Consider the following 106,740-nt stretch of genomic DNA (forward strand, 5'->3'; position numbering starts at 1 on the left):
TCAAGATCCCCGTCCGAGGGTTCGGACACCCTCAGTATAGCACCTTACTGGAAGCATGTACTTGGTCAAAATCTGTGCCCAAAAAGCCCTTCGCCAAATCGCTTCGCTTTTGTATAGCGGAAAAAGTGCCCATTCCGTCGGTCAAGGCACAAGTTTGGAAGTAGCTATCAGACCTTGAAGTAAAGGTTGCGCGCTTGTTCCCCCCAAGGGCTTCAGAGGCCATGAATAAGAACTTTCTCATGGAGGCCGATATAATCCCCCCATGCGCAGAAGGTCATATCCAAAACTTCTGGAGCAATTTCTGGAAAGCGAGGCCAAGGGCGGGTTTATCCTCTTTTTTGCCGCCCTCTTGGCCTTCTTCCTGGCCAACTCTCCCTTGGCGGAGGCCTACTTTGGCCTGCGGGAGGTTCCCGTGGGCCTGAGGGTGGGGGGGGTTGCCCTGGAGAAGCCCCTTCTCCTTTGGGTGAACGACCTCCTCATGGCCCTCTTCTTCCTCCTGGTGGGGCTGGAGCTCAAGCGGGAGGTGCTTTCCGGCGAACTCAAGGAGCCCCGCCGTGCCGGGCTGGCCGTGGCCGCGGCCCTGGGGGGTATGGCCTTTCCCGCCCTCATCTACCTGATGCTGAACCCCTCACCCCCTGAGTCCCGGGGCTGGGGGGTGCCCATGGCCACGGACATCGCCTTCGCCCTGGGGGTATTGGCCCTGGTACCCGGGGTGCCCCTGGGCCTCAGGCTTTTCCTCACAGCCTTGGCCATCGTGGACGACCTGGGGGCGGTTCTGGTCATTGCCCTCTTCTACACGGGGGGCCTCGAGGGCCTTCCCCTGGCCCTGGCGGCCCTTACTCTGGGGGCGGCCTTCCTCCTCAACCGCTTGGGCGTTCGCCGCCTGGCCCCTTACCTCCTCCTGGGGCTTCCCCTCTGGTACTTCGTGCTGAAGTCGGGGCTTCACGCCACCCTGGCGGGGGTTCTCCTGGCCCTGGCCATCCCTTTGCGCCGGGCCCGGCCCTTCCGGGGGGCCACGGAAGCGGAGGAGCCCGAGGCCCTGGAGGGGGAGCTGGAGGCCTTGGAGGAGGAGGTGGAGGAGGCCCAAAGCCCCCTGCACCGCCTGGAGCACGCCCTGCACCCCTGGGTGGCCTATGGGGTGTTGCCGGTGTTCGCCTTCTTCAACGCCGGGGTGGCCCTGGGGGGCCTCGAGGTGGGCGCGGTGAGCCTGGGCATCGCCCTGGGCCTCCTGCTGGGCAAGCCCCTGGGGGTCTTGGCCTTTTCCTGGCTGGCCCTGCGCCTGGGCCTCGGGGTTTTGCCCGAAGGGGTGGGGCTTGGGGCCATCCTGGGGGTCGGCTTCCTGGCGGGCATTGGCTTCACCATGGCCCTTTTCATCGCCGGACTGGCCTTTTCGGGGGCTATGCTGGACCAGGCCAAGGTAGGGGTCCTGGGGGCCTCCTTGGTGGCCGGGGCCCTAGGCTTCCTCTTGGTCCGCACCGCCCTTGACAGGCGGGGGGCCTAGGCGGAGGATGAGGGGCGTGGTCGGCGTCCTGGCCTTGCAAGGGGATTTTCGTGAGCACAAGGAAGCCCTAAAACGGCTTGGGGTGGAGGCCAAGGAGGTGCGCAAGCCCGAGCACCTGGAGGGCCTGAAGGCCCTCATCGTGCCCGGGGGCGAGTCCACCACCATCGGCAAGCTGGCGCGGGAGTATGGCCTCGAGGAGGCCGTGCGGCAACGGGTGGCCGAGGGAAGCCTGGCGGTCTTCGGCACCTGCGCCGGGGCCATCTGGCTTTCCCGCGAGATCCTCGGCTATCCCGAGCAACCCCGCCTGGGGGTCCTGGACGCCACCGTGGAGCGCAACGCCTTTGGCCGCCAGGTGGAGAGCTTTGAGGAGGACCTGATGGTGAAGGGCCTGGGCCCCTTCCACGGGGTCTTCATCCGGGCTCCGGTCTTCCGCCGCCTGGGGGAGGGGGTGGAGGTCCTGGCCGAGCTCTCGGGCCTGCCCGTGCTGGTGCGCCAGGGCAAGGTGCTGGCCAGCAGCTTCCACCCCGAGCTCACCCAGGACCCCCGCCTCCACCGCTACTTCCTGGAGATGGCGGGGCTTTAGCGCCTCATTTTCCGTACACCAGGCTGGGGAGCCAGGTGGCCAGGCCCGGGAAGAGCATGACCAGAATCAGCCCCGTGAGCTGAAGGAGCAGGAAGGGGATGGCCGCCCGGTAGATGGTGCCCATGGGGATCTGGGGCGCCACCCCCCGCACGTAGAAGAGGGCATACCCAAAGGGCGGGGAGAGGAAGGACATCTGCATGTTGACCAGGTAGAGGACCCCAAACCACAGGGGGTCAAAGCCCAGGTCGCGGATGATGGGCACAAAGACCGGGACCGCCAGAAGGAGGATGCCCACCCAGTCCAGGAACATCCCCAGGATGATGAGGATGACCTGCATCAGGATGAGGATGCCCCACGGGGAGAGCCCCGTGCTCAGCAGGAGCTCGCTGATGTACCGGTCCCCTCCCTGGGCCACGTAAAAGGCCACGAAGGCGTTGGCCCCGAAGATGATCCACAGGACCATGGCCGTGGCCTTGGCGGTCTGCTCCAGGGCCAGGCGCAGGTTCTGCAGGGTGAGCTTCCGGTGCAGGGCCGCTACCAGCATGGCCCCGAAGGCCCCCACCGCCGCCGCCTCCGTAGGGGCGGCCAGGCCCAGGAAGATGGTCCCCAGGACCAGGAAGATGAGGAGCAAAGGGGCCCAGATGGCCCTCAGGGAGCGCCAGCGCTCCGCCCAGCTGGGCGCTTCCTCCAGGGGAATCCGGGGGGCGCTCTTGGGGTTCAGCAGGGCGTAGACCACGGAGAAGAGCATGTAAAGCCCCGAGAGCAACAGGCCGGGGAGCACCGAGCCCAGGTAAAGCTCCCCCACGGACTGGTTGGCCACCAGCCCGTAGATGATGGCCAGGACGCTGGGGGGGATGAGGATGCCCAGGGTCCCCCCGGCCATCACCGTGCCCGCCGCCAGCACCGGGCTGTAGCCGCGGCGGAGCATGGCGGGGAGGGCCACCAAGGCCATGGTGACCACCGCCGCCCCAATCACCCCCACCATGGCCGCCAAGACCGTGGAGGCCGCCACCGTGGCCACGGCCAGCCCCCCCGGCACCCGCCCCAGCCACTTGTAGGCCACGTCAAAGATCTCCTCAATGAGCCCAGACTTCTCCAGCATGGAGGCCATGAAGATGAAAAGGGGGATGGCCGCCAGGAGGTACTGGGTCATGTTGTTCCACATGCGCTGGGGCACCAGGGCCAGGGCGTCCGGGCTCCAGAGCCAGGCGATGAAGCCCACGGCCACCCCCCCCACCAGGAAGGCCAGGGGGTAGCCGGTGAGGAGAAGGAGGAAGAGGCTGCCGAACATCAGCCAGGTGAGGGTCTCAATGGGCACGGTCTTCCTCCTTTCCCAAGAGCACCAAAATCTCCCGCACCACGTTGGCCAGCCCCTGGAGCAAGAGGAGAAGGGCCCCTAGGGGGATAGCCAGCTTGAAGGGGTAGATGGGGATGGCCTGGTTGGCCAGGGAGAACTCCCGGTTCTGCCAGGAGGCCAGGAAGAACTTCCAGCCGTAGACCAAGAGGGTGCCGGCAAAGAGGGCCAGAAAGAGGAAGCCCACCAGGTTCACCACCGCCTGGCCCTTGCGGGGGAGGCGGGCGTAAAAGACGTCCACCCCCACGTGGGCCCGTTCCTTCAGGGCATAGGCCCCGGTGAGGACGTAGAGGAGGCCGAAGAGCAGGGTGGAGACCTCGTGGGCCCACTGGGTGGGGGCATTGAAGAAGTAGCGCCGCACCACCTCCACCGTGAGGATGAGCACTGCCGCCAGGGTGAGCCAGGCGGCCAGCCGGCCGGACCAGAGGCTGAGGGCTTCCACGAAGCCCATGAGGCGGAGGAGGGCTTTGGCCACGGCGTTCCTTTAGAGGCTCTGCCCACGGAGGTCGGCGTCGGTCACATAGCCCAGGGCCTTCATGTACTCCAGCTGGCTGGCGAAGGCCTCACGGGCGTACTTGTCCTGCTTGGCCCACTTGAACCAGATGGGAATGGCCACCCGCCGGAACTTGCGCACGTCCACCGTGGTGAGGCGGATGATCTGCACCCCGGCCGCCTTGTACTTGGGCCAGGTCTCCAGGTTGGCCTTCTGGATGCCGGCGTAGTGGAGCCAGCTCCAGTCGTGCACCGCCGCCTCAAACCGCTCCTGCAGGTTTTTGGGCAGGGCCCGCCAGCGGGAGAGGTTGAGGGTGATGTCCGCCAGGTCCACGGGCTGGTGGATGCAGGGGGTCTCCGGGGGCCCCAGGATGATGTACTTGGTCACCTGGTGGAAGCCCAGGTTGTAGTTCACCGCCGGGCCCACGAAGTCGGCGGCGTCAATCACCCCGCGTTCCAGGGCGGGGTAGACCTCTCCCCCAGGGAGGAGGACGGTGGCCGCTCCGGCGGCGGCGAAGATCTCCGCGATCATCCCCCCGGGCACCCGGAGCTTCACCCCCTTGAAGTCCTCAAAGCTCTTGATGGGCTTCTTGGAGTGGATGAGGTTGTAGTCGTGCTGAACCGGGCCCACGTAGAAAAGCCCCTGCTCCTCAAAGGCCTTGCGGGCGATGTCCAGCCCCCCCAGGGCGTAGTACCAGGTCTCCCACTGGTCGGGCCGGTCCAGGCCCAGGGGGTAGGAGGAGAGGAAGGCGGTGACGGGCATCCGCCCTGCCCAGTAGAGGGTGAAGGGATGCATCCCGTCCAGGACCCCGGTCTTCACCGCGTCAAACATGTCAAAGGTGCCCACCACCGCCCCGGCGGGGAAGGTCTGGATCTCAATCTGCCCGTCGGTGAGCTCCTTGACCCGCTCGGCAAACTTCTGGAAGAGGCTGTAGCCCACGGTGCCGGCGTCCCAGGCGGACTGGATGCGCCAGCGGAACCGGGGGGCCTGGGCGATGGCCAGGGGGCTGAAGGCGGCGCTGGCGGCCACACCTGCCGCGGCCTTGCGGATAAAGCTTCTCCGGGTCTCCTTCATGTCTACCTCCTGTGGGCAAGGGGCAGGGGGACAACCCAGGGCGTGCAAGGTGAGGTTTTCCTGACGGGCCTATGAGAACACGGGAGGCCTCCTCTTGTCAAGACCTCCCCGCGGCGTTCCGGCATGGCGAACGCAAGAGGACCCCCGCCGGGCGGGGGCCCTAGGGGCAAAGGGGGTTTAGGGGCGCATCCGGGTGTACATGCGTGGGAAGGGGATGGCCTCCCGCACGTGGCTTAGGCCGCATATCCAGGCCACGGTGCGCTCCAGGCCCAGGCCGAAGCCCGCGTGGGGGACGCTGCCGAAGCGGCGCAGGTCCAGGTACCAGCCGTAGACCTCCTCGGGGAGGCCGAACTCCCGGATCTTGCGCCTCAGAAGCTCCAGGTCGTGGATGCGCTGGCTACCCCCGATGATCTCCCCGTAGCCCTCGGGGGCCAGAAGATCGTCGTTGAGGACGAGCTCGGGGTCCGAGGGGTCGGGCTCCATGTAGAAGGCCTTGATGCGGGCGGGGTAGCGCTCCACGAAGACCGGGCGGTCAAACTGCCGGCTTAGGGCCGCCTCGTGGGGGGCGCCGAAGTCCTCCCCGTAGGGGAGGGGGGGCACTTCGGGGTCCTCCTGGCTCAAGCGGTTGACCAGGGCCACGGCCTCCTTGTAGGTGAGGCGAGGGTAGTTCCCCTGGGCCGCGGGCTCCAGGGCCCTGGGGTCCCGCTCCAGCATTTCCAGCTCCTTGGCGCGCCTTTCCAGCACCCGGCCCACCAGGTAGCGCACCAGCTCCTCCTGGAGGGCCATGTTCTCCTCGTGGGTCATGAAGGCCACCTCGGGCTCCACCATCCAGAACTCCAGGAGGTGGCGCCGGGTCTTGCTCCTTTCTGCGCGGAAGGTGGGGCCAAAGGTGTAGACCTTGCCGTAGGCCAGGGCTCCGGCCTCGGCGTAGAGCTGGCCCGACTGGGAGAGGTAGGCCTTTTCCCCGTCAAAGAGGTCCACCTCAAAGAGGTCGGTGGTGCCCTCCACCGCGCTGGGGGTCAGGATGGGGGCGTCAAAGCGGAGGAAGCCCCGTTCGGCGAAGAAGTCGTGGATGCCCCGCTCAATCTCGTCCCGGATGCGCATGACCGCGAAGGGGCGGCGGTGGCGGAGCCACAGGTGGCGGTGGTCCATGAGGAAGTCAATGCCGTGCTCCTTGGGGCCGATGGGGTACTCCCCCTGGGGGAGGCTCACCACCTCGAGGCCCCGCACCAGAAGCTCATAGCCCCCTGGGGCCCGCGCATCCTGGCGCACCAGCCCCCACACCCTGAGGGCGGTTTCCTGGGGCAGGTGATCCGCCTGCTGGAAGGTTTCCTCGGGGACCTCCCCTTTGAGGACCGTGGCCTGGAGGAAGCCCGTGCCGTCCCGCAGGATGAGGAAGTGGATCTTCCCCTTGGATCGGCGCTGGAAAAGCCAGCCCCGGATCTCCACCTCCTGCTGGGCATACCGGGAGATTTCGTCGATGAAGGCCCGCATACCCTATGGAGTCTACCCCAGGAGGCTCAGGGCCTCGGCCAGGCCGCAGGCGTCCACCGGGGCCACCACCCGGTGGGCGGCCCGCCGCACCGCCAGGGGGGCGTTCCCCATGGCGATGCCCAGGCCCACGGCCCGGAGGACCTCGAGGTCATTCTCCCCATCCCCCACCATGGCGCATTCTTGGAGGTCAAGACCATACTGCGTGGCCACGAAGCGGGCGGCGCTCAGCTTGCTCACCCCCTTGCGGGTGAGGGAGACGAAGCGCACCCCGGGCATCCGGGGGCTTTCCGCCACGTGGGCGCTGAGGCCGGGGGGGAGGGCGTCCAGGAAGGCCCCTAAAGGGGCCTCCGCGCCCGCCAGCACCTGCAGGCGCACCAGGGGGCTTGGAAGCCTAAGGAGGTCGGCCCCTTCGGCCTCCACCCCAAGGAGTACCTGGTGGGCCTTTAGGAGGGGGCTATCCCCCTCCACATAGAACCCACCCTCGGCGGTATAGCCCTCCAGAGGAAGCCCAAGCCGCCGGGCCAGGCGGATGGCCGCTTGGGCCTCCTCCTGGGGGAGGGCCTCCACCCGGAGGGGGGTGGCTGGGGGGGAGTGGGGGTCCTGGCTCAGGGCCAGGACCACGGCCCCCGACTCAAACACGTGCAGGCCTCCTGGGGCAAGCCGCCGGGCGTAGCCCAGGGCCTCGCCCCGCCCCGGTCGTCCGGTGATGAGGCTGAACCGTATCCCCTTGGCCTGGAGGGCCTCTACTGCTGGCCAGACGCAGGGGGGCACCCCTTCCTTCCCCACCAGGGTGCCGTCCACGTCCACGAAGACCAGGCCTACCCTCATAGCTCGCCCGAGTGGACGATGGCCGCTTCCCCCCCCACCTGCACCAGGTAGGGCTCCCCCGTGGGGCTGTACTCCACCCCCACCTCCACTACCCCGGGGTTGCCCAGGCGATGGCCTTGGTAGATGGTGAGCTGCACCCTGCCCTCCCGCTTGGGCACCACCCCCGCCCGGGCCAGGAGGGCCCCCAGGGCGGCGTTGGCCGAGCCCGTCACCGGGTCCTCGGGGATGCCCAGGAGGGGGGCGAAGTCCCGGGCGTAGAAGCTCCGGGGGCCCATGGGGGCATAGGCGTGCACCGTGGCCACCTCCAGCCGGCGGGAAAGCTCCGCCAGCAGGGCCATGTCCGGCTCCAAGGCGTCCACCACCCCTGGGGCGATGAGGGGCACGAAGAGGCTCCAGAGCCCGGTGTAGGCGATGCCGTAGGGAAGGCCGCGGTGGAGGTAGCGCTCGTCGGCCCCCAGGGCCTCGAGGACCTCCTTGAGGGCGTGGTAGGGGGGCAGGTCGCGGAAGCGGGGGGCCGGTCCCCGCACCCAGGCCTTCTTGGGCACCCCCTCCTCGTAGAGGATTTCCACGGGCAGGGCCTCGGTGGGGGTGTGCAGGATGATCCGCTTCGTCCCCTCGGGGGCCAGGCCCAGCCGGACCAGGGCCAGGCCCAGGGCCACGGCGGCGTGGCCGGAGAACTCCACCTCGCCCCCCGGGGTGAAGAAGCGCACGGCGAAGACGTGGCCCTGACGTTCGGTGACGAAGGCGGTCTCGGGTTCCGCCAGCCTGCGGGCCAGGCCCTGCATCTCCTCCCGCCCCATCCCCCGGGCGTCCAGGACCAGGGCCACCCGGTTGCCTGCCCCGGGGGTGGGGGCAAAGGCATCCACAATCACGTAGGGGATCCTAGCCATGGGGAATCACCATGAGGCCCAGCTCCCGAAGCTGTTCTTCAGAGACCGGGCTGGGGGCCCCGGTGAGGGGGTCCTTGCCCTCCTTGTTCTTGGGGAAGGCGATGACCTCGCGGATGGAGGCACTTCCGGTCATGAGGGCCAGGAGCCGGTCCAACCCCCAGGCGATGCCCCCGTGGGGCGGGGCTCCGTACTGCAGGGCCTCCAGGAAGAACCCGAACTTTTCCCGCTGCTCCTCTTCCCCGATGCCCAGGAGGTGGAACATCCTGGCCTGGAGGGCGGGGTCGTGGATGCGTATGGAACCGCCCCCCACCTCTACGCCGTTCAGCACCAGGTCGTAGGCCAGGGCCCGCACCCGCCCGGGGTCGCTGTCCAGGAGGGGAAGGTCCTCGGGGTGGGGGCTGGTGAAGGGGTGGTGCATGTAGGTCCAGCCTCCCCGCTCCGCGTCCCACTCCAAGAGGGGGAAGTCCACCACCCAAAGGAAGTGGAAGCCCTGGCGGGGAAGGGAGAGCTCCTCGGCCAGGCGCAGGCGCACCTCTCCCAAGGCCTCGGCCACCACCCGGAAGGGGCCGGCGGCGAAGAGGAGGGTGTCCCCGGGCCGGGCCCCCGTGGCCTCCAGCAGGGCCTGTCGCACGGGCTCCAGGAACCTGGCTACCCCGCCGGAGAACCCCTCGGCCTCCACCCGGGCGAAGGCCAGTCCCCCCGCCCCGCGGCGCTTGGCCACCTCCTCCAGCTCGGCGATCTCCTTTCGGGAAAGGGCCTTGGGCACGGCCAGGGCCTTCACCCGCTCCGCGGTGCGGAAGATGGCGAACTCGCTTTCTCGGAAGAGGAAGCCCACCTCCTTGAGCTCCAGGCCGAAGCGGAGGTCAGGCTTGTCGGAGCCAAAGCGCTCCATGGCCTCCTGGTAGCTGAGCCGGGGAAAGGGGAGGGTGAGCTCCAGGCCCAGGGCCTCCCGGAAGACGTGGGCCATGAGGCGCTCGTTGAGGGCCAGGATGTCCTCCACCTCCACGAAGCTCATCTCCAGGTCCAGCTGGGTGAAGTCGGGCTGGCGGTCGGCCCGGAGGTCCTCATCGCGGAAGCAGCGGGCGATCTGGAAGTAGCGGTCAAACCCCGCCACCATGAGCATCTGCTTGAAGAGCTGGGGGGACTGGGGCAGGGCGTAGAAGAGGCCGGGTTGCTGGCGGTAGGGCACCAGGAAGTCCCGGGCCCCTTCCGGGGTGCTCTTGGTCAGGAAGGGGGTCTCCACCTGGATGAACCCCTCCCGGTCCAGGTAGTCCCAGATGGCCTTGATCACCCGGTGGCGCAGGCGCAGGTTCTCCTGCATCCTCCGGCGGCGCAGGTCCAGGTAGCGGTACTTAAGCCGCAGGTCCTCGGCCGCCTCCCGCTCCTCCTCCCCCCGCCAGCCCGCGTCCAGGGGAAAGGGGGGTGTCTTGGCCTCGGCCAGGACCTCCAGGGCCTTGAGCTCCACCTCCACCCTGCCCGTGGCCAGCCTGGGGTTGGGCTCGGGGCGAAGGCGCACGGTACCCCGCGCCCGCACCACCCATTCCGAGCGCACCCGTTCCGCCTCCTTGTAGGCGGGGCTTTCGGGGTGGACCACCAGCTGGACCAGCCCTTCCCGGTCGCGCAGGTCCAGGAAGATAAGGCCCCCTAGGTCCCGGCGGCGGTTCACCCAGCCCTCGAGGACCACCTCCTCTCCCACATGGGCTTCCCTAAGGCTTCCGGCGTAGTGGGTGCGGCGCATAATCCCTTAAAGCTTACCGGATTCTCACGCCAAGGCAGAAAGGAGGAAGCCCAGGGCCTCGGCCTGGGGCAGGCGCACCTGCTCCCCGGTGGCCAGGCGCTTGAGGGTGACCTCTTCCGTTCTGAGCTCGTCCTCTCCCAAGAAGCCCGCGAAGGCGGCTCCCCGCTTCAAGGCCTCCTCCACCCCCTTCCCCGGCTTCTTGGGGGTGAGGGCGTATTCCACCCGCAGGCGGGGCCGAAGGCGTTCGGCCAGGTAAAAGGCCGCCTCCACCGCTTCCTCCGCCAGGGGGATGAGGTAGAGGTCAGGACCCCTTTCCTCGGAAAGACCGTACCCTTCCGCCTCCAGGGCCAGGGCCACCCGCTCCACCCCGAAGGCGAAGCCCACCCCCGGCACCCGGGGCCCCCCCAGGAGCTCGGAAAGCCCGTCGTACCGGCCACCGCCCCCCAGGGCAGACTGGGCCCCAATCTCCGCGTGGTGCACCTCAAAGGCGGTGCGCACGTAGTAGTCCAGGCCCCGCACCAGGGCAGGCTCCAGCTCGTAGGGGATGGAAAGCCGCCCCAGGTGCCGCTCCACCGCCTTGAGGTGGGCCCGCGCCTCCTCCCCCAGGAAGTCCAGCATGGGCCGCACCCCAAGCTCCTGCAAAAGGGCCTGGTCCTTCTCGCTTTTGGAGTCCAGGATGCGCATGGGGTTCAGCTCTAGCCGCTCCTTGGAATCCTCGGACAGGGCCTCCCGGTGGGGGGAGAGGAGTTCGCGCAGGTAGGCGTTGTAGCGGGCCCGGTCCTCGGGGTCGCCCACGGAGGAAAGCTTGACCACCAGCCGCCTCAGGCCCAGCTCCTTCAGGCTTTCGTAGAGGAGGGCGATGGCCTCGGCATCCAGGATGGGGCTTTCCGAACCCAGGGCCTCGTAGTTCACCTGGTGGAACTGCCGGTACCTTCCCTTTTGCGGCCTCTCCGCCCGGAACATGGGCCCCGCCATCCAGAGCCGGACCGGCTGGGGCCAGACCTTCATCCCGTGCTCCAGGTAGGCCCGCACCATGGCGGCGGTGCCCTCGGGGCGCAGGGTGAGGGAGCGCCCCCCACGGTCCTGGAAGGTGAACATCTCCTTGCGCACGATGTCGGTGGCGGCCCCCACCCCCTTCTCAAACACCTGGGTCTCCTCAAAGATCGGGGTGATGAGTTCCAGGGCCCCCGCTGCCTCCAGGACGCGGCGGGCGGTGGCCACGATGTGTTGGTGAAGCCTGAGCTCCTTGCCGAAGAGGTCCTTGGTGCCCCGGACGGCCATACCCCCTTACTTTACGGGCAAGAGGGTCCAGGCGGGAGGTGTATACTTGGGCCATGACCGGGAAGGGGAGAGGACGCGCCCTGCTCTACCTCCTCTATGTTCTCCTCACCCTTTCCGCCTCCACCGGGGTGGCCCTGCAACTCTACTTGATGCAGGTGCAAAACCCCGGCCTCCGCGCCGACCTGTGCCAGGCCCCGGGGGGGGAGCGGGAGGTGGACCACTCTCCCCTCTGTGGGTTGCAGGTGGCTCCGGGCCTGCCCCCGGTGGTCCCGCCCAGCCCTCCCCTTCTGCGGGAGGTCCTGGCCCTCCGGCCCCTGGCCCAGCCGGGCCACGGCCCCACCCTTCCCGAGCCCCTCGCCCTGCGGGGCCCTCCTCCTGTCCGGGCTTAAGGCGGTTTTGCGGCCTTAGGTCTTTTGGCGGCAGGAGGTGGTCCTTGCGCGCGGTGGTTTTTACCGAGGATGTGCACCTTTACGCCCTGGTGTACGGGGCGTTGCGGGAAGACGGTTGGCAGGTGGGTTGGAAGGAGGGGCCAGGCCTGGTCCTGGCCGATCTGGAGCATCTGGAGCGGGGGGAGGTGGTCCTCTGGCGCACCCCTTTGGGCCTCAGGGCCTACCACCCCTCCCGCGGGGCTTTCCTGACCCGGGGGGACCGGCCCCGTTCCCTTGCCCAGGGGCTCAGGGGCCGGCCGGGCCTCAGGTTGCGCCCGGGGGAGCAGGAGGTGCTCCTGGCCCTGGGCCGGGGCGTCTTTCCCAGGCCCTCGGCCCTGGGAGAGGTCCTGGGATGGGACCCCGCCAGGGTGCGCTTTTTCCTCAGGGGCCTCCTCAACAAGTTTGGTCTGCCCCTCGAGGCCCTCACCCGGCTAGCCCGGCATCAGGTGCAGGTAGCGGGGCTTCAGGACCACGCGAAGCCCCTGCCCGGCCCGCAGGTGCAGCCTTTCCTGTATGTGCCGGGGCAGGAGGATCTGGAGTTCCAAGGGCCCCCGGAACACCCCGCGGTAGGCCAGGCCCTCGGGGTGTAGGCTTTCCAGGACCCCTTCCAGCACATTCTCCGGGGGCGGGGGGCGTTCGGGGCGGACCACGATGACCTCGGCCGCCCGTACCCCCAGCCACACCCGCTCCCCGGGCCGGGCCCAGGGGGGGAGGGCCAGGCGGAGGCGAACCCCCGCTACCTCCACCCCCTCCGCCAGGGCCTGGGCGGGGAAGAGGTTCTCGTAGCCCAGGAGGCGGGCCACCTCCACCCTGGCGGGGCTGGAGAGCACCTCCGCGGGGAGGCCCTCCTGGAGGATGACCCCCTGGCCCATGACCACCAGCCAGTCGGCCATGCCCGCCAGGAGGGGGTCGTGGCTTACCGCCAGGGCGGGGAGGCCCTCCCGTCGGATCAGGCCCACCAGCTCCCCCAGCACCTGCCCCTTGGTGAGGGGGTCCAGGGCGCTGGTGGGCTCGTCCAGGAGGAGGAGCTCCGGCTCCCGGGCTAGGGCCCGGGCCAGGGCCACCCGTTGCCTCTGCCCGCCCGAAAGCTGGCTGGGACGCTTGTGGGCGTGGGCCTCGAGGCCCACCCGGGCCAGGAGGGCTAAGGCCTTGGCCCGGCGCCCGGGGCCCTTTAGGGGGAAGGCCACGTTTTCCCAGGCCGTCATGTGGGGGAAAAGGGCCAGGTCCTGGGGGAGATAGCCCACGGGCCGCCTCTCCGGGGGGAGGCCGCCATAGGGCCTGCCCTCCCCAGGCACCAGGCCGGCCAGGGCCCGGAGAAGGGTGGTCTTGCCCACCCCGCTTTTTCCCAGGAGCACGGTGAAGCCCCGCACCTGGAAGCCCACCTCCAGGCGCACCGGCCACCTTACCCGGTAGTGGACCTCCACGCCCGCCACCTCCTTTCCAGAAGGCGCACCGCCACCAGGATGGCCAGGCTCACCAGCAGGAGGACGAAGGCCGCCCGGGCCGCCTCCGCAAACCGCAGGGCCTGGACCAGGTCGTAGAGGTAGATGCTCACCATCTGGGTCTTGCCGGGGATGGAGCCCCCCACCATGAGGACCACCCCGAACTCCCCCAGGGTGTGGGCGAAGGCCAGGAGCGTGCCAGAAAGGAGCCCCGGCCAGACCAGGGGCAGGATCACGTGCCGCCACACCCTCCACCGGGGAACCCCCAGGGTGCGGGCCACCTCCAAGAGGTTGGGGTCCAGGGCCAAGAAGGCTTCCCGGTAGGCGGTGAGGGTGAAGGGCAGGCTGAAGAGCACGCTGGCCAGGACCAGCCCCTCAAAGCGGAAGGCCCAGGTGAGCCCGGTGATCCTCTGCCAGGGGCCCTCCGGCCCCAGGAAGAGGAGGAGGTAAAACCCCAGGACCGTGGGGGGGAGCACCAGGGGCAGGAGGAGGACGGCCTCCACCAGGGGCTTTCCCGGAAAGCGGTGGAAGGCCAGGCTCCAGGCCAAGGGTATGCCCAGCAAGAGGAGGAAGGAGGAGGCCAGGGAGGCCACCTCCAGGGAAAGCCTTAGGGCGGTCCAGAACTGGGGCTCCGGCATCTACTCCCCGGGTAGGGCGAAGCCATACCGCCGCAGGAGGGTCCGGCCTTCCGGGCTTTCCACCCACCTTTGGAAGGCCAGCACCTCGGGCCGGGCCCGGCCCCGCAGGATCACGTAGGTCTGCTCCAGGGGGAGGTGGCTCCCCGGGGGGGCCAGCCAGTGGTGGCCGGCCTCCGCCAGGCTTCCCTGGAGCACCAGGGGCAGGGCCAGGAGGCCGGCCCCGGTGGCGTTCAGGGCCATCTGGGCGGCGTGGGCGATGTTTTCCCCGTACACGAAGCCGAACTGGGGCTTGCCCCGGCGCAGGGGCTCGGTGTCCCAGTAGGCCTCCACCCCCTGGGTGAGGCGCTCCCAGGGGATCTCCTCCCAGGAGAGGCTGGGGAAGGAGCGGCCTAGAGGCCCGTCGGGCCGGCGCCGCAGGAGGCCGTACCGCTCCAAGAGGGTAATGGCCGCCCGGCCATAGGGGGCGTGGACGGGGTTGGCGATGGCCAGGCGGGTGATGCGGGGGTCTTTGAGGGCCTCGAGGCCCGGCTTCAGGCCCAGCCTCCGGTCCAGCCAGAGGACCACCCGGCCCTGGGCATAGGCCCTGCGGGTACCCGGCTCAGCCAGTCCCCGGGCCTCCAGGAGCCTGGGGTAGAGGCCGTCCGCCGAGAAGAAGAGGTCGGCCTCGAGGCCCTGGGTGAGCTGGGCGTAGAGCCTGCCCGAGGAACCGTAGACCACCACCACCTTCACCCCGGGGTTCTTGGCCTCAAAGGCCCGCACCATCTCCCCCAGGGCGTACTGGAGGTCGCTGGCCGCCGCCACCCGCACCTCGGCCCCGGCCCAGGCCAGGCCGAGGATGGCGGCCCAGAAGGCGATCCAGCCGGGAAGCCTCATGCCTACTCCCTCTGCCCTCAGGGGGGCAACAGCCCTAGGGCAGGGGCATTCTATCACCCCCCGGATGGGGTCCAACCCCTTGCATAAGTTTGCAGCCTTGGGCTATCCTATAAGCCTCATGGCGGGAGACACCCTCACCCGGCCCAAGGACCTGCTGGACTTCTCGGCCTACGGCCGCAAGGAGTTGGAGGCCCTGCTACACCTGGCAGAGCGGCTCAAAGAGGAGCGCTACCGGGGGGAGGACCTTCGGGGCAAGGTCCTGGCCCTCCTCTTTGAGAAGCCCTCCTTACGCACCCGCACCACCCTGGAGGTGGCCATGGTCCACCTGGGAGGCCATGCGGTCTACCTGGACCAGAAGCAGGTGGGCATCGGGGAGCGCGAGCCGGTGCGGGATGTGGCCAAGAACCTGGAGCGCTTCGTGGACGGCATCGCCGCCCGGGTTTTCCGGCACGAGACCGTGGAGGCCCTGGCCCAGCACGCCCGCATCCCCGTGGTCAACGCCCTTTCCGACCGCGCCCACCCCCTGCAAACCCTGGCCGACCTCCTTACCCTGAAGGAGGTCTTCGGGGGACTGGAGGGCCTCGAGGTGGCCTGGGTGGGGGACGGAAACAATGTCCTGGCCTCCTTGCTGGAGGCGGCCCCCCTGGTGGGCCTGAAGGTGCGGGTGGCCACCCCCAAGGGCTACGAGCCGGACCCCGCCTTGGTCAAGCGGGCCGGAGCCTTCCTCACCCACGACCCCAAAGAGGCCGCCTTCCGTGCCCATGCCCTTTACACCGATGTCTGGACCAGCATGGGCCAGGAGGCGGAAAGGGAAAAGCGCCTCAAGGACTTCCGGGGCTTCCAGGTGAACGGGGAGCTCCTGGCCCTCCTCCACCCCCAGGGGATCTTCCTCCACTGCCTCCCCGCCCACTACGGGGAGGAGACTACGGAGGAAGCGGTCCACGGTTCCCAGAGCCGGGTCTTTGACCAGGCAGAAAACCGCCTCCACACCGCCAAAGCCGTCCTCCTCACCCTGCTAAAGTAGGGGTATGGTCCGGCCCTACCGCTTTAGCCTGGAGGAGTTCCTGAGGCTTCCCCTGCCCGAGAGAAGGGTGGAGCTCCTCGAGGGGGAGGTCTACCAGATGGCGCCCATAGGCTCTAGGCACGCCCACCTCTTGGATCTCTGGACACGGGCTTTCGTAAAGGCGCTTTATGGAAAGGCAGGGGTAAGGGTCCAGGGCCCCTTTGTGTTTCCTCCCGACACTTACCTGGAACCCGATTTGCTCCTTTACCGCCTTGGGGACTTCCGCCACCGTTACCCGGGGCCTCAAGATGCCCTTTTGGTCCTGGAGGTGGCCGAAAGCAGTTTGGAATACGACTTCACCAAGAAGGTCCCCCTTTACGCCAAGGCCGGGGTGCCGGAGGTCTGGGTGCAGGACCTCCTGGGGGGGCGGCTTCTCCTTTTCCGCACCCCGGAGGGCGACCACTACCGGGAGCAGATCTGGGTGAAGCCTGGGGAAAGGGTCTCCCCCTTGGCCTTTCCCGAGGTAGAGCTGGAGGTCCCGTGGTAAGGGTGGGCATCCTAGGGGCCTCGGGGTACGGGGGGGCGGAGCTTTTGCGCCTCTTCAAGGGCCACCCCCAGGTGGAACTGGTGGGCTTTTCCAGCCGCAAGCACGAGGGGAAGCCCCTGGCCTCCGCCTGGCCCCAGCTTTGGGACGGGCGCCTTTTCGCCGCCCAGGAGGAGGTGCTGGAAAAGGCCGAGGTCCTTTTTCTGGCCCTCCCCAACGGCCTGGCCATGGGGATTGCCCCCGAAGCTCTAAAGGCGGGCAAGCGGGTCATAGACCTTTCGGGGGATTTCCGCCTGCCCCCTGAGGTCTACGAGGCCTGGTACGGCATCCCCCACCAGAGCCCGGGCCTCTACCAGGAGGCGGTCTACGGCCTTCCTGAACTCCACCGGGAGGAGCTCAAGGGGGCCAAGCTGGTGGCCAACCCCGGCTGCTACGTGACCGCGGCCACCTTGGCCCTGGCCCCCCTGGCGGCGGAAGGAGCCCTTAAGGGGGCCTTCGTGGTGGGCCTGAGCGGGGTCTCGGGAGCGGGCAGAGAAGGGGAGGGCACCTTCTTCGCCGAAGTAAACGAGAATCTCAGGCCCTACAAGGCGGGGGGAACCCACCGGCACATTCCCGAGATGGAGCAGAACCTTGGCCGGCTTCTGGCCCAGGGGCGGGCCCCGCGCACCCACGGGGAGGTAGGGGAGGTACGCCTTTCCTTCACCCCCCATCTGGTCCCCATGACCCGGGGCATCCTGGTCACCGCCGAGGCGGAGGTGGCGGGGGACTGGGACCAGGGGGCCCTAGAGGCCCTCTACCGGGATTTCTACGCCAGCGAGCCCTTCGTGCGGGTACTGGACACCCTTCCGGAGACCAAGGGTACCTACGCCTCCAACCGGGTGGACCTAAGGCCCCTTTACGAGGCCCGCACGGGCCGGGTCCTGGTCTTTGCCGCCCTGGACAACCTGGTGAAGGGCATGGCCGGGCAGGCGGTGCAGAACTTCAACCTAATGATGGGCTTTCCTGAAGACCTTGCTTTACCCAGGGAGGGCATATGGCCGTGAAGTTGCCGAGGGGCTTCCGTGCAGGGGCGGTGCGGGCGGGCATCAAGCCCTCGGGCAAGCCCGACCTGGCCCTCTTGGTCTCGGGCACGCCGGCGGCCTGGGCCTACGCCGCCACGCAGAACCGGGCGGCCGCCCCTTCCATCCACCGGGGGCGCACCCTCTACGCCGCGGGCGGGGCCCTGAGGGCGGTGGTGGTGAACGCGGGCAACGCCAACTGCGCCACCGGCGAGAGGGGGTTCCAGGACGACCTGCGCATGGCCCAGGCCGCGGCCCTGCGCCTGGGGGTCCCCGCTGCCGAGGTCCTCACCGCCTCCACCGGGGTCATCGGGGTGCCCCTGCCCGTGGAGAAGGTGGAGTCCGGCCTGCCCCAGATTGAGCTCACCCCCTATGCCGATGCCTTTGCCGAGGCCATCCTTACCACGGACCTGGTGCCCAAGGTGGCTGAGGCGGAGGTGGAGGGGGCCAGGGTGGTGGGCGTGGCCAAGGGGAGCGGGATGATCCACCCCAACATGGCCACCATGCTGGCCTTCCTGGTCACGGATGCCCAGGTGCCCCAGGAGGCCTTGCGCCAAGCCTGGCGGGGCATCGTGGACCGCACCTTCAACCAGGTCACCGTGGACGGGGACACCTCCACCAACGACCTGGCCCTCCTCATGGCCAACGGGGCCTTTGGGGAAGTCCCCCTGGAGCCCTTCTTCCAGGCGGTGGAGGCGGTGGCCCGGGAGCTGGCCCGCAAGATAGCCCGCGATGGGGAGGGGGCCACCAAGCTCCTCACCGTGCGGGTGGTGGGGGCGGCCACGGAGGAGGAGGCCAGGCGGGCGGCCAGGGCCGTGGCGGGAAGCGCCCTCTGGAAGAGCGCCCTTTACGGCAACGACCCTAACTGGGGGCGCATCTTGGCCGCCCTGGGCAACTCGGGGGCCCGGTTTGACCCGGGACGGGTGCGCATCTTCCTCCAGGGCATCCCCCTTTATGCCGGCGGGGCCCTGCCCTTTGACCGGGAGGCGGCCAGCCAGGCCATGCGGGCCGAGGAGGTGGAGGTCCTGGCTGACCTCCAGGAAGGCCAGGCCGAGGCGGTGGCCTTTGGGTGCGACCTCACCGAGGGGTACGTGCGCATCAACGCCCTTTACACCACCTAGCTGGGAGGGACTGGGCTTGGGGCCGGGTGGAGCCCGGGTATTTACTTCTGGGGCTTAGGGGTATATCCTGAGGGGGGAAGGGGGTTCAAGTGAAAATTCGGGTAGTAGTATTTCTAACCATGGCCTTACTTGCCGTTTCCTTTGCCCAATCTCCAGGTTACGGGCTCTATTCGGGCTGGCCTACCTATATCGGGCTTCAGTTGCAAACGGCTAATTTGCGCCTTGGGGTAGGGCTTAGCGGCTACGGTATTGGGGGAGACGCCGGCTTGATCCTGGACGAAATGCCTCTTCCGGTAGCCCAAGGGGTGTCCCTGAGTGGGTACTACGGTTTCGGGATTGGCGGGGGTTTCTGGACCGTCTTAGGGTATACAGGCCTTTACCTGTTCCCTCATGCCCTGGCAGGAGTGGAGTACCAGCTTCCGGGGATGCCTTTTAGCGCTTATGCCGAGCTCAACCTCGGGGTCGGCATAGGCCTGGGCGACTTGGCGGGCTGGCGGGGGGTTGCCCCAGATTTCGCCGGCCGGGTGGGCGTGATCTTCCGCTAATCTCCCCTAAGATGGAGGGGATGCGTAGGTATCCCCTCCTTTTTCTCCTGCTTCTCGCCGCCTGTGCCCGGCCGGACACGGCGCCTCCCGAGCTCGGTCTGCTGGAGCCCCAGGGGGGGAGTGTGGCCCCGGGGCGCACCCTGAGCGTGGAGGGCTATGCCTTTGACGCCTCGGGAGTGGTAAGCGTGCAGGCGAACGGGCAGGAGGTCCTACCTCCCGAGGAAAAGGGCATGCGGTTGGTGCGCTTCCGCTTCCGCCTCCAGGCCCCTGCCTCGGGCCAGGTGGAGCTGAGCCTAAAGGCGCAAGACGCTCAAGGCAACGTGGGGGAGAAGCGGATACCTTTGGTGCTGGACGCCTCCCCGCCCCGCATCCTGGTGGACGGGGTGGCGCGGGAAGGGAGCCTCTACCGGGTCTATGGCCGGGTGGAGGACAACGTGGCCGTGGACCGGGTAGTGGTGGGCGTGGGGGGGCGCTTCACCCCCCTTTCCCTACCTAAGGAAAAGGCGGTGGCCTTCTCGGCGGAGGTGCCTAGGGGGGCGGTGCTGGTGGCGGTGGACGCCGCCGGCAACCGGACTACCCGGCGTCTCCCCTAGTTGTGATACACTCTGCGCCATGCGGGGCTTGGGGGAGAACCTGGTGGACTTGGCGCGCGCCTTGCGGGAGACGCCCCTCGAGGCCTCCCAGGTCCGCAGGCTCCGGGAGATCGCCAGGCTCCTCCACCGCCTCCCTCCGGGCCGGGAGCGGGACGGGCTTCTGGCCGTGGCCTACCTGCGGCTTTTCCAACTGGAAGGCAAAGAGGAGGACTACCTTAGGGGGTATAGCTACGCCCGCACGGCCCGCCTGGAGCCTGTGCGGCTTTTGAGCGAGCGTTTAGGGGAGAAGGCATGAAAGACGTTCTGGGGCTTCTGGCGGTCTGGAGCATCGTGCTTTCTGGTCTAACCCTGGTGGGTGGGGTGGTCCTCATCAAGCGGGGAGAGCGGGTTTGGCACCACCGGGCCATGCTCACGGCCACCTCCTTGGCCGCCCTCTTCCTGGTTTTCTACTTGGCCAAATGGGCCCTTTACGGCACCACGGCCTACGGGGGCCCCGAGGCCTGGCGCCTGGCCTACTACGCCCTCCTCTTCACCCACACCCTCCTAGCGGCCCTCAACGGCCCCCTGGCCCTCTACGTCATCTGGCGGGCCCTGCGGGGGGAGTTCGCCTTCCACAAGCGCTGGGCCAAGGTGCTGGTGCCCATCTGGCTCTACGTGGCCGTAAGCGGCTGGATCATCTATCTGGTCCTCAAGCGCTACGGGGTGGAGTCCGGGACTATCGCCTTCTAGCCCAGGGTTCCACCACGATCCGCCCTTCCTGGACCCGTGCCAGCTCGGGGCCCTGGCCCTCCTCCCCTTCGGGGGCCTGGGCCAGGTGGGGGCCGATGCGCACCTGCTTGGCGGCGAACCCCAGGGCGAAGACGAAGCGCTCCTCGTCCCCGCCCGCCCCAGCGTGGGCCAGGCCGCGGAGCTTGCCCACCACGATCACATCTCCCCCCGCCACCACCTCGGCCCCAGGGTTCACGTCCCCCAGGACCACCACCGTGCCGGGGTGTTCCACCCGCTCCCCGGCCCGCAGGGTTTTGCTGAGGACCAGGGTGCCCACGGGGGCCCGCCCCCTGGGGGGTATCAGGGTAAAGGGGCGGCCCAGGGCGAGGAGGGCCTCCAGGAATTGGGAGGAAACGGGGCCCGCCACCTCTACCTCCAGGGGGAGGCCTTCCGGCAGGGTAAGCCCCCGGAGTTCCTCCGGGGTCTCCCCTCCGTCCAGGCGGAGGGCCAGGGCCTTGTGGGTGGCGCGGAGGCGCATGGCGCCATTTTACCTGGCCGCGGCCTCCTCCTTGCTCAGGCCCCAGTAAGCCTCCATCACCTTGCGCACCGCGGGCAGGGCCACCCGGCTGCCCTCCCCGCCGTTTTCAAAGAAGGCCACCACCACCAGGGGAGGGTGGGGGGTGCCGGGTTCGGTGGGCCCGTAGCCCATGTACCAGGCGTGCTCGAGGCCCGCCCGCTTGCCCGGGGTTTCCGCGGTACCCGTCTTGCCCCCGGTGGGGACGGGGAAGTTTCCCAAGACATGGCGGGCAGTTCCTTCGGTAACGGTCTTGCGCAAACCCTCCTGTAAAACCTTCCAGAAGCGCCCGGGGACCGGGTCCAGGCGCGGCCGCACCTCCAGATTCCCTAGGCGCTTCACCAGGTGGAGCCTGGGCTTGAGGCCCCCGTTGGCCAGGGTGGCCAGCATGCGGGCTACCTGGGCAGGGGTGGCCAGGACGGGGCCCTGGCCGATGGCCAGGGAGAGGGTCTCCCCAGGGTACCAGGGTTCTTTGAAGGCCTCCCGCTTCCAGGAACGGGTGGGGAGGAGGCCGGTGCGCTCGGCCACCTCCAGGCCGGTGGCCTCCCCCAGACCCAGGAGGCGGGCCCGCGCCGCCAGGCGGTCCACCACCCCCAGGGGGTCCTGGGCCACCCCCTGGTAGTACCAGGTGTTGCAACTCCAGGCGATGGCCTCCTTTACCGTCATGGGGCCCATGTCCCGCCCCGCCCAGTTGCGGCGCACCTGGCCGCCGTAGACGATGTAGGGACTACAGCGGTAGGAGGTGGTGGGGCCCACGTAGCCTTCTTCCAGAAGAGCGTAGCTAGTGGCCAGCTTAAAGGTGGAGCCCGGGGTGTAGGGCTGCACCGCCCGGTTGAGGAGGGGGAGGTCCGGGTCCTTCAGAAGGGCCTGGACCTCCTTGGGCACCGGGCGGCGGGCAAACAGGTTGGGGTCAAAGGAGGGGGCGCTGGCCATGGCCAGCACCTCCCCCGTGCGGGGGTCCAGGGCCACGATGGCTCCCTTGACCCGGGCGGCCGGGGGGAGGCCATTCCGCTTACGGCCGGCGTTGATGTCGGTCAGGGCCTCCTCCAGGGCCCGCTCCGCCGCCCGTTGCAGGTCCAGGTCCAGGGTGAGGACCACGTCCTGCCCGGGAGTAGGCTCCTCCAGGATGGTCTCCCTGAGGCGCTCCCCCCGCACGTTCACCTCCACTGCCCGCACTCCCCGCTTGCCCCGCAGGTAGGGTTCTAAGGCGGCCTCGAGGCCCGCCTGGCCCACCTGCTCCTCGGGGCTATAGCCCCTTTTCACCTGCTCGGCGTTGGCCTGGAGCACATAGCCCAGCACCGGGCCGGAGATGGGGTTGGGATAGGCCCGTTCAATGCGTTCCACCAGTTTGAGGTTGGGCTGCCCGGCGGTGAGCTCGGCCAGGGTGGGGAGGAGGTGCTCGGAGATGCCCGCCTTGAGCACCGTGGGCCCTTGGGCCTTGGGGAGCTCCTTAAGCCCCAGAAGGGGCAGAAGCCTTTCCCGGAAGGCCACCTCCCCCCCCTCGTACACCAGGTCCACCACCAGCCGGTCCTGGGCGATCACCCGGCCCTTACGGTCCAGAATCCGCCCCCGGGGGGCGGGGATGCCCTCGGTTTTCAGGTAGTTCCCCTGGCTCCTTAGGGCATACTTCTCGTGCTCCAGCACCTGGAGCTGCCAGGCCCTGAGGCCCAACAGGCCAAAGGCTATTAGGAAGAGGAGCATGAGGGCATAAAGCCTACCCGTCATGGCTGCTTACCGGAAAACCGCAGGGCCATGAGGAAAAAGGGCAGGGTGAAGAGGCCTTCCAGGAAGAGGTCCAGGGGAGCCAGGGGGGGGAGGTCCAGGCGGAGCCAGTAGACCACCAGGAAGTACCCCGCCCACTTGGCCAAAAAGGCCCAGAGGAAGGCGAAAGGGGCGCCCAGACCCGCTCCTTCGGTGAGGCGGCGGCTGGCCCCGTAGTGGGCGTAGGCGGCGCTTAGGAGCCCCACCGCGTGCAGACCTAAAAGACCATAGCCCAAAAGGTCCTGGAGCAAACCCAGCAAAAAGGCCCCGGGAAGGCCCAGGTAGTAGGGCTGGGACCGGGCGTACCAGAGGGCCAGGACCAGGAAGAGGTCCGGGGCCATGGCCCCTTGGGGCCAGAGGGTCCCCAGGAGGCCGGCCAGAAAAAGGGTGGCGAGGAGGGCCAAAAACACCTTCATAGCGGCCTCAGCACGATGACCTCTTCCAGAAGGGAAAGCTCCACCAAAGGCCTTACCCAGACTCGTTGCTTGAGCCCGCCTTGCACCCGTTCCACCCGCTCCACCCGGCCCACGGGGATGCCATCGGGGAAAAGGCCCAGGGGGCTGCCCGTGAGGAGCAGGTCCCCGGGGGCCACGGGCACCGTAGGGGGAAACTCCGCCACCAGTCCGTCCGGGGGAGCGCCACGGGCGATGCCCCGCCCCGGGGCCTTTTCTGGCCGTACCCCTACCTGGCTTTCCGGGTCCAAGAGGGTGCGCACCAAAGCGGTGCGCTCTCCCACCTCCACGATGAGGCCCACCAGGCCTTCCGGGGTGGTGACGGGCATGCCCACTCGGAGGCCATCCCGTTCCCCCAGGCCCAGGACCAGGCGGCGGTAGAGGCCGGAAAGGTCCTCCCCCACCACCGGGGCCACCGCCACCACCCCGGGAGCCTGGGACCGGCGTACCTCCAGGGCCCGGGAAAGCCTCTCCACCTCCAGGGAAAGCCGGCGGTTTTCCGCCTCCAGGGCGGCCACCCGCTTCTTAAGCTCCAGGTTTTCCCCGTAGAGGTCCTGACGGTTCCAAAGGGCGGCGAACCCGGCCCGCAGGTTCTGCCCCAGGCGGTGGCCCAGGGCGGGCAGGGGGGCGGTGAGGGGGGAGAGGGTGAGGGAGAAGCGGGGGGCCAGGGGCCGGGTGAGGGTGGCCAGGCCCAGGCCCAAGAGGAGCAGGAGGAGGAAGAGGCTACGCCTTAGGGCCACCTCGCTCATGGCCGGAACCCCCGTTCCCAAAGAAGGGCAAAGACCCGGGCCACGGGCAGGCCCACCACCGTGTAGAAATCCCCCTCCACGCCTTCCAGAAGGGCCATGCCCAGGCCCTGGGCCCCGTAACCTCCCGCCTTGTCCAGCCCTTCCCCCCGCGCCACGTACCAGGCGATTTCCTCTTCGGAGAGGGAGCGGAAGCGCACCCGGGCAGTGTGCACCTCGGCCACCACCCCCGTGGGGGTGCGCAGGTAGAGGCCGGTGTGCACCAGGTGGCTTCGCCCCGAGAGGCGGCGCAGGAAGGCACGGTTTTCCTCAGGGTCCTTGGGCTTCCCCAGGGCCTGGCCGTCCAGGTCCACCACGGTGTCCGCGGCCAGGACCCACTCCCCGGGGACGCTTTCTCCCTTGCGCCGGGCCAGGGCCAGGGCCAGCTCCCGGGGGGGGAGGTCCAGGTCCTCGGCCACCCCGGGGGGCACGACCCTGAGGGGGTAGCCCAGGGCCTCCAGGAGGGCCTTCCGCCTGGGGCTGGCCGAGGCCAGGGTGAGGACTAGAGGGGTCTCCCTTCCGCCCATAGCCTGAGGATTTCCTCCCGATAGCGCTCCGCCAGGGCCGGACCTTTGAGGACCAGGAGGTTTTCGTTGTTCACCTGGAAGGCCCGGAGGGAGAAGTTGTAGCTTCCCGTGACCACCCAGGTGCGGTCCAGGACCATGACCTTGTGGTGCAGGGTGTAGGGGTTGCCGTCCTGGCGTACCGGGATACCCGCCGCCAAGAGGGCCTCCTCCCGGCTATCCCCCAGGTTCCGCCTTTCCAGGAGCACCTGCACCCTGGCCCCCCGCTCCTTGGCCCGGAGGAGCTCCTCGAGGACCGCCTGGTCCGTGAGGACGAAGGCTGCCACCAAGACCTCCTCCTGCGCCTCCCTGAGCCTTTGTAAGAGGGCTTCGCGCCCCCTTTCCCCCCCCTTGGGGCTGAAGTAGGCTGTGCCCTCCACCCCCTCGAGGCGGAAGGGGACCGGCTCCCCAAGGCCTTCCTTGGCCCCCTGGAAGAGGGTAGCGAACTCCCGACCGTACCCCTGGGCCAGGGTGGGGGAGGGGAGGAGGAGGCTGTTTTCGTTGTTGCGGGCGAAGGCGTTCCAGGTCATGTTGGTGCTTCCCGTCCAGACCACCCTCTCGTCCACCACCAGGAACTTGTGGTGCATGAAGCCCTCCCGCTCGTCGTAGCAGATGCTTAGCCCCGTAATGGCCTCGCACCCTGGACCCGTGGGGCGCACCCACTCCTGCACCACCCGCTGGGGCACCCGGGGAGGTTCCGCGCTCTGGCCCAGGGCGGCGGCCACCAAGTAGCGGCGGAAGTCCTCCCGGTAGTCGCTTTCCCCGTAAAGCCGCACCTGCACCCCCCGCTTCGCCGCCCGGAGGAGGGCTTGGGCGATCTCCAGGTCACGGAACTCGTAGAAGGCCCCCTCTATGGAGGCCTGGGCCCCGTCCATGAGGCCCACCAGGCGGGCTTTGGCCTGGGTGCCCTCCTGGGGCATGAAGTAGGCCTCCACCGCCCCGGTCTCCAGGGGGGCGCTGGGGCCAGGGCGTAGCTCCTGGTAGGCCCAAAGCAGGAGGAGGACCAGGAGGACCAGGTAGCTGGGCAACCCGGCCAGGGTCTTGCGCCGCCTAGTACCCATGGGCGCTTTCCCCACGCACCAGGGCCACCCCAGCGGAGGTGCCAAGCCGGGTGGCTCCCGCCTGAAGGAGCCTGATGGCCGTCTCCCGGTCGCGGATTCCCCCGGCCGCCTTCACCTGGGCCCGACCCCGGGCCACCCGCACCAGGAGCTCCACGTCCTCCAGGGTGGCCCCCCGGGGGCCGAAGCCGGTGGAGGTCTTGAGGAAGTCGGCCCCGCCCCTCAAGGCGGCCTCCGCCACCTTCTCCAGGGCCTCGGGGGAGAAGTGGCCCGTCTCCAGGATGACCTTTAAGACGGCCCGGGGGACCGCCTGACGCACCTGGTCCACCTCCTTTTCCAGGTAGGCCAGGTTCCCCGCCAGGGCCTGGCCTAGGTGGATCACCATGTCCACCTCGTCCGCCCCTTGGGCCACGGCTAGGGCGGCCTCGAGGGCCTTCACCTCCGGTGCCTGGTACCCCAGGGGAAAGCCCACCACCGTCACCAGGCGGAAGGGCGCGTGAGGAAAGGCCTGCCGCACCAGGGGCACGTAAGAGGGGGGGATGCAAAGCCCAAAAAAGCCATGTTCCAATGCTTCTTCCGCTACCTTTAGGACCTCCTCCGGGGTGGCGGTGGGTTTTAAGAGGGTATGGTCAATGTGGGCGGCCAGGTCCATACCCTGCCATCATACGCAACGGGCGTGATAGGATGGAAAGAGGCCCCGCACAGGGGCTTTTTTTGAGGTCAAGATGCTAGCCGTAGGAATCGTCGGTCTACCCAACGTAGGCAAGTCCACCCTCTTCAACGCCCTTACCCGGGCAGGGGCCTTGGCCGCCAACTACCCCTTCGCCACCATAGACAAAAACGTGGGGGTGGTGGCCCTGGAGGACGAGCGGCTTTACGCCCTGCAACGGGTCTTCGCCAAGGGGGAAAGGGTGCCCCCCGTGGTGCCCACCCACGTGGAGTTCGTGGACATCGCTGGCCTGGTCAAGGGGGCCCACAAGGGGGAGGGGCTTGGCAACCAGTTCCTGGCCCACATCCGCGAGGTGGCGGCCATCGCCCACGTGCTCCGCTGCTTTCCCGACCCCAATGTGGTCCACGTGATGGGCCGGGTGGACCCCCTGGAGGACGCGGAGGTGGTGGAGACCGAGCTCCTCCTGGCGGACCTGGCCACCCTAGAGCGGAGGCTAGAGCGCCTGCGTAAAGAGGCCCGGGCCAACCGGGAGATGGCCCCCATTTTGGAGGCGGCCGAGGGGCTCTACGCCCACCTGCAGGCGGGGAAGCCTGCCCGCACCTGTCCTCCCTCGGAGGAGGCCAGGCGCTTCCTGCGGGAGACCCCTCTCCTCACCGCCAAGCCGGTGATCTACGTGGCCAACGTCTCCGAGGAGGACCTGCCTGAGGGAAAGGATAACCCCCACGTGCAGGCGGTGCGGGCCAAGGCCCAGGCCGAGGGGGCTGAGGTGGTGGTGGTCTCCGCCCGGCTGGAGGCCGAGCTGGCTGAGCTTCCCCCGGAGGAGGCCAGGGAACTCCTGGCCGCCTACGGCCTTACGGAAAGCGGCCTGCAACGCCTGGCCCGGGCAGGCTACCAGGCCCTTTCCCTCTTCACCTTCTTCACCGCCGGGGAGAAGGAGGTGCGGGCCTGGACCGTGTGCCGGGGGGCCAAGGCTCCGGAAGCGGCGGGGGAGATCCACTCCGACATGGAGCGGGGCTTCATCCGGGCCGAGGTCATCCCCTGGGACCGGCTGGTGGAGGCCGGGGGGTGGGCCCGGGCCAAGGAGCGGGGATGGGTGCGCCTCGAGGGCAAGGACTACGAGGTGCAGGACGGGGACGTCCTCTACATCCTCTTCAACGTCTAGGGTGGGGGGTTTGACGAAGGCGTCCTCATGGCCTACAATCCCCCTTGGACGCTGGGGCGTCGTCTAATGGCAGGACAGCGGACTTTGGATCCGCCGGTCGTGGTTCGAGTCCACGCGCCCCAGCCATATTTTTTTCACGCCCTTTTCGCACCCCCTCGGTAGACTGGCCGCGTGGCGGCGGACTATCCGGGCCTGCTCCTATTAAGCCGTAGCGAGGCCCTCAGGGCCTACGTGGATCTGGTGCTTTCCGAGCACGGCATCCCCGTCCGCCACTTTGACTTGGCCCGGGAGGGGCTTTTTTGGCTCCTGGAGCACACCCCCCGCTACATCCTCCTGGATGAGGACCTGGACGTGGACCCCTTCGCCGCCGCCACCCGCATCCGCCACGTGAAGCGCCTGAAGGAGGTGCCCCTGGCGGTTCTGATCGGCCCCTCGGAGAAGCTCCGCACCACCGCCGAGGTGGTGCGGGTGGTGCCCCTGGAAAAGCCCCTGACCCGGGAGAAGCTCCTTAGGTTCCTGGGCCTAAGCCCCTGAGGCCTCCCTTGGGTAAACTGGTGGGCGTGCGGGTCTTCCGCCTCCTCTTCCTCCTTCTGGCCGGGCTTCTGGCCGGCATTGGCTTGGCCCTGGGCTATCTGGCCTACGCCTACACCCGCCAGCTTCCCGACCTGGACCAGTTTGACCGCCTGCGCCTCACCGCCACCTCCACCCTCTATGCCCGGGACGGCACCCCCCTGGCCCAGATCGCCAGCGTGGAGGAAGGGCGGGCCATCCACCGGAGCCTGGTCAGGCTTTCCCAGGTCTCGCCGGCGGCCCTGGCCGCTTTGGTCTTCTCCGAGGACCGCCGCTTCTTCCAGCACTACGGGGTGGACCCCGTGCGCCTTTTGGGGGCCCTTTACGCCGTCCTGCGGGGGGACCTCCAGGGGGGGAGCACCATCACCACCCAGGTCATCAAGAACACCCTCCTGAAGGAGCTGGCCCAGGCCCGCTCCCTGGAGCGCAAGTTCAAGGAGTGGATCCTGGCCTTGGAGCTGGAGCGGCGCTACACCAAGGCGGAGATCCTGGAGATGTACCTGAACGTGGTCCCCTGGGGAGGGAATGCCGTGGGGATCAAGGGGGCGGCGGAGGCCTACTTCGGCAAGGACCCCGCGGCCCTCACCCTGGCCGAGGGGCTCTACCTGGCCTCCTTGGTGCCCGCTCCCAACGCCCGCTACGCCGACTTCAGAGGAGTGCGGGAGCGGATGCGCCTTCTTTTGGACCAGATGGTGGCCGAGGGGTGGGTGAGCCGGGAGGTGGCCGAGGCCGCCTGGCGCGAGCCCCTGGTGCCCCGGGGCTGGCGGGTGCGCTACGGGGAAGGGGGGGAGGTCCTGGAGGCCACCCTGGAGGACCCCGAGGCCCGCATCCTCCGCCAGTTGGACTACCGCATGGCCCCCCACTTCGTCCTGGAGGTGCGGCGTTTCCTCGAGGCCCGCTTCGGCCGGGAAAAGGTCTATGGGGAAGGGGGGCTTAGGGTCTACACCACCCTGGACCCCGCCATGCAGCGGGCGGCGGAGGCCGCGGCCAAGGGGGCCCGCCTCCCCGAGGGCGCCGAGCTTGCCATCGTGGGCCTGGACCCGGACACGGGGGAGGTCCTGGCCCTGGTGGGCGGGGTGCGGCGGGAGGGGGATGAGTACAACCGGGCCACCCGGGCCCTGAGGAACCCGGGGAGTGCGGTCAAGCCCTTCGTGTACGCCACCGCCTTTGAGGCGGGCTGGACCCAGGCCACCTTGGTCCCTGACCGCCCCCTGGAGTTCCCCGACCCCAGCCAGCCTGGAGGCGTCTGGCGGCCCAAGAACTTCTCCGGCACCTTCCTCAACCGGGAGATTAGCGTGCGCTACGCCCTGGACCTCTCCCTGAACCTCCCCGCCATCTACACCGCGGAGGCCATCGGGGTGGAAAAGGTGGCCAGGAAGCTGGCCGAGGCGGGTTTTGCCGTGAAGTACCCTACCCTGGCCATCGCCATCGGCGGGGCCTCCATCACCCCCGTGGACCTGGCAGCCGCCTACGCCGCCTTCGTCAACGGGGGCTACCGGGTGGCGCCCCTGTACGTGAAGCGGGTGGAGGATGCCCAGGGCCAGGTCCTCTACCAGGCCCTCCCCGAGCGGCGCCGCCTCTTTGACCCCCTGGTGGCCTACCAGGGCTGGGACCTCCTGAAGGGCTACGTCTACGACCTGGGGGAGGGGGGCCTGGCCAAGCGGGCCCGCATCCCGGGCCGGGTGGTGGGGGGCAAGACCGGCACCACCAACGAGGCCCGCGACCTTTGGTTCGCCGGGGTCACGCGGGGGCTTTCCGCGGTGGTCTGGGTGGGGCGGGACGACAACCAGCCCCTGCGCATGGGGGGCAGGGAGCCCTCCAGCTCGGTGGTCAACCCCCCCATCTGGCGGGACTTCGTGGCCGAGGCCCTGCGGGGCCGGCCCGGGGGCGACTTCCCCCCGCCCCAGGGGTTGGAGAAGGCCCGGTTTGACCTGGCCTCGGGCCTGGCCTCCCCCCAGGGGGTAGAGGCCTGGTTCCCCCAGGGCAAAGGCCCTCAGCTCCCGGTGGCCAAGCCCCCCGTGGAGGCCCCTCCCTCGGGGGAGACGGCGCCTTTGCCTGCCCCTGTGCCTCCTTCTTCCCCCACGGAGACCCCTGCCCCCGCGACGCCTTCCCAGGAGACGCCGCCACACGAGGAGACGCCATGAGCCAAACCCCTACCCTAGAGCGGGTGCGCGTGGTCTTGGTGGAGCCCCAGGAACCCATGAACGTGGGGGCCGTGGCCCGGGCCATGCGCAACTTTGGGCTTTCCGAGCTTTACGTGGTGAACCCCGGTCCCCGGGTGGGCCCCCCTTGGGCCCGGGAGGCCTACTGGGTGGCGGTGCACGCGGAGAGCATCCTGGACAGGGCCGTACCCGTGGGAAGCCTCCGGGAGGCCCTGGAGGGGGTGAGCCTGGTGGTGGCCACCACGGGCAGGCCCCGCGAGCTCTACCCGGCCCCCGTGGTCCCCGCCTGGGAGGTGCCGGGGCACGTGCTCTCCGTGGAGGGGAAGGTGGCCTTGGTCTTTGGCCGGGAGACCTTTGGCCTCACCAACGAGGAGCTGGACCTGGCCCACCTGATCGGCACCATCCCCACCGCTCCTGAGCAGCCCTCCTTGAACCTGGCCCAGGCGGTGGTGGTCTTCGCCTACGAGCTCCACAAGGCCCTGGTCCAGGGCCATCTCCCCGAGAACAAGGAGACGCTGGCGGAGGTGGCGGCCCTCGAGGCCCTCTTTGAGGACCTGGGGCGGTACGTGCTGGAGATCGGCTTCACCGACCCCCACCGGTACCCCTACGCCATGCGCCGCCTGCGCCGCATCCTCCACAAGGCCCGGCTCTCCCCTGGGGAGGTACAGCTCCTGCGCGGCCTGCTCCACCAGAGCCGCTACCAGATGAGGAAGAATGGCTAGCCAGAACCTCTACCGCCTGGTCCGCCTAGCCCAACGGCTTTTGCCCCCTTTGATCGCCGCCGTGGTGGTGATCTTTGAGTTGGCCCTTTTGCCCTACCGCCACGCGGACAGCGTGCTCTGGCTCCGCCTGGGGTTTTACGCCCTGGTGGGGCCTTTGGTCACCTACGCGGTGCTGGAGTGGATCGCCCAGGAGGTCCTGGAGAAGGTCCGGGCGGAAAGGGCCCTGGAGGAGGCCAACCGCCGCCTCCAGGCGGCAGGGCGGGTTTTCCGTGAGGCCCTGGAGAGCGAAAACCTGGAGGAGGCCGTGTACCGCATGGCCCAGGCCCTGCGGGAGACCCTGGGCTACCCCCTGGCCCTCGAGGCCGAGGGGGTGCGCGCGGGGGAGGAGTGCGGGGGGGTGCGGGTGGAGCTCCCGGGGCTTAAGGGGTTCCTCGAGGCCTGCCCCCCCGCTCCGGAGCGGGCCTTTTTGGAGGTGCTGGCCCACGAGGTGGCGGGGGCCTTGCAGTCGGTGGTGGCCCGCAGCCGGGACCGCCTCACCCTCTTTGAGGTGGACCAGGCCCTGAAGGCCGAGGCCAACCTGGACCGCCTCCTGGAGGGTCTTCTGGAGCGCATCCAGGCCTGGGCCGAGGCTGAGGGGGCCGGGGTCCTCCTGTTGGATGAGGAGGGCTTCCTGCTCCCCCGGGTGGTGCGCAACCTGGCCCTGCCCGGCCACCCCTTCCTGCCCGAGGGGGCCTGGAAGGGGGCTTTGGAGGGGCCCCTTTTCGTGGCCGAGGGCACCCTGGCCCTGCCCCTCAAGGCCAGGGAGACCGTGGGGGTGCTGGTGCTGAAGGGCAAGGACCTCTCCCGCCGCATCCCCTTCCTCTCCTTCCTGGCCTCCCAGGTGGCCCTGGCGGTGCGCAACGCCCAGGCCTACCTCAGGGCCGAGGAGCTGGCCATCAACGAGGAGCGCACGCGCATCGCCCGGGAGATCCACGACGGCATCGCCCAGAGCCTGGCCTTCATGGCCCTGAAGCTGGACCTGGCGGAAAGGCTTTTGGACAAGGACCGGGAGGCGGCCCTGAGGGCCCTGGCCGAGGTGAAGGAGACCCTGCGCTCCCAGATCCGCGAGGTGCGGCGGAGCATCTTCGCCCTCAGGCCCATTGACCTGGAGCGCTACGGCTTTTTGGAGTCCGTGCGCCGCTATGCCCAGGCCTTTGCCGAGCAGGCGGGTTTCCGCGTCCACCTGTCCTTGCCCGAGACCGTGGGGCTTTCCCAGGCCAGCGAGCTGGTCCTCTTCCGCGTCCTGCAGGAAGCCCTCACCAACGCCGCCAAGCACGGCAAGCCCACCCGGGTGGAGGTGGCCCTCACCCCTCTGGGGGAGCGGGGGGCGAGGCTTTGCGTGCGGGACAACGGCCGGGGCTTCGCCGCCCCCGAGGCCCAGGGCCTGGGGGGGTTCGGCCTCACCCAGATGCGGGAGCGGGTGGAGGCCCGGGGCGGGCGTTTTGCCGTGCGCTCCCAACCCGGCAAGGGCACGGAGGTGGAGGCCGAGGTCCCCTACTGAGGGCCTCACGTATCATGGGGGGGATGGAACGGCCCGTGCGCGTGCTCTTCGTCTGCCTGGGCAACATCTGCCGCAGTCCCCTGGCGGAAGGGGCCTTCCGCAAGCTGTTGCGGGAGCGGGGCCTGGAGGCCCGCTTTGAGGTGGACTCCGCGGGCACCGGGGCCTGGCACGCCGGAGAGCCCATGGACCCGCGGGCCAGGCGGGTGCTGGAGGAGGAGGGGGCCTACTTTCCCCACGTGGCCCGGGCCATGACCCGGGAGGACGCCCTCCACTACGACCACATCCTGGTCATGGACCGGGAGAACCTGGCCGAGGTCTTAAGGCGCTTCCCCGAGGCCCGGGGCAAGGCCAGGCTCCTTCTGGACTACCTGGGCGGAGGCGAGGTGCCCGACCCCTACTACGGCGACCTGCAGGACTGCCGCGAGGTGTACTGGACGGTGGAGGCGGCCCTTGTGGCCTTTTTGGAGGCCCATGGACCCTCGAGGGCTCCTGAGGCGGGCGGGGCTTGAGGTGGAGGCCTCCCCCGTCCCTCTACACGGGGGGGACATCTCCCGGGTGTTCCGCCTGGGCCCTTACGTGGTCAAGGTGGCGGAGGGGGCTCCTTCGGGCCTTTTCCCCGCGGAGGCTGAGGGGCTTAGGGCCCTGGGGGCGCGGGGGGTGCGGGTGCCCCGGGTGGTCTGGGTGGGGGAGGAGGGGCTTGTGCTGGAGTACCTGCCGGAGGGTCCCCCGGATTGGGAGGCCCTGGCCCGGATGCTGGCGGACCTCCACCGGCGGCGGGAACCCGCCTACGCCGCCCCACCTGGTTTCCTGGGCACCTTTCCCCTTCCGGGGCGGGAAGGGGGGGAATGGACAGAGTTCTTCTACCTCCGGGCGGTGGAGCCCTTGCTGAGGGCCACCTGGGACCTCCTGGAGGGGCTTGGCCCTAAGGTGGAGTCCCTCTTCCGGAAGCCCCTTCCCACCGAAGGCCCTGCCCCCCTGCACGGGGACCTCTGGCACGGCAACCTGCGCTTCACCCCCCAGGGCCCAGCCCTTCTGGACCCCTCCTTCTTCGTGGGGGAGCGGGGGGTGGACCTGGCCATGATGCGCCTCTTCGGCGGCTTCCCCGAGGCCTTCTGGCGGGCCTACCGCGCCCTTTACCCCATACCCCAGGAGGTGGAGCGGGCCCTGCCCCGCTACCAGGTCTACTACCTCCTGGCCCATGTGCACTTTTTCGGCAAGGCCTACCTGGCGCCCCTATGGAAGGTGATTTTCGCCTCTTAGGCCCCATTGACCTCCTGCAGCTTCTGGCCCAGGGGGGGCGGAGCGGGGTTTTCGTCGTGGAGGCTGGGGGAGGACAGGGGGAGGTCTACCTGGAGCGGGGCCGGCCCGTCCACGCCGCCTTCGGGGATAAGGTGGGCCAGGAGGCCCTCTTGGAGGTCCTGGCCCTGAAGGAGGGGCGCTTCCGCTTCCTCCCTGCCGTGCGGGCCCCCCTGGGCTCCCTGGAGGGGCCCCTGGAGGCCTATTTGCTCCAGGCCATCCGCCTCCTGGACGAGGGGGTGGCCCTGGGCCCCTTTGACCTGGTGCGCCCGGCCTCCCGGGCCCAGGCCCTCCAGGCCACCCTGGACCCCCTGGAGCTCTCCCTCCTCCTGGCTCTGGGGGGGGGTAAAAGCCCCCTGGACCTGGCGGCGGAGCTTGGCCTGCCCCTGGGGGAGGTCCTGCGGCGCCTGGGCCATCTGGCCCGCCTCCGCCTCCTGGAGGTCTCCCCCCGGGTTCCCCGCACCGCCCGGCTTAGGGTAGCCCTGGGGAAGCGGGGAGCCCAGGTGGAGGCCATCCTCCTGGCCACCTGGCGGGAGCACTACGGGCCCTTTCGCCGGGTGCGGCTCAAGGGGCGGCAGGAAGTGGTCCTGGAGGTGGAGGGGGCGGAGGGGCTTGGGGTGGAGGTGAGGCTTGCCCCCGAGCTCCTCCTCTTCCACGGCCTGCGGGCGGGGGAGGAGGTCTTGGTGTGGCCGGAGCTCTGACCCGTATACTGCCCTCATGGGCGAGCCCTTGGTGGCCTTGGAGTCCGCGGTCCTGACCCACGGCCTGCCCTACCCCTTGAACCTGCGCACGGTGGAGGCCCTGGAGGAGGCCGTGCGGGGGGAGGGGGCGATTCCCAGAACCATCGCCCTGGTGCGGGGGGAGGTGCGGGTGGGCCTCACCCCCGAGGAGCGGGAGGCCCTGGCCCGGGGGGGAGCGGAGAAGGCCAGCCTGTGGAACCTGGCGGCCCTCCTGGCCCAGGGCAAGAGCGCCGGCACCACGGTGGCGGCCACGGTGCACCTGGCCCACCGCCACGGGATAGGGGTCTTCGCCACGGGGGGGATTGGGGGGGTGCACCCCGAGCCCTTTGACGAGAGCGCCGACCTCATGGCCCTGGCCCGCACCCCCATCCTGGTGGTCTCCTCGGGGCCCAAGGCCATCCTGGACCTGCGGGCCACCCTGGAGCGGCTGGAGACCCTGGGGGTCTCCGTGGTGGGGTACCGCACGGACCGCCTGCCGGCCTTTTTCTCCCCCGACTCCCCCTTTCCCGTGCCGGCCCGGGTGGAGACGCCCCTCGAGGCCGCCCGGGTGTTCCGCAAGGCCCGGGCCCTGGGCCTGGGGGCGGTCCTCCTGGTGAACCCCGTCTCCCAGGGCCTCCCCTATGAGGAGGTGGCCCGCTTTGTGGAAGAGGCCAACCACCAGGCGGCCCGGGAAGGGGTCTTTGGCAAGGCCCTCACCCCCTACCTCCTGCGGCGGCTTTCTGAACTTACGGGGGGCGAGACCGACCGGGTGAACGAGCGGCTTCTTCGGGAAAATGCCCGCCTGGCCGCCCAGGTGGCCCTGGCCCTATCCGCACTAGAATAGCCTTGTGTGCGAGCTGGGGGAGAGGCTCAAGCGGGCGCGGGAGGAGAAGGGGCTTTCCCTAAAGGAGGCGGCGGAGCGGCTTTCCCTGAAGGTAAGGGTGCTGGAGGCCCTGGAGGCCTGTCGCTTTGAAGACCTTCCCGAGCCCGCCCTCACCCGGGGCTACCTGCGGCGCTACGCCCGGCTTTTGGGGCTGGACCCCGAGCCCCTGCTGGCCCTCTATGCCCCCCCAGAGCCTCCCACCCTTCCGCCTCCGCCCCCTCCCCGAAGGCGGGGCCTCCCCTGGGTTCTCCTCCTGGGCTTCCTCCTGGTCCTGGGCCTTGGGGCCTACCTCCTCCTGCGGCCGGCCTCCCCCAGGGTGGTGGAGCTTCCTCCAGAACCCCCTCCCCAGGTGGCCCCCCGCTACCCCTTGCGGGTGGTGAGCGAGCCCCCGGGGGCCCGGGTCTATCTGGACGGTTTCTACCTGGGCCAGACCCCCCTGGAGAGTCCCCCCCTGGAGGGGGGGAAGCGGGTTTTGCGTCTGGAGCTTCCAGGGTACGAGCCCTGGGAGGAGGAGGTCCTCCTGGACCGCCCCCGGTCCCTCTCCTTCCGCCTGAAGCCCCTGCCCTCCTCTCCCCCAGCTTCCCAGGACCAGGCTCCGGCGCCCTCCCCAGGCGGGGGGCAGCTGGTCCTCAGGCTGGAGGGGCGGAGCTGGCTTAGGGTGACCCAGGGGGAGAAGCGCCTTTACGAGGGCATCCCCGAGGTGGGGGCCGAGCTTCGCTTTGACCTGCCCGTGGAGGTGCGGGCCGGCAATCCGGGTGCCGTGCGGGTTTTCCTGGCCGGCCAGGACCAGGGCCTCTTGGGGGAGCCGGGCAGGCCTGTCACCCGGCGCTTTGAGGGCCCCTAGGGGCTGGTATACTGCTTTTTTGTCGGGGCCTTGGCCCCTGGAGGCGTATGGCGAAGATCGGTTTTGTGAGCCTGGGCTGCCCCAAGGCCCTGGTGGACTCCGAGCAGATCCTCTCAAGGCTCAAGGCCCTGGGCTACGAGACGAGCGGAAGCTACCAGGAGGCCGAGCTGGTGGTGGTGAACACCTGCGGCTTCATCACCCCGGCGGTGGAGGAGAGCCTCGAGGCCATCGGCGAGGCCCTGCGGGAAAACGGCAAGGTGGTGGTGACCGGGTGCCTGGGGGCCCGGCCCGAGGTGATCCGGGAGCGCTACCCCATGGTCCTGGAGGTCACGGGCCCGGGGGAGGTGGAGCGGGTCCTGGAGGCGGTGCAGGCGTTTCTGCCCGCTCCCCGCGACCCCTTCTTGGACCTGGTCCCCCCTCAGGTGAAGCTCACCCCCCGGCACTACGCCTACCTCAAGCTTTCCGAGGGGTGCGACCACCGCTGTAGCTTCTGCATCATCCCCAAGCTCCGGGGCGGCCTGCGCTCCCGGGACGCCGCCGAGGTCCTGGCCGAGGCCGCCCGGCTGGTGGCCACGGGCACCAAGGAGCTCCTCCTCGTCGCCCAGGACCTCTCCGCCTACGGGGTGGACCTCCGGCACCGGGAGAGCTTCTGGGGGGACCGCCTGGTCCGGGCCGAACTCAAGGACCTCCTGGCCCACATGGCCGAGCTGGGGGCCTGGATCCGCCTCCACTACGTCTACCCCTACCCCCACGTGGGGGAGCTCCTGCCCCTCATGGCCGAGGGCAAGGTGCTCCCCTACCTGGACGTCCCCCTGCAGCATGCCTCCGAACGCATCCTCCGCCTCATGCGCCGGCCCGGGGGCTACCAAAGCCACCTGAAGACCCTGCAGGCCTGGCGGGAGGTGGTGCCCCACCTGGCGGTCCGCTCCAGCTTCATCGTGGGCTTCCCCGGGGAGACTGAGGAGGACTTCAGGCTCCTTCTGGAGTTTCTGGAGGAGGCGGAGCTGGACCGGGTGGGGGTCTTCACCTACTCCCCTGTGGAGGGGGCGGAGGCCAATGCCCTTCCCGGCCACGTGCCCGAGGAGGTGAAGGAAGAGCGCAAGGCCCGCCTCCTGGAGCTCCAGGCCCGCATCAGCCTCAAGAAGAACCAGGGCTTCGTGGGCAAGACCCTGGAGGTCTTAGTGGACGAGCTTCCCGAGCCGGGGCTTGCCGTGGGCCGTAGCTACCGCGACGCTCCGGGCATAGACGGCCTGGTCTACGTGGAGACCGACGGCACGGTGCGGATAGGGGAAAGGATACGGGTGCGCATCACCCGGGCGGATACCTACGACCTCCACGGGGTCCAGGTTTAGGATAGGGGCGGTATGTACATCGTCATCGCCGGGGGCGGGGAGGTGGGCGGGGAGCTGGCCCGCACCCTGGAAAAGGCCCACGAGGTGGTGGTGATTGACCGCAACCCCCAGGCCAAGGAGCGCCTGGCCCACCTGGACGTGAAGGTGGTGGTGGGGGGGGCCACGGACCCCGACACCCTGCGGGAAGCGGGGGTGGACCAGGCGGACCTCTTCATCGCCAGCACCGACTCCGACGAAATCAACCTCCTGGCCAGCCTCCTGGCCAAGGGCCTGGGGGCCAAGGAGACCCTGTGCTTCGTGGGCAAGGGGGGGTATGTGGAGGTCCTCATGGACCCCCGCACCGCGGAGATCCTGGGCACCCGCATTGACAAGGTCCTCTGGCCCCAGCGGGCCATGGCCCGGGAAATCGTGGAGGTGATCCTGGTCCCCGGGGCGGTGGACACCGAGGTCCTGGCGGGGGGGCGGCTCCGCTTCGTGGAGTACCGGGTGAAGGAGGGGGGAGCCTATGCCCACCGCCTCCTCTCCGAGCTCAACTGGCCCGAGGGGGCGCTGGTGGTGGGGGTGGTGCGGGACGGGAGCTTCTTGAGCTTCGCCCACCCCGACTTCCCCGAGCTGGTGCTGGAGCCGGGGGACAAGCTCCTCTTCGTCACCTCCTTGCGGGTTTTTCCCGAGCTGGAGGCCTGCTTTGCCCCCGGCCGGGGCGTGCGCCGGGTGATGGTGATCGGCGGAGGGAACGTGGGCTTCATGGTGGCCCAGGAGCTCCTGCGGCGCCGGTTGGAGGTGGTGATCATTGAGCCCAACCGCGAGCGGTGTGAGTGGCTTTCCCAGGAGCTCCCTGGGGCCCTCATTATCCAGGGGGACGGCACGGATTTGGAGCTTTTGGAAGCGGAAGGGATGCAGGAGGCGGACGCGGTGGTGGCGGTGACCGACAACGACGAGAAGAACCTCCTGGCCTCCCTGCTGGCCAAGCAACTGGGGGTGAGCAAGGTGATCACCCGGGTTTCCCGCTCGGAGACCCGCCGGCTCTTTGAGCAGGTGGGCATTGACCTGCCCCTCACCCCCCGCCAGGCGGCGGTGCGGGCTGTGCTGGACTTCCTGGGCCCGGAGAACGTGGAGCACGTCTCCACCATGGACGAGAACATTGAGCTCCTAGAGGTGGAGCTATCCCAGGGCTTCCGGCCGAGGCCCCTCAGGGCCCTGGCCACCCCCCAGGTGGCCCCGGTGGCCCTGGAGCGGGACCACCGGGTGATGCTCTACCGGGAGGACCTCGAGGCCCTCCCCGGGGACCGGCTCTTCCTGGTGGCGGCCCGGGAGGTGGCGGATGAAGCTGTGGCCCGCATCGTCGGCTAGGCCGGGGTTTCGCTCCAGCCTCTACCTCCTGGGCCTCACCTACCAGGGCTTCGGCCTCCTGATGGCCCTCTTTGCCCTCCTGGCCCTGGGGTGGGAGGAGGATGCCCGGGGGTTTGCCCTGGGGGCGGCGCTTGGCGTGGGGCTGGGCAAGCTCCTACAGGGGCTTGGCCACCCCCAGGCCCAGCCCCGCCGGGCGGAGGTCTTTGCCAGTGTGGCCCTCCTCTGGATCCTGGTGCCCGCCCTGGGGGCGGTGCCCTACTGGCTCTCGGGGGGGCTTACCTACCTGGACGCCCTCTTTGAGGCGGTCTCGGGCTTCACCACCACCGGGGCCACGGTGCTGGCGGACTTTGGCCAGTTCGGCAGAAGCCTTTTCCTCTGGCGCAGCCTGACCCAGTGGATAGGGGGGATTGGCATCGTGGTGCTCTTCTTGGTGGTCTTCCCCCAGCTCCAGGTGGCGGGCCGCCAAGCCTTTTTCGCCGAGAGCACCGGGGTGGAGAAGGAGAGGCTCACCCCCAGGCTCCGCCACACCGCCATGGCGGTGCTGCGGGTGTATGTCCTCCTTACGGGGCTGGCCTTTTTGGCCTACTGGGCCCTAGGGGTGCCCCTTTTTGAAGCCCTGGCCAATGCCCTCACCACCACCCCGGCGGGGGGCTTCAGCCCCAACCCCCAGAGCTTTGCCGCCTACGCCCCCCTGGCCCAGTGGGCGGGGAGCCTTTTCATGTTCCTGGCGGGGGTCAACTTCCTCCTCCAGTACCGGCTCTTCTTCGGCCGGGAGGTGAAGCCCCTCTGGCGGGATGCTGAGTTTCGGGCCTATGGGGCTTTGGTGCTCCTCTCCGGGCTTCTTTTGGCCCTTTACCTCTACACCCACCATCTTTACGGCCTCGAGGCCAGCCTGCGCCACGCCTTTTTTCAGGTGATTTCCATCCTCACCACCACGGGCTTCGCCAGCGTGGACTTCGCCCAGTGGGTAGTCCCCGCCCAGGCCATCCTGGTCCTCCTCATGTTCGTGGGGGGGAGTGCGGGTTCGGGGGCCGGGGGCATTAAGGTGGTGCGCTGGCTCCTCCTTTTTGGCCTCCTGCGCCGGGAGATCACCCGCACCCTCCATCCCCAGGCGGTCCTCCCCTTGCGCCTGGGGCAGCGGGTGGTCTCCGAGGAGGCCCTGCGGCAGGTCTCCGTCTTTGTGTTCCTCTACACGGTCCTCTTCGGCTTTGGGACCCTGGCCCTGGCCCTTTTGGAGGGGGACTTCGTGGTGGCCTTCACCGCCAGCGCCCAGGCCATCGGCAACATCGGTCCCGGCCTAGGGCCGGTGGGCCCCATGGGCTCTTATGCGGAACTCAATCCCTTTTCCAAGCTCATCCTGGTCCTGCAGATGTGGGCCGGGCGCATTGAGATTCTCCCCGTGATCCTGCTTTTCAGTCCGGAGCTCTGGCGCCGGTTGCGCTGACCCCCTTGGGGTATAATCCCCGTTGTGAGGACGCTGGGACACATCACCGCCATGCCCCTTCTGCCCGAGCCCCTGAAGGGCCTGAGGGAGCTGGCCTACAACCTCTGGTGGAGCTGGAATCCGGAGGCGGCGGAGCTCTTTCAAGAACTTGATCCTTCGCTTTGGAAGCGCTTCCGGGGCAACCCGGTCAAGCTCCTCCTGGAGGTGGACCCGGGCCGCCTCGAGGCCCTGGCGGCCACCAGCTACCCTGCCCGGGTCCAGGCGGTGGTGGCAGCCCTCAAGGCCTACCTGAGGGAGCGGGAAGAGAAGCAAGGTCCCCTCACCGCCTACTTTTCCGCGGAGTACGGCTTCCACAGCTCCTTGCCCATCTACTCCGGGGGGCTTGGGGTCCTGGCGGGGGACCATGTGAAGGCCGCCAGCGACCTGAGCCTGAACCTGGTGGGGGTGGGCATCTTCTACCACGAGGGCTACTTCCACCAGCGCCTTTCCAAGGAAGGAGCCCAGGTGGAGGTGTACGAGACCCTCCACCCCGAGGAGCTCCCCCTCCTTCCCGTCCAGGACGCGGAGGGAAAGCCCCTCCGGGTGGGGGTGGAGTTCCCCGGCCGCACGGTCTGGCTTTCCGCCTACCGGGTCCAGGTGGGGGCGGTGCCCGTCTACCTCCTCACCGCCAACCTCCCCGAGAACGCCCCCGAGGACCGGGCCATCACCGCCCGGCTCTACGCCCCGGGGCTGGAGATGCGCATCCAGCAGGAGATGGTGCTGGGGATCGGCGGGGTGAGGCTCTTGCGGGCCCTGGGCCTGGCGCCTCAGGTATTCCACATGAACGAGGGCCACTCCGCCTTTTTGGGCCTGGAACGGGTGCGGGAGCTGGTGGCCGAGGGCCACCCCTTTCCCGTGGCCCTGGAGCTGGCCCGGGCCGGGGCGCTTTTCACCACCCACACCCCGGTGCCCGCAGGGCACGACGCCTTTCCCCTGGACCTGGTGGAGCGCTACCTGGGGGGCTTCTGGGAGCGGATGGGAACGGACCGGGAGGGCCTTCTGGCCCTGGGGCTGGAGGAGAAGCCCTGGGGCAAGGTCTTCTCCATGTCCAACCTGGCCCTGGCCACCAGCGCCCAGGCAGGAGGGGTTTCCCGGCTCCACGGGGAGGTCTCCCGGGAGATGTTCCACCACCTCTGGCCGGGTCTTCTCAAGGAGGAGGTGCCCATTGGGCACATCACCAACGGGGTCCACACCTGGACCTTCCTCCATCCCAAGCTTCGGCGCCACTACGCAGAGGTCTTTGGCCCCGAGTGGCTGAAGCGCCCCCAGGACCCCGAGACCTGGAAGGTAGAGGGGCTCGGAGAGGACTTCTGGCGTATCCACCGGGAGCTCCGGGCGGAGCTGGTGCGGGAGGCGCGCGCCCGCCTCTACGAGCAACGCCGCCGCAACGGGGAAAGCCCAAGCCGCCTCAGGGAGGCGGAAAGGGCTCTGGACCCCGAGGTGCTCACCATCGGTTTTGCCCGCCGCTTCGCCACCTACAAGCGGGCCATTCTGCTCTTTAAAGACCCCGAGCGCCTCTTGCGCATCCTCCATGGACCCTACCCCGTGCAGTTCGTCTTTGCCGGCAAGGCCCACCCCAAGGACGAGCCGGGCAAGGCCTACCTGCAGGAGCTCGTCTCCAAAATCCGGGAGTACGGCCTCGAGGGCCGCATGGTGGTCCTGGAGGACTACGATATGTACCTGGCCCGGGTGCTGGTCCACGGGTCGGACCTCTGGCTCAACACCCCCCGCCGGCCCATGGAGGCCTCGGGAACAAGCGGCATGAAGGCGGCCCTCAACGGGGTGCTGAACCTGAGCGTTCTGGACGGCTGGTGGGCCGAGGCCTACAACGGCAAGAACGGCTTCGCCATTGGGGACGAGCGGATCTACGAGAGCGAGGAGGCCCAGGACATGGCCGACGCCCAGGCCCTCTACGACGTGCTGGAAGGGGAGGTGCTCCCCCTCTTCTACGCCAAGGGGCCTGAGGGCTACTCCTCTGGCTGGCTCTCCATGGTACACGAAAGCCTCCGCACCGTGGGGCCTCGCTTCAGCGCTGCCCGCATGGTGCAGGAGTACGCCGGCCTGTACCGCCAGGGAGCAGCCTGGGCCCTGAAGGCCCGGGAGCAGAGAGCGGCCCTGGAGGCCTTCCACCAGGCCCTACCCGCCTTCTTTACCCTGGGCCTGCGGGCGGAGGTCCCTGGGGACCTCACCCTGAACGGCACCCCCATGCGGGTGCGGGCCTTCCTGGAGGGGGAGGTGCCCGAGGCCCTCCGGCCTTTCCTGGAGGTCCAGCTGGTGGTGCGCCGTTCCAGCGGGCACCTGGAGGTGGTGCCCCTGGCCCTCGAGGGGGAGGGCTTTGGGGTCCTTTACCGCCCCTCGCGTCCAGGTAGCTATACCTATGGGGTGCGGCTCGCCCTGCGCCATCCCATCACCGGACGCGTGGCCTGGGTGCGCTGGGCCTAGGCCCGGGCGCCTTGACCCTGGCCCGGGCCCGGGTATAATCGGCCCGTGCACAACGGGAGGTGGGTTATGCGAAAGTTTATGCTCCTCCTTGCCTTGGTGCTCCTTCCCTGGAGCCTGGCCCAGGTGCGGACCTTTGACCAGGTCAAGGCCTCGGGCCAGATTCGCATCGGCACTGAAGGGGCCTTCCCCCCCTTCAACTACTTTGACGCCAAGAACCAGCTCACCGGCTTTGAGATTGATCTGGGCAACGCCCTAGCCCAGAAGCTGGGCCTGAAACCCGTCTGGATCACCCAGGCCTTTGACACCCTCCTCATCCAGCTCAACCAGGGCCGCTTTGACTTCGTCATCGCCTCCCACGGCATCACCGAGGAGCGGGCCAAGGCGGTGGACTTCACCAACCCCCACTACTGCACGGGCGGGGTCATCGTGAGCAAGCGGGGTGGGCCCAAGACGGCCAAGGAACTCCAGGGCAAGGTGGTGGGGGTGCAGATCGGCACCACCTACATGGAGGCTGCCCAGAAGATACCTGGGGTGAAGCAGGTGCGTACCTACCAGAAGGACCCCGATGCCCTTCAGGACCTCCTGGCCGGCCGGCTGGACGCATGGATCACCGACCGCTTCGTGGCCAAGGAGGCCATCAAGGAGCGGAAGCTGGAGAACACCCTGACCCTGGGGGAGCTGGTCTTCCAGGAGAAGGTGGCCATGGCGGTGGCCAAGGGCAACAAGAGCGTGGTGGACGCCTTGAACCAGGCCCTTGCTGACCTGATGAGGGACGGCACCTACGCCCAGATTTCCAAGAAGTGGTTCGGGGAGGACGTGCGCTGCCGGTAAGCTCCCTTTGGGCCCGGGCTGCCTAGGCCCCGGGCCCTTTTCCTGTCCTTATGCCCTTTTGGTTGCGCCTTCTCCTTCTCCTGCCCCTCCTGGTGGGGGGCTACTACGGCCTTTTTGCCCTTCTGGGCTTCGCCCTGGAGCGGTACTTCCTCCTCACAGGTTTTGGTCCCGAGCGGGCGGCCTCCGCCGGGGAGGCCATGGCCCTGGGGGCGGAGATCACCCTAAAGCTCACCTTCCTCTCGGGCCTAGCTGGGCTTTTCATCGGGGTGTTCGCCGGGATGTTCCGCCTTTCCGGCCGCCCTTGGGTGCGGCTTCCCGCTACCTTCTACATCTGGGTCACCCGGGGGACGCCCCTTCTCGTGCAGATCCTCTTCGCCTACAACGCCCTGCCCCTCCTTCTGGAGCCCCTCTGGCCCGGGGCCCAGCAGGCCATCACCCCCTACTGGGCGGCCTTCATCGCCCTCTCCTTCAACGTGGGGGCCTACAACGCCGAGGTGGTGCGGGCCGGCATCCAGGCCATTCCCAAGGGGCAGTGGGAGGCAGCCTGGTCCTTGGGGCTTTCCCCGGTGGACACCATGCGTTTTGTGATCCTGCCCCAGGCCCTGCGCATCGTGGTGCCGCCTTTGGTGAACAACGTGGTGGCCCTCCTCAAGGACTCCTCCCTGGCCAGCGTCATCGCCCTCACCGAACTGGCCCTTTCCGGGCAGCGCATTATCTCCGCCACTTTCCGCCCGGTGGAGGTCTACCTGGCTGTGGCCGCTATCTACCTCCTGCTCACCACCATCCTCACCCTCTTCACCAACCGGCTGGAGAGGCAGCTTAAGGTGGCAGGCCGCTGAAAGGGCTTGTGAGGGGAAGGGGCAAAGGGTATACTGCCCTCGTTGCTAAGGAGGTGTAAGCCTATGCAGGTAAAGCGCATGTTGCTGGCGGGTTTGGCCCTGATGGGTCTGGGGTTTGCCCAAGAGTTTCTCACCCTGGGCTCGGGGGCTACCACCGGGGTGTACTTCCCGGTGGCCACGGGGATGGCCAAGCTGGTGAACGACGCCAACGTGGGCATCCGGGCCAATGCCCGTTCCACCGGGGGTAGCGTGGCCAACATCAACGCCATCGCCGCTGGGGAGTTTGAGATGGCCCTGGCCCAGAACGACACAGCTTACTACGCCTTCCAGGGCTGTTGCATTCCTGCCTTTGACGGCAAGCCGGTGAAGGGCATCCGAGCCCTGGCCGCCCTCTACCCCGAGGTGGTCCACATCGTGGCCCGGCAGGATGCGGGCATCCGCACCGTGGCCGACCTCAAGGGCAAGCGGGTGGTGGTGGGAGACGTGGGCTCGGGCACGGAGCAGAACGCCCGGCAGATCCTGGAGGCCTACGGCCTGCGTTTTGAGGACCTGGGCCAGGCCATTCGGGTGAGTGCCACCCAGGGGATCCAGCTCATGCAGGACAGGCGGGCGGATGCCCTCTTCTACACCGTGGGCCTGGGGGCGAGTGCCATCCAGCAACTCGCCCTCACCACCCCCATCACCCTGGTGGCCGTGGACCTGGGCAAGGTGCAGGCCATCGCCAAGAAGTACCCCTTCTACGTGGGCTTCAACATCCCCGGGGGCACCTACAAGGGGGTGGACGTGACCACCCCCACGGTGGCGGTGCAGGCCATGCTCATTGCCTCGGAGAAGCTTTCCCCTGAGACCGTCTACAAGTTCATGAAGGCGGTCTTCGCTGACCAGACAGCCTTCAAGAAGATCCACCCCAACCTGGAGCGTTTCTTTGACCTTTCCCGGGCGGCCCGGGGTCTGCCCATCCCTTTGCACCCCGGGGCGGAGCGCTTCTACAAGGAGATTGGGGTCCTGAAGTAGGCTAAGGCCTAGACCCAGGGGGCCCCACCCGGGGCCCCTTTCGCCTGGAGGAGGGATGGAAAAGGACGCGGCGCTTTTGGTGGAGGAAAGCGAGCTAGGGGGGCGGCGGCCCAAGGGCGGGTCCCGCTACCTCCTCTTCGCCTTGGGGGTGGCCTGGAGCCTCTTCCAGCTCTGGGCCATGGAGCTGGGCACCCTGGACCCCTTCCGCCTTCGGGCGGTGCACCTGGCCTTTGCCCTGGCCCTGGCCTTTCTGGCCTACCCGTCCAGGCGGGGGCCCCGGGACCGCATCCCCCTTCTGGACTGGGCCCTGGCCTTTTTGGGGGTGGCGGGGGCGGCCTACGTGGTGGTGGACTACTACGGCATCACCCAGCTCCGGGGGGGAATCCCAAGCCAAAGGGACGTTTTTTTGGGGAGCCTGACCCTTCTGGTGCTCTTCCTGGCCGCCTGGCGGGTGGTGGGGCCGGCCTTGCCCATCATCGCCTCGGTCTTCGTGCTCTACGCCCTCACCGGGCCCAAGGGGCTGATCCCCTACGTGCTTCCCCCCTGGCTCCAGCTCCATGCGGGGAGCCAGTGGAGCCAGCTCATGGGCCAGCTCTACACCACCGCCGAGGGCATCTGGGGGGTGCCTTTGGGGGTCTCCGCCACCTTCGTTTTCCTCTTCGTCCTCTTCGGGGCCCTGTTGGAGAAGGCGGGGGCGGGGCACTTCTTCATCCAGGTGGCCTACGCCCTCCTGGGCCACTTCCGCGGGGGACCGGCCAAGGCGGCGGTGGTGGCCAGCGCCCTCACCGGGGTGGTCTCGGGTAGCTCGGTGTCCAACGTGGTCACCACGGGGACCTTCACCATACCCCTCATGAAGCGGGTGGGCTACCCGCCGGAGAAGGCAGGGGCGGTGGAGGTGGCCAGCTCCTCCAACGGCCAGCTCATGCCCCCGGTGATGGGGGCCGCCGCCTTCATCATGGCGGAGTTTCTGGGGATTCCCTACAGCGACCTCATCCTCATCGCCCTCATCCCCGCCCTTCTGGCCTACGCCACCCTGTTCATCACCGTGCACCTCGAGGCCCTGCGCCTGGGTCTCCAGGGGGTGCCCCGCTCGGAGCTTCCCCCCTTGGGGCCCATCCTGCGCTCCGGGGCCCACTACCTCCTGCCCCTCGTTTACCTCCTTTACGCCCTGGTGGGCCTCAGGCTCACCCCGGAGCGGGCGGCCCTGAACACCATCTTCTTCATGCTCCTCCTCCTCCTCGTGCAGGAGGGGTGGCGGGGGTGGCGCTCCGGGGCCGGGGTGGGCTTCGGCCTGGTGCGGGGGGTAAGGCTTCTCCTGGAGGGCCTCGAGGCCGGCGCCCGAGGCATGGTGGGCATCGCCCTGGCCACGGCCACGGCGGGGATCATCGTGGGCATCGTCACCATGACCGGAATCGGCTTCGGCCTTACGGACATCGTGGAGCGCCTTTCCGGGGGGAACCTGGTCCTGGTCCTCATCCTGGCCCAGCTCACCAGCCTGCTCCTCGGCATGGGCCTCCCCACCACCGCCAACTACATCGTCATGGCCTCCTTGGTGGTGCCCGTGGTCCTCAACCTCTCGGAGAAGGCCGGCTACCCGGTGCCCCCCGTGGCCGCCCACATGTTCGTCTTCTACTTCGGCATCATGGCCGACTCCACCCCCCCGGTGGCCCTGGCCGCCTACGCCGCCAGCGCCATCGCCAGGTCCGACTTCTGGAAGACCGCGGTGCAGGGGTTCGTCTACGAGCTCAGGACCGCCCTCCTGGCCTACATGTTCTTCTTCAGCCCCAAGCTCCTCCTCTTGGGGGTAGGAAGCGTCATGGAGGGGGCCTGGATCGTCTTCACCGCCCTTTTGGGCATGACCGCCTTCAGCGCCAGCCTGGTGGGCTTCTTGCACAAGCCCACCAACCTCCTGGAGAGGGCCCTCCTCATGGGGGCGGCCTTAAGCCTGGTGGTCCCGGGGCTTCTTACCGACTCTGTGGGCCTCTTCCTCTTCCTCCTCACCTACCTCCTCCAGCGGGTGCGAAAATGAGGGCGGTGGAACCCATCATCCGCATCCACAACCTGCACAAGTGGTTTGGCCCCCTGCACGTGCTGAAGGGCATCCACCTGGAGGTGGCCCCGGGGGAGAAGCTGGTGATCATAGGTCCTTCGGGCTCGGGGAAGAGCACCCTCATCCGCTGCATCAACCGCCTGGAGGACTTCCAGGAGGGGGAGGTGGTGGTGGACGGGCACAACGTGAAGGAGGAACGGGCCCTGGGGGAGGTGCGGCGGGAGGTGGGCATGGTCTTCCAGCAGTTCAACCTCTTCCCCCACATGACGGTGCTGGAGAACATCACCCTGGCCCCCATGCGGGTGCGCCGCTGGCCCCGGGAGCGGGCGGAGCGGAAGGCTTTGGAGCTTTTGGAGCGGGTGGGGATTTTGGACCAGGCCCGGAAGTACCCGGCCCAGCTTTCTGGGGGTCAGCAGCAGCGGGTGGCCATTGCCCGGGCCTTGGCCATGGAGCCCAAGGTGATGCTGTTTGACGAGCCCACCAGCGCTCTGGACCCGGAGATGGTGGGGGAGGTTTTGGACGTGATGCGGGACCTGGCCCGCGGGGGTATGACCATGGTGGTGGTGACCCACGAGATGGGTTTTGCCCGGGAGGTGGCGGACCGGGTGGTGTTCATGGACGGGGGGCAGATTGTGGAGGAGGGGGCTCCGGAGGCCATCTTCACCCGGCCCAAGGAGGAGCGCACCCGGAGCTTCCTGCAGCGGGTGCTCCGCCACTAGGATGGGCCGGGAAAGGGGGGTTTGGGAGGCCCTGGGGGCCCTGGCCGACCCCCGGGGGGAGCCGGCCTTGCGCCGGCGGGGCCTCAGGCTGTATGCCGCCTCTCTCCTTCTGCTCCAGGGGCTGGTGCTGGGGGCGCTGGCCCTCTTTCTGCCCCAGGCCCAGCATCCCCTCCTGCTCCTCCTGGCCCTGGTGGGAGGCGGTTGGCTTTGGGCCCTGGGCCGGGGGGCCCTGCGGGAGGAGGGGCCCCTGGCCCCGGCGGTGGCCGTGGGCCTTGGGGCCGCCCTCTTCCTCTTCCTGGGGGCCATGGGCCTCCTCCTGCGGCCGGGGGGCCTTTTTCTCCTGTTGGCCGGGGCCCTGGGGTTTTTCGGCCTCCTGAGGCGGGCAGAAGGGACCCTTACCCTCGAGGGCGGAGGGCCTGGAGGAGGTCCTTAAGGCGCACGCGGGAGAGGGCCTGGATTTCCTTCAGGCGTTCCTGGGCCCGCTGTTTGCCCAGGGCGTAGACCAGGGGCAGTTTTTCGTGGTCAAAGGTGTCAATGGGGAAGGGAGGATCCAGGGAGAGGACCAGGTCGGCCTTCTGGAGGGCCAGCTCCTTGAGCCTCCTCCGGCTGGCCTCCCCGGCCAGGAGGGCGGCCTCGAGGGCCGTCCTGGGGGCCTCTTGCGGCGGGGGGTTGGAGACGTCCACCGCCACCACCTTGGGGAAGAGGGCCTTGGCCGCCTGCACCGGCACCTTTTCCGCCACGTCCCCGTCCACCAAAAGCCGGCCTTCCCAGGCCACGGGCGGCAGGATGCCGGGGATGGCCATGCTGGCCAGGACCGCCTTCCACACTGGCCCCCGTCGCAGGACCACCCCCTCCCCGGTGAGGAGGTCGGCGGCCTGGAGGGCCAGGGGAATGGGGCTTTCCTCCAGGAGGGCATCTCCGAAGAGGGCCCTTAGCCCCTCGGCCACCCGGGCGGGCTCGGCCAGGGCGGGGCGCCTCAGGGCCCTGTAGAGGCGGCTTAGGGCGCGGAGGCCTCCTGAGCGGCTGAGTTTGGCCATTTCCTCGTCAAAGATGGCCTCATGGACCTTCCAGGGGTCCTTGTGGCCGAAGGCGTAGGCGCTGGCCGCCAGGGCCCCGGCGGAGCTCCCCGCAAGGCCCCGGATGGGGATGCCTGCCTCCTCCAGCACGGTCAAGACCCCCAGGTGGGCGTACCCCCGTACCCCACCACCTCCTAGGGCCAAGGCCACGCCACGCATGCTCAGTACCCCATCCCGAGCTCCTGCCCTTTCTGGACTAGTTCATCCACCAGCTTCTGGCCCCGTTCCCTGACCTTTTCCATGTGGTCCAGGAAAGCAGACTTCCGCACCGGCTCCCTCCGGGCCATGGGTTCCGGGAGTTGCCGGAAGAGCCCGACCAGCTCAGGGGTGAGCTCCAGGGAGGTCCTCTCCAGGCGCAGGAGGTTGCCGGAGGCCAGTTCTCTGAGGAAGCGGCGCAGGGTCTTCGCCTCCTTTGCGCTGGGGAAGACCAGGGCGCCCATGGCAGAACCAGGGTACGCCATGAAGGAAATGCGCGCAAGGAAGAGGGACTGCTTCCTCCCCGGGGCCCGGGTCTCCCCTTAACATGGGGCCTATGCGGCCCGACCTTTCCCAGGTGCCCGGGGTTTTGGGGGAGATCGCCAGGCGGCGGGCCCAGGAGGTGGCCCCCTACCCCCTGCCCGAGCCTACCCCTGTGCCCTCCTTCCGGGAGGCCCTCCTGACCCCTGGGCTTGCGGTGATCGCCGAGGTGAAGCGGCAAAGCCCCTCGGAGGGGAAGATACGGGAGGTAGACCCCGTGGAGGCCGCCTTGGCCTACGCCCGGGGCGGGGCCAGAGCCATCAGCGTCCTCACGGAGCCCCACCGCTTCGGCGGGAGCCTTCTGGACCTCAGGCGGGTGCGCCAGGCGGTGGCCCTCCCCCTTTTGCGCAAGGACTTCGTGGTGGACCCCTTCATGCTGGAGGAGGCCCGGGCCTTTGGGGCGAGCGCAGCCTTGCTCATCGTGGCGGTTTTGGGCGAGCTCACGGGGGCCTACCTGGAGGCCGCCAGGCGGCTTGGCCTCGAGGCCCTGGTGGAGGTGCACACGGAAAGGGAGTTGGAGCTGGCCCTGGAGGCCGGGGCCCAGGTGCTAGGCATCAACAACCGCGACCTGGCCACCCTGCGCATAGACCTGGAAACCGCCCCCCGCCTGGGCCGGCTGGCCCGGGCCCGGGGGTTTACCGGGGTCTTGGTGGCGGAGTCCGGCTATGGCCAAAGGGAGGAGCTAAAGGCCCTGGAGGGTCTCTTTGACGCCGTGCTCATCGGCACCAGCCTGATGAAAAGCCCCGACTTGGAAGCCGCCCTTCGGAAGCTAGTAGGATAACCCCATGTGGGTCATCCCCGCCGTGGACCTTAAAGGGGGAAAGGCGGTGCGCCTCTACGAGGGGGACCCCGGGCGGGAGACCGTCTATGGGGACCCGGTGGCCGCCGCCTTGCGCTGGCAGGAGGAGGGGGCCAGGTGGCTCCACCTGGTGGACCTGGACCGGGCCCTGGGGCAGGGGGACAACCGGGAGGCCCTGGGCCGCATCGCCGCGGCCCTGCGCATCCCCTTCCAGGTGGGGGGTGGGATCCGCTCCCTGGAGGCCTTGCGGGAGGTGCTGGCCCTGGGGGCGGGCCGGGGGGTGGTGGGCACGGTGGCCGTCAAGGACCCCTCCCTTCTGGCGAGGATGCTAGCCGAGGCGGGCCCTGAGCGCCTGGCCGTGGCCCTGGACGCCCGGGGGCTGGAGGTGGTGGTCTCGGGCTGGCAGGAGGCCACACCCCTTTCCGCCCTGGACCTCCTCAGGGACTGGGTGGCCATGGGGGTGCGCACGGTCATCTACACCGACGTGCGCCGGGACGGGACCTTGAAGGGGCTGGACCTGGAGGTGGTGGCCCGGGTGCGGGAGGCCTGGCCCCACCAGCTCATCGCTGGGGGCGGCATCGCCGGGCCCGAGGACCTAAAGGCCCTGGAGGCTCTGGGGGTGGAAGGGGCCCTGGTGGGTAAGGCCCTCTACGAGGGGCGGGTGCGGCTTAGGGACTGGGTCCAGGGGGTATCCTGAGAGGGTATGAAGCTGGCGCACTGGGTCTTCCTGCTCACCACCTTGGGGGTGGCGGGGGCGGGCCTTTACCTCTACCTGAGCCTTCCCTTTCTGGAGCTACCCACCCCCTGGGGGCCCTGGCCCCTCTACGCCCTGTTGCCGGGGGCCTACCTGCTGGGCCTTCTGGTGGGGGGTCTTTACGCCCTGGCCCTGGGGGCGGGGGCTTTCCGGGAGCGGCGCCTCCTCCTGCGGGAAGTGCGGCGGCTCCAGGGGGAGGTGAACGCCCTGAAGCGGGAAAGGCTGGAGGAAGTTCCCCGGATTCCTGACCGGGAAGAGGTGTGATGCGGCTATCCCAGGCGGAAGACCCTCGGGCGCGGGTGCGCTGGCGCTTCCTCCCCCTGCCCCCCCTCGAGGCGTGGCGGGCCCTCATGGAAGCTTTTGGCGTGGGGCCCGAGGCGGCCTTAGCCTACTGGCACCGGGGGGTGCGCCGGCCGGAGGACCTGGACCCACCCCTGGCCCTCCTCCCCCTGAAGGGCCTGGACCAGGCGGTGGACCTCCTGCTTGCCGCCATCAGGGAGGGGAAGCGCATCCGCATCCACGGGGACTACGACGCCGACGGTCTCACGGGCACCGCCCTCCTCCTTCGGGGGCTTCGTGCCCTGGGGGCGGACGTGCACCCCTTCATCCCCCACCGCCTGGAGGAAGGCTACGGGGTCCTCATGGAAAGGGTCCCGGAGCACGTTGAGGGGTGCGACCTCTTCCTCACCGTGGACTGCGGCATCGCCAACCACGCGGAGCTCCGGGAGCTTTTGGAGAACGGGGTGGAGGTCCTGGTCACCGACCACCACACCCCCCGGGAGACCCCGCCCCCCGGGGTGGTCCTCCACCCCGCCTACACCCCGGGCCTCTCGGAGCACCCCACGGGGGCAGGGGTGGCCTTCCTGCTCCTTTGGGCCTTGTACCGGCGGCTAGACCTGCCCCCACCCCTGGAGTACGCCGATTTGGCGGCGGTGGGCACCATCGCCGACGTGGCCCCCCTATGGGGCTGGAACCGGGCCCTGGTGCGGGAGGGGCTTGGCCGCATCCCCACCTCCACCACCCTGGGCCTAAGGCTTCTGGCCGAGGCCGTGGGCTTTAGCGGCAAGGCGGTGGAGGTGGCCTTCCGCATCGCCCCCCGCCTCAACGCCGCCAGCCGGCTGGGGGAGGCGGAAAAGGCCCTGCGGCTCCTCCTCACCGAGGACGAGGCCGAGGCCAGGGAACTGGTGGAGGAGCTTTCCCGCCTCAACGCCCGCCGCCAGGCCATAGAGGAGGAGATGCTGAAAAGGCTCCTCCCCCAGGCGGACCCCGGGGCCAAGGCCATCGTCCTCCACGACCCCGAGGGGCATCCCGGGGTGATGGGCATCGTGGCCAGCCGCATCCTGGAGGCCACCCTGCGCCCCGTCTTCCTGGTGGCCCAGGGCAAGGGCACCGTGCGCTCCTTAGCCCCCATCAGCGCCGTGGAGGCCCTGAAGAGCGCCCAGGACCTCCTCAAGCGCTTCGGCGGCCACCGGGAGGCGGCGGGCTTCGCCCTGGACGAGGCCCTCTTTCCCCAGTTCCAAAGGCGCATAGAGGCCTACGCCGCCCGCTTCCCCGATCCCGTCCAGGAGGTCTCCCTCCTGGGCCTTCTCCCGTCCCCCACCTTCCTCCCCGAGGTCTTCGCGGGCCTTTCCGCCCTCGAGCCCTTCGGGGCGGGGAACCCTGAGCCCCTTTTTCTCCTTTCGGGCACCCCCGAGGGAGTGCGTACCCTAGGGGATGGCAAGCACCTGGCCTTCCACCTGGGGGGGGTGCGGGTGGTGGCCTGGCGCATGGGGGCCAGAGCGGTGCCCGGTCAGGTGGAGGCGGCGGTCCTCCTCACGGAGAACCGCTGGAACGGCACCGTGGCCTACGAGGCCCAGGCCGTGGACTTCCGGGAGCCGGGGGAGCTTTGGGGAGGGGTGGAGGCCTTTGCCTACCCCCTTTCCTTGGCCGAGGCCCTGGTCCGGGCGCGCATGGGGGAGGGGGTTTACATCCCCGAGGACAACCCCGAGGGCCTGGCCTATGCCCAAGAGGCGGGCTTCCGCCTCCTGCCCCCTGAGGAGGCCCCCCTTTGGCTTGGGCTTCCCCCTGCCCCGGTGCCTCCGCGCCGGGTGGAGGTGGCCCTGGGGCCGGCCCTGCGCCAGAGGCTGGCCGCTCCCCCCGTCCTGAACACGGAGGAGGCCCGGCTGAAGGCCCTGGTCTTCCGCCGCCTCCTCTTTGCCTACGAGCGCCGCCATGCGGGCCTCTTCAGCGAGGCCCTCTTGGCCTACTGGGAGGTGAGCCGTGTACAAGCAGCCGCGGGAAGCCCATGAGGCGCGCATCTACACCCGGGCCTACCGGGTCTACGGGATGATCTACCTGGTCCCTGGGGCCGGCACCGCCGACCTCCTCAACCAGGAGAAGGCCTATCTGCCCGTCACCGGGGCCTTGGTCTATGTTCCCGGCTACACCCATCCTCCCGAGGCCAAGGATCTAAAGGCCAGCATCGGTTTTCTGGCCCTAAGGAAGGAGCGCATCCAGTGGGTGGTGGGCGGTAAACCCACCGAACCCCGCACAAGCCCTTCTCTTTTGGAGAGGCGGCGCCTGGCCTTTCTCTTCGGGGACTACCTCCTGGCGGGGGAGCTTATGGTGCCCAAGGGGGTGCGGCTTTCCGATCACCTCTCCCAGGCCAAGCCCTTCCAGACCCTCCTCGAGGCCAAGCTCTACCCCCTTTCCCCAGACAGGCCCATCGTGGAGCTGGAACCCCGGGAGCGCTTTCCCTTCGTCACCCTGAACCTGCGCCAGGCCGAAGGGGTGGCCGAGGCCCCCGGGGAACCCCACGACCCGCGGCTCACCCTATTTGGCTGAGGGCTTCCCGGATGCGCTCCGCCTGGGCCAGGTTTTCCTGCAGGCGGGCCTCCTCCGCGGCCACCACCTCCTTGGGGGCGCGCTCGCGGAAGCCCGGGGCGGAAAGCTTCTTCTGGCTCCTTTCCGCCAGCTCCAGGAGTTCCCTGAGCCGCTTCTCCTGGCGCTTCTTCCACGCCTCCACGTCCAGGAGGCCCTCCAGGGGCATGCGCACGGTCACCCTGGGCATGGCCTTCACCAGGGCCTTCCCCGGGCGTTCGGGAAGGAGGTCTGCCCGGGCCAGGAAGCGGAAGACCTCGAGGTTTTCCGCCACGGGGTCCCCTTCCCCTTCCACAAAGACCCCCACTTCCTGGGAGAGGGGGAGGCCTGCCTCGGCCTTCAGGGCCCGCACCGCGCTCACCGCCTGCTTCAGGGCCTCAAAGGCGGCCTCGGCCTCCTGGTCTTCTGCCCCGGCCTCCGGCCAGGCCTCGAGGGCCAGCTCCTCCTTGCCCGTGAGGGCCTGGTAGAGCTCGCTGGTGAGGAAAGGCATCAGGGGGTGCAGGAGCTTGAGCAGGGTGGCCAGGGTCGCCTCCAGGGTCCTCAGGGTGTGGGCGTTCCCCCGGCGCAGGGCGGGCTTGCTGGCCTCCAGGTACCAGTCGCAGAACTCGCTCCAGACCAGCTCGTACACCTCCCGGGCCACCTGGGCCAGGTCCAGGGCCTCGTAGAGAGCGGTGATCTCCCGCACACCCCGCCCCAGGCGGGAGAGCATCCAGCGGTCCGCCAGGGTGGGGGTTTCCTCCCGGGCGGTGAACTCCTCCCGGGCCAGGAGGACGAAGCGGGCGGCGTTGTAGAGCTTGTTGGCGAAGTTGCGGGCCATCTCCAGCCAGCGGAGGTCCAGCCTTATGTCCTGCCCGCCGGTGGCCAGGTAGGTGAGGGCGAAGCGCAGGGCATCGGCCCCAAACCGCTCCACCATCTCCAGGGGGTCAATCACGTTCCCCTTGGACTTGCTCATCTTCTGGCCCTTCTCGTCCAGGACCAGGCCGTGGAGGAGTACGGTTTTGAAGGGCCTTTCCCCCAGGAAGTGGTACCCGGAGACCTCCATGCGGGAGACCCAGAGGAAGAGGATGTCGTAGCCCGTGACCAGGACGTCCCCGGGGTAGAAGGCCTTCAGGTCCTCGGTGGCCTCGGGCCAGCCCAGGGTGGAAAGGGGCCAGAGGGCGGAGGAGAACCAGGTGTCAAAGACGTCCTCGTCCCGCTTCAGGTTTTGGCTTCCGCAGGCCTCGCACCGCGTGGGGTCTTCCAGGTAGCGCTCCGGCCGGGGCACGTTCACCGCCCCGCAGTCCTCGCAGTACCAGGCGGGAATCTGGTGCCCCCACCAGAGCTGGCGGGAGATGTTCCAGTCGCGAACATTCCGGAGCCAGTCCAGGTTGACCTTCTTCCAGCGCTCGGGCACGAAGGCGATCTCGTCCCGTTCCAGGCCCTGGATCACCTTTTCCGCCAGGGGCTTCATGAAAAGCCACCACTGGGGGAAGACGGCGTACTCCAGGGGGGTGCCGCACCGGGAGCAGGTGGCCATCTGGATGGTGTAGTCCTCCTCCTTCAGGAGGTGCCCCGCCTCCCGGAAGAGCTCCACCGCCTTCTTGCGGGCCTCAAAGCGCTCCAGGCCCCGGAGGGCCTGGGGCACGCGGTCCCCCACCATCCTTCCCTCCAGGTTGATGACGGAGACCGCCTCCAGGCCGTGCCGCTCGCCGATCTCGTAGTCCAGGGGGTCGTGTGCCGGGGTCACCTTGAGGGCCCCGGTGCCGAACTCCCGCTCCACCGCCTCATCGGCCACGATGGGAATCCAGAGCTCCGTGAGGGGGATGCGGGCCTTTTTGCCGATGAGGTCCCGGTAGCGCTCGTCCTCAGGGTGGACGGCGATGGCCTGGTCGGCGAAGACGGTTTCGGGGCGCACGGTGGCGATGGCCACGTGGCCGCCCCCTTCCACCTCGTAGGCCAGGGTGTAGAGCTTCCCCGGGGTGGGTTCGGTCTCCACCTCCAGGTCCGAGAGGGTGGTCTCGCACCGGGGGCACCAGTTGACCAGGCGGGGGGCCCTATAGGCCAGGCCCTCGTGGTAGTAGCGGCAGAAGGCGTAGCGCACCGCCTTGGAGCGGGCCTCGTCCATGGTGAAGGCCTCGCGGCTCCAGTCGGCGCTGGCCCCCAGGCGCTTGAGCTGGCGGAGGATGGTGCCCCCGGACTCCTCCTTCCACTGCCAGACCCGTTCCAAGAAAGCCTCCCGCCCCAGGTCGTGCCGGGTCTTGCCCTCCTTGAGGAGGAGCCTTTCCACCACCACCTGGGTGGCGATGCCCGCGTGGTCGGTGCCAGGAAGCCAGACCGCCTCGTACCCCCGCATGCGCTTGTAGCGGATGAGGGCGTCCTGCAGGGAGTTGTCCAGGGCGTGGCCCATGTGCAGGCTTCCCGTCACGTTGGGGGGCGGCATGAAGATGACGAAGGGAGGCTTGCCGCTTTTGGGATTGGCCACAAAGGGGTTTTGCGCCCACTTCTCCGCCCACTTGGGCTCCACGGTCTTGGGGTCGTAGGCCTTGGGTAGCTCCATGCTACCCTCCACTTTACCCAATGGGGCCAGTGCGGGCGGGGTGTCCCTGGGCCAGCCCAGCGGGCTGTTAGGAGGAGGGCTCCGAGAGGGCGTAGAGGTAGTACCGCCCTTCCCCCAGGGTGAAGAAGGCGTCCTCGTAGGCCAGGCCCTCAATAGGGGTTTCCGGGGGGATGAAAAGCCGCATCCCGCCCACCTCCAGCCCCTCGGGGAGGACCTCCAGTACGCCTTGGGCCAGCTCCCGGGCCTCGGCCTCAGGGTCGTTTAAGGGGGTGAGGAGGAGGCGGACGGGGAGGCCCCGTAGGCTATACAGGACGTTTGTGGGGTCCTGGAAAGGGGCGCGGTGGAGGAGGCGTTCTTCCACCTCCACCACCTCCCCCAAGAGGGCGTAGCGGTCCAGGGGGAGAAGGGCCTTTCCCCCTTCCAGGAGGGTGAGGAAGTGGGTGCGGTCCTCGGGGCTGAGGAGGACCGGGGCCTTGCCCTGGCCCACCCGGGGGTCCTGGTCCAGGCGCTCCTTTTGCAAGAGGGCCTTGGCCGCCTCCAAGGCCTCTTCCCGGGTGGGGTAGAGGCTATAGGGGTTCACCTTGAAGAGGAGGTCGTAGCCCTTGGGCCCCTGGACTAGCCAGGCCAGGTGGAGTTCAAAGAAGGGCTTCTTCTGCCATTCGGGGTACACGCGTTGAGTATACGCCAGCCCCCAGGAGGTTCTCATTGTGCCTTAACCTCTTGCCCAAAACTATCCTCGGGTATACCCTAAGCCCGGTATGGCGCTTACCCAAGAGCAGGTCCTCGAGGCCCTGCGCACCGTGTTGGACCCCGAGCTGGGCAAGGACCTGGTTTCCCTGGGCATGGTGGGGGAGGTCCGGGTGGAGGGAGCCAGGGTGGACCTCCTCATCCAGCTCACCACCCCCGCCTGTCCCCTCAAGGGGCAGATCGAGGCCGACATCCGCCAGGCCCTGAGGCCTTTGGGGGCCGAGGAGGTGCGGGTGCGCTTCGGGGGCGGGGTAAAGGCCCCGGAGCAGTATCCCATCCCCGGGGTGAAGCACGTGGTGGCGGTGGCCTCCGGCAAAGGGGGGGTGGGGAAGAGCACCGTGGCCGCCAACCTGGCCCTGGCCCTGAGCCGGGAGGGGGCCCGGGTGGGCCTTCTGGACGCCGACCTCTATGGCCCCAGCCAGGCCAAGATGTTCGGCCTGGAGGGGGAGCGCCTCAAGGTGGACCAGAACCGCAAGATCCTCCCCCTGGAGGCCTACGGCCTCAAGGTGCTCTCCATGGCCAACATCGTCCCCCCGGGCCAGGCCATGATCTGGCGCGGCCCCATCCTGCACGGCACCCTCAAGCAGTTCCTGGAGGACGTGCACTGGGGGGAGCTGGACTACCTGGTGGTGGACCTGCCCCCGGGCACCGGGGACGTGCAGCTTTCCCTCACCCAGCTCACCCGGGTCTCCGGGGGGGTAATCGTCACCACCCCTCAGGAGGTGGCCCTGATAGACGCCGAGCGGGCGGCGGACATGTTCAAGAAGGTGCAGGTGCCCATCCTGGGGGTGGTGGAGAACATGAGCCACTTCCTCTGCCCCCACTGCGGCCAGCCCACCCCCATCTTCGGGGAGGGGGGCGGCCGGCGCCTGGCGGAGAGGCTCAAGACCCGCTTCCTGGGGGAGATTCCCCTCACCCTGCCCTTGCGGGAGAGCGGGGACCGGGGGCGGCCCATCCTGGTGGCCGACCCCGAGGGGCAGGAGGCCCAGGCCTTCCTGCGGGCGGCCCGGGAGCTGGCGGGCGCCCTAAGCGTCCAGGCCTTCATCGCTCTGCCCATGGCCTAGTATGGCCCTCATCCTGGAGAACACCAAGGAAAAGGTCCTGGACCTCCTGCGCTTCCGCCCCCTCACGGTCAAGGAGGTGGCGGAGGCCCTGGGGGTGAGCCGGGTGGCGGCCCAGAAGCACCTGCAGGACCTCGAGGCCAAGGGCCTGGTGCGTTCCGAGGTGCGCAAGTGCCCGGGCCGGGGCCGCCCCCACCGCCTCTACCGGGCCCAGGACCAGGAGGCCCCCTACGCCGCCCTTTGCGGGGACGTCCTGCGGGGGTTGGAGGGGGCCCTGGGGCGGGAGGGGGTGGTGGCCTTCCTCCTGGAGCGCCACCGCCACCTCCTGGCCCCCCTGAACCTGCCCGCCCTGCCCCTGCGGGAGCGCCTGGCCCGCCTGGCCCAGTTCCTGCGGGAGCAGGGCTACGAGGCGGAGGTGGTGGAGGAAGGGGGGCACCTCTACCTCTGCCAGAGGCGCTGTCCCAAGCTGGCCCTCTCCCGCCAGCACGAAGCCCTTTGCCAAAGCGAACTCCTGGCCTACCAGGAGCTTTTGGGCCTCCCCCTGGTGCGGGAGGAGCGCATCGCCGAGGGCGGGGCGTGTTGCCGCTACCGGATAGAATAGCGGGGTGTGGGTCTACCGCCTGAAGGGGAAGCCGGAGGAGTTGGAGCCCCTGATTCCCGAGCTCTTTGACCGGGGAAGCCGGGGGCTGGAGGAGCGGGAGGGGGAGATCCTGGCCTACTTCCCCGCCCCCGTGGAGCTTCCCTTCGGGGGGGAGTGGCAGGAGCTTCCCGACGAGGACTGGCTTGAGGCCTGGCGGCGCGACCTCAGGCCTGTGCAGGCCGGGCCCTTTTACGTTCTGGCCCCGTGGCACGAAGTAGGGGAGGGAATCCCCCTGGTCATTGAGCCGGGGATGGCCTTCGGCACCGGCCACCACGAGACCACCCGCCTGGCCCTAAAGGCCCTGGCCCGCCACGCCAGGCCCGGCCAGAGGGTTCTGGACCTGGGCACCGGCAGCGGCATCCTGGCCATCGCCGCCGCCAAGCTGGGGGCCGAGGCCCTGGGGGTGGACATTGACCCCAGCGTCCTCCCCCTGGCGGAGGAGAACGCCAGGAGGAACGGGGTGGCCGTGCGCTTCCTCCCGGGAAGCCTGGTAGAGGCCCTGCCCCAGGGCCCCTTTGACCTGCTGGTGGCCAACCTCTTCGCCGAGCTCCACGTGGCCCTGGCCCCCCGCTACCGGGAGGCCCTGGTCCCGGAGGGGGTCTTGCTCCTCACGGGCATCCTGCGGGAGAAGGCCCCCTCGGTGCGGCAGGCCCTGGAGGGGGTGGGCTTCAGCCCCCTGGGGGCTGAGGAAGAGGGGGAGTGGGTTCTCCTGGCCTACCGGAGGTAGTCCGTGCGTCCCCACCGCGCCTACAGCCCGGGCCTCACCGGCGTGCTCCCCTGGGAGGAGGGGTACCACCTGGTGGAGGTCCTCCGGGCCCGGGTGGGCGACCGCTTCACCGTGTTTGACGCCGAGCGGGAGGCCCTGGCGGAGGTGGTGGACCTGGGGCCCCCGGTGCGCTACCGCCTCCTGGAGGAACGCCGCCCCGAGCGGGAGGTGGGGGTGGAGGTGGTCCTCTACATGGCCCTCCTCAAGGGGGACAAGCTTTCCGAGGTGGTGCGGGGGGCCACGGAGCTGGGGGCCACCCGCATCCAGCCCCTCATCACCCGCCACAGCGTGCCCAAGGAGGTGGGGGAGGGCAAGCTCAGGCGGCTTCGGGCCATCGCCGTGGAGGCGGCCAAGCAGTCGGGAAGGCTTAAGGTGCCTGAGGTCCTGCCTCCCATTCCCCTCGAGGCCGTGCCCAAGGTGGCCCAGGGCCTGGTGGCCCACGTGGGGGCCAGGACCCTGGTGCGGGAGGCCCTGGACCTAACGAAGCCGATGGCCCTGGCCGTGGGGCCCGAGGGGGGGCTGGCCGAGGCGGAGGTGGCCCTCCTGCGGGAGCGGGGTTTTACCCCCGTCAGCCTGGGACGGCGCATCCTGCGGGCGGAGACCGCGGCTTTAGCCCTCCTGGCCCTCTGCACCGCTGGGGAGGGGCGATGAGGCCCTGGGCCCTTCTCCTCCTGGTGCTCCTCACCGCTTGCCGCTACACCTTCTTGCCCTTGGACCCCGGGCGGCCCGCGCCCCTGGAGCGGCCCTTCCTCACCGCGCGGCTGGAGGCCCAGGGGGAGGAGGCCCTCCTCCTCCTCCGGGTGCAGCGCCTTCCCCGCCCCGGGTACCTCCTCCTCAGGTGGTACCGGGAAGAGGAACTCCTCCAGGAAAAGGCCCTGTTCCTGGAGGCCCCCGGCCTCTACCGGGCCCGCTTTCCCCTGGGGGCGGGCTACCACCGCCTGGTGGGCCTCCTGGAAGGGGTGCCCCTCTTCCAGCTGGACCTGGGTACCCCCGGCCTACCGGATCCCGATGAGGAAAAGGACCAGGGGAACCGTTAGGAAGGCCAAAAAGGTGGAGACTACCACGCTGCGGGCCACCCGGAGGGCATCCCCCCCGAACTCCTTGGTCATGAGGAAGGCGTTCACCGCCACCGGGGTGGCGGACTGCAGGACTAGCACCTGGTGCTCCAGGGTGGGTAGCCCCAGGAGGAGCCCCACGGCGTAGGCGGTGAGGGGGGCCAGGAGGAGCCTCAGGCCGCTGGCCACCCCCTCAAAGGCCCCGATCTGGAAGGGGGTTTTGGCCATCTGCATCCCCAGGGTGAGGAGGAGGACGGGGATGGCCGCCTGGCCCATGAGCCGCACCCCCTCGTCCAGGCGGAAGGGGAGGGTGAGGCCCAGGGCCTTGAAGAGGAGGCCCAGGAAGAGGGCGTAGAAGAGGGGAAGGCGCAGGGTAAAAAGAAGGCCTTCCCGCAGGCTCCCTCCCCGGATGAAGGCGGGCCCCAGGCCGAACATGACCACGCTGGAGAGGATGAAGTAGACCACCGCCCGCCTCAGTCCCTCCTCTCCCAGGGCGAAGAAGGTGAGGGAAAGCCCCATGTTGCCGGAGTTGGGGAAGAGGCTGCACACCAGAAGCCCCTTGGCGGCCTCAGGGGAAAGCCCAAGGAGCCGCCCCGCCCCCAGGATGAGGAGGTAGAGGAAGGTATAGGTGAGGGCGAAGCCCAGGGTGAGGCCCCAAAGCCCCTCCCGGGAGTACTCCGCCCGGTACATGGCGTCAAAGATGAGGGCCGGCACCAGGAGGTAGAGGGTGAGGCGGCTTAGGGTGGTGAGGTCCATGGCCACCCGCCGGCCCAGGAGGTACCCCGAGAGGACCACCAGGGCCACCGGAACCACGGTGTTGAGGAGGGCCTGCATGTGGGGCATTCTAGGGGCATGGACTATGTAAGGTTGGCGGAGGCCATCCGCAAGGTGCTCCTCCGGGGGGCGGAGGCGCCCCGGAGGCAGGTCCTTTCCCTGCCTGGAGGGCAGTTTCTGGTCATGCCGGCGGCGGACGGGGAGGTGGCCGTGTGCAAGCTGGTGACGGTGGAAGCCCACCGGGAGCCGCGGGTGGGGGCGGAGGTCTGGGCCAGGCGCCTGGACACCGGGGAGGTCTTCCACCTGCCGGGGGAGGCCCTCACCCGCTGGCGCACCGCGGCCCTCTCCCTCCTGGCCGCCAGGCTTCTTGCCCCCAGGCGGGAGGGAGCGCTTTTGCTGGTGGGGCCGGGAGCGCAAGGGGAGGCCCACCTCGAGGCCTTCCACCAGGGCTTCGCCCTCACCCGGGTGCTGGTGCGGGGGCGAAGCCGGGAGCGCCTGGAGGCCCTTTTGCGGAAGGCCCGGGCCCTGGGCCTTCAGGCCGAGGAGTGGAAGGGGGAAGAGGTACCCTCAGAGGTGGCCTTCCTGGTCACCGCCACCCCCAGCCCCACGCCCGTCCTCCCCGAGGAGGTACCGGAGGGGGTCTTCATCGCCGCCGTGGGGAGCTTCCGCCCGGAGATGCGGGAGGTGCCGGAGGCTCTGGTGCGAAGGGCCGCGGTCTACTGCGACACCGAGGACGCCCTTGTGGAGGCGGGGGAGCTCCAGGGCCTGGCCAGGCCGGTGGTCCCCCTGCGGGAGGCCCTCATGGGGCGGAGGGCCCAGGGGGACCCCATCCTCTTCAAGAGCGTGGGCCACGCCCTCTTTGACCTGGCGGCGGTGCGGGTCCATTTGGGCCTGGACTAGGGTACGCGCACCACGATCTTCCCCGTGTGCCCCCGGTCCAGGAGGGCCTGGAAGGCGGCTTCGGCCTCGAGGAAGGGGAAGACCCCTCCCACCACCGGCTTGAGCTCCCCTCCCAGCCGGGGGAGGAGGAAGGCCAGGGCCTCCTCCAGAAGGCTTTGGTCCAAGAGCAGGGGCCCAAGCCAGAAGCCCAAGACGGTGAGGTTGCGCCGCATGAGCCTTAGGGGGTTCAGGGGGGCCACCTCCCCCTCCGCGGCCCCGATGTACACCAGGCGGCCCAGGGGCTTGAGGAGGCTCAGGCTCTCCTCCAGGGCGCTTCCCCGCACCTCCAGGACCACGTCCACGCCCCCTAAGGCCTTCACCCGCTCGGATAGGGCCTCGTAGGGGGCCACCACCTCCGCCCCCAGGGCCTGGGGGAGGGAGAGCTTCTCGGGCCTCGAGGCCGCCGCCACCACCCTGAGGCCCAGGGCCCTGGCCACCTGGACCGCGGCGGTGCCCAGGGCCCCTGCCGCCGCCTGCACCAAGACCCACTCCCCGGGCCTGGCCCCCGCCCGCCGCAGGGCCAGGTAGGCGGTGAGGAAGGAGACGGGGTAGGCGGCGGCCTCCTCGGGGGAAAGCCCCTCGGGAACGGGCAGGAGGGCCTTCTGGGCCACCGCCACCCGCTCCGCCAGGGCCCCGTGGGGCATGAGGGCGGCGTAGCGCTTTCCCCCCACCCGCCCCACCGCCTCCATCCCCGGGGTGAAGGGGGGGTGGACGCGGGTCAGGTACCCTCCAAGCCGCAGGAGGTGGTCGGCGAAGTTCAGGCCCACCGCCTCCACCTCCATGACCACCTCCCCCGGCCCCGGGGAGGGCTCGGGCACCTCCTTGAGGACCATGGGGGCCCGCAGGCGTTCTTGCACCCAGGCGCGCATGGGGCCAGTCTACCAGGAGGGGTAGCTGGTATCCTGAGGGGCATGACGGGACGCAACCTCGCCCGCTTCTACCAGGTGGCCCAGGAGATCTGGAGCCAGCTTCCCCCCGCGGCCCGCTTCCGCCCCGTGGAGGACGGCAAGGTCCTGGCCCGCCATGCCCCCTTGATGGAGACCTGGACGGAGGAGCTGGTCCAGGGCTTCTACGATACCCTCTTCGGCCACCCCGCCACCCGGGCGGTCTTCCGGGAAGGGGAGCGGCCGGCCCGGGAGAAGACCCTCCGCGACTGGTACCTGAGGACCCTCCGGGGCCCCTTCAATGGCCAGTACTTCGCCTGGCAGGCCCTGGTGGGCCTGGTGCACCTGCGCCGGGGGGTGACCAACGCCATGATGGCCGCCATGTGGAACTGGGTCACCGGGGTGGTGGCGGGGAAGGCCCGGGAAAGCCTGCCCCTGGAGGAGGCCCGGGCCCTGGAGGATGCCTTCCGCCGCCTGGCCTTCACCGTGATGGCCCTCATCGCTGAGGAGTACCTAGAGGCCTACCTCGAGGCCCTGGCCTTGAGCTGGCAGGAGGACCCCCAGACCTTCGTGCACAAGGCCCAGGAGATGGCCGCCACCCTCCTGGCCCAGCTCAGCCCCTCCTAGCCCTTCACCGAACCCGCCAGGAGGCCCCGGAGGAAGTACCGCCCCAGGAAGATGTAGACCAAAAGCGTGGGCAAAGCGGCCAGGATGGCCCCGGCCATGGGTAGGTTCCACTTCACCGCCTCTCCTCCGGCCAGCTGGGCCAGGGCCACGGTGATGGGCTGGCTCTCGGGCCGGGTCAGGGTCACGGCGAAAAGGAACTCGTTCCAAATCTGGGTGAACTGCCAGATGGCCACCACCACGAAGGCAGGGGCGGAAAGGGGCAGGATCACGTGCCGGAAGACCCCAAAGAAGCCCGCCCCGTCTATGCGGGCGGCCTCCACCAGCTCGTCGGGGATTTCGCTGTAGTAGTTCTTGAAGATCAGGGTGACGATGGGGATGCCGTAGACCACGTGCACCAGGATGAGCCCAAAGAGGGTCCCGTAGAGCCCGATGGCCTTCACGAACTGGAAGAGGGGAATGAGGATGCTCTGGTAGGGGATGAACATCCCAAAGAGCATGAGGGCGAAAAGGAGGTTGGACCCGCGGAAGGGCCACTTAGCCAGCACGTACCCGTTCAGGGCCCCCACCATGGCGGAAAGCAGGGTGGCGGAAACGGCCAGCACCAGGCTGTTTTGGAACTTGGGCCGGAAGGCCTCCCAGGCGATGCGGAAGCTTTCCCAGTACACCGGGTCTGGCCACTGCCAGACGGTGTCCAGGGTGATCTTAGCGGGCTCCTTCAAGGCCGTGAGGACCACCAGGTAGACGGGCAGGAGGAAGAAGAGGGTGGCCAGAAGGAGGAAGGCGTAGAGGAGAAGGCGCCCTATCACCGCCGCACCTCCTTCCTGAGCTGGCTCGCCAGGTAGGGGATCACCACCACCGCCACCAAGAGGAGGAGGAGGATGCCGATGGCCGCCCCCTTGGCGAACTGGTTACCCCGGAAGGCCAGGAGGTACATGTAGATGGCGGGCACGTCCGTGGGGGCGTAGTCTAGGCCGGCCATGGCGAAGATGAGGTCAAAGATCTTGAGGGCGATATGCCCCAGAACGATCATGGCTGAGAGGGTGATGGGGGCCAGGAGGGGAAGGATCACGTGGCGGTAGGTCTGCCACTCGCTGGCCCCGTCCACCTTGGCTGCCTCCAGCACCTCCACGGGGATGCCCCGTAGTCCCGCCAGATACAGGGCCATGGTGTAGCCCGACATCTGCCAGACCGCGGCCAGGATTACCCCCACCAGGGCCAGGCTGAAGCCGTGGGGCTCGGGGTAGGGCAAAAGCTGGGTGCTCCGGCCCAGGGTGAAGGCCCAAAGGAGGAGCACCCCTCCGGAGAGGAGGCTCCAGAAGCGGCGCCCTCTTTCCCCTTCCCGGTGGGCCCGCCAGGCCACATAGAGGAGGACCAGGCCTACCACCAAGGCGGTGTAGAAGGGAAGGAGGTTCCAGTCAAACACCAGGGCCTGCTGCCGGGTGGTGAGCCAGGGGAAGGCGAGGGGGGGGAGGCCGAAGAGGGTGGGGAGCACGTTCACCCCCCCTTGGGGCTGGAGGAGCCAGCGCCAGATGGTCCCGGTCACCACGAAGGAGAGGGCCATGGGGAAGAGGAAGACCGTGCGGAAAAACCCTTCCCCCCTGGGCCCCCGGTCCAGGGCTATGGCCAGGAGTAGCCCCAGCCCCAGGCTTCCGGCCATGAAGAAGAGGGTGAAGAAGATGAGGTTCACCGCGCTTTGGCGGAAGCGCATGTCCACGAAGCCGGTGAAGAGCTCACGGTAGTTGTCCAGGCCCACGAACCTTAGCTCCGGTCTCAGGGCCAGGGCCTGGGCGGGGTTCTTGCCCCAGTCTGTTAGGGAGACCCAGAGGTTCTGGCCGATGAAGCCGTAGACGAAGATGGCCACCGCCACCAAGGAGGGGAGGAGGACGAGAAAGGCCGTGATCCGATCGCGCATCTTGCCTCCAGGAAAAGGCCCGTGGGGGCTGAGGCCCAGTACCCCCACGGGCCCCTAGGTCTTACCGGCCCAGGCCCACCTGGTCGGCGATGGCCTGGGCGGCGTTGGCCGCCGCCTGCGGGTTCCGGCCCTGGAGGAAGATCTCCATCACGGTGCCGAACTGGCTCATGAAGCTCTCGGGGGCCACGGCCCCGTGGACCAGGGAGCCCACGATGCGGTTAGACTTCCAGTCCCGCATGGCCGCCTGGCCGTAGGCGTTGTACTTGGCGGGGTCGGAGTCCAGCCGGGCGGCGATGGAGCCCTTGAGGGGGTTGAAGACGTCCTGGCCCTCCTTGGAGCCCACCAGCCGCAGCCAGTTGAGGGCGTTCTGGCGGTTCTTGGCCCCCTTGGGCAGGCCGAAGGAGTCGGAGAGCATCATGAAGACCCCCGAGGTGCCGGGGGAGGGGGCCCAGGCGAAGTCGGTGCCGGGGCGGAGCTTGAGGGTGGTGGCCATGTAGCCCGCGGCCCAGTCCCCCATGATGTTGAAGGCGGCCTGGCCTGCCACTACCCGGTCCACCGCCTGCTGCCAGGAGAGGCCGGCGGCGTCCTTGTTGGCGCAGTCCAGCACCTTGCCGAAGGTCTCCCACACCGCCACCGCCTTGGGGTCGGTGAACTTCAGCTTGCCGTTCCAGAGGTTGCTCCAGCCGTCAGGGCCCAGGAGGGCCAGGGCCACGCTCTCCCAGAGGTGCTGCTGGGTCCAGTTCTCCCCCAGGGCCAGGGGGGCCTGGAGGCCCTTGCCCTTCAGGGTCTGGCAGATGGAGAGGAACTCGGCCCAGGTCCTGGGCGGGTTCACGCCCCACTCGCGGAGCTTGGCAGGGATGTACCACATGACGTTGGAGCGGTGGATGTTCACCGGCACGCTCCAGATGCCCCCCTTGTAGGAGATGAGGTCAATGAGGCCCTTGGGGAAGGCCTGGAGCCAACCCTCCTGCCGGAAGAGGCCGGTGAGGTCCTCCATGCGGTTGGCCACCACCCAGGTGCCGATGAGCTCCATGCCCGCGTGCACCTGGAAGCTGTCCGGCGGGTCGCCCCCCAGCATCCGGGTCTTGAGCACCGCCTTGGCGTTGACCCCCGCGCCCCCGGTCACCGTGGCGTTGATGACCTCCACGTTGGGGTACTTCTGCTTGTAGAGCCGGATGAGGGCCTCGAGGGCCGGCCCCTCGTCCCCCGCCCACCAGGAGAAGATCTCCAGCTTGCCCGTCTGGGCCAGGGCGCTAAGCCCCAATACCACGCCCATCGCCAAAAGCCACTTCCTCATACCTACCTCCATTGCGACGTGGGCCTTCTGCCCACAGGCCGCCCAACTCAAAAAAGCGCGCCAAGAAGAGGCTGGCTCCCCCCACTGCCGGGGCCAGGTGTCCGTACGCCGAGGGTTGCACGGGCAGGACCCGGTGGGCGGGCAAGAAGGCGTGGGCCTCCAGAGCCCGGCGCAGGGAGCCTTCCAGCAGGGGGAAAAGCTCTGCCGCCTTTCCCCCCACCACCACCCGGGCGGGGTCGTAGGCCACGGCCAGGTTGGCCAAAAAGCGGCCCAGGGCCTCCCCTAGGTGGTCCATGGCCTTCTGGGCCTCAGGGCTTCCCCCGGCAGCCTGGGCCATGAGCTCCTCCAGGTCCTTTGCCTTTCCTCCCAAGGCCCGGTGGTGTTCCAGGAGGGTGCCAAGGCCCAGGGCGGTTTCCAGGCACCCCCGGCGGCCGCAGGCGCAGGGCTTGGCCTCTTCCCCCAGCCAGTGGCCCACCTCCCCGGCGGCTCCGTTGGCTCCCCTTAGGAGGCGCCCCTCCGCCACCACCCCCACCCCCAGGCCCGTGCTCAGCACCAGGTAGGCCAGGTTGGCCTCCCCGTGGAAGAAGACCTCGGAGAGGGCCGAGGCCTTGGCGTCGTTCTCGGCCAGGACCGGCAGGGGGAAGTCCCCCAGCAGGGGGTTTAGGTCCAGCTCTTGCCACCCCAGGTTGGGGGCCAGAAGAAGCCTTCCCTCCACCACCACCCCGGGCAGGGTGAAGCCCAGGCCCAGGGCGTTTTTGGCCTGGGGGAGGGCCTCTTCCAGGAGGCGCGCTAGGCGTTCCTTAGGCCCGGCCTCCGGCGGATGGCGCCACTCCCGGGCCCAGAGCACCTCTCCCCGCCAGTCCAGGGCCAGAAGCACCGTCCCCTCCACCCCCAGTTCCGCCCCTAGGGCGAAGCGGGCCCTGGGGCGCAGGTGCAGGAGGGTGCCGGGCCGGCCCAGGGGGGGAGAGGTGGCGGCTCCTTCCTCCAGGAGGCCTTCCTGGAGGAGTTCTTCCACCAGGCGGCTCACCGCGCTCTTGGCCAGGCCGGTGAGCCGGGAGAGGTCGGCACGGGTGAGGGGGCCCCGCCGCAGATGGCCCAGGATGGCCCGGCGGTTCAGTCTGCGAATTTCCTGTGCATCCCCCTTGCGCACCCGCTGCCCCCTTTAGTTCGTTCTCAGGACTAAGTAAATCACCCCCCCGGCCCTCCGTCAAGCCCCTTGCCTTTTGCCCCCTGAGGCCTTAGCCTCTAGCTAAGGCCCGCTAGGGCCCCAAAGCCAGGTCCCGTTGCCCTGGTGCCTGGGCGCGTAGTCCAGGCTTAAAGTGGGGAAGTCCGGTGCAAGTCCGGCGCTGTCCCGCAACGGTAACCGGTCAAGCCACAAGCCTCGCTTCGCAGACCGGAAGCCCGAATACCTGCCAGGGCCGCCCGCCTTGCCCCATGGGCGGGCACCTCACGCGGATGGGGGGAGCGATGGGGGCCAAAAAGCCTTTTGCGCCCCTGCCGTTCTCCGGCAGGGGCGTTCCCTACCTCCCCCGGGCCTGGCCCTAGCGGCCTTAGGGAGGTAGGCATGCGGAAGATCCTGGCATTCCTTGCGGTTCTTTGGGCGCTGGCCTTGGCCTTTCCCCTCACCCTCACCGACGACCTGGGGCGCACGGTCACGGTCAAAGCTCCTCCCAAGCGCATCGTCACCATGCTCCCCTCGGTGACGGAGACCGTGTGCGCCCTGGGGGCCTGCGACCGGCTGGTGGCCACCGACGACTACTCCGACTGGCCCGAGGCGGTGAAGCGCCTGCCCAAGGCCGGGGGGCTTTACAACCCCAACCCCGAGCTCATCGTCTCCCTGAAGCCCGACCTGGTGCTGGTGTCCAAGTACGGCCGCCTTTATGAAACCCTGGAGCGGGCGGGGCTTACCGTGTACGCCGTGCGCACCGAGACCTACGAGGACATCTTCCGCACCACCCGCATCCTGGGCCGGCTTTTGGGCTTGGAGGCCCAGGCGGAGCGCCTGGTGGCCCAGATCCAGAAGGAGGTCTACCAGGAGGAGGCCCGGGGGGCCAAGGCCCCGAGCCGCCCCCGGGTGTACTACGAGATTGACCCCACCCCCTACACCGTGGGCCCGGAGAGCTTCATCGGGGTCCTCATCCAGAAGGCCCGGGGGGTGAACATCGTGCCCAGGGAGCTGGGCCTCTTCCCCAAGATCGCCCCGGAGTTTGTGGTGGAGAAGAACCCCGAGGTGATCGTGGCCACCTACCCGGGGGCCTTGGAGGCCATCCGCGCCCGCCCCGGCTGGACCCGGGTGCGGGCGGTGCAGGCGGGGCGCATCTGCGTCTACACCGGCGGCCAGGATAGCCTCCTCTCCCGTCCCGGCCCCCGGGTGGCCCAGGGGCTGAGGCTTCTGGTGGACTGCTTCCACGGGCGTTAGGCCATGACCCGGGCCCTGCCCCTGGCCCTTAGGCGGAGCCTGGTCTTCCTCTGGCTCCTCCTCCTTCTCCTCCTGGCCCTGGTCCTGGGGGTGGCCCTGGGGGCGGTGCCCGTTCCTCCCCTGGAGGTGGCCCAGGCCCTTCTGGGCCTGAAGGAGGACCCCATCGTCACCGAGATGCGCCTGCCCCGGGTCCTGGGGGGGATGCTGGTGGGGGCGGCTTTGGGGGTGGCGGGGGCCGCCTTCCAGGGCCTTTTCCGCAATCCCCTGGCCGACCCCTACCTCATGGGCTCGGCCGCGGGGGCAGCTTTCGGCGTAACCCTACTGGCGGTCCTCCTGGGGGGGCTTTCCCCGGCTTTTGCCCAGCATGCGGTCTTCCAGGGCCTTCCCCTTTCTGCCACCTTCTTCGGCTTCCTGGGGGCTCTTTTGGCCACCCTCCTCACCCTGGTCCTGGCGGGAGGGGTGGCGCGGACGGGGGAGCTGGTCCTGGCGGGGGTGGTGGTGGGGAGCGTCCTCACCGGCCTCACCACCTACCTCATGCTCCAGGATGCCGACCGGGTGCGGGCAGTTTTCGCCTACACCCTGGGCAACCTGGCCTTTTTGGGCTGGCCCTCCGTGCGCGTCCTGGGCTTCTTCCTCCTCCTTGCCCTACCCCCTCTCCTCCTCCTGGGGCGGGTGCTCAACGCCCTGCAGCTGGGGGAGGAGGTGGCCCAAAGCCTGGGCCTTCCCCTCACGGCCCTTAAGTTCCTCCTCCTGGCTGCCGCCAGCCTCCTCACCGCCGCCGCCGTGGCCCAGGCGGGGATCATCGGCTTCGTGGGGCTCATCACCCCCCACACCCTACGGCGGCTTCTGGGGGAGGATTACCGCCTCCTCCTGCCTGCCAGCGCCCTCGGCGGGGCGGTGCTCCTGGTCCTGGCCGACCTCTTGGCCCGCACCCTCACCCGGCCGGCGGAGCTCCCTGTGGGGGTGGTGACCACCCTCCTGGGGGGGCCCTTCTTCCTCTACCTCATGTGGAGGCGCCGTGGGCGGGCTTGAGGCCAGGGGAGTGGTGGGGCCCCACGCCCTTTTGGGGGTAGACCTCCGGCTTGCCCCTGGGGAATGGGTAGCCCTCCTGGGGCCCAACGGCTCAGGTAAAAGCACCCTGCTCCGGGTGCTGGCGGGTCTTTTGCGGCCTAGGGCGGGAGGGGTCTACCTGGAGGAGAAGCCCCTTGCGGCCTACGGGAGCTACCGCCGGGGCCAGCTCCTGGCCTATCTGCCCCAGGGCGGGCCCTACCCCGAGGGACTTCTGGTGGAGGAGGTGGTGCGCTTGGGGCGGCTTCCCCACCTGGGTCTCTGGGGGCGGGAGGGGCCGGAGGACAAGGAGGCGGTGGCCTGGGCCCTGGAGGTCACCGGGACCGCTCCTTTCCGCCACCGTCTCCTGGGCACCCTCTCCGGGGGCGAAAGGCAAAGGGTCCTCCTGGCCCGGGCCCTGGCGGCCAGGCCCCGCTACCTCCTCCTGGACGAACCCACCACCTACCTGGACCTGGAGCACCAGCTGGAGGTGGTGGCCCTCCTCCAGGGCCTGGCCCGGCTGGGGGTGGGGGTGCTGGCCGTGCTCCACGACCCCAACCAGGCGGCCCTGGCCCACCGGGTGGCGGTGCTCAAGGGGGGGAGGCTTTTGGCCGAAGGTTCCCCGGAGGCCGTGCTCACCGAGCCTTTCCTGAGGGGCCTCTACGGTCCCCGGGTGCGGGTGGCCCTCCTGGAGGGGAGGCCCCATGTCTACCTGGACGGATAGGGCCAGGCTCTACATCCGCGGCCGCGCCTTCCTCCTGGACCTGGGGGAGGAGGTGCCCTTTTACACGGAAAGCGGCCCAAAGCGCGCCCGCTACCTCCTGGTGGGCCGGCTTTCGCCCCCTGAACGCCTGCGCCTGGGCCTGCCCCGGGAGGGGGTCCTCCACTACCCCCTGGCCGTGGACCCCCTGGCCTTTGAGTGGGAGGGGGAGACCCTGGCCCTGCCCGGTCTCCGGGTCTACCTGGGGGGGCCACCCGCCTTTGTGGAGACCCCCTACTACGCCTGGCGGCTTCCCGACTTGACGTTCCCGGGGGAGTAGGGGTAGCGTGGCCTTACCGACCGTTCGGTCGCAAGGGGGTAAGGCATGCGGCTCAAGGACAAGGTGGTGCTCATCACGGGAGCGGCCCACGGGATCGGGCGGGCCACCCTGGAGCTCTTTGCCCGGGAGGGGGCGCAGCTTGTGGCCTGCGACCTGGAGGAAGGCCCCTTGGGGGAGGCGGCGGCGGCCACGGGGGCCCTGCCGGTAGCCATGGACGTGGCCGACCCCGCCTCGGTGGCCGAGGGCTTCCGGCGGGCCCTGGAGGCCTTCGGCCGCCTGGACGGGGTGGTGCACTACGCGGGCATCACCCGGGACAACTTCCACTGGAAGATGCCCCTGGAGGACTGGGAGGCGGTGCTGCGGGTGAACCTCACGGGGAGCTTCCTGGTGGCCAGGGCGGCCTCGGAGGCCATGCGGGAGCGGAACCCGGGGTCCATCGTGCTGACCAGTTCCCGGGTGTACCTGGGGAACCTGGGGCAGGCCAACTACGTGGCCTCCAAGGCGGGGGTGGTGGGGCTCACCCGCACCCTGGCCCTGGAGCTGGGGCGCTTTGGCATCCGGGTGAACGCCCTGGCCCCGGGGTTCATTGAGACGCGGATGACGGCCAAGGTGCCGGAGAAGGTGCGGGAGAAGGCCATCGCCGCCACGCCTTTAGGCCGGGCGGGGCAGCCTCTGGAGGTGGCCTACGCGGCCCTCTTCCTGGTCTCGGACGAGTCCAGCTTCATCACCGGGCAGGTGCTCTTCGTGGACGGGGGACGGACCATCGGGGCTGCCCCCGCCTAGCCAGGGCCATGGGCTTTTCCCGTCTGGATGCCTACTTAAGGGGCCTGGTGGAGGAGGGCCTTCTGCCCGGTTTCGTGGCCCTGGTGGCCCGGGAAGGGGAGGTGGCCTACCTGGGGGTGGGGGGGTACCTGGACCCGGGGCAGGGCACCCCCATGCGGGAGGACGCCCTCTTCCGCATCTACTCCATGACCAAGCCCTGGGTGAGCGCCCTGGCCCTCACCTTCGTGGAGGAGGGGACCCTTTCCCTCCAGGACCCGGTGGAGAAGTACCTGCCCCAGTTTGCCCGCCTCCAGGTGGGGCGGGAGGTGGGGGAGGAGGTGGTGCTGGAGCCCCTGCGGGCACCCCTCACCGTTTACGAGCTTTTGCGGCACACCGCGGGCTTCACCTACGGGGTCTTCTTCCGCTCCCCGGTGAAGCGCCTTTACCTGGAAGCCGGGGTGGACCGCTTTGACCTCTCCCGGGAGGCCTTTTTGGAGCGGCTTGCTGTCCTTCCCCTCCGCTTCCAACCCGGGGAGGCCTTTGAGTACGGGCTGGCCACGGATGTGCTTGGGCATTTGCTGGAGGCCCTTGCCGGAAAGAGCTTGGAAGCCCTTTTGCGGGAGCGGGTCTTTGCCCCCCTGGGCCTGCAGGACTCGGGTTTTTCCGCCAACGACCCCTCCCGTCTGGCCCAGCCTTTTCCCCGGGATAAGGAGACGGGTCGGAGCCTGCGCCTCATCCCCGTGGAGGCCGAGCCCCCGCGGTATGCTGGGGGGCTTGGCGGGGTGAGCACGGCGGGGGACTACCTGCGGTTCCTCGAGGCCCTGCGCACGGGCCGGGGCCTCCTCCATCCCCGCCTGGCCCGCCTCATGACCCAGGACCACCTGGGCCCCCTCTACCTCGAGGCCCCGAGGCGGGGCCCGGAGTACCTGCCAGGCCCCGGCTACGGCTTCGGCCTGGGGGTGGCGGTGCGTTTGGGGGAAGCGGGCCTGGCCCCGGGGAGCCCGGGGGACTGGTACTGGTGGGGGTTTGGCGGGACCTTCTTCTTTGTGGACCCCGCCTTGGGCCTCTCCGCGCTCCTCCTCACCCAGGCTCCCAACCTCCTCTCGGTCCTGGAGCCGGAAAAGGCCCTCCATTCCCGCCTGGGGCAGCGCCTTCACCTGGTCTTCCGTACCCTGGTCTACGGGGCCCTCTAGAGGGCGGCCTCCACCCGCTCCAGGGCCTGGTTGGCCATAGTGCCCGTGGGGAGGAAGAGGGCTGCCTCCACCCCCAGCACCTCCGCCGCCAGAGCCTGGAGGCGGTTCACCGTGGGGTCTTCCCCGTAGACATCGTCCCCCACCTCGGCCTCCGCCATGGCCTTGCGCATGGCCGGGGTGGGCCGGGTGAGGGTGTCGCTCCTGAGGTCTATGGGCTCCATGCCCTTCAGGCTAAGGCCTCCACCCCCACTGCCCGGGCCAGCTCCAGGGGCAGAAGCAGCACCTCGCCCCCGAGTTCCACCCGGATTCCTCCCTCCCTGTCCAGCACCCGGAGGGCCTGCCCGGGGACCAGCCCCAGCCGGGCCAGGAGGTTCAAGGTGCCCCGGTCCTGGGCCAGGGCCCGCACCACCCGTGCGGCCCCCAGGGGGGCTTCGGCCAGGGGAATGCCTGGGGCTTGGGGAAGAGCCAGCTCCTTGCTGGGGATGGGGTCCCCGTGGGGGTCAAAGGGTGGGTGGCCCAGGACTTCGGCGATGCGCTCCTCCAGGGCCTCGCTGATCACGTGCTCCAGCCTCTCCGCCTCCTGGTGCACCTCCTCCCAGCCGTAGCCCAGGGCCTGGTGCAGGTAGGCCTCCAGGAGCCGGTGATGCCTTAACACCTCCAGGGCCACCCGTTGCCCCGCCTCCGTGAGGCGGGCCCCCCGGTAGGGGGTGTGTTCCACCAGGCCCAGCTGGGCCAGCTTCTTCAGCATCTCCGTCACCGAGGGGGGGCGGACCCCTAGCCGGCGGGCAAGGGCCTGGGTGGGGACTGGCCCCTGGCCCTCGGCCTCCAAGAGGAAAAGGTGCTTCAGGTAGTCCTCCTGGGCTTCGGACAGGGGAGGGCGGGCCATCCCCCTAAAGGTAGCACGGAGGGCTAGAGGGGGTAGGCGAAGCCCACCAGGGTCTTGGGGCCCAGCCGGCCCCGAAGGTCCTCCCCCGGGGCGACCACGCGGCCCCGTTCCAACCTCAGGCTGGCCTGGAGCCTTTCGGGAAGCTCCTTGCGCCAGGTTTGGGGCACATCCCCCATGGCCAGGTGGACCCGCACCCGCCTGCCGGGGTACTGCCCGCCCCAGAGGCCCGCCAGGACCCCTGGCAGACGCCCTTCCGGCACGGGGAGGGGCGGGAGGCGTAGGGCCTCCCCCTCCAGGGCGAAGAGGGCCCAGAACCCCAAGCCCAGCACCATACCCCCGGCGGGGGGGAGCCAGCCCAAAGCCCGTAGGTGCTCGGGGCTGGCGGAGGCCAGGTAAAGCCGTCCTTCCCGCTCCGTGCGCTCCAGCTCCTGGAGGAGGGCAGGGACGTCCAGGCTTTTGGCTAGCTCCCCCGCCCGTTCCGCCAGGGCCTCGAGGCCCGGCCCAAACAGGGGGGTGGGGTAGAGGAGGAGGCGCCTTGGGTTTTCCCTGACCAGGTGCTCTGCCAGAGGGGTGTGGGTTCCCAGGGGGGGTTTGGAAAGGATGAGGAGCACTTGGTCGTAAAGGGTGAGGAGGCTCTTCACCGCCGCCTCCAGTCCCTCCTTAAGCGGGTCCCAGAGGTAGACCCCCGGTACCTCCCGCTCCCTCCCATACCGCTCGGTGAGCACCGCCAGTTCCATACGGAGCCCAGCATAGTTCTGTGGAACGGGTACATATGTCCTAGCCTAGAGGAGGGCCTGGCTCCAGGGGGGCGGCCCCAGGCCCAGGAGGCGCTTGAGGCCTAAGGCCGCCTCCACCCCTTGGGTGCCGTAGTTGTTGTTGAAGATGACAAACACCCTCTCTGCCCGCTCCGCCAGGGTGCGGGTGGCCGCGGCCAGGTCCTCTAGCTCCTCCTCGGAGTAGCGCCAGTTGAAGCGCTCATAGGGTTTGGCGTGGGGGTCTTTCCAGGTTTCCGCGTTCCTGCCGTGGCACCGCAGGACGGCCACGGGGTGGGTGGGCTCCAGCACCCTGGGGGGGGCCTCGGGGTGGGGCGGGGCGTCCACGCTCACGTGGATCAGGCCGAGCCGTTCCAGTTCCTTCTTGACGAAGCCCCAGGCCACGTACCACTTGGGGTTGCGGAACTCCACCGCCACCAGGTAGCCCCGGGTGCGCTCGGCCAGATGCTCCAGGTACTGGAAGCTTCGGGGCTTAGGCTCGGTCCAGGGGGGAAGGCCAAAATGGAGGTAGCCCAGCTTTCTCGCCGCCTTGAGGGGGGCGATGGCGGCGAAGAAGCGCTTCCAGGCTTCCTCCACCACCTCCTGGGGCACCTCCCGCTGGGCCAGGTGCCCCTCCTGGCGGGGCAGGAGGGCGCGGAGGTCCTTGGGAAGGGCCTGGGCCTCGAGGCCGTGCCCGGTGAAGGCGGAGTAGGCCTTCACGTGGAAGAGGAAGCCCTGGGGGGTCCTCTCCACCCACTTGGCCACCACCCCTTCCCGGGGCAGGGCGTAGAAGGTGCTGTCCACCTCCACGGTGTCAAAGTGCTGGGCGTAGTAGCGCAGGCGCCTTTCTGGGTGGCTCCTCACCTCTGGGGGGTACCAGCCGGAGGCCAGGAGGGTCTCGTCCGTCCAGCTGGCGGTGCCCACGCGGATTTCCGCCACGCCTCTATGGTGGCAGGGCGGGGCGGGGCTGGCAAGGGCGGGTATCCTAGGGGCATGGAGGCCTGGCCGCGGCCCCGGGTGGTGGTGAGCGCCTGCTTGGGCTTCGCCGCGGTGCGCTACTCGGGGGAGCTCATCCCCGACCGGGTGGTGGGGGTGCTGAGGGAGTTTGTGGACTTCCTCCCCGTCTGTCCCGAGGTGGAGATGGGCCTGGGGGTGCCCAGGCCCACGGTGCGCCTGGTCCGGGGGGAAGGGGGGGTGCGCATGGTACAGCCCCAGACCGGCGAGGACCTCACCCAGGCCATGGAGGCCTTCAGCCGGGGGTTTCTGGCCGGGCTTCCCCCCGTGGAGGGGTTTATCCTCAAGAACCGCTCCCCCTCCTGCGCCCTAAAAGACGCCCGGGTCTATGCCCACGCCCAGGGGGGCGGGACGGTGGGGCGGGGCCCAGGCCTCTTCGCCCAGGCGGTGGAAAGGGCCTTCCCCCTCCTCCCCAAGGAGGACGAGGGAAGGCTTACCAGCGCCCGCGTGCGCGCCCACTTCTTCACCCGCATCTTCGGCCTGGCCCGGCTGAGGCAGGTGGAGGACCTCCCGGGCCTCCAGGCCTTCCACGCCCGCTACAAGCTCCTCCTCATGGCCTACCACCAGAGCGAGGCCCGGGCCCTGGGCCGGCTCCTGGCCGAATCCAGGGGCAGGCCCCTGGAGGAGGTGAGGCGGGCCTACGAGGAGGGGTTCCTCCGGGCTACCCGGCTCCCCTTCCGCCTGGGGGCCATGGCCGATGCCTTCCTGCACGCCTTTGGCTACTTCAAGAAGGGGCTTTCCCCTAGGGAGAAGGCCCACTTTCTGGAGCTTCTTTCCGCCTTCCGGGAGGAACGCCTTCCCCTCGAGGCCCCCCTCGCCCTCCTCCAGTCCTGGGCCCTGCGCTTCGGGGAGGGCTACCTGGAGGCCCAGGCCCTCTTCGCCCCTTACCCCAGGGCCCTCATGGACCTCAAGACCTCCTAGATGGGGTAAACCCTTCCCCGGGCCTCTTTAGGCGTGCAGGCCCCCACGGCAAAAAGGGCCACCCTGAGCTCCTCCAGGTAGTCGCGTAGGAAGGCCTCCACCCTTTGGGGGCCTTCCAGGGCAGGCCGCAGGAGGGGCCGGGCCATGGCCACCAGGTCGGCCCCCAGCGCCAGGGCCTTGGCGGCCTCCGTGCCGGTATAGACCCCCCCCGAGGCGATGAGGGGCAGGTGGGGGAGCACCGCCCGCACCTCCTGGATGGCCTCCGCCGTGGGGATGCCGATCTCGCAGAGCTCCGGGTGGCGCACTTCCCCGAAGCGCACCCACTCCTCCACCCGGGCCCAGCTGGTCCCTCCGGCCCCGGCCACGTCCACTGCCGCCAGGGGCAGGTCCTTCAGGGCCAAGGCCGCCTCCCGCCCCAGGCCGTGCCCCACCTCCTTCACCAGCACGGGGAAGGGAAGGGGGAGGAGTTCCTCCAGCCTCCTGAGGAGGCCCCGGAAGTCCGTGTCCCCCTTCTGCACCGCCTCCTGCAGGGGGTTTACGTGGAAGGCCAGGGCGTCGGCCTCCAGGAGTTCCACCAGCCGGATGAGGTCCTGGCGCCCGTAGCGGCGAAGCTGGGCCAGGCCCAGGTTGGCGATGAGGAGGACCCTGGGGGCCACCTTGCGCACCTGGAAGCTCTTTAGGGTCTCGGGCCGCTCCAGCACGATCCGCCCCGAGCCCAGCATCATCCCCACCCCCAGGGCCTCCGCCGCCTCGGCCAGGGCCAGGTTGATCGCTTCTCCCCTCTCCTCCCCCCCGGTCATGGCCCCGATGAGGAAGGGGGCCTTCAGGGTCTTGCCCAGGAAGGGGGTGGTGAGGTCCACCTCCGAAAGGGCAAGCCCCGCCAGGGCCTGGTAGCGCAGGCGGTAGCGCTCCAGCCCCGTGGTGGTGCGCTGGTAGGCCACCTCCCCCTGGAGGCAGGCCTCCAGGTGCTTGCGCTTCCTTTCCAGGGTGCTCAAGCCCTGGCCTCCTCCAGGGCCCGGGGGAGGCGTTCCAGGCCCAGGTCGTGGGCGATGAGGCGGGCCGTCATCTTGGCGGACATCATCACGCTGGGCAGGCCTGCCCCCGGCTGGTAGCTCTGGCCCACCAGATAAAGGCCCTTCACGTCCTCCGAGCGGTTGTGGGGCCGGAAGCTGGCCGTCTGCCAGAGGACGGGCTCGGGGCCAAAGGCGTTGCCCAGGTGGCTGTTGAGGGTCCACTGGAAGTAGTCGGGGGTGATGAAGTGGGCGTAGACCAGCCGGTCCATGAGCCCGGGCAGGTACCCGGCCTCGTCCAGGTAGCCGAGGGCCTTCTCCAGGTACCTGGGCCCAAGCTCCCGCCAGTCCAGGCCGCTCCCGTTGTGGGGCACGGGCACCAGGGTGTAGGCCGCGTGGTGCCCCGGAGGGGCCAGGGAGGGGTCGGTGAGGGTGGGGAGGTGCAGGTAGTGGGCGAAATCTTCCGGAAGGACCTTTTTCTGGAATATGTCCTGGAGGAGGCCCTCGTAGCGCTCCGAGAGGAGGACGTTGTGGTGCCTCAGCCTTTCCCCTTCGTCCCCCCGGGCGCGGAAGCCGAAGTAGGCCACGAAGAGGCTCATGGAAAGCCGGGTGCGCTTAAGCCGCCAGTCCCCGTGCCAGCGGCGGTCCTCAGGGGAAAGGAGCTCGCCGTAGGTGTGCACGTAGTCGGCGTTGGAGACCACCAGGTCGGCGTCCAGGCGTTCCCCGCTTTCCAGGACCACCCCCACTGCCCGTCCCTTCTGGGTGAGGATGCGGCGCACGGGGGCCTGGTAGCGGATCTCCCCCCCAAGCTCCCTCAGTTTGCGCACCAGCCCCGCCACCAGGGCCCCGGTTCCCCCCATGGCGAAGTGGACGCCCCAGTTGCGCTCCACGAAGTGGATCATGGTGTAGATGGCGGGGACCGAGAGGGGATTGCCCCCGATGAGGAGGCTTTCAAAGGAGAAGACCCGCCGCATCTTGGGGTTTTGGAAGTACTTTTTCACGAAGGAGAAGAGGGGCCGCACCGCATCCAGGCGCAGGAGGTCCGGGGCCACCCGCAGGAGGTCGCCCAGGCTTCCGAAGTGGGTGAAGCCCAGCTCCAAAAAGCCCCGCTGGAAGATGGCCTTGGCGTCCCGCTCGAAGCGCAGGTAGCCCTCGAGGTCCTCGGGGGCCAGGCGGCGGATCTCCGCCAGGAGGTGCTCCCGGTCGTCGTTGTAGTCAAAGTGGGTGCCGTCGGGGAAGTGGATGCGGTAGAAGGGGTCCAGGGGGACCAGCTTCACGTACCTTTCCGTGTGCCGAAGCCCCTCTTCCTGGGGAAAGTCGGGGTAGAGCCTGGGGTCCCCGGGCCGGGTGGCGAAGAGGTCCTCCAGGAAGGCCGGGACGGTGATCACCGTGGGCCCCATGTCAAAGGTGAAGCCCTCGGCCCGGTGCACCCGGGCCCGTCCCCCGGGGCCGTCCAGCTTTTCCAGGACCAGGACCTCCAGGCCCATGGCCGCCAGGCGGATGGCCGCGGAAAGCCCACCCACCCCACTGCCAATGACGATGGCGCGCATGGGAGAAGTTTACCGGGCTTGGGTCCTTTGCAAGTTGAGCGTGGCCCACACACGGGCCTAGAGCACCCGGCCCTTCCAGCGCTTGCCGGGCAAAAGGGCCCGCAGGTAGACGGGCAAGAGGAGAAGGGGGGCCAGGGGGGTGAGGAGGGCGGGCCACGCAGGACCCCCCAGGGCCACCTGCACCAGGAGGCGCTCCCCCAGGCCCAAAAGCCCCAGCTCCGGCCGGCCAAAGGCCCAGGGCAGGGTGTAGAGGGCCAGGTGGTAGAAGGCGGAGCCCAGGAGGACGGCAGGGTTTTTCAGGTGGATTTCCAGGAAGTTTTTGCCGAACCCGGCCACGGCCTCGGGGTAGCTGGGGTACATCCGCACCCGGAAGAGGCGGGTGCCCAGGACCAGGCGGTAGCCTGGGACCTTCCGGGCCAGGGCCACGTCCTCCAGGATCTCCTCCCGCACCGCCCGGTGCCCCCCTAGGCGGAAGTAGGCCTCCCGGGAAAAGGCCAGCACCTGGCCGTTGGCCACCCGCAGGGCTTCCAGAAGGGGATGGGGCAGGAAGGAGAAGAGTCCCCCCATGACGAAGGGCACCACCCCGGCCGTGCCCAGGTCCTTGCCCGGCTCTTGCCGCGGGAGGGCGGAGACCAGTTCCTTTCCCTCCAAGGCCGCCAGCAATCCCCCCAGGGCCCCCTCCTGCCAGTACACGTCGGCGTCGGTGAAGACCAGGACCTCCCCTTTGGCCTCCTGGGCCAGCTGCCAGCAGGCCCAGTTCTTCCCCCTCCAGCCCGGGGGGAGGGGGCGGCCCCGGAGGAGGCGGAAGCCCGGGTGCCCCCCGGCCACGGCCTCGGCCACCTGGGCGGTGCCGTCCTGGGAGCCGTCGTCCAGGACCAGGACCTCCAGGGCCCCCTGGCGGAGGAGGGAGGGAAGGGTGCGCCTTAGGTTTTCCGCCTCGTTGCGGGCGGGCACCAGGATGGAGACCCTGGCCCCAGGGGGGGTGGGGGCGGGCAGGAGCTGGGGGAAGCGGAGAAGGTTGTAGAGGAGGGTGAACCACCGCAGGAGGAGGAAGAGGAGGACGCCGAAGAAGAAGTCCCCGGTCATACCCGCCTCAGGGCTTCCACCAGAGGGCGCACCCGCTCCTCCAGGCTCCGCCGCCCCTTGAGGACCTCCCGGAACCCCTCGGGGACCTCCCGGGGGTGGGTCTGGGCCAGGAGGGCGTCCAGCCGGGCCAGAAGCCCTCCCAGGGCCTCCCCTAGGTCCTCCCCGGGGGACAGGGGCCTTCCTGCCCAGAGGAAGGCCTCGGGGTGTTCAAACCCCCTCAGGACCACCCGGCAGGCCACGGGGAGGAGGGGGACCCTTGCCCGCTCGGCCAGCCACCTCGCCCCGGGGCGCAGGGGGCCCAAGGGGCCTGGGTAGCGCATCTCCCCCTCGGGAAACACCGCCACCCACTCCCCCCGTCCAAGCCGCCTCAGGGCCTCCCGTACCCGGGGGGCCTCGAGGGCCCCCGCCAGGGCCAGCACGGGAAAGGCCTTCAGGTTCTCCTCCGCCACCAGGAGGCTCACGGGCTTTCCCCGGAGTTTGCCTAAGAACCACACCAGGTGGCCGTCGTAAAACCCGTGGTGGTTCATGGCCAGCACCAGGGGTCCCGGGGGGACCTCTCCCCGCAGGTAAACCCCCCGCAGGCTTCCTTTGAGGCTCAGGAGGAGGAGGCCCTCCACAAAAAACCTGAGGAGGCGGGCGGCGGGGCGCTCAGGGGAAAGCCTCATCGCAGGCGCCTCAGGGCCTCGGGATGCCAGGCCAGGAGCAGTCCCTGGACCACCGCCAGGTTGGTGAAGAGGAAGAACACCATCTCCTCCAGAGGTAGTCCCAGCACCCCATAGCCCAGGGTGTACTCCGGGGCAATCCACCAGATGCCCTCCCGGGTGATGGCCCAGAAGTCCGCGGCCCAAAGGTAGAGGGTGGGGAGGCTCACCCCCAGGAGGAAAGGCCCCCGCCAGGCCCAAAGGAGGTCGCCGCCGAAGGCCCACTGCAGGACGAAGACCGGGGCGAAGTAGGCCAGGATGAGGCCCAGGTAGAGGTAAGGCCCCCCCAGGGCCAGGAGCATCACCCCCAGGGCGGCCAGGAGGAGCCACACCCCTCCCCCCACCACCCGGGCCAGGCCGGGTCCCGGGGCCGGGGGCCTATGGGCCAGGCGCAGGAGGAAGGCCCCGGTGAGGAGGGGTTGCAGGAGGAAGAAGAGGTACTCCTCCAGGGGCACATAGCCCAGGCGGAGGAGGACCCGGCCCTCGGGGTAGCCCCAGACCCCCTTCCACACCAGGTAGTTGTCCCAGGGGGTGGTGTAGAGGAGGGCGATGAGGGGCATCAGGAGGTAGGCCCAGAGCCTGGGGGGCCTGGGCCTGGCCCAGAGGAGGAGGAGGAAGAGGGGGGGCAGGAGGAAGACCAGGTGGAACTCCAGGTAGGTCATGCGGCCTCCAGTGGGGCCCAAAGGCCCCCCTCGGGCCTGAGGGTGACCCCGGCGTGCACCTTGGGCTCGGGGAGGGGAGAGAGGCGGAAGCGCCGGAAGAAGGCCTGAAGCACGATGGGCCCCTCCAAGAGGGCGAAGTCCCGCCCCAGGCAGAGCCTTTTCCCCAGGCCGAAGGGGAAGTAGCGCCCTGACGGGGTTCCCCTCTCCTCCAGGAAGCGCTCGGGCCGGAAGGCCTCCCCCTCGGGGAAGTGGAGCCGCTGGGTCACGTAGGGGGAGAGGACCACCGTGGCCCCCCGGGGGACCCGGTCTCCCCCCAGGTCCAGGGGGGTCTCGGCCCTGCGGGTGAGGATCCAGGCCGGGGGGTAGAGCCTGAGGGCCTCCTGGAAGGCGGCCAAGGCGTGGGGGAAGCTTTGGGCCACCAACCCCTGCCAGTCCGGCCTGCGGGAGAGGAGGAAGAGGCTCCAGGTGAGGGCGCTGGCCACGGTCTCGTGCCCGGCCACCAGCAGGGTCTTGGCCTCGGCCATGGCCCTTGGCCGGGGCAGGGCGGAGAGGGGGGGGACCTGGAGGAGGGCCTCGGCCTCCTTCTCCAGGGCCCCCTTGTCCTTCTGGAAGCGCCACTCCCCCAGGAGGTCCAGCCGGGCCAGGGGGTTTTGCGTGCGGGCGATGATCCTTTCCAAGGCGGAAAGGGCCCGCTCGGCCAGGGCCTCGGGGAGGGGACGCTGCCAAAGGGCCTGCCCCAGGAGCCTGAGGGACAGGTGGAGCATCTCCTTGTCCAGGTCCCGCCGCTCCCCCTCCTTCCAGGCCCCGAAGAAGGCCCTGGCCTCCTCCTCCCAGGCCTTCCGGTACCCCGCCACCGCCCGGGGAAGGAAGGGGTCCTTGAGGGCCCGGCGCGCCCTCTTCCAGCCTTCCCCCCAGTCGGTGAGGAGGCCCCGCCCCGTGAGGCGGGAGAGCTCCCGGTACTGGAAGGTGGCCTTGTTCTCCTCCCCCAGGAGGACCCGCTCCACCCCCTCGGGGTCAAAGACCAGGAAGAGGGGCATCCCGGGTACGGGCAGGCGGAGGCGGGCATGGCCCTTCCCCCAGGCCAAGAGCACCTCCAGGGGGGCTTCCCGCAGGCGTCTGAGCTGGGGGAGAGCGGCTTTCAGGTCCAGGGTGGCCGTCATGGTTCCAGGATACCCCCCAGGGCTTCCAGGGCGAAGGGCCCTGTGGGCCAGGCTACCCTCGCACGAGGCCCTGGGCCAGGGCCAGGTAGCGCCGCCTGCTCTGCTCCAGGTCCACCACGGGGTCCTGGGGCTCGTAGGAGGCGTATTTCGGGGCCCAGCGCCGAAGCCATCTCCCCTCGGGGTCGTGGCGCCTGCCCTGTTCCACCAGGTTGAAGACCCGGAAGTAGGGGGCGGCGTCCACCCCAAGCCCTCCCGCCCACTGCCACCCCTGAAGGTTCTGGGGGGTGTCCCCGTCCAGGAGGAGGGCCTTGAAGGCGGCCTCGGCCCGCCTCCAGGGCAGGAGGAGGTACTTCACGGCGAACTGGGCCACGGCCATGCGCCCCCGGTTGGAGAGAAAGCCCGTCTGCCAGAGCTCCCGCATGGCGGCGTCCACCAGGGGCACCCCGGTTTTGCCGTAAAGCCAGGCCTGGAAAAGGGCCTCGTCCTGGTTCCAGGGCAGGGCCTCAAAGCGGCCGTCCAGGGCCCTTTCCCGCATCCAGGGAAAGTGGTAGAGGAGGTGGTAGGAGAAGTCCCGCCAGAGGAGCTCGGCCACCCACTTCCTCGCCCCCTCTCCCCCCCGCTTCAGGGCCTCCCAGGCGGCCTCCCGGGGGGAGAGGACCCCCAGGGTGAAGTAGGGGGAGAGCCTCGAGCCCCCCTCCCCATCCAGCCGGTCCCGCCTCTTTGCGTAGTGGGTAAGCCCTTCTTCCAGGAAGGCGAAAAGCCGGGCCCGGGCCGCCTTCTCCCCGGGTTCGGGCAGGGGCACCTCGGAGGCCTCCTGGGGAATCTCCCCCTCCTCCTCGGCCCGGGGCAGGCCCTCGGGGGGCGGGAGGGGGGGCTCGGCCCCCTGGAAGTGGCGGCTGAAGGGGGTGTAGACCCGGTAGGCCCGGGGGAGGTCGGGGGGAATCAGGTGAGGGGCAGGGAGAAGATGGAGGGGAACGGGCAGGGCCTCCCGCACCCGCTCGTCCCGGTAGCGGCCGTAGGGGGTGTAGCTCCTCAGGGCGAAGACCGCCCTGGCCCTAAGCCGCCTGGCCGCCTCGGGCACCCGCTCCCAGGGGGGGCCGGCCAGGACCCAAAGGGCCCCGCCCAGGGCCCGGTAGGCTGTGCGCAGGGCCCGCACGTTTTCCAAAAACCAGGCCCGCCGCCTGGGGCTGGTCTCCAGGTTGGCGGAGTCCAGGACCACCAGGCCCACCACGGGCCCCCTCTGCAGGGCTTCCAGCAGGGCGGGATGGTCGGAAAGGCGCAGGTCGGCGCGGTGCCAGACCAGGTACATGGGGCCAGGCTAGGGGCCCGGCGCCGGGGTTTCCGTGGCCTGGAACCCGGTTCGTGCCATCCAGAGGGCCTGGGGGAGGAGCTTGAGCCGCTCCCAGGCCTTGAGGTGGGCGCGCTTGCCCAGGTTGTCGTAGCCGGAAAGCCGTAGCTTGTCCAGGATGCCCTGGTACTGCAGGGCGGCCAGGGCGATGGCTCCCCGCCCCACCTTGAGGCCGGAAAGGCCGGAAAGCCCCTCGCGATAGAGGGTTCGCGCCTTGGCCTCGAGGTGGGCCATGAGGGCCCGGTACCCCGGGGTGAGGCGGCCCTCCTGGAGGTCGGCCAGGGAGATGGCGAAGCGCTCCAAAAGCTCCCGGGGCAGGTAGAGCCGGTCCCTTTCCAGGTCCTCCCCCACGTCCCGGAGGATGTTGGTGAGTTGCATGGCCTGGCCCAGGCGCACGGCCTTCTCCTCCACCTCGGGGCCTCCGCCGGCGATGGGGGCGATCATCCGGCCCACGGTGCCCGCCACCCGGTAGCAGTACTCCATGAGCTCGGCCTCGCTTTGCAGGCGCACAGGGCCCAGGTCGGTGAGGAACCCCTCCCGCATGTCCCAAAAGGCCTCCTGGGGGATGGGCCAGCGGGCTAGAGCCCAGGCCAGGCCCTTCTCCCAGGCCTCCAGGGGCCGGCCGCGGTAGGCCCGCTCCACCCCCTGCCACCAGGCCCGAAGGGCCTCCGGGCCCCCGGCGGGACCGTCCACCGCTTCGTCCCCCAAGCGGCAGGCGGCGTAGACGGCCCAGGCCCCCTTGCGCTCCTCCTTGGGGAAGAGAAGGCTCCCCAGGTAAAAGGTGGTGGAATAGCGGCGGATGATCCCTGCCAGGGCTTTCCAGTCGGGTTCCATATACTTTCTACGTTCATCCTAACACGGTTTGGGGACTTTTGTCCCGCCTACACTTCCCCAGGTTGTACAAGAACTTGACAATAGTTGTTCAGTCGGCTACCCTGGAGGCATGACCCGGCCTGGGGTGTACACCATCGCGGAGGTGGAGGCCATGACCGGCCTTTCCGCCGAGGTGCTGCGGCAGTGGGAGCGGCGCTACGGCTTCCCGCGCCCGGAGCGCACCCCAGGGGGCCACCGCCTCTACCGGGAGGAGGAGGTGGAGGCCCTTAAGCTCATCCGGCGCTGGCTGGAGGAAGGGGCCACTCCCCAGGCGGCCATCCGGCGCTACCTGGCCCAGGAGGCCCGCCCCGAGGGGCTGGCCCAGGCCCTCAAGGAGGCCCTGTTGCGGGCTGACCTCTCCCAGGCGGAGGCCCTTTTCCGCCAGGGGGTCCGCCTCTTGGGGCCGGAGGGGACCACCCAGACCCTGGTGGCCCGGGTCCTGCGGGAGATCGGCGAGGCCTGGCACCGGGGGGAGGTGAGCGTGGCCCAGGAGCACCTGGCCACCCAGTTCCTCAGGGCCCGCCTCCACGAGCTTCTGGACCTGGCGGGCTACCCCAGGAGCCAGGCGGTCCTGGTCACCACGCCCCCAGGGGAGCGGCACGAACTTGGGGCCATGCTGGCGGCCTACGTGCTCCGACGCCGGGGCTTTGCCGCCATGTACCTGGGCCCCGACACCCCGCTTCAGGACCTGCGGACCATGGTCCACCAGGTGGGGGCCAAGGGGGTGGTGCTCTCCGCCCTCCTTTCCGAGTGCCTCCAGGCCCTGCCCACAGGGGCCTTCAAGGACCTGGCCCCCCTGGTGGTCCTGGGGGGACCGGGGGCCTCCCGGGAGGAGGCGGAGCGCTTAGGAGCGGTGTACGCAGAGAGCCTGGAGGAACTGCCTAGGCTGCTGGAGATGGGGCAAAAGGGGGAAGCATGAAGCGGATTGCACGTAAGGAAGTGGTCTATCTGGCCGGGGATCGGGCGGACACCCTGTACCGCCTCGAGGAGGGCCTGGTGCGCATTGTGGAGCTTTTGCCCGACGGGCGCACCCTCACCCTGCGCCACGTGCTCCCGGGGGACTTCTTCGGGGAGGAGGCCCTGGAGGGCAAGCGCTACCGCTACGCCGCCGAGGCCCTCACCGACGGGGTGGTGCGGGGGTATGACCCCAAGGCCATGTCCCACGAGGAGCTCCACCAGGTGGCCCGCAACCTGGCGCGGCAGATGCGCCGGGTGCAGGCCTACGAGACCCACCTGCAGACCGGGGAGCTCCGGGCCCGCATCGCCCGCTACCTCCTCTTCCTGGCGGATACCCCCGCCTCCTTCCGGGACGCCCAGGGCCTCTACGTGACCGCCTCCCACGAGGAGATTGCCGACGCCACCGCCTCCACCCGGGAGTCGGTCTCCAAGATCCTCTCCGACCTCCGCCAGGAGGGCCTCATCGCCACCGCCTACCGCAAGGTCTACCTCCTGGACCTCTCGGCCCTGGAGCGGGAGGCCCAGGGCGTCTTGGAAGCCGCCTGATGCGGGTCTTCGTGGTAGGGGGCACGGGCTTCGTGGGCCAGGCCCTGGTGCGCCGCCTCCTCCAGGGGGGGCACACCCCCCTGGTTCTGGCCCGCACCCCCCGGGACCTGCCCGCGGGGGCCGTTTTCGTGGAGGGGGACATCACCCGGGAGGTGCCGGACCTTGCTGGGGTGGAGGCCGCCATCTACCTGGCGGGCATCATCCGCGAACGGGGCCAGACCTTCCGGGCGGTGCACGTGGAGGGGGTGAAAAACCTCCTCCAGGGCATGCGCCGAGCCGGGGTGGAGCGCCTCCTCCACATGTCCGCCCTGGGGGTGGGGAAGGGCACGGGAAGCCGCTACCACGAGACCAAGGCGGAGGGGGAGGCCCTGGTGCGGGAAAGCGGCCTGGCCTGGACCATCTTCCGCCCCAGCCTCATCTTCGGCCCGGGGGATGAGTTCTTTGGCCAGGTCCTCAAGGGGCTGGTCTGCGCCCCCCTGCCCTTTGTCCCCCTCATCGGGGACGGGAGCTTTCCCTTCCGCCCGGTCTATGTGGGGGACGTGGCCGAGGCCTTTGCCGGCGCCCTGGAGCGGGGTCTTCGGGGCACCTTTGACCTGGTGGGGCCCAAGGAGTACACCTTCCGCCAGCTCCTGGAGGTGGTCATGGCGGTCCTGGGCCGAAGGAAGCCCTTCCTGCCCCTGCCCCTTTGGCTCATGGACCGCCTGGTGCCCCTCCTTTCCCCCCTGCCCTTTGCCCCCATCACCCTGGACCAGTACCGCATGCTCAAGGCCGGGAACACCGCCCCCTTCCCCGAGGCCTTAAAGGACCTCCTCCCGGCCCCCAGGGCCCTGGAGGAGGTCCTGCCCGGCTACCTCAGGTGCTAGGGGCGTGCCTCTGCCCTGCCCCCTCGTTCTCCAGCCGGCAGGCGGGGCGGAGGCGCACCCCCAGGGCCGTGCCCAGGAGGGCGAAGACCCCCCAGAGGGGCCCGTGAAGGCTGAAGGAGGCGGTGCCCCCCAGGTAGGCCCCGATGTTGCACCCCCCCGAAAGCCGGGCCCCGTAGCCCATGAGCACCCCGCCCAGGAAGACCCCCAGGTGGGTGGTCCAGGGGATCTGCCGCAGGTCCTTGAGCCGGAAGGCCCCGCCCAGGGCCGCCCCCAGGAAGGCCCCCAGGAAGAGGCCGAAGTTGGTGACGCTGGTGGCGTCCTGGAGGACGCTTTGCTGGAGGCGCTCAGCGAAGGCGGGGTTGTGGAAGAAGGCCCAGTCCAGCACGGGAACCCCCAGGGCCTGGGCCAGCTTGCCCCCCCAGAGGGCGAAGGCCGCGGTCACCCCCCAGGGCCGGCCCAGGAGGAGGAGGATGGCCAGGCTTCCCAGGGCCAGCACCACCGCGCCCCCCGCCAGGCTCCAGGGGCCCAGGAGGGGGTGGGTGGCCTCGCACCGGAAGAGGGGCTCGAGGCTCCCCCGGCGCCGCCTTTCCACCCAGGAGACCCCCAGGTAGAGCCCTCCCAGAAGCCCGAGCCAGAGGCAAAGCCCCAGGTAGGGGGAGGGAAACCAGGTGAGGGCGCTTCCCGGGGCCACCGCGGGGAGGCCCTGCCAGAAGGGCAGGTGGTAGACCCCGAGGAGGGAGCCCACCATGAAGCCCAAAAGGACCAGGACCCCGCGGGTGTCCCCGCTACCCGTGTGGTAGAGGGTGCCCGAGGCGCACCCGTCCCCCAGTTGCATGCCGACCCCGAAGAGGAAGGCCCCCACCGCCAGGGCCACCCCCAGGGGCACCACGAAGCCCTGGACCGCCTGGCCGAAGGCCTCCCCCTGGACCAGGAAGGGGAAGAAGAGGAGGGCGGTGAGGGCAAAGAGGAGGAAGTGGGCCCTGAGAAGGCGGCTTTCCCCGGTGAGGAGGAAGCGGCGGAAGCCGGAGGCGAAGCCGAACTTGGCGTGGAAGAGGGCTAAGCCCAGGAGGACCGCCACCCAGAAGGCCAAAACGAGCCGGGTTCCCGAAGCCAGATGGACGGCATAGGAAAGCCCCGAGGCCAGGAGGGCGAAGAGGAGGAGGGGCAGGGGTTGGGGGCGCGCTGTCCGCTCCATGCCCCTTATGGTACCCATGAGCCTATAAAAGTCAAGGGTATAAGCCGGGGTGCAACAAAAGGGACCCTGGGCAAACCCAGGGTCCCAGAAAGCTGCCTCCTAGAAGGTGAAGTCCTCCAGGTACCAGCGCTCGGTCTTCTTATGCTCCTCCTTGGGGTCCATTTTCTCCGCGTGGGCCAGCATCACAATCAGCTTGCGCCCGGGGGTGATGTCCACGTCCGTGGGCTCGCCGGTCTTGAGCTTCCGGGAAAACTCCACCGTCCACTTTTCCCCCTCATAGGTGGCGGCGGCGGAGAGGAGGGAGTTCTTGCCCCCTTCCTTGTCGTCCGTCACCGGGGCCCCGGTGCGCTTGGTCTGGTACATGTCCAGGGCCACCAGCTTGCCCCCTTCCATGTAGAAGAGGTACTGGTCGCCGCCCTTCTTTTTGTCGGTCTTCTCCGCCAGGAAGCCGATACCAATCCAACCCTTGCTCTCCCCCTCCAGGGCCAGGTAGAGGGTGTCCCCCACCACGCTCCAGTAGAGGGTGAAGCCGCTCTTCTCGTGCTTGAAGCTTTTGGCGTACTCCCCCGAGGCGATCTTGCCGTCCACCTTGGGGGCCTGGGCCAAGGCTGTACCTAGAACCAGAAGCAAAAACCAGAGCATCCCTTTCCGCATGGCCTACCTCCCTAGTCCCGTATGGTGATCCCCACGACAAAGGCCACGGCCCCCACATGGGTGTGGGCCAAGGCCGCCAGCACCGGCCGGCTTCCCTCAAAGGCCTCGAGGAAGCCCTTCAGGCTCCACAGGCTTACCTCCGCGTCCTGGGCGTTCCAGAGGAGGTGGAAATAGGCCCCGGCCACCCCGGTCACCACGCTCACCAGCATCCAGAGGAGGAAGGGGTAGCGCACCCACTTGCCCCGGTGGAAGAACATCAGCAGGGTGAGGGGGAAGCCCACCAGGGAGACGTAGAAGGGCAGGCGGCTCTGCCAGGCTTCCGTCCAGTGGTCCAGCACCCAGTGCTCCATACCGTAGAAGGCGAAGCCCACCATGGCGATCAGGAGAAAGGTGGCCCGCAGGAACTCAAGAAGCCGTTCCTCCTCGGTCTTGGCCTTGATCAGGGCCTCAATCATGCCGCACCTCCTACCTGGCCCGGTAGATGGCGAGAAGCCCCGTCACCCCCATGTGGGTGAAGGCCAGGGCCGCCAGCACCGGTCGGCTTCCCGCCATGGCCTCCATGGCCGCCTCAAACTCCCAGGCCACCTCCCCCTCAAAGTTCCAGAGGAGGTGGAAGTAGGCCCCCAGGACCCCGGTGAGCACGGAGGCCCACATGGTGAGGATGAAGGCCCAGCGCACCCAGGGGGTCTTCCGGTCAAAGAGGACCCAGAGGGTGAAGAGGAAGCCGGGAACGGCTACCAGGAAGGGGATCTTGCTCTGCCAGCTCTCCGTCCAGTGGTCCAGAAGGAGAAGCTCCACCGGGTACATCACCCAGCCCACCAGGCAGAGGAGGAGCATGACCAGCCGGATGAACTCCAGGGCCCACTGGCTCGGGTTTTGTGCGCTTCTAAAGGCGGGTATCACCTCTCACCTCCTTACCCCTGCTTGCACCATAACACAGGTATCCGGGAGGTTTGTCCCAGGATAGATGCCCTAGGGCCTGCACAGAAGCCGAAAGAGCCCTCTTCGTCAGGTGGGGTTCTTGGCCAGGGAGAAGGGTATGCCCTGCTCCTTGCCCTTGGCCTCCACCATGATGTCCGCGGGGCCGGGCAGGGCCAGGAGGAGCCTTTCCCAGTCCTCCGGGGCTACCCGGAAGGCGTGGGCCCCCGGGCGCTTGCCGGGGGCCTGGCTGGCCAGGTGCACCTTGGGCCGGCCGGACCAGGTGGCCAAGGCCAGGCGGAGGGCCTCCTCCAGGGAGAGCCTCCCCGGGTTCAGGGCGTGGTGCAGGGTGTCCACCACCACCCGGGCCCCCAGGGCCTCGGCCGCCTTAAGGGCCTCCTCCACCCCCCAAAGCCGCTCGTCGTTCTCCAGGGCCAGGTAGCGGAGCACCTCCCCTTCTCCCCGCAGGTTTTCCACGAAGCGGCGGAGGGTGCTCTCCCGGTCCCCGTACACCCCTCCCAGATGGAGGACCAGGACGCCGTCTTCGGCGCCCAGAAGGGAGAGGGCCCGGGCGGAGTAGCGGAGTTCCGCCAGGGAGCGCTCCACCACCTTGGGGTCAGGGCTTCCCGGGTTCACGTACTGCCCGGGGTGGAAGGAAAGGCGCTGGCCCAGAGCCCTCGCCAGGGCCCCCAGGCGGGACAATTCCTCCCCGTGGGCCTTCTCCCAGTCGTAGGGGAAGAGGGGGTGGGAGGCGAAGGGGATGAGGTGTTGCCCGATGCGGAAGAGGCCAAAGCCGTGTTCCGGGTTCCAGCGGAGGATCCTCTCCAGGTCCAGGAGGTTTTGCCCCACCTTTTCCTGGACCCGCTCCTCCCTGAGGGAGGCCAGGCGGAGGGTGTGGTTGGTGCTGGCCTTCAGGGTGAGGTTCTCGCAGGGGTAGCCCAGGCGGAGGGGTGGGGTAGGGGCCTTAGCGGACATTCTGGCGGCGCACCTGGGCTTCCAGATAGACCTCCGCCTCGTCCCGCACCTCCAGGAAGAGGAAGCGGGGCCTTTCCAGTCCCCACTCGGAGAAGCGGGTGCGGAAGTTACCCCGGAAGCGGTAGCCCCCAGGGACCTCCAGGAGCTCGCCCTCTATGCGCACAGCCCGCCTCCTGCCCGCAAGCTCCAGCTCGCCTTCCACCACGAACCGGGTACCCTCGAGGCGGGCCACCCGGGGGTAGAGGCAGGCCCTGGGGAAGTCCTTGACCCTCAGGATCTCCCGGGCCTTCTTGTCCCGCTCGGCGTTGCCGGAGTCCCAGGCCTCCTGCTCCAGGCACACCCTGCCGGAGGCCTCTTCCCCCTGCCAGACCACCTCCCCCCGGGCCGTGGGGTTGCGCCCCTCCCAACTCCCCAGGGGGTAGTACCCTCGGTAGCGGGCCTCCCCCTCCACGGCCAGGGGGGCCTGGGCCAGGGCCAGAAGGGGCAGGAGGAAGGGCAGAAGCCGCCTCATGGCCGGAACCTCCAGCGCTCGCCCAGTGTGGCGAAGTCGCGGAAGCCCAGGAACAGGATGGGCCGCTCCTTGGCCTCGCGGCTACCTTCCACGTGGACCACGTCCCCGAGAAAGGGGGCGTGGTCCCCGTCCGTGGGCCATTCCGTCACCTTGAGCTCGTACACCGCCAGGGCCTTCTCGGGCACCCAGGTGTGGGCCAGCCTCCGGGCGGGCCGCAGGGCCACCCCAAGCCGCTTCCCCTTGTCCACCCGGCGCCCCGAAAGGTACCCCGCCCGCACCACCCACTCCCGCTCCTCCCAGGGCAGGAAGGAGAGGGCCCCTTCCCCCAGGGTGCGCAGAAGCCCCAGGGTGTGGTTCTCCCGGTCCATGGCCAGGAGGAAGCGGAAGGGGTTTTTGGAGACCGGGGTCCACCAGGCCAGGGGCATGAAGTTTTCCCCGGCGGAAAGGAGGGCCAGGCGCATGGGATAGAAGAAGGCCTTGTAGGGGTGGTTTTGCTTTTGCTCCCTCTGGGTGTCCGTCATGGCCTCCTGCCCTCAGAGCTCCAGGGTTTCCGGGGGCGGTTCCCGGAGCACCCCTTCCAGCACCCGCTTTGCCGCCTCCATGGGGGCCAAAGCCCCCTTAGGAGGCCCGCCCAGGGGGGCCCAAAGCCCCGTGGCCACCGCCGGTAGCCGCACCACCACCAGGTGGACGCCTTCCCGCCTCAGCTCCTTCCGGGCGGTCTCCAGGTAGGCCTCCAGAGCGGCCTTGGCCGCGGCATAGGCGGCGAAGCCCGGCACCCGCACGTAGGCGGGATAGGCGCCGAAGAAGACCGCCCGGGCCCCCGGGCGGAACCGGACGTGCTTCAAGACCAGGGCGGCGGTGAGGAGGTGGGAGAGGAGCATGCCCTCCAGGAGGTCCCGCCCCAGTTCCCGCACCGGGGCCCTGCCGGCCCGGCCCACCGCGTGGAGGAGGAGGTCCACCCCGTCCACCTCCTCCATGAGGGCCTGGACCTCCAGCTCGTCCTCCAGCTGGACGGGGAGGGGCTTACCCCCCACCTCCTCGGCCAGGGCCCAAAGGGCCCCTTGGGAGCGGGCCGCAAGGAAGAGCTCGTGCCCCTTTAGGCTCCGGGCTAGGGCGCTACCCAAGCCTCCCGTGGCCCCCAGGATCAGGACCCGCATGGCCACAGGCTATTCCCCCTTTCACCAGGCCTTTGTGGTCCACAACGAAAAAGGGGGGTATACCCCCCAGGCGGGCAGCCCTCGGCTTCAGGCGGCCTTGGCCTCCACGCCGAAACCCTCCTCGAGGCTCTTAGCCCGGGCAATGGCGAAGACCAGGAGGCCGTAGATGGGCTTGGCGATGAGGTCGGCCAGGCTGTACCCCACCTGGATGGCCACCTCCTGGGCCGCGCCCCCAGGAAGCCAGGTGCCCAGGGCATAGGCGATGGGGTAGAACCCCCAGGACATCAGGAGGACCAGACGGGTGGCGTTAAGGAGCTCCAGCACCCGCGCCCCATACTTGCCTTCCCGTATGGCCTGGCCCAGCTCCACCCAGAGCACGTAGAGGATGTAGGCGAAGGGAATGGTGGAGAGGACTCCCCAAAGGGTGCGGGGCCCGGGCTCCGTGTTGACCTCCCCCACGTACCCCAGGCCCAGCATCAGAAGGGAGGCCACGACCAGCTTAAGGCTCAGGTTCCAGGTCCGGGCCGTGCTGAGGCCTAGGACCAGGATGAGCTCCAGGAGGAGGAGGGGCACGGTGAGGATCCAGTCGGCGTAGCGGTAGAAGTCGTTGAAGGGCTTCCCCGTGGGGACGTAGGAGCCCTCCTGTAGCTGGTAGGCCCCCACCCAGCTCTCAAAGATGCGCAGGTAGTGGTACCCGGCGATGAAGACGATGAGGGCGGAGAGGTAGAGGGCGATGTGGTACCGAGGGGCCACATAGCTTCGCGCCAGGAGGAAGAAGACGAAGGCGGCCAGCATCCCGGCGATGGTCAGGGAGAGCATGTTGAAGACCAACCAGTACTCTCCAAAGCTCAGAACCGGCATTTCCCGCATGGCTAACCTCCCTCAGAGGCTGCCCACCTGGGGCTTTACCCGCTTCCCATTTAGAGCCTTGGGGGGGATGGCCACCTTTGTCTACACAACACTTGTACAACTTGTGTACACCACGCCACACTCTGCCCCGGACCTCCAGGACCAACCTGAGGGCATGCCCAGCCTCTACCTCCTGCCCCTTGCCCTCCTCCCGCAAGGATGGGCCCTAGTCCTTCTGCTCCTTTCCGCCCTGGTCCTGGGCCTTCCCCACGGGGCGGCGGACCTCCTGGTGGCCAGGCGGCTCGGCTGGCCCCTGGGGCCCTTCGTGGCCCTGTACCTGCTTCTGGCCGCCTTCCCCCTCCTCCTGCTCCTAGCCCTGCCTCCCTTGGGGCTTCTGGCCTTCCTTCTCCTGGCCCTCCTCCACTGGGGCCGGGTGGAGGGGAAGGGGGGGCTTGGCTACCTCAGGGCGGGGGTGGTCCTCCTCTTTCCCTTCCTCTTCCATCGGGAGGCCATCCTTCCCTTCCTGCAGGCCTTTGCCGGGGGCTGGGCCTTGCCCCAGGAGGGGGCCTTGGTAGCCCTTCTTTTCCTCCTGGCCGTGGCCCTCTGGTGCCCCGCTCCCCTCAGGCTTTGGCTGGACACCCTGGCCCTGGCCCTGGTGGCCTTCCTGGCCCACCCCTATGCCAGCCTGGCGGGCTACTTCCTCCTGCAGCACAGCCTGGAAAGCCTCCGCCTGGTGGGCGTGCGGGGGCGGGACTGGGCTTCCATTTACGGGGCCACCCTGGGGGCCCTGCTCCTGGCCCTGCTCCTCTACCCCCGCTTCCAGGACCCCCTGGCCGCCTACATGGGGGCGGTCTTCGCCCTCACCCTTCCCCATGCCTTAGCCCTGGAGGCCTGGCTTGGGCGGCCTCTGCCTCCTTGGCGATGGCTTGGGCCAGGTCGCTGAAGATGCGCCGGTGGAGGGGGTAGAGGAGCCACCAGTAGAGGAAGCCGGTGAGGCCTAAGGGGGCGAAGTAGGCGGTCTGGACCAGGCGGGTTCCCTCCCCCTCCGGCAGGGCCTGCCACTCCAGCCAGGCCTTGCCGGGAAGCCGCATCTCCGCCCTGAGGCGCAGGTGGGCTCCCTCAGGGGTGCAGTCCACCGCCTCCACCCGCCAGAAGTCCAGGGCCTCTCCCGGAAGGAGCTCCGTGGGGTGCCGGCGGCCCCGGCGCAGGCCCGGGCCGCCCACCAGCCGGTCCAGAAGCCCCCTTAAGGCCCAGGCCCAGCCCCACACCGGCCATCCCCGTTCCCCACCCAGGGCGGTGAACACCCGGAAGACGGCCTCCGGCGGGGCCTTCACCCAGCGGCTTCGTACCTCCCGGATTACCCCTTCCCAGTCCTCCAGGAAGTAGCGCTGCCCAAACAGGGCCCCCGACCAGCGGGTTTCCACCGTGCCGGCGGCGATGCGTTCCAGGGCCAGCTCCACCGCCTGGCGGTAGGGGATGGGGTCCACCTGGGGAAAGAGATGTCTGGCCCTGGCCGTGTCCGCCACCAGGGGGTGGAGGATGCCCTCCACCAGGGGCAGGGCCAGGCGGTTGGGGATGGGGGTGACGAGCCCCACCCAGAGGGCGGCCAGCCGGGGGGCCAGGACGGGCACCGGCAGGATGACCCGCCTAAGCCCCCGCACCGCGGCGTAGGTTTCCATCATGGCCTTGAAGGTGAGGGGTGGGGCGCCGATCTCCACCACCCCCGAGGGCCCCTGCTCCAGGGCCAGGAGGAGGTAGGCCAGGACGTCCCGGATGGCGATGGGGGAGACGGGGTTCAGGATCCACCGGGGGGCCAGCATGAGGGGGAGGCGCTCGGTGAGGTAGCGGACCATCTCAAAACTGGCGGACCCGGAGCCCACGATGGGGCCGGCGCGGAACTCCGTGGTGGGGAGGCCACTCCGCAGGATTTCGCCCACCCGGGCCCGGCTTTTCAGGTGGGGGGAGGGTTCCCCCTCCTTGGGCAAAAGCCCTCCCAGGTAGATCACATGCCTAAGGCCTGCTTCCCGGGCGGCTTGGGCGAAGGTCTGGGCTTGGTGGGCTTCCGCCCTGGCGAAGTCCCTTTCGGAGAGCATGGCGTGGACCAGGTAGTAGGCGGCCTCCACCCCCTGGAGGGCCTGGCGCAGGGCCTCCTTGTCCTCCAAGCTTCCCCGCACCATCTCCACCTGGGTTGCCCAGGGGCGCCCCAGAAGCCTCTCCGGCTCCCGCACCAGGACCCTCACCCGGTGGCCCCGTTCCAGGAGCCTGGGCACCAGCCTGCCCCCCACGTATCCCGTGGCCCCCGTGACCAGAACGGTCATGGCCCAAGCCTAACCCGTGGCCCCAGGGATGAGGGTGGCCTCTCCTCCCTTTGCCGGGACATTCTGGCCTGGAACCAGGTCTTTCCCCCGGGGGCGGGGTAGCCTGGCCCCGTGCGGGCGGTGGTGGTGGGAGCGGGTTTTGGCGGGCTGGTGGCGGCCCGCCTCCTTAAGGGGGTGGGCCTGGAGGTGGTGGTCCTCGAGGCCCACACCTACCCCGGGGGCCTGGCGGGAAGCTTTTACCACAGGGGCTTCCGCTTTGAGGCGGGGGCCACCCTCCTCTCCGGCCTGGCCCCGGGGGCGCCCCTGGCCCTGGCCGCCGAGGCCCTGGGGGTGCGGCTTCCCGCTACGCCCCTTCCTCCGGGCTTTCCCCTCATGGAGGTCCTCCTGCCCCGGGGGCGCCTGCTGCGGCTCGTGGGGCGTGAGGCGGAGCGGGAGGCCCAGCGGGACTTCTTCGGCCCCCAGGTCCTGCCCTTCTGGGCCTGGCAGGAAGACCGGGCCCAGCGGCTTCTGGACCTGGCCCCCCGGCTTCCCTGGCCCCCTGAGGGAGAGGAGCTGGGCCTTCTTTTGCCCCTCTTTCCCCGCCTTCTGCCCCTCCTTCCCGACCTCTTCCTCCGCCCCCAGGCCCGGGCTCCCCAGGACCCCGACTTCCTGCGCTTTTTGGAGGCCCAGCTCCTCATCAGCGCCCAGACCCAGGCTTCCTACGCCCTCTACGCCGCCCTTGCCCTGGACCTTCCCCACCTGGGGCCGGCCCTGGTGCCGGGAGGCATGGGGAGGGTAGCGGAGGCCCTGGCCGAGGGGCTGGAGGTGCGCTACAAGGCCAAAGTGGAGCGGCTTCTCCTCCGGGAGGGGCGGGCCCGGGCCGTGGAGGTGGCCTACGGGGGGCGGCGGCGGGGGGAGCGGGAGGTTTTGGCGGGGGACCTCTTTTTCCTGAACATCCCTCCCGAACCCCTCCTGGGCCTTCCCCAGCGGGTGCCCAAGGACGCCTGGGGGGCTTTTGTGCTCTACGGGGTCCTGCCCTTTGAGGCCCCGCCCCCCTACTACCGGCAGAACGCCCGGGAGAGGCCCTTTGCCTTCCTCTCCCTGCGCCCCGAGGGGGGCAAGACGGTCTTCGCCCTTTCCCTCCATACTCCCCTGGCCCTTTGGGAGGGGCTTTCCCGGGAGGAGTATGCCCGGCTCAAGGCCCAGTGGCAGGCCCTGGCCCTCCGCCTGGGGGAGGCTCTTTTGCCGGGGCTGGGGGAGGCTTCCCCCCTCTTCGCCGCCACCCCCCGCACCTACCGCCGCTTTGCCGGCCGGGCCTGGGTGGGGGGATACCCCCAGACCCACCCCTTCCGCTTCCCCCGGGTGCGGGTTCTGCCCAATGCCTTCCGGGTGGGGGAGGGGGTCTTTCCCGGGCAGAGCGTGCCCGCGGTGGTGCTTTCCGCCTTTCGGGCGGTGCGGCTGGCCCTGGGGCGGGCAGGGCTGGCCGGCAAAGGTGAGGGAGATTACAGCGCCCTTCCCGGAGACCCTACCTACTGGTAGGTATGGACACCCGGTCCCGCATCCTCGAGGCCGCCCGCAGGGCCTTTGCGGAGCGGGGCTACGCCGCCACCCGCCTGGACGCCCTGGCCGCGGAGCTGGGCCTCACCAAGGGGGCCTTCTACCACCACTTCCCCAGCAAGCGGGCCCTCCTGGAGGCCCTTTTGGAGGCCTCCCGCTCCCGGGCCCAGGCGGCCTTGGAGGGGCCCGGGCCCCTGGAGGAGCGCCTTTTGGGCTACGCCCTGGCCTACCGGGAGGGGGTGGAGCCCCTGGCCGCCCTGGCCACGGCCCACGGGGGGCGGGGTGGGGAGGAGGAGGCCCAGGGGCTGGCCCGGGAGGCCATGCGGCAGGAGATGCTCTATCTGGAGTCTTTCTTTGAAAGCCGCTTTCCGGGCCAGGGGCGCTCCCTGGCGGGGCTTTTCAGCGCCCTGGTCCACGGGGCCTACATGCTGGACAAGCACCTGGGGGGCTACGAGGCGGAAGCCCTTCTCCGGGATTGGATCCGGGTGTTCGTGAGGGGGTTGCCCCCAGAGGAGGACGCATGAGAAGAGGTTTGGCCGCAGTGCTGGTCTTGGGCTTGGCCATGGCCCTCAGTCCCGAGGAGGTCTGGAAGGCCCTCGAGGCCCACGGCAAGGTCCAGGGCTACCTGGCCCAGGCCCGCCAGGGCCCCGTGGTGTACCAGGTAGCCTTCCGGCGCCCCTGGGTGCGCATTGACTGGCTGGAGGGGCCGGAATACCTCAAGGGAAGCGCTCTGGTGAGCGATGGGGAGAGGGCCTGGAGCCGCGCCCCCAAGGGTCCCTGGCAGGAGGGCAAGGCCACCCCTCCCGAGGACCCCCTGCAGCTCCTTTTCACCGACCCCCAGGGGGTGGCCCGGGACTACCTCATCCGGGAGGTGCGGGAGGAAAAGGGCCTCTGGACCTTTGTGCTGGCCAAGAAGAACCCGCCCAAGGACGAGCGCCAGCCCGCCGCCTGGCGCATCACCCTGAACCCCAAGGGGCACCTCCCCTTCCGCTACGAGGTCTTGAGCCCTAGCGGCAAGGTGCTGGCCCAAGTGGAGTACCTGAAGCTGGACCCTACGCCCCTACCCCAGAGCCTTTTTGAGGTGAGGCCATGACGGGAAGGCTCCTCCTGGCCCTGATGCTGGGCGTCTTCATGGGCGCCCTGGACAACGCCATCCTGGCCCCGGCCCTGCCCGCCATCGCCGAGGATCTGGGGACCGGGGTGGACCGGGTGACCCTGGCCTTCTCCATCTACTCCGTGTTCTATGCCGTGGCCGTGCCCATCCTGGGGCGTCTGGCCGATCTATGGGGCTACGGGCGGGTTTACGGCCTTTCCATGGGCCTTTTCGCCGCCGGTAGCGCCCTGGCCGCCCTCTCCCCCAGCCTGGAGGTGCTGGTGGCCGCCCGGGTGGTCCAGGCGGTGGGGGCGGGGGGGCTTTTCCCCGTGGCCCAGGCCATCGTGGGCGTGGCGGTCTCGGAGGAGCGGCGCGGGGCCTACCTGGGGCAGATCCTGGGGGTCTTTGCCCTGGGGAACGTTCTGGGGCCCAACCTGGGTGGCTTCATCGTGGAGCGGGCCACCTGGCACTGGGTCTTCTGGATTAACGTGCCCATCGGCATCCTGGGGGTCTTGCTCCTCTCGGGGGCGGTCCTGCCCCGGCCCTCCAGCCGGCCCCGGATGGACCTGGTGGGCGGGGTCCTGGTGGCCCTCACCTTCGGAAGCCTGGTCCTGGGCATCCAGGGTCTGGAGCGCCTGGAGAGCGAGGGGTTTTTCTCCTGGCGGGTGGGGGGCTTTTTCCTCCTGGCCCTCCTTTCCGGCTTCCTGCTTTGGGCCTACGAGGCCCGCCATCCGGCGCCCCTCTTGGATGTGCGCCTGGCCCTTTCCCCGGCCTTCTTGCCCCTGTGGCTGGTCTCCACCCTGGTGGGCTACGCCCTTTTAGGGGGGATTGTGTTTGCTCCCCTGTACGCCCAGGTGGCCTTTTTCCTTTCCCCCTTCGCCTCGGGGGCCATCCTCAACGCCCTGGCCCTGGCCCTGGGCGGGGTGAGTGGGGCGGCAGGGGCCCTGGTGGGCCGGGTGGGGGGCAAGCGCCTCCTGGTCTGGGGCATGGGCCTCACCGCCCTGGGGCTTGGGGTGATGGCCTATGGGGCCAGCGCCCTTTGGGCCCTCCTCCTGGGGCTTTTCCTCCTGGGCACGGGCCTGGGCCTGGTGCAGGGTCCCCTTTCCTACGTGGCCTTAGGCCTCGCCCCCCAGGGGAGCCAGGGCCAGGTGTCCAGCCTGGTCTCCCTCACCCGGAGCCTGGGGGCGGCCGCGGGCATCACCGTTTCCGGCGTGCTCCTGGCCCAGCGGAGCCAGGAGCTCGCCGCCCTGACCGCGGGAGGCCCCGTGGGGTTTTCCGGGGGCACGGGCAACCTGGCCGAGGCCCCGGCCTTCGTAAAAAGTCTCCTGCAAAACACCCTGGGGGCTGGGGTCCTGGACGGGTGGCGGCTTGCCCTTCTGGCCGCGGTCTTGGGCCTGGTGGCCGCCTTCTGGGTGCGGGAGCGGGCCAGACCCTAGGGCAAGCTCAGCCCTCGGAGGTAGTCCAGGAGGAGGCGCGCCGTCCTGCCCTCCCTTTCCGTGAGGAGGTCCAGGTGGGTGAGGCCGGGGAGGATGAGGGCCTGGCCTGGCGTCTTGGGGAAGGTCTCTTCCAGGCGGAAGCCCTCCCGGGTGGTGATGAGGCCCCGCCCGGCCCCCAGGGCCAGGATGGGGTAGGGGAGAGTCCGGGGCTTGAGGGTGGGGCGCACATGGGGGTAGCCGGCGATTTCCAGGAGGAGGCGGTAGGGGAAGTACCACTCGGAAAAGCCCGTCTCCGGGCGGGCGAAGGCCTGGAGGAAGGCCCTGGGGTCCGTGGCCTCCCCGGTGTCCTGCCACGCCACCACCTTTCCCCTGGGCCCCCGCACGGTGTGCACCAGCCGGCCCTGGAGGAGGCCCAGCAGGCTAAAGCCCTCCCTGGCCCAGGCCCGGCCTGCGCTCACGCTGAAGATGGGGAAGAGGCTGTAGTGGTCGTCCACCCGCAGGAGGGCCCTGGCCTCGCGGGTGGCCAGGTGGGGCCCCAGGGGTACGGCTTCCAGGGGTCTTCGCGCCGCCACGAAGGCCTCGGCCTCCGCCAGGGCCAGGTCCTTGGGGGAGAGGAAGGGAGTCGCAAATACGGGGCTGGCGCTACCCGAGCGGATTTCCCGCAGGCCGGGAATCCGTCCCAGGGGGGTGCTGTAGCCTTCCTCCAGGGCTTCTCGGGAAAGGGATACCGGGTTCAAGGCGCCGTCCAGCAGTACCAGGCCGGCCAGCTTTTCCCCGTGGGCGTAGGCGTACAAGGTGGCCAGGCTGGCCCCAAGGGAGTGGCCCGCCAGGACCACGGGGGCCCTGGCCCTGGCCGCTCCCACCGCGCGGTCCAGGTCCTCCAGGTGCACCTCCAGGCCCCAGTTCCTGAGGGGGGAGAGGTCGGGGGGTTCTAGCCTCTGGTAGTAGGCCAGGGGGTCCTCGGCCAGGAAGCCCCGGCGGTCCTCGAGGCCGTTGGCCCGCCTCTCCCAGGCCCAGACCTCCAGCCAGGGGGCCTGTTGCCGCAGGTGCTCGGCCAGGAGGGCAAAGTTGGTGCTCCCCCCCAGGAGGCCCGGCACCAGGAGGAGGATGGCCCTGGGGTGTTCTGCGGGGTAGACCAGGGCATAGCTCCGGTCAAGCTCCGGTTGCCCCGTGGGGGCCCCGGGCAGGCTTCGGTACTCCTGGGCCAGGGCAAAGCCCAGGCAAAGGGCAAGGGCTAGGGCGCGCATGCCCCCATTCTTCTCCACAGGAGCCAGGGGGTTTTGCGATGGGGCCTACAGGCCCTGGAGGGCCTGGGGGCCCAGGCTCCTCGCCCGCTCCAGGACCCGGAAGCGGTGTTGGAACTGCGTGCTGGCGTAGGCCAGGAACTCCTCGGGGCTAAGCCCCAGGGGCGCCCCTTGGGGGTAGGGGGCGAAGACCTCCCCCACCACGCCGAAGGCCTCGGGGAGAAGCAGGTTGAGCCGCCCCTCCAGGACACTCCAGAGGCCAGGGTCTTCCCCCAGGTGCCGGGCGATGAGGTAAAGGCCGTAGGCGATGTGCCGGCTTTCGTCGGCCTTCACGTGGGCGATCCCCCTGAGGGTGCCGGGCATGGCCAGGTCCATGGCCTGAAGGCGCTCCGCCAGCCGGAAAAACCCCTGGTATCCCGTCTCGGCCAGGATGCCCTCCACCACCACGTTGTAGGTGACCGCCGCCTCCACCTGGGCCCGGGGGCTGGGGTCCACCTCCAGGCGTTCCAGGGCCTCGGGCAGGAGCTCGCCGAAGATCCGCCGGTAGTGGGGGCCCGCATGGTGGCCAAGCCCCCCCTTCTGCCCCGCCACCTCCTCCAGGAAGCGGGCGAAGAACTCCACGTGCTTGGCCTCCTCCAGGAGGAAGGTGGTGAGGTACATCTCCTCCTCCAGCCGGCCCTCCTTAGCCACGGTGCGCACCAGGGGCAGGAGGTCCAGGGTCACCGCCTCCTCTCCCCCCAGGAAGAGGCTGGCCAGGCGCAGGATGAGCCCCTGGGCTTCTTCCGGCAGGGCCCGGAAGGCGGCCTGGTCCTGGCGGAAGTCCAGCTCCGCCGGGTCCCAGAAGAGCCGCTTGGCCTTGTGGTAGAGGCTCAGGGGAAAGCCGGCCTCGAGGCCCCGCTCCGTGCTCTGGAAGCTTTGGCGCATATTTCCCCTATTCTACCTGAGCCAGCAGGAGGAATAGGCGGCCATAGTGTTCCAACCGTACCCGGAAGCCCACCCCTTCCAGCAGGGCCAAGACCTCCGCTTCCTGGGGGCGCCAGAGGCCCAGGCTGGACCCCGGACCCAGGAGGAGGCCAAAAAGCCTTCCCCCAGGGCTCAGGACCCGCCTGGCCTCCGCCGCGGCCTTTGCCGGGTGGAAAAACTCGTTCCAGGTGGGCCCGATGGCCACCCCCGTGAAGGCCCCATCCCGGAAGGGCAGGGCCTCCCCGTGCCCCAGGAGGTAGGCCCCGGGGCGCCTCCTTTGGGCCGCCCGCAGGAAGGGGAGGGAAGGGTCCAGGCCCACCGCCTTTTCCCCCAGGGCCTCCCGGTAGACCCCGGTGCCCGTGCCCACGTCCAGAAAGGGCCCCCCCGTGGGGAGGAGCCACCCCCGGAGCCGGGCCAGTTCCTGGACGAAGGAGAGGCGGCCTCCCGAAAGGAGGCCTGTGGAGCGCACCCGCCAGGCATCGTAGAGGAGGGGGACCGGGGGGAAGGCGTTGACGGCCCGAAGCAGGGGGCGCTCCCGGGAGGCCCTCAGGTCCAGGAAGGGCCCCCTTCGGGGGTAGACCTTCCCGCAGCCCAGGCAACGGGCCTCCTCCGCCACGCCGAGCGCGCCCCGGCAGCGCGGGCAGGCCAGAAGGGGTAGGAGCCAGGAGGGTTCCATGGAAAAGGGCCTCCCCAGGGAATGGGGAGGCCTAGCCTCTTCTGGGGCTACCGGTTTCCCCCAAGGGGAGCGGCGTCCACCACCGCCACCACGGTGAGGCTTCCCGCCCGCACGCTACCCACAGCGAAGACGGTGTAGGTCTTGCCGCTTTCCAGGGTGACCCCGGGGAGATCCAGGGCCACGGTGTTGGTGCCCGCCACCCGGACCTCGAGGTCATACCGTCCCGCGGGCACCACCGTGTACTGCCCGGCCCGGGGGAAGGGGAGGTTCTGGAAGAGCACCGGGCCGCCCTTCACCGCTACGTCCACTGCCGGGGCGTCGGGGGAGGTGTGCACCACCCGCACCCGGGCGTAGCCGGCCCGGGGGAAGAGGCCCGCCAGGGCGTCCGTGTACACCTGGGGCCGGATCTGGGCCAGGAAGCCCGTGGCCGCCACGGTGTAGTAGACCCCCTCCTGCAGGTCCAGCTCGGCGTCAATGACCGCCGGGCTACTCTGCCCCGCAGGCACCACCTGTACCCGCACCTTGGCCGCGGGCAGGGGGATGTAGGGGGTCACCTGCTTGAAGGCCAGGTTGGTGATGGCCCGCTGGCCGTTCACCAGGACGTCCACCGCCGGGGCGTCGGGGGAAAGGTGGGCCACCCGCACCATGGCTCCTTGCGCCAGGCCCAGCCCCCCCACCAGCAATACCCAAAAAACTCCCAACCACTTCCTCATGGCTTTTCCCTCCCGAGGATCAGGATGGGGTAGGCCTTTCCGTAAAACTTTTGTCCAGGATACGGAAGGGGGAGGAACCTGTGGCCCCGGCTACCAAACCTAGAGGGGTTTGGCTGCCCCCAGCCGGGCGTGAAAGGCGTGGGTGAGGGCGATGGCTAGGGCGTCCGCCAGGTGGCTGGGTTTGGGCGCCTCCTTGAGGCCCAGGATGCCCCGCACCATCAGGGCCACCTCCTCCTTGCCCGCGTGTCCGTGCCCGGCCAGGGCCTGCTTCACCTGCATGGGCCCGTAGGCATAGACCGGCACCCCCGTTTCAAAGGCGGCCACCAGCACCGCCCCCAGGGCCCAGCCCACCTTGTAGGCCAGCTCGTTTTGACGGTAGAAGTACTGCTCCTCCACCGCCAGGGCCTCGGGCCGGAAGCGGAGGAGGGCCTCCCGCACCCGGGCGTGGATGCGTCCCACCCGTTCCTGGGCCGGCTCCCGGTGGGCCGTCTTGACCACCTCCCCGTGGAGGAGGTGGGCCTTGAGGGCCCCCTTGCCCTCCACCCGCACCACCCCCAGGCCCAGGTGGGTGATCCCGGGGTCTATGCCGGCCACCACCATGCCCTGGGCTTTTCAGTTCCCCTTCCGGGGAGGGTAGTCGCCGTCCCCGTAGCGGATGAAGGCGGGGATGTCAAAGTTGTAGGGGTCGGGGTGGGCGGGGAAGTCCAGGGGGCGGATGGGCCTGGGCACCACGGTGCTCTCGCCGAAGCCGGCGGCGATGAGGATCACCCGGAGCTCGTCCTGGGCCCGGTCGTCGTAGGTGACCCCGTAGAGGATGTCCACGTCCTGGTTGCCCGTGGCCTCCCGCACCCGTTCCACCACCTCGGCCGCCTCCATCAGGGAGAGGTCCTCGGAGCCCACCACGTTGAGGAGGAGGCGCTTGGCCCCTTCAATGGAGCGCTCCAGGAGGGGGCTCATGGTGGCGGTCTTGGCGGCCTCCTCCACCCGGCTTTCCCCACGTCCGGCCCCGATGCCCATGAGCACCTGGCCGGCTCCTTCCAGCAGGGCCTTGACGTCGGCGAAGTCCACGTTGATGAGCCCGGGGAGGTTGATGACGTCGGTGATGCCCTTTACCCCGTGGTAGAGCACCCGGTCGGCGATGAGGAAGGCGTCCTTGAGGCTCACCTTCTTGTCCACGGCGGAGAGGAGGCGGTCGTTTTGCACCACCACCATGGCGTCCACCCGCTCCTTGAGGCGCTTGATGCCCTCCTCTGCCGCCTTGAGCCGCTTAGGGCCTTCAAAGCTGAAGGGGCGGGTGACCACGGCCACGGTGAGGGCTCCCTGGCGCTTGGCGATCTCCGCCACGATGGGGGCGCTTCCCGTGCCCGTGCCGCCTCCCATGCCCGCGGTGAGGAAGACCAGGTCCGCCCCCTCCAGGGCCTCGGCGATGAGGTCCTCGGCCTCGAGGGCCGCCTTCTCCCCGATCTCCGGGTTGGCCCCCGCCCCCAGGCCGCGGGTGAGCTTCTCCCCCAGCTGGATGCGCACGTCGGCCAGGCTCTTGGCCAGCACCTGGGCGTCGGTGTTGGCGGCAATGAACTCCACCCCCACCAACCCCGCCTCAATCATGCGGTTCACCGCGTTGTTCCCCGCGCCCCCGAGGCCGATAACCTTGATGACCGCTCCTTCCATCTCCGCCTCCCCTCCCCATGCCTCAGAATAGATTGTTCAAAATCTCCTTGAGACGGGCCCAGAAGCCTTCTCCCCTGGGCGCTTCCTCCTTTTTCTCCCGCCTTTGGGCGCGCCGGGGCTCGGGGGCCCGCACGGGCAGGGTGCTGCCGTAGCGCACCAGCCCCACCGCGGTGGCGTGGCCCGGGGTGGCCACCACGTCGGTGAGGCCCGAGACCCCCTGGGGCTTGCCCAGGCGTACCGGTAGGCCGTACTGCTGCCGGGCCAGGAGGTCAAACCCCCTTAGCAGGGCCGCCCCTCCCGTGAGGATCACCCGGTTGACCCGGATCTCCAGGGGTCCCATGGCCTCGTCCACCGACTGGCGGGCCAGGTGCAGGATTTCCCGCAGGCGGGGGCGGATGATGCGGGCCAGCTCCGGGGCGGGTACCTCCCCCAAAGACCCTCCCTCCTGGTTGATCTCCAGGACCAGTTCGGGGTCGGCCAGCTCGGGCAGGGCCGCCCCGTACTTGCGCTTCACCCTTTCCGCCTCCTCAAAGGGGATTTTGAGGAGCTGGGCGATGTCCTGGGTCACGTGGTCCCCGCCCAAGGGGAGGACGGCGGAGTGGGCCAGGCGCCCCTCGCGGAAGACGGCCACGTCGGTGGTGCCGCCGCCAATGTCCAGGAGGAGGACGGTCATGTGCTCCTCCTCGGGGCTTAAGACCCCCAGGCCGCTCGCCAGGGTCTGGGCCACCAGGGCCTCAATCTCCAGTCCCGCTTCCTCCACCGCCCGGCGCAG

Annotated in this window: 112 protein-coding genes, 1 tRNA gene, 2 pseudogenes and 1 riboswitch (1 of these 116 only partly in view); of the genes and pseudogenes, 58 read left to right on the forward strand and 57 right to left on the reverse strand. The window is 69.4% G+C overall.

The genetic code is table 11. The annotated features are described in order from the left end of the window. Positions 1 to 262: 262 nt before the first annotated feature. Together nhaA and pdxT are read left to right on the forward strand one after the other, a co-directional pair. Entirely contained in the window at positions 263 to 1,501 is a 1,239-nt protein-coding gene (gene nhaA, locus B128_RS0111315) for a Na+/H+ antiporter NhaA (RefSeq protein WP_018112385.1), read from the forward strand. Between the two features lie 7 nt (positions 1,502 to 1,508). Beyond that, complete coding sequence (gene pdxT / locus B128_RS0111320) at positions 1,509 to 2,084, forward strand: pyridoxal 5'-phosphate synthase glutaminase subunit PdxT (RefSeq protein ID WP_040683632.1); 576 nt, start codon at positions 1,509 to 1,511, stop codon at positions 2,082 to 2,084. Between the two features lie 4 nt (positions 2,085 to 2,088). Here the strand turns inward: pdxT and B128_RS0111325 are convergent, their stop codons facing one another. From B128_RS0111325 to hisS, 8 genes are all read right to left on the reverse strand, one after another. Next, positions 2,089 to 3,402, reverse strand: a complete 1,314-nt coding sequence (locus tag B128_RS0111325; protein ID WP_018112387.1) for a TRAP transporter large permease — start codon at positions 3,400 to 3,402, stop codon at positions 2,089 to 2,091. After that, positions 3,392 to 3,913 carry a TRAP transporter small permease subunit gene (locus B128_RS0111330; protein WP_018112388.1) on the reverse strand — a complete coding sequence of 174 codons (522 nt, stop codon included), beginning with the start codon at positions 3,911 to 3,913 and terminating at the stop codon, positions 3,392 to 3,394. The genes B128_RS0111325 and B128_RS0111330 overlap by 11 nt, the downstream gene beginning before the upstream one ends. Positions 3,914 to 3,922: 9 nt before the next feature. Next, positions 3,923 to 5,005: a TRAP transporter substrate-binding protein DctP gene (dctP, locus tag B128_RS0111335; protein WP_018112389.1), complete on the reverse strand. Its 1,083-nt coding sequence runs from the start codon at positions 5,003 to 5,005 to the stop codon at positions 3,923 to 3,925. A 177-nt stretch (positions 5,006 to 5,182) separates the two neighbouring features. Continuing rightward, a complete protein-coding gene (asnS, locus tag B128_RS0111340) occupies positions 5,183 to 6,499 on the reverse strand; it encodes an asparagine--tRNA ligase (RefSeq protein ID WP_018112390.1) in 1,317 nt (438 codons plus the stop codon). A gap of 12 nt (positions 6,500 to 6,511) precedes the next feature. After that, the gene (locus tag B128_RS0111345; protein WP_018112391.1) at positions 6,512 to 7,327 is read right to left on the reverse strand and encodes an HAD family hydrolase; all 816 of its coding nucleotides are present in this window, start codon (positions 7,325 to 7,327) and stop codon (positions 6,512 to 6,514) included. Further along, positions 7,324 to 8,217 (reverse strand): PhzF family phenazine biosynthesis protein, encoded by an 894-nt coding sequence (locus B128_RS0111350; RefSeq protein ID WP_018112392.1) that lies wholly within the window; start codon positions 8,215 to 8,217, stop codon positions 7,324 to 7,326. The genes B128_RS0111345 and B128_RS0111350 overlap by 4 nt, the downstream gene beginning before the upstream one ends. Beyond that, entirely contained in the window at positions 8,210 to 9,955 is a 1,746-nt protein-coding gene (aspS, locus tag B128_RS0111355; protein WP_018112393.1) for an aspartate--tRNA ligase, read from the reverse strand. The genes B128_RS0111350 and aspS overlap by 8 nt, the downstream gene beginning before the upstream one ends. 24 nt (positions 9,956 to 9,979) lie before the next feature. Next, entirely contained in the window at positions 9,980 to 11,236 is a 1,257-nt protein-coding gene (hisS, locus tag B128_RS0111360) for a histidine--tRNA ligase (RefSeq protein WP_018112394.1), read from the reverse strand. Between the two features lie 53 nt (positions 11,237 to 11,289). Here hisS and B128_RS0111365 point away from each other — a divergent pair, with 53 nt between their 5' ends. After that, positions 11,290 to 11,625 (forward strand): hypothetical protein, encoded by a 336-nt coding sequence (locus B128_RS0111365; RefSeq protein WP_018112395.1) that lies wholly within the window; start codon positions 11,290 to 11,292, stop codon positions 11,623 to 11,625. 470 nt (positions 11,626 to 12,095) lie between these two features. Here the strand turns inward: B128_RS0111365 and B128_RS0111375 are convergent, their stop codons facing one another. Genes B128_RS0111375 through modA form a run of 3 tightly spaced genes read right to left on the reverse strand, consistent with a single transcriptional unit; the run spans position 12,096 to position 14,617 of the window. Next, positions 12,096 to 13,097, reverse strand: coding sequence for an ABC transporter ATP-binding protein (locus B128_RS0111375; protein ID WP_156822430.1), 1,002 nt, complete (start codon positions 13,095 to 13,097; stop codon positions 12,096 to 12,098). Next, on the reverse strand, positions 13,067 to 13,744 hold the full coding sequence (gene modB / locus B128_RS0111380) for a molybdate ABC transporter permease subunit (RefSeq protein WP_018112397.1): 678 nt from the start codon (positions 13,742 to 13,744) through the stop codon (positions 13,067 to 13,069). Before modB ends, B128_RS0111375 begins: the two co-directional genes overlap by 31 nt. Then, complete coding sequence (gene modA, locus B128_RS0111385) at positions 13,745 to 14,617, reverse strand: molybdate ABC transporter substrate-binding protein (RefSeq protein WP_018112398.1); 873 nt, start codon at positions 14,615 to 14,617, stop codon at positions 13,745 to 13,747. 118 nt (positions 14,618 to 14,735) lie between these two features. On the opposite strand from modA, the gene argF reads away from it, so the two are divergent. From argF to B128_RS0111425, 7 genes are all read left to right on the forward strand, one after another. Next, positions 14,736 to 15,641, forward strand: a complete 906-nt coding sequence (gene argF, locus B128_RS0111390) for an ornithine carbamoyltransferase (protein ID WP_018112399.1) — start codon at positions 14,736 to 14,738, stop codon at positions 15,639 to 15,641. A gap of 4 nt (positions 15,642 to 15,645) precedes the next feature. Further along, positions 15,646 to 16,167 (forward strand): Uma2 family endonuclease, encoded by a 522-nt coding sequence (locus B128_RS0111395; RefSeq protein ID WP_018112400.1) that lies wholly within the window; start codon positions 15,646 to 15,648, stop codon positions 16,165 to 16,167. A gap of 2 nt (positions 16,168 to 16,169) precedes the next feature. Further along, positions 16,170 to 17,207 carry an N-acetyl-gamma-glutamyl-phosphate reductase gene (argC, locus tag B128_RS0111400; RefSeq protein WP_156822435.1) on the forward strand — a complete coding sequence of 346 codons (1,038 nt, stop codon included), beginning with the start codon at positions 16,170 to 16,172 and terminating at the stop codon, positions 17,205 to 17,207. Further along, a complete protein-coding gene (gene argJ, locus B128_RS0111405; RefSeq protein WP_018112402.1) occupies positions 17,198 to 18,343 on the forward strand; it encodes a bifunctional glutamate N-acetyltransferase/amino-acid acetyltransferase ArgJ in 1,146 nt (381 codons plus the stop codon). Before argC ends, argJ begins: the two co-directional genes overlap by 10 nt. A gap of 565 nt (positions 18,344 to 18,908) precedes the next feature. Then, on the forward strand, positions 18,909 to 19,481 hold the full coding sequence (locus B128_RS0111415) for a hypothetical protein (RefSeq protein WP_018112404.1): 573 nt from the start codon (positions 18,909 to 18,911) through the stop codon (positions 19,479 to 19,481). 19 nt (positions 19,482 to 19,500) lie between these two features. After that, positions 19,501 to 19,776 (forward strand): hypothetical protein, encoded by a 276-nt coding sequence (locus tag B128_RS0111420; RefSeq protein ID WP_018112405.1) that lies wholly within the window; start codon positions 19,501 to 19,503, stop codon positions 19,774 to 19,776. Then, complete coding sequence (locus tag B128_RS0111425; RefSeq protein WP_018112406.1) at positions 19,773 to 20,210, forward strand: DUF420 domain-containing protein; 438 nt, start codon at positions 19,773 to 19,775, stop codon at positions 20,208 to 20,210. The genes B128_RS0111420 and B128_RS0111425 overlap by 4 nt, the downstream gene beginning before the upstream one ends. Here the strand turns inward: B128_RS0111425 and B128_RS0111430 are convergent. Genes B128_RS0111430 through deoC form a run of 7 tightly spaced genes read right to left on the reverse strand, consistent with a single transcriptional unit; the run spans position 20,197 to position 26,034 of the window. Then, on the reverse strand, positions 20,197 to 20,727 hold the full coding sequence (locus B128_RS0111430; RefSeq protein ID WP_018112407.1) for a septum site-determining protein MinC: 531 nt from the start codon (positions 20,725 to 20,727) through the stop codon (positions 20,197 to 20,199). The genes B128_RS0111425 and B128_RS0111430 overlap by 14 nt on opposite strands. Positions 20,728 to 20,736: 9 nt before the next feature. Continuing rightward, the gene (locus tag B128_RS0111435; RefSeq protein WP_026175221.1) at positions 20,737 to 22,488 is read right to left on the reverse strand and encodes a penicillin-binding transpeptidase domain-containing protein; all 1,752 of its coding nucleotides are present in this window, start codon (positions 22,486 to 22,488) and stop codon (positions 20,737 to 20,739) included. Next, entirely contained in the window at positions 22,485 to 22,940 is a 456-nt protein-coding gene (locus tag B128_RS0111440; RefSeq protein WP_018112409.1) for a hypothetical protein, read from the reverse strand. The genes B128_RS0111435 and B128_RS0111440 overlap by 4 nt, the downstream gene beginning before the upstream one ends. Next, complete coding sequence (mreC, locus tag B128_RS0111445; RefSeq protein WP_018112410.1) at positions 22,937 to 23,725, reverse strand: rod shape-determining protein MreC; 789 nt, start codon at positions 23,723 to 23,725, stop codon at positions 22,937 to 22,939. Before mreC ends, B128_RS0111440 begins: the two co-directional genes overlap by 4 nt. Then, positions 23,722 to 24,288 carry a Maf family protein gene (locus B128_RS0111450; RefSeq protein ID WP_018112411.1) on the reverse strand — a complete coding sequence of 189 codons (567 nt, stop codon included), beginning with the start codon at positions 24,286 to 24,288 and terminating at the stop codon, positions 23,722 to 23,724. Before B128_RS0111450 ends, mreC begins: the two co-directional genes overlap by 4 nt. Next, positions 24,264 to 25,385, reverse strand: coding sequence for a phospholipase D-like domain-containing protein (locus tag B128_RS0111455; RefSeq protein ID WP_018112412.1), 1,122 nt, complete (start codon positions 25,383 to 25,385; stop codon positions 24,264 to 24,266). The genes B128_RS0111450 and B128_RS0111455 overlap by 25 nt, the downstream gene beginning before the upstream one ends. Next, positions 25,375 to 26,034 carry a deoxyribose-phosphate aldolase gene (gene deoC, locus B128_RS0111460; RefSeq protein WP_018112413.1) on the reverse strand — a complete coding sequence of 220 codons (660 nt, stop codon included), beginning with the start codon at positions 26,032 to 26,034 and terminating at the stop codon, positions 25,375 to 25,377. The genes B128_RS0111455 and deoC overlap by 11 nt, the downstream gene beginning before the upstream one ends. A 73-nt stretch (positions 26,035 to 26,107) precedes the next feature. On the opposite strand from deoC, the gene ychF reads away from it, so the two are divergent. The 21 genes from ychF to B128_RS0111565 all read left to right on the forward strand — a co-directional run bounded on the left by ychF (position 26,108) and on the right by B128_RS0111565 (position 48,463). Further along, complete coding sequence (ychF, locus tag B128_RS0111465; protein ID WP_018112414.1) at positions 26,108 to 27,214, forward strand: redox-regulated ATPase YchF; 1,107 nt, start codon at positions 26,108 to 26,110, stop codon at positions 27,212 to 27,214. Positions 27,215 to 27,266: 52 nt separating this feature from the next. Beyond that, positions 27,267 to 27,340 (forward strand) — tRNA-Gln (locus B128_RS0111470). A gap of 45 nt (positions 27,341 to 27,385) precedes the next feature. Then, on the forward strand, positions 27,386 to 27,748 hold the full coding sequence (locus tag B128_RS0111475) for a response regulator (RefSeq protein ID WP_018112415.1): 363 nt from the start codon (positions 27,386 to 27,388) through the stop codon (positions 27,746 to 27,748). A 20-nt stretch (positions 27,749 to 27,768) separates the two neighbouring features. Next, positions 27,769 to 29,928, forward strand: a complete 2,160-nt coding sequence (locus tag B128_RS0111480; protein WP_040683638.1) for a transglycosylase domain-containing protein — start codon at positions 27,769 to 27,771, stop codon at positions 29,926 to 29,928. After that, positions 29,925 to 30,668 (forward strand): RNA methyltransferase, encoded by a 744-nt coding sequence (locus B128_RS0111485; protein ID WP_018112417.1) that lies wholly within the window; start codon positions 29,925 to 29,927, stop codon positions 30,666 to 30,668. The genes B128_RS0111480 and B128_RS0111485 overlap by 4 nt, the downstream gene beginning before the upstream one ends. After that, a complete protein-coding gene (locus B128_RS0111490; protein ID WP_018112418.1) occupies positions 30,661 to 32,208 on the forward strand; it encodes a sensor histidine kinase in 1,548 nt (515 codons plus the stop codon). Before B128_RS0111485 ends, B128_RS0111490 begins: the two co-directional genes overlap by 8 nt. A 14-nt stretch (positions 32,209 to 32,222) precedes the next feature. Continuing rightward, positions 32,223 to 32,717, forward strand: coding sequence for a low molecular weight protein-tyrosine-phosphatase (locus B128_RS0111495; RefSeq protein WP_040683634.1), 495 nt, complete (start codon positions 32,223 to 32,225; stop codon positions 32,715 to 32,717). Continuing rightward, positions 32,680 to 33,468 carry a fructosamine kinase family protein gene (locus B128_RS0111500; protein WP_018112420.1) on the forward strand — a complete coding sequence of 263 codons (789 nt, stop codon included), beginning with the start codon at positions 32,680 to 32,682 and terminating at the stop codon, positions 33,466 to 33,468. Before B128_RS0111495 ends, B128_RS0111500 begins: the two co-directional genes overlap by 38 nt. Continuing rightward, positions 33,444 to 34,205 carry a DUF4388 domain-containing protein gene (locus B128_RS0111505; RefSeq protein ID WP_018112421.1) on the forward strand — a complete coding sequence of 254 codons (762 nt, stop codon included), beginning with the start codon at positions 33,444 to 33,446 and terminating at the stop codon, positions 34,203 to 34,205. The genes B128_RS0111500 and B128_RS0111505 overlap by 25 nt, the downstream gene beginning before the upstream one ends. Positions 34,206 to 34,221: 16 nt before the next feature. Continuing rightward, positions 34,222 to 35,067 (forward strand): pseudouridine-5'-phosphate glycosidase, encoded by an 846-nt coding sequence (locus B128_RS0111510; protein ID WP_018112422.1) that lies wholly within the window; start codon positions 34,222 to 34,224, stop codon positions 35,065 to 35,067. A 4-nt stretch (positions 35,068 to 35,071) separates the two neighbouring features. Continuing rightward, positions 35,072 to 35,950 carry a RodZ domain-containing protein gene (locus B128_RS0111515; protein WP_018112423.1) on the forward strand — a complete coding sequence of 293 codons (879 nt, stop codon included), beginning with the start codon at positions 35,072 to 35,074 and terminating at the stop codon, positions 35,948 to 35,950. Between the two features lie 47 nt (positions 35,951 to 35,997). Continuing rightward, positions 35,998 to 37,302 carry a 30S ribosomal protein S12 methylthiotransferase RimO gene (gene rimO, locus B128_RS0111520; RefSeq protein ID WP_018112424.1) on the forward strand — a complete coding sequence of 435 codons (1,305 nt, stop codon included), beginning with the start codon at positions 35,998 to 36,000 and terminating at the stop codon, positions 37,300 to 37,302. Positions 37,303 to 37,314: 12 nt separating this feature from the next. Next, positions 37,315 to 38,652, forward strand: a complete 1,338-nt coding sequence (gene trkA, locus B128_RS0111525) for a Trk system potassium transporter TrkA (RefSeq protein WP_018112425.1) — start codon at positions 37,315 to 37,317, stop codon at positions 38,650 to 38,652. Then, the gene (locus B128_RS0111530) at positions 38,624 to 40,096 is read left to right on the forward strand and encodes a TrkH family potassium uptake protein (RefSeq protein ID WP_018112426.1); all 1,473 of its coding nucleotides are present in this window, start codon (positions 38,624 to 38,626) and stop codon (positions 40,094 to 40,096) included. The genes trkA and B128_RS0111530 overlap by 29 nt, the downstream gene beginning before the upstream one ends. A 24-nt stretch (positions 40,097 to 40,120) precedes the next feature. Continuing rightward, on the forward strand, positions 40,121 to 42,577 hold the full coding sequence (glgP, locus tag B128_RS0111535; RefSeq protein ID WP_026175222.1) for an alpha-glucan family phosphorylase: 2,457 nt from the start codon (positions 40,121 to 40,123) through the stop codon (positions 42,575 to 42,577). 66 nt (positions 42,578 to 42,643) lie between these two features. Continuing rightward, entirely contained in the window at positions 42,644 to 43,408 is a 765-nt protein-coding gene (locus tag B128_RS0111540; protein WP_018112428.1) for an ABC transporter substrate-binding protein, read from the forward strand. Between the two features lie 50 nt (positions 43,409 to 43,458). Beyond that, entirely contained in the window at positions 43,459 to 44,247 is a 789-nt protein-coding gene (locus B128_RS0111545) for an amino acid ABC transporter permease (protein WP_018112429.1), read from the forward strand. A gap of 63 nt (positions 44,248 to 44,310) precedes the next feature. Next, positions 44,311 to 45,261, forward strand: coding sequence for a TAXI family TRAP transporter solute-binding subunit (locus B128_RS0111550; RefSeq protein ID WP_018112430.1), 951 nt, complete (start codon positions 44,311 to 44,313; stop codon positions 45,259 to 45,261). Between the two features lie 55 nt (positions 45,262 to 45,316). Continuing rightward, a complete protein-coding gene (locus B128_RS0111555; protein ID WP_018112431.1) occupies positions 45,317 to 47,290 on the forward strand; it encodes a TRAP transporter permease in 1,974 nt (657 codons plus the stop codon). Next, positions 47,287 to 48,030, forward strand: coding sequence for an amino acid ABC transporter ATP-binding protein (locus B128_RS0111560; protein ID WP_040683635.1), 744 nt, complete (start codon positions 47,287 to 47,289; stop codon positions 48,028 to 48,030). Before B128_RS0111555 ends, B128_RS0111560 begins: the two co-directional genes overlap by 4 nt. Position 48,031: 1 nt before the next feature. Beyond that, on the forward strand, positions 48,032 to 48,463 hold the full coding sequence (locus B128_RS0111565; protein WP_018112433.1) for a hypothetical protein: 432 nt from the start codon (positions 48,032 to 48,034) through the stop codon (positions 48,461 to 48,463). Here the strand turns inward: B128_RS0111565 and B128_RS0111570 are convergent. Together B128_RS0111570 and B128_RS0111575 are read right to left on the reverse strand one after the other, a co-directional pair. Continuing rightward, positions 48,426 to 49,265, reverse strand: a complete 840-nt coding sequence (locus B128_RS0111570; protein ID WP_018112434.1) for a patatin-like phospholipase family protein — start codon at positions 49,263 to 49,265, stop codon at positions 48,426 to 48,428. The two genes, B128_RS0111565 and B128_RS0111570, sit on opposite strands and share 38 nt — an antisense overlap. Before the next feature lie 2 nt (positions 49,266 to 49,267). Further along, the gene (locus B128_RS0111575) at positions 49,268 to 49,546 is read right to left on the reverse strand and encodes a hypothetical protein (protein ID WP_156822431.1); all 279 of its coding nucleotides are present in this window, start codon (positions 49,544 to 49,546) and stop codon (positions 49,268 to 49,270) included. A 92-nt stretch (positions 49,547 to 49,638) separates the two neighbouring features. On the opposite strand from B128_RS0111575, the gene trpC reads away from it, so the two are divergent. The 5 genes from trpC to B128_RS0111600 are packed head-to-tail and all read left to right on the forward strand — an operon-like array spanning position 49,639 to position 53,998. Then, a complete protein-coding gene (gene trpC / locus B128_RS0111580) occupies positions 49,639 to 50,403 on the forward strand; it encodes an indole-3-glycerol phosphate synthase TrpC (RefSeq protein WP_018112436.1) in 765 nt (254 codons plus the stop codon). Positions 50,404 to 50,407: 4 nt separating this feature from the next. Next, positions 50,408 to 51,118: a 1-(5-phosphoribosyl)-5-[(5-phosphoribosylamino)methylideneamino]imidazole-4-carboxamide isomerase gene (gene hisA, locus B128_RS0111585; RefSeq protein WP_018112437.1), complete on the forward strand. Its 711-nt coding sequence runs from the start codon at positions 50,408 to 50,410 to the stop codon at positions 51,116 to 51,118. Between the two features lie 6 nt (positions 51,119 to 51,124). After that, on the forward strand, positions 51,125 to 51,439 hold the full coding sequence (locus B128_RS0111590) for a hypothetical protein (protein WP_018112438.1): 315 nt from the start codon (positions 51,125 to 51,127) through the stop codon (positions 51,437 to 51,439). After that, positions 51,439 to 53,463: a single-stranded-DNA-specific exonuclease RecJ gene (locus tag B128_RS0111595; protein ID WP_018112439.1), complete on the forward strand. Its 2,025-nt coding sequence runs from the start codon at positions 51,439 to 51,441 to the stop codon at positions 53,461 to 53,463. Before B128_RS0111590 ends, B128_RS0111595 begins: the two co-directional genes overlap by 1 nt. Next, complete coding sequence (locus B128_RS0111600) at positions 53,435 to 53,998, forward strand: DUF6812 domain-containing protein (RefSeq protein ID WP_018112440.1); 564 nt, start codon at positions 53,435 to 53,437, stop codon at positions 53,996 to 53,998. The genes B128_RS0111595 and B128_RS0111600 overlap by 29 nt, the downstream gene beginning before the upstream one ends. Here B128_RS0111600 and B128_RS0111605 read toward each other — a convergent pair. Together B128_RS0111605 and B128_RS0111610 are read right to left on the reverse strand one after the other, a co-directional pair. Further along, positions 53,982 to 56,570: a valine--tRNA ligase gene (locus tag B128_RS0111605; protein ID WP_018112441.1), complete on the reverse strand. Its 2,589-nt coding sequence runs from the start codon at positions 56,568 to 56,570 to the stop codon at positions 53,982 to 53,984. The genes B128_RS0111600 and B128_RS0111605 overlap by 17 nt on opposite strands. Positions 56,571 to 56,637: 67 nt before the next feature. After that, positions 56,638 to 57,240 carry a hypothetical protein gene (locus B128_RS0111610; protein ID WP_018112442.1) on the reverse strand — a complete coding sequence of 201 codons (603 nt, stop codon included), beginning with the start codon at positions 57,238 to 57,240 and terminating at the stop codon, positions 56,638 to 56,640. Positions 57,241 to 57,328: 88 nt separating this feature from the next. Here B128_RS0111610 and B128_RS0111615 point away from each other — a divergent pair, with 88 nt between their 5' ends. From B128_RS0111615 to B128_RS0111635, 5 genes are read left to right on the forward strand one after another with little or no spacing between them, the layout of a single operon-like run. Continuing rightward, positions 57,329 to 58,381, forward strand: coding sequence for an Mrp/NBP35 family ATP-binding protein (locus B128_RS0111615; RefSeq protein ID WP_018112443.1), 1,053 nt, complete (start codon positions 57,329 to 57,331; stop codon positions 58,379 to 58,381). Between the two features lies 1 nt (position 58,382). Next, the gene (locus B128_RS0111620; protein ID WP_018112444.1) at positions 58,383 to 58,979 is read left to right on the forward strand and encodes a helix-turn-helix transcriptional regulator; all 597 of its coding nucleotides are present in this window, start codon (positions 58,383 to 58,385) and stop codon (positions 58,977 to 58,979) included. Positions 58,980 to 58,983: 4 nt separating this feature from the next. After that, positions 58,984 to 59,745, forward strand: a complete 762-nt coding sequence (locus B128_RS0111625) for a 50S ribosomal protein L11 methyltransferase (RefSeq protein WP_018112445.1) — start codon at positions 58,984 to 58,986, stop codon at positions 59,743 to 59,745. A gap of 3 nt (positions 59,746 to 59,748) precedes the next feature. Continuing rightward, complete coding sequence (locus tag B128_RS0111630) at positions 59,749 to 60,435, forward strand: 16S rRNA (uracil(1498)-N(3))-methyltransferase (RefSeq protein WP_018112446.1); 687 nt, start codon at positions 59,749 to 59,751, stop codon at positions 60,433 to 60,435. Then, the gene (locus B128_RS0111635; protein WP_018112447.1) at positions 60,432 to 60,821 is read left to right on the forward strand and encodes a hypothetical protein; all 390 of its coding nucleotides are present in this window, start codon (positions 60,432 to 60,434) and stop codon (positions 60,819 to 60,821) included. Before B128_RS0111630 ends, B128_RS0111635 begins: the two co-directional genes overlap by 4 nt. On the opposite strand, the gene B128_RS0111640 is transcribed toward B128_RS0111635, so the two are convergent. Then, positions 60,780 to 61,682, reverse strand: a complete 903-nt coding sequence (locus B128_RS0111640; protein WP_156822432.1) for an AEC family transporter — start codon at positions 61,680 to 61,682, stop codon at positions 60,780 to 60,782. The two genes, B128_RS0111635 and B128_RS0111640, sit on opposite strands and share 42 nt — an antisense overlap. Before the next feature lie 9 nt (positions 61,683 to 61,691). Between B128_RS0111640 and B128_RS0111645 the strand changes: the two genes are divergently transcribed. Continuing rightward, positions 61,692 to 62,513 carry a Rossmann-fold NAD(P)-binding domain-containing protein gene (locus B128_RS0111645; RefSeq protein WP_018112449.1) on the forward strand — a complete coding sequence of 274 codons (822 nt, stop codon included), beginning with the start codon at positions 61,692 to 61,694 and terminating at the stop codon, positions 62,511 to 62,513. Here B128_RS0111645 and B128_RS0111650 read toward each other — a convergent pair. Further along, positions 62,510 to 63,421, reverse strand: coding sequence for an NADPH:quinone oxidoreductase family protein (locus B128_RS0111650; protein WP_018112450.1), 912 nt, complete (start codon positions 63,419 to 63,421; stop codon positions 62,510 to 62,512). The two genes, B128_RS0111645 and B128_RS0111650, sit on opposite strands and share 4 nt — an antisense overlap. A gap of 42 nt (positions 63,422 to 63,463) precedes the next feature. On the opposite strand from B128_RS0111650, the gene B128_RS0111655 reads away from it, so the two are divergent. Next, a complete protein-coding gene (locus B128_RS0111655; RefSeq protein WP_018112451.1) occupies positions 63,464 to 64,063 on the forward strand; it encodes a protoglobin domain-containing protein in 600 nt (199 codons plus the stop codon). Here the strand turns inward: B128_RS0111655 and B128_RS0111660 are convergent. The 4 genes from B128_RS0111660 to B128_RS0111675 all read right to left on the reverse strand — a co-directional run bounded on the left by B128_RS0111660 (position 64,060) and on the right by B128_RS0111675 (position 68,422). Continuing rightward, complete coding sequence (locus B128_RS0111660; protein WP_026175228.1) at positions 64,060 to 64,866, reverse strand: ABC transporter permease subunit; 807 nt, start codon at positions 64,864 to 64,866, stop codon at positions 64,060 to 64,062. The genes B128_RS0111655 and B128_RS0111660 overlap by 4 nt on opposite strands. Then, complete coding sequence (locus B128_RS0111665) at positions 64,866 to 65,975, reverse strand: carbohydrate ABC transporter permease (protein WP_018112453.1); 1,110 nt, start codon at positions 65,973 to 65,975, stop codon at positions 64,866 to 64,868. The genes B128_RS0111660 and B128_RS0111665 overlap by 1 nt, the downstream gene beginning before the upstream one ends. A gap of 61 nt (positions 65,976 to 66,036) precedes the next feature. Then, positions 66,037 to 67,272 carry an ABC transporter substrate-binding protein gene (locus B128_RS0111670; protein WP_026175229.1) on the reverse strand — a complete coding sequence of 412 codons (1,236 nt, stop codon included), beginning with the start codon at positions 67,270 to 67,272 and terminating at the stop codon, positions 66,037 to 66,039. Continuing rightward, on the reverse strand, positions 67,229 to 68,422 hold the full coding sequence (locus B128_RS0111675) for an ROK family transcriptional regulator (RefSeq protein WP_018112455.1): 1,194 nt from the start codon (positions 68,420 to 68,422) through the stop codon (positions 67,229 to 67,231). The genes B128_RS0111670 and B128_RS0111675 overlap by 44 nt, the downstream gene beginning before the upstream one ends. Before the next feature lie 122 nt (positions 68,423 to 68,544). Further along, a riboswitch (cobalamin riboswitch) is annotated at positions 68,545 to 68,703 on the forward strand. A gap of 133 nt (positions 68,704 to 68,836) precedes the next feature. On the opposite strand from B128_RS0111675, the gene B128_RS0111680 reads away from it, so the two are divergent. From B128_RS0111680 to B128_RS0111705, 6 genes and pseudogenes are all read left to right on the forward strand, one after another. After that, entirely contained in the window at positions 68,837 to 69,691 is an 855-nt protein-coding gene (locus B128_RS0111680; protein ID WP_018112456.1) for an ABC transporter substrate-binding protein, read from the forward strand. A gap of 3 nt (positions 69,692 to 69,694) precedes the next feature. Further along, a complete protein-coding gene (locus B128_RS0111685) occupies positions 69,695 to 70,723 on the forward strand; it encodes a FecCD family ABC transporter permease (protein WP_018112457.1) in 1,029 nt (342 codons plus the stop codon). A 31-nt stretch (positions 70,724 to 70,754) separates the two neighbouring features. Next, a pseudogene (locus B128_RS0111690) lies at positions 70,755 to 71,462 on the forward strand (ABC transporter ATP-binding protein); the annotation flags it as partial. Then, positions 71,443 to 71,778, forward strand: coding sequence for a hypothetical protein (locus B128_RS0111695; RefSeq protein ID WP_018112459.1), 336 nt, complete (start codon positions 71,443 to 71,445; stop codon positions 71,776 to 71,778). The pseudogene B128_RS0111690 and the gene B128_RS0111695, both read left to right, overlap by 20 nt. A gap of 45 nt (positions 71,779 to 71,823) precedes the next feature. Further along, positions 71,824 to 72,561: an SDR family oxidoreductase gene (locus tag B128_RS0111700; protein ID WP_018112460.1), complete on the forward strand. Its 738-nt coding sequence runs from the start codon at positions 71,824 to 71,826 to the stop codon at positions 72,559 to 72,561. 8 nt (positions 72,562 to 72,569) lie between these two features. Next, the gene (locus B128_RS0111705) at positions 72,570 to 73,733 is read left to right on the forward strand and encodes a serine hydrolase domain-containing protein (protein ID WP_018112461.1); all 1,164 of its coding nucleotides are present in this window, start codon (positions 72,570 to 72,572) and stop codon (positions 73,731 to 73,733) included. A 26-nt stretch (positions 73,734 to 73,759) separates the two neighbouring features. Here B128_RS0111705 and B128_RS0111710 read toward each other — a convergent pair. The 4 genes and pseudogenes from B128_RS0111710 to B128_RS0111725 all read right to left on the reverse strand — a co-directional run. Then, positions 73,760 to 73,954: pseudogene (locus tag B128_RS0111710) on the reverse strand (beta-eliminating lyase-related protein); the annotation flags it as partial. A gap of 5 nt (positions 73,955 to 73,959) precedes the next feature. Then, entirely contained in the window at positions 73,960 to 74,619 is a 660-nt protein-coding gene (mntR, locus tag B128_RS0111715; protein ID WP_018112463.1) for a manganese-dependent transcriptional regulator MntR, read from the reverse strand. A 23-nt stretch (positions 74,620 to 74,642) separates the two neighbouring features. Further along, a complete protein-coding gene (locus B128_RS0111720) occupies positions 74,643 to 75,356 on the reverse strand; it encodes a hypothetical protein (RefSeq protein ID WP_018112464.1) in 714 nt (237 codons plus the stop codon). A 45-nt stretch (positions 75,357 to 75,401) separates the two neighbouring features. Further along, the gene (locus tag B128_RS0111725) at positions 75,402 to 76,310 is read right to left on the reverse strand and encodes a DUF72 domain-containing protein (protein ID WP_018112465.1); all 909 of its coding nucleotides are present in this window, start codon (positions 76,308 to 76,310) and stop codon (positions 75,402 to 75,404) included. A gap of 54 nt (positions 76,311 to 76,364) precedes the next feature. Between B128_RS0111725 and B128_RS0111730 the strand changes: the two genes are divergently transcribed. Further along, a complete protein-coding gene (locus B128_RS0111730; RefSeq protein WP_018112466.1) occupies positions 76,365 to 77,306 on the forward strand; it encodes a YbgA family protein in 942 nt (313 codons plus the stop codon). Here the strand turns inward: B128_RS0111730 and fni are convergent. The 8 genes from fni to B128_RS0111770 are packed head-to-tail and all read right to left on the reverse strand — an operon-like array spanning position 77,303 to position 85,657. Then, positions 77,303 to 78,301: a type 2 isopentenyl-diphosphate Delta-isomerase gene (fni, locus tag B128_RS0111735; RefSeq protein WP_018112467.1), complete on the reverse strand. Its 999-nt coding sequence runs from the start codon at positions 78,299 to 78,301 to the stop codon at positions 77,303 to 77,305. The genes B128_RS0111730 and fni overlap by 4 nt on opposite strands. Continuing rightward, the gene (gene crtI, locus B128_RS0111740) at positions 78,298 to 79,866 is read right to left on the reverse strand and encodes a phytoene desaturase family protein (RefSeq protein WP_018112468.1); all 1,569 of its coding nucleotides are present in this window, start codon (positions 79,864 to 79,866) and stop codon (positions 78,298 to 78,300) included. Before crtI ends, fni begins: the two co-directional genes overlap by 4 nt. A 57-nt stretch (positions 79,867 to 79,923) precedes the next feature. After that, positions 79,924 to 80,952, reverse strand: coding sequence for a glycosyltransferase family 2 protein (locus B128_RS0111745; RefSeq protein WP_018112469.1), 1,029 nt, complete (start codon positions 80,950 to 80,952; stop codon positions 79,924 to 79,926). Beyond that, complete coding sequence (locus B128_RS0111750; protein WP_018112470.1) at positions 80,949 to 81,617, reverse strand: 1-acyl-sn-glycerol-3-phosphate acyltransferase; 669 nt, start codon at positions 81,615 to 81,617, stop codon at positions 80,949 to 80,951. Before B128_RS0111750 ends, B128_RS0111745 begins: the two co-directional genes overlap by 4 nt. Next, positions 81,614 to 82,315: a lycopene cyclase domain-containing protein gene (locus tag B128_RS0111755; RefSeq protein WP_018112471.1), complete on the reverse strand. Its 702-nt coding sequence runs from the start codon at positions 82,313 to 82,315 to the stop codon at positions 81,614 to 81,616. Before B128_RS0111755 ends, B128_RS0111750 begins: the two co-directional genes overlap by 4 nt. After that, a complete protein-coding gene (locus tag B128_RS0111760; RefSeq protein ID WP_018112472.1) occupies positions 82,312 to 83,475 on the reverse strand; it encodes a cytochrome P450 in 1,164 nt (387 codons plus the stop codon). Before B128_RS0111760 ends, B128_RS0111755 begins: the two co-directional genes overlap by 4 nt. A gap of 52 nt (positions 83,476 to 83,527) precedes the next feature. Then, a complete protein-coding gene (phr, locus tag B128_RS0111765) occupies positions 83,528 to 84,784 on the reverse strand; it encodes a deoxyribodipyrimidine photo-lyase (protein WP_018112473.1) in 1,257 nt (418 codons plus the stop codon). A gap of 9 nt (positions 84,785 to 84,793) precedes the next feature. Continuing rightward, positions 84,794 to 85,657 carry a phytoene/squalene synthase family protein gene (locus B128_RS0111770; RefSeq protein ID WP_018112474.1) on the reverse strand — a complete coding sequence of 288 codons (864 nt, stop codon included), beginning with the start codon at positions 85,655 to 85,657 and terminating at the stop codon, positions 84,794 to 84,796. A gap of 109 nt (positions 85,658 to 85,766) precedes the next feature. Between B128_RS0111770 and carH the strand changes: the two genes are divergently transcribed. The 3 genes from carH to B128_RS0111785 are packed head-to-tail and all read left to right on the forward strand — an operon-like array spanning position 85,767 to position 88,062. After that, entirely contained in the window at positions 85,767 to 86,615 is an 849-nt protein-coding gene (gene carH / locus B128_RS0111775) for an HTH-type transcriptional repressor CarH (RefSeq protein ID WP_018112475.1), read from the forward strand. Continuing rightward, positions 86,612 to 87,199: a transcriptional regulator LdrP gene (ldrP, locus tag B128_RS0111780; protein ID WP_018112476.1), complete on the forward strand. Its 588-nt coding sequence runs from the start codon at positions 86,612 to 86,614 to the stop codon at positions 87,197 to 87,199. Before carH ends, ldrP begins: the two co-directional genes overlap by 4 nt. Next, on the forward strand, positions 87,199 to 88,062 hold the full coding sequence (locus B128_RS0111785; protein WP_018112477.1) for a complex I NDUFA9 subunit family protein: 864 nt from the start codon (positions 87,199 to 87,201) through the stop codon (positions 88,060 to 88,062). Before ldrP ends, B128_RS0111785 begins: the two co-directional genes overlap by 1 nt. Here B128_RS0111785 and B128_RS0111790 read toward each other — a convergent pair. The 9 genes from B128_RS0111790 to B128_RS0111830 form a co-directional block, all read right to left on the reverse strand. Then, complete coding sequence (locus B128_RS0111790) at positions 88,052 to 89,257, reverse strand: YeeE/YedE family protein (RefSeq protein WP_018112478.1); 1,206 nt, start codon at positions 89,255 to 89,257, stop codon at positions 88,052 to 88,054. The genes B128_RS0111785 and B128_RS0111790 overlap by 11 nt on opposite strands. Positions 89,258 to 89,356: 99 nt before the next feature. Next, the gene (locus B128_RS0111795; protein WP_026175230.1) at positions 89,357 to 89,911 is read right to left on the reverse strand and encodes a DOMON domain-containing protein; all 555 of its coding nucleotides are present in this window, start codon (positions 89,909 to 89,911) and stop codon (positions 89,357 to 89,359) included. Between the two features lie 11 nt (positions 89,912 to 89,922). Further along, positions 89,923 to 90,366, reverse strand: coding sequence for a hypothetical protein (locus B128_RS0111800; RefSeq protein WP_018112480.1), 444 nt, complete (start codon positions 90,364 to 90,366; stop codon positions 89,923 to 89,925). 10 nt (positions 90,367 to 90,376) lie between these two features. Beyond that, positions 90,377 to 90,814 (reverse strand): hypothetical protein, encoded by a 438-nt coding sequence (locus B128_RS0111805; protein ID WP_018112481.1) that lies wholly within the window; start codon positions 90,812 to 90,814, stop codon positions 90,377 to 90,379. A 105-nt stretch (positions 90,815 to 90,919) separates the two neighbouring features. Further along, positions 90,920 to 91,804 carry a UV DNA damage repair endonuclease UvsE gene (gene uvsE, locus B128_RS0111810; RefSeq protein ID WP_018112482.1) on the reverse strand — a complete coding sequence of 295 codons (885 nt, stop codon included), beginning with the start codon at positions 91,802 to 91,804 and terminating at the stop codon, positions 90,920 to 90,922. After that, on the reverse strand, positions 91,794 to 92,315 hold the full coding sequence (locus tag B128_RS0111815; protein WP_018112483.1) for a YceI family protein: 522 nt from the start codon (positions 92,313 to 92,315) through the stop codon (positions 91,794 to 91,796). The genes uvsE and B128_RS0111815 overlap by 11 nt, the downstream gene beginning before the upstream one ends. Further along, the gene (locus B128_RS0111820; protein ID WP_018112484.1) at positions 92,312 to 92,836 is read right to left on the reverse strand and encodes a flavin reductase family protein; all 525 of its coding nucleotides are present in this window, start codon (positions 92,834 to 92,836) and stop codon (positions 92,312 to 92,314) included. The genes B128_RS0111815 and B128_RS0111820 overlap by 4 nt, the downstream gene beginning before the upstream one ends. Before the next feature lie 12 nt (positions 92,837 to 92,848). Beyond that, a complete protein-coding gene (locus B128_RS0111825; RefSeq protein WP_018112485.1) occupies positions 92,849 to 93,472 on the reverse strand; it encodes an SDR family NAD(P)-dependent oxidoreductase in 624 nt (207 codons plus the stop codon). 87 nt (positions 93,473 to 93,559) lie between these two features. Next, entirely contained in the window at positions 93,560 to 94,342 is a 783-nt protein-coding gene (locus tag B128_RS0111830; protein ID WP_018112486.1) for a bacteriorhodopsin-like, read from the reverse strand. A gap of 154 nt (positions 94,343 to 94,496) precedes the next feature. On the opposite strand from B128_RS0111830, the gene B128_RS0111835 reads away from it, so the two are divergent. Next, a complete protein-coding gene (locus B128_RS0111835) occupies positions 94,497 to 95,264 on the forward strand; it encodes a Brp/Blh family beta-carotene 15,15'-dioxygenase (protein ID WP_018112487.1) in 768 nt (255 codons plus the stop codon). Here B128_RS0111835 and B128_RS0111840 read toward each other — a convergent pair. After that, a complete protein-coding gene (locus B128_RS0111840) occupies positions 95,182 to 96,639 on the reverse strand; it encodes an SDR family oxidoreductase (RefSeq protein WP_018112488.1) in 1,458 nt (485 codons plus the stop codon). The two genes, B128_RS0111835 and B128_RS0111840, sit on opposite strands and share 83 nt — an antisense overlap. A 111-nt stretch (positions 96,640 to 96,750) precedes the next feature. On the opposite strand from B128_RS0111840, the gene B128_RS0111845 reads away from it, so the two are divergent. The 4 genes from B128_RS0111845 to B128_RS0111860 are packed head-to-tail and all read left to right on the forward strand — an operon-like array spanning position 96,751 to position 100,704. Next, positions 96,751 to 98,157, forward strand: a complete 1,407-nt coding sequence (locus tag B128_RS0111845) for a phytoene desaturase family protein (protein WP_018112489.1) — start codon at positions 96,751 to 96,753, stop codon at positions 98,155 to 98,157. A gap of 2 nt (positions 98,158 to 98,159) precedes the next feature. Further along, positions 98,160 to 98,699, forward strand: coding sequence for a TetR/AcrR family transcriptional regulator (locus tag B128_RS0111850; RefSeq protein ID WP_018112490.1), 540 nt, complete (start codon positions 98,160 to 98,162; stop codon positions 98,697 to 98,699). Next, positions 98,696 to 99,268 carry a LolA family protein gene (locus tag B128_RS0111855; protein WP_156822434.1) on the forward strand — a complete coding sequence of 191 codons (573 nt, stop codon included), beginning with the start codon at positions 98,696 to 98,698 and terminating at the stop codon, positions 99,266 to 99,268. Before B128_RS0111850 ends, B128_RS0111855 begins: the two co-directional genes overlap by 4 nt. After that, positions 99,265 to 100,704, forward strand: coding sequence for an MFS transporter (locus B128_RS0111860; protein WP_018112492.1), 1,440 nt, complete (start codon positions 99,265 to 99,267; stop codon positions 100,702 to 100,704). Before B128_RS0111855 ends, B128_RS0111860 begins: the two co-directional genes overlap by 4 nt. Here B128_RS0111860 and B128_RS0111865 read toward each other — a convergent pair. The 7 genes from B128_RS0111865 to ftsA all read right to left on the reverse strand — a co-directional run. Continuing rightward, on the reverse strand, positions 100,701 to 101,951 hold the full coding sequence (locus tag B128_RS0111865; RefSeq protein ID WP_018112493.1) for an alpha/beta fold hydrolase: 1,251 nt from the start codon (positions 101,949 to 101,951) through the stop codon (positions 100,701 to 100,703). The two genes, B128_RS0111860 and B128_RS0111865, sit on opposite strands and share 4 nt — an antisense overlap. Before the next feature lie 45 nt (positions 101,952 to 101,996). Then, positions 101,997 to 102,872: a R2-like ligand-binding oxidase gene (locus B128_RS0111870; protein ID WP_018112494.1), complete on the reverse strand. Its 876-nt coding sequence runs from the start codon at positions 102,870 to 102,872 to the stop codon at positions 101,997 to 101,999. A 7-nt stretch (positions 102,873 to 102,879) separates the two neighbouring features. After that, on the reverse strand, positions 102,880 to 103,587 hold the full coding sequence (locus B128_RS0111875; RefSeq protein ID WP_018112495.1) for a class I SAM-dependent methyltransferase: 708 nt from the start codon (positions 103,585 to 103,587) through the stop codon (positions 102,880 to 102,882). Positions 103,588 to 103,634: 47 nt separating this feature from the next. After that, on the reverse strand, positions 103,635 to 104,300 hold the full coding sequence (locus B128_RS0111880) for a DUF4397 domain-containing protein (protein ID WP_026175231.1): 666 nt from the start codon (positions 104,298 to 104,300) through the stop codon (positions 103,635 to 103,637). 99 nt (positions 104,301 to 104,399) lie between these two features. Continuing rightward, positions 104,400 to 104,900 carry a crossover junction endodeoxyribonuclease RuvC gene (gene ruvC, locus B128_RS0111885; protein WP_018112497.1) on the reverse strand — a complete coding sequence of 167 codons (501 nt, stop codon included), beginning with the start codon at positions 104,898 to 104,900 and terminating at the stop codon, positions 104,400 to 104,402. 12 nt (positions 104,901 to 104,912) lie between these two features. Beyond that, on the reverse strand, positions 104,913 to 105,968 hold the full coding sequence (gene ftsZ / locus B128_RS0111890; protein ID WP_018112498.1) for a cell division protein FtsZ: 1,056 nt from the start codon (positions 105,966 to 105,968) through the stop codon (positions 104,913 to 104,915). A 22-nt stretch (positions 105,969 to 105,990) separates the two neighbouring features. Continuing rightward, positions 105,991 to 106,740, reverse strand: partial view of a cell division protein FtsA gene (gene ftsA / locus B128_RS0111895; RefSeq protein ID WP_018112499.1) — the 3' portion only. Its footprint extends 492 nt past the window's final position; 750 of the gene's 1,242 nt are visible here — the last part of the coding sequence; its start codon lies beyond the right edge, outside the window — the gene reads right to left on this strand; its stop codon occupies positions 105,991 to 105,993.

The sequence above is a fragment of the Thermus igniterrae ATCC 700962 genome (assembly GCF_000376265.1).
Classification (GTDB): Bacteria; Deinococcota; Deinococci; order Deinococcales; family Thermaceae; genus Thermus; species Thermus igniterrae.

What these genes read in the sequence shown, in the direction of transcription:
- trkA (WP_018112425.1), top strand. Translation starts at nt 37,315, where the DNA reads ATGTACATCGTCATCGCCGGGGGCGGGGAGGTGGGCGGGGAGCTGGCC.
- deoC (WP_018112413.1), bottom strand. Translation starts at nt 26,034, where the DNA reads ATGGACCTGGCCGCCCACATTGACCATACCCTCTTAAAACCCACCGCC.
- B128_RS0111680 (WP_018112456.1), top strand. Translation starts at nt 68,837, where the DNA reads ATGCGGAAGATCCTGGCATTCCTTGCGGTTCTTTGGGCGCTGGCCTTG.
- hisA (WP_018112437.1), top strand. Translation starts at nt 50,408, where the DNA reads ATGTGGGTCATCCCCGCCGTGGACCTTAAAGGGGGAAAGGCGGTGCGC.
- B128_RS0111590 (WP_018112438.1), top strand. Translation starts at nt 51,125, where the DNA reads ATGAAGCTGGCGCACTGGGTCTTCCTGCTCACCACCTTGGGGGTGGCG.
- argJ (WP_018112402.1), top strand. Translation starts at nt 17,198, where the DNA reads ATGGCCGTGAAGTTGCCGAGGGGCTTCCGTGCAGGGGCGGTGCGGGCG.
- B128_RS0111785 (WP_018112477.1), top strand. Translation starts at nt 87,199, where the DNA reads ATGCGGGTCTTCGTGGTAGGGGGCACGGGCTTCGTGGGCCAGGCCCTG.
- B128_RS0111565 (WP_018112433.1), top strand. Translation starts at nt 48,032, where the DNA reads ATGGGCCGGGAAAGGGGGGTTTGGGAGGCCCTGGGGGCCCTGGCCGAC.
- B128_RS0111830 (WP_018112486.1), bottom strand. Translation starts at nt 94,342, where the DNA reads ATGCGGGAAATGCCGGTTCTGAGCTTTGGAGAGTACTGGTTGGTCTTC.
- B128_RS0111820 (WP_018112484.1), bottom strand. Translation starts at nt 92,836, where the DNA reads ATGACGGACACCCAGAGGGAGCAAAAGCAAAACCACCCCTACAAGGCC.
- B128_RS0111700 (WP_018112460.1), top strand. Translation starts at nt 71,824, where the DNA reads ATGCGGCTCAAGGACAAGGTGGTGCTCATCACGGGAGCGGCCCACGGG.
- pdxT (WP_040683632.1), top strand. Translation starts at nt 1,509, where the DNA reads ATGAGGGGCGTGGTCGGCGTCCTGGCCTTGCAAGGGGATTTTCGTGAG.
- B128_RS0111435 (WP_026175221.1), bottom strand. Translation starts at nt 22,488, where the DNA reads ATGACGGGTAGGCTTTATGCCCTCATGCTCCTCTTCCTAATAGCCTTT.
- B128_RS0111720 (WP_018112464.1), bottom strand. Translation starts at nt 75,356, where the DNA reads ATGGAACTGGCGGTGCTCACCGAGCGGTATGGGAGGGAGCGGGAGGTA.
- argF (WP_018112399.1), top strand. Translation starts at nt 14,736, where the DNA reads ATGGCGGGAGACACCCTCACCCGGCCCAAGGACCTGCTGGACTTCTCG.
- B128_RS0111395 (WP_018112400.1), top strand. Translation starts at nt 15,646, where the DNA reads ATGGTCCGGCCCTACCGCTTTAGCCTGGAGGAGTTCCTGAGGCTTCCC.
- modA (WP_018112398.1), bottom strand. Translation starts at nt 14,617, where the DNA reads ATGAGGCTTCCCGGCTGGATCGCCTTCTGGGCCGCCATCCTCGGCCTG.
- B128_RS0111685 (WP_018112457.1), top strand. Translation starts at nt 69,695, where the DNA reads ATGACCCGGGCCCTGCCCCTGGCCCTTAGGCGGAGCCTGGTCTTCCTC.
- B128_RS0111650 (WP_018112450.1), bottom strand. Translation starts at nt 63,421, where the DNA reads ATGCGCGCCTGGGTGCAAGAACGCCTGCGGGCCCCCATGGTCCTCAAG.
- B128_RS0111840 (WP_018112488.1), bottom strand. Translation starts at nt 96,639, where the DNA reads ATGACCGTTCTGGTCACGGGGGCCACGGGATACGTGGGGGGCAGGCTG.
- B128_RS0111560 (WP_040683635.1), top strand. Translation starts at nt 47,287, where the DNA reads ATGAGGGCGGTGGAACCCATCATCCGCATCCACAACCTGCACAAGTGG.
- B128_RS0111730 (WP_018112466.1), top strand. Translation starts at nt 76,365, where the DNA reads ATGGAGGCCTGGCCGCGGCCCCGGGTGGTGGTGAGCGCCTGCTTGGGC.
- B128_RS0111540 (WP_018112428.1), top strand. Translation starts at nt 42,644, where the DNA reads ATGCGAAAGTTTATGCTCCTCCTTGCCTTGGTGCTCCTTCCCTGGAGC.
- B128_RS0111550 (WP_018112430.1), top strand. Translation starts at nt 44,311, where the DNA reads ATGCAGGTAAAGCGCATGTTGCTGGCGGGTTTGGCCCTGATGGGTCTG.
- B128_RS0111755 (WP_018112471.1), bottom strand. Translation starts at nt 82,315, where the DNA reads ATGACCTACCTGGAGTTCCACCTGGTCTTCCTCCTGCCCCCCCTCTTC.
- B128_RS0111875 (WP_018112495.1), bottom strand. Translation starts at nt 103,587, where the DNA reads ATGGAACCCTCCTGGCTCCTACCCCTTCTGGCCTGCCCGCGCTGCCGG.
- B128_RS0111620 (WP_018112444.1), top strand. Translation starts at nt 58,383, where the DNA reads ATGGCCCTCATCCTGGAGAACACCAAGGAAAAGGTCCTGGACCTCCTG.
- B128_RS0111495 (WP_040683634.1), top strand. Translation starts at nt 32,223, where the DNA reads ATGGGGGGGATGGAACGGCCCGTGCGCGTGCTCTTCGTCTGCCTGGGC.
- B128_RS0111425 (WP_018112406.1), top strand. Translation starts at nt 19,773, where the DNA reads ATGAAAGACGTTCTGGGGCTTCTGGCGGTCTGGAGCATCGTGCTTTCT.
- B128_RS0111605 (WP_018112441.1), bottom strand. Translation starts at nt 56,570, where the DNA reads ATGGAGCTACCCAAGGCCTACGACCCCAAGACCGTGGAGCCCAAGTGG.
- B128_RS0111545 (WP_018112429.1), top strand. Translation starts at nt 43,459, where the DNA reads ATGCCCTTTTGGTTGCGCCTTCTCCTTCTCCTGCCCCTCCTGGTGGGG.
- dctP (WP_018112389.1), bottom strand. Translation starts at nt 5,005, where the DNA reads ATGAAGGAGACCCGGAGAAGCTTTATCCGCAAGGCCGCGGCAGGTGTG.
- B128_RS0111795 (WP_026175230.1), bottom strand. Translation starts at nt 89,911, where the DNA reads ATGCGGAAAGGGATGCTCTGGTTTTTGCTTCTGGTTCTAGGTACAGCC.
- B128_RS0111695 (WP_018112459.1), top strand. Translation starts at nt 71,443, where the DNA reads ATGTCTACCTGGACGGATAGGGCCAGGCTCTACATCCGCGGCCGCGCC.
- B128_RS0111635 (WP_018112447.1), top strand. Translation starts at nt 60,432, where the DNA reads ATGAGGCCCTGGGCCCTTCTCCTCCTGGTGCTCCTCACCGCTTGCCGC.
- B128_RS0111860 (WP_018112492.1), top strand. Translation starts at nt 99,265, where the DNA reads ATGACGGGAAGGCTCCTCCTGGCCCTGATGCTGGGCGTCTTCATGGGC.
- B128_RS0111575 (WP_156822431.1), bottom strand. Translation starts at nt 49,546, where the DNA reads ATGGGCGCCCTGGTCTTCCCCAGCGCAAAGGAGGCGAAGACCCTGCGC.
- ldrP (WP_018112476.1), top strand. Translation starts at nt 86,612, where the DNA reads ATGAAGCGGATTGCACGTAAGGAAGTGGTCTATCTGGCCGGGGATCGG.
- B128_RS0111430 (WP_018112407.1), bottom strand. Translation starts at nt 20,727, where the DNA reads ATGCGCCTCCGCGCCACCCACAAGGCCCTGGCCCTCCGCCTGGACGGA.
- B128_RS0111760 (WP_018112472.1), bottom strand. Translation starts at nt 83,475, where the DNA reads ATGACGGCCACCCTGGACCTGAAAGCCGCTCTCCCCCAGCTCAGACGC.
- B128_RS0111770 (WP_018112474.1), bottom strand. Translation starts at nt 85,657, where the DNA reads ATGGAACCCGACTGGAAAGCCCTGGCAGGGATCATCCGCCGCTATTCC.
- B128_RS0111880 (WP_026175231.1), bottom strand. Translation starts at nt 104,300, where the DNA reads ATGAGGAAGTGGTTGGGAGTTTTTTGGGTATTGCTGGTGGGGGGGCTG.
- B128_RS0111500 (WP_018112420.1), top strand. Translation starts at nt 32,680, where the DNA reads ATGGACCCTCGAGGGCTCCTGAGGCGGGCGGGGCTTGAGGTGGAGGCC.
- B128_RS0111645 (WP_018112449.1), top strand. Translation starts at nt 61,692, where the DNA reads ATGGACTATGTAAGGTTGGCGGAGGCCATCCGCAAGGTGCTCCTCCGG.
- B128_RS0111485 (WP_018112417.1), top strand. Translation starts at nt 29,925, where the DNA reads ATGAGCCAAACCCCTACCCTAGAGCGGGTGCGCGTGGTCTTGGTGGAG.
- B128_RS0111865 (WP_018112493.1), bottom strand. Translation starts at nt 101,951, where the DNA reads ATGCGCGCCCTAGCCCTTGCCCTTTGCCTGGGCTTTGCCCTGGCCCAG.
- phr (WP_018112473.1), bottom strand. Translation starts at nt 84,784, where the DNA reads ATGTACCTGGTCTGGCACCGCGCCGACCTGCGCCTTTCCGACCATCCC.
- ruvC (WP_018112497.1), bottom strand. Translation starts at nt 104,900, where the DNA reads ATGGTGGTGGCCGGCATAGACCCCGGGATCACCCACCTGGGCCTGGGG.
- B128_RS0111450 (WP_018112411.1), bottom strand. Translation starts at nt 24,288, where the DNA reads ATGGGCGGAAGGGAGACCCCTCTAGTCCTCACCCTGGCCTCGGCCAGC.
- B128_RS0111530 (WP_018112426.1), top strand. Translation starts at nt 38,624, where the DNA reads ATGAAGCTGTGGCCCGCATCGTCGGCTAGGCCGGGGTTTCGCTCCAGC.
- hisS (WP_018112394.1), bottom strand. Translation starts at nt 11,236, where the DNA reads ATGGCCGTCCGGGGCACCAAGGACCTCTTCGGCAAGGAGCTCAGGCTT.
- B128_RS0111615 (WP_018112443.1), top strand. Translation starts at nt 57,329, where the DNA reads ATGGCGCTTACCCAAGAGCAGGTCCTCGAGGCCCTGCGCACCGTGTTG.
- B128_RS0111420 (WP_018112405.1), top strand. Translation starts at nt 19,501, where the DNA reads ATGCGGGGCTTGGGGGAGAACCTGGTGGACTTGGCGCGCGCCTTGCGG.
- nhaA (WP_018112385.1), top strand. Translation starts at nt 263, where the DNA reads ATGCGCAGAAGGTCATATCCAAAACTTCTGGAGCAATTTCTGGAAAGC.
- asnS (WP_018112390.1), bottom strand. Translation starts at nt 6,499, where the DNA reads ATGCGGGCCTTCATCGACGAAATCTCCCGGTATGCCCAGCAGGAGGTG.
- B128_RS0111455 (WP_018112412.1), bottom strand. Translation starts at nt 25,385, where the DNA reads ATGGGTACTAGGCGGCGCAAGACCCTGGCCGGGTTGCCCAGCTACCTG.
- B128_RS0111815 (WP_018112483.1), bottom strand. Translation starts at nt 92,315, where the DNA reads ATGAGGCGGCTTCTGCCCTTCCTCCTGCCCCTTCTGGCCCTGGCCCAG.
- B128_RS0111490 (WP_018112418.1), top strand. Translation starts at nt 30,661, where the DNA reads ATGGCTAGCCAGAACCTCTACCGCCTGGTCCGCCTAGCCCAACGGCTT.
- B128_RS0111345 (WP_018112391.1), bottom strand. Translation starts at nt 7,327, where the DNA reads ATGAGGGTAGGCCTGGTCTTCGTGGACGTGGACGGCACCCTGGTGGGG.
- mntR (WP_018112463.1), bottom strand. Translation starts at nt 74,619, where the DNA reads ATGGCCCGCCCTCCCCTGTCCGAAGCCCAGGAGGACTACCTGAAGCAC.
- B128_RS0111510 (WP_018112422.1), top strand. Translation starts at nt 34,222, where the DNA reads ATGGGCGAGCCCTTGGTGGCCTTGGAGTCCGCGGTCCTGACCCACGGC.
- B128_RS0111835 (WP_018112487.1), top strand. Translation starts at nt 94,497, where the DNA reads ATGCCCAGCCTCTACCTCCTGCCCCTTGCCCTCCTCCCGCAAGGATGG.
- B128_RS0111855 (WP_156822434.1), top strand. Translation starts at nt 98,696, where the DNA reads ATGAGAAGAGGTTTGGCCGCAGTGCTGGTCTTGGGCTTGGCCATGGCC.
- aspS (WP_018112393.1), bottom strand. Translation starts at nt 9,955, where the DNA reads ATGCGCCGCACCCACTACGCCGGAAGCCTTAGGGAAGCCCATGTGGGA.
- B128_RS0111505 (WP_018112421.1), top strand. Translation starts at nt 33,444, where the DNA reads ATGGAAGGTGATTTTCGCCTCTTAGGCCCCATTGACCTCCTGCAGCTT.
- B128_RS0111825 (WP_018112485.1), bottom strand. Translation starts at nt 93,472, where the DNA reads ATGCGGGTCCTGATCCTGGGGGCCACGGGAGGCTTGGGTAGCGCCCTA.
- carH (WP_018112475.1), top strand. Translation starts at nt 85,767, where the DNA reads ATGACCCGGCCTGGGGTGTACACCATCGCGGAGGTGGAGGCCATGACC.
- B128_RS0111850 (WP_018112490.1), top strand. Translation starts at nt 98,160, where the DNA reads ATGGACACCCGGTCCCGCATCCTCGAGGCCGCCCGCAGGGCCTTTGCG.
- modB (WP_018112397.1), bottom strand. Translation starts at nt 13,744, where the DNA reads ATGCCGGAGCCCCAGTTCTGGACCGCCCTAAGGCTTTCCCTGGAGGTG.
- B128_RS0111870 (WP_018112494.1), bottom strand. Translation starts at nt 102,872, where the DNA reads ATGCGCCAAAGCTTCCAGAGCACGGAGCGGGGCCTCGAGGCCGGCTTT.
- uvsE (WP_018112482.1), bottom strand. Translation starts at nt 91,804, where the DNA reads ATGTCCGCTAAGGCCCCTACCCCACCCCTCCGCCTGGGCTACCCCTGC.
- B128_RS0111570 (WP_018112434.1), bottom strand. Translation starts at nt 49,265, where the DNA reads ATGCGTGGCGTGGCCTTGGCCCTAGGAGGTGGTGGGGTACGGGGGTAC.
- B128_RS0111750 (WP_018112470.1), bottom strand. Translation starts at nt 81,617, where the DNA reads ATGAGGCTTTCCCCTGAGCGCCCCGCCGCCCGCCTCCTCAGGTTTTTT.
- B128_RS0111670 (WP_026175229.1), bottom strand. Translation starts at nt 67,272, where the DNA reads ATGAGGAAGTGGCTTTTGGCGATGGGCGTGGTATTGGGGCTTAGCGCC.
- trpC (WP_018112436.1), top strand. Translation starts at nt 49,639, where the DNA reads ATGCGGCCCGACCTTTCCCAGGTGCCCGGGGTTTTGGGGGAGATCGCC.
- mreC (WP_018112410.1), bottom strand. Translation starts at nt 23,725, where the DNA reads ATGAGCGAGGTGGCCCTAAGGCGTAGCCTCTTCCTCCTCCTGCTCCTC.
- B128_RS0111415 (WP_018112404.1), top strand. Translation starts at nt 18,909, where the DNA reads ATGCGTAGGTATCCCCTCCTTTTTCTCCTGCTTCTCGCCGCCTGTGCC.
- B128_RS0111350 (WP_018112392.1), bottom strand. Translation starts at nt 8,217, where the DNA reads ATGGCTAGGATCCCCTACGTGATTGTGGATGCCTTTGCCCCCACCCCC.
- B128_RS0111665 (WP_018112453.1), bottom strand. Translation starts at nt 65,975, where the DNA reads ATGCGCGATCGGATCACGGCCTTTCTCGTCCTCCTCCCCTCCTTGGTG.
- B128_RS0111655 (WP_018112451.1), top strand. Translation starts at nt 63,464, where the DNA reads ATGACGGGACGCAACCTCGCCCGCTTCTACCAGGTGGCCCAGGAGATC.
- B128_RS0111640 (WP_156822432.1), bottom strand. Translation starts at nt 61,682, where the DNA reads ATGCCCCACATGCAGGCCCTCCTCAACACCGTGGTTCCGGTGGCCCTG.
- B128_RS0111800 (WP_018112480.1), bottom strand. Translation starts at nt 90,366, where the DNA reads ATGATTGAGGCCCTGATCAAGGCCAAGACCGAGGAGGAACGGCTTCTT.
- ftsZ (WP_018112498.1), bottom strand. Translation starts at nt 105,968, where the DNA reads ATGGAAGGAGCGGTCATCAAGGTTATCGGCCTCGGGGGCGCGGGGAAC.
- B128_RS0111555 (WP_018112431.1), top strand. Translation starts at nt 45,317, where the DNA reads ATGGAAAAGGACGCGGCGCTTTTGGTGGAGGAAAGCGAGCTAGGGGGG.
- B128_RS0111745 (WP_018112469.1), bottom strand. Translation starts at nt 80,952, where the DNA reads ATGACCGGGGACTTCTTCTTCGGCGTCCTCCTCTTCCTCCTCCTGCGG.
- B128_RS0111595 (WP_018112439.1), top strand. Translation starts at nt 51,439, where the DNA reads ATGCGGCTATCCCAGGCGGAAGACCCTCGGGCGCGGGTGCGCTGGCGC.
- B128_RS0111705 (WP_018112461.1), top strand. Translation starts at nt 72,570, where the DNA reads ATGGGCTTTTCCCGTCTGGATGCCTACTTAAGGGGCCTGGTGGAGGAG.
- ychF (WP_018112414.1), top strand. Translation starts at nt 26,108, where the DNA reads ATGCTAGCCGTAGGAATCGTCGGTCTACCCAACGTAGGCAAGTCCACC.
- B128_RS0111365 (WP_018112395.1), top strand. Translation starts at nt 11,290, where the DNA reads ATGACCGGGAAGGGGAGAGGACGCGCCCTGCTCTACCTCCTCTATGTT.
- B128_RS0111440 (WP_018112409.1), bottom strand. Translation starts at nt 22,940, where the DNA reads ATGAAGGTGTTTTTGGCCCTCCTCGCCACCCTTTTTCTGGCCGGCCTC.
- rimO (WP_018112424.1), top strand. Translation starts at nt 35,998, where the DNA reads ATGGCGAAGATCGGTTTTGTGAGCCTGGGCTGCCCCAAGGCCCTGGTG.
- B128_RS0111790 (WP_018112478.1), bottom strand. Translation starts at nt 89,257, where the DNA reads ATGGAGCGGACAGCGCGCCCCCAACCCCTGCCCCTCCTCCTCTTCGCC.
- crtI (WP_018112468.1), bottom strand. Translation starts at nt 79,866, where the DNA reads ATGCGCGCCATCGTCATTGGCAGTGGGGTGGGTGGGCTTTCCGCGGCC.